Source organism: Desulfatibacillum aliphaticivorans DSM 15576 (genome assembly GCF_000429905.1).
Classification (GTDB): Bacteria; Desulfobacterota; Desulfobacteria; order Desulfobacterales; family Desulfatibacillaceae; genus Desulfatibacillum; species Desulfatibacillum aliphaticivorans.
In genome coordinates, this window is sequence record NZ_AUCT01000009.1 from 115,343 (window position 1) to 208,724 (window position 93,382).

84 protein-coding genes, 2 tRNA genes and 1 pseudogene (1 of these 87 only partly in view) are annotated in these 93,382 nt (G+C 54.7%); 64 read left to right on the top strand and 23 right to left on the bottom strand.

Annotation, left to right across the window (positions count from 1 at the left end; genetic code table 11):
• The 19 genes from hflC to G491_RS0110480 form a co-directional block, all read left to right on the top strand.
• Positions 1-546, top strand: the 3' portion of a protein-coding gene (gene hflC, locus G491_RS30270; protein WP_035218435.1) for a protease modulator HflC. The gene continues 432 nt to the left of window position 1, outside the view; 546 of the gene's 978 nt are visible here — the last part of the coding sequence; its start codon lies beyond the left edge, outside the window; its stop codon occupies positions 544-546.
• A 116-nt stretch (positions 547-662) separates the two neighbouring features.
• Complete coding sequence (locus G491_RS0110390; RefSeq protein WP_028314549.1) at positions 663-965, top strand: hypothetical protein; 303 nt, start codon at positions 663-665, stop codon at positions 963-965.
• Positions 966-1,064: 99 nt separating this feature from the next.
• Positions 1,065-2,948, top strand: coding sequence for an ATP-dependent zinc metalloprotease FtsH (gene ftsH / locus G491_RS0110395; protein ID WP_035218438.1), 1,884 nt, complete (start codon positions 1,065-1,067; stop codon positions 2,946-2,948).
• A 99-nt stretch (positions 2,949-3,047) separates the two neighbouring features.
• On the top strand, positions 3,048-4,427 hold the full coding sequence (locus G491_RS0110400; RefSeq protein WP_028314551.1) for a CHC2 zinc finger domain-containing protein: 1,380 nt from the start codon (positions 3,048-3,050) through the stop codon (positions 4,425-4,427).
• An 11-nt stretch (positions 4,428-4,438) separates the two neighbouring features.
• The gene (locus tag G491_RS0110405) at positions 4,439-4,666 is read left to right on the top strand and encodes a lipopolysaccharide assembly protein LapA domain-containing protein (protein ID WP_028314552.1); all 228 of its coding nucleotides are present in this window, start codon (positions 4,439-4,441) and stop codon (positions 4,664-4,666) included.
• A gap of 48 nt (positions 4,667-4,714) precedes the next feature.
• Complete coding sequence (locus G491_RS33710; RefSeq protein WP_051327168.1) at positions 4,715-5,182, top strand: response regulator; 468 nt, start codon at positions 4,715-4,717, stop codon at positions 5,180-5,182.
• A 151-nt stretch (positions 5,183-5,333) separates the two neighbouring features.
• Complete coding sequence (gene groL / locus G491_RS0110415; RefSeq protein WP_028314553.1) at positions 5,334-6,956, top strand: chaperonin GroEL; 1,623 nt, start codon at positions 5,334-5,336, stop codon at positions 6,954-6,956.
• 16 nt (positions 6,957-6,972) lie between these two features.
• Positions 6,973-9,231, top strand: coding sequence for a phosphoenolpyruvate--protein phosphotransferase (gene ptsP / locus G491_RS0110420; RefSeq protein ID WP_028314554.1), 2,259 nt, complete (start codon positions 6,973-6,975; stop codon positions 9,229-9,231).
• A 182-nt stretch (positions 9,232-9,413) separates the two neighbouring features.
• Entirely contained in the window at positions 9,414-10,832 is a 1,419-nt protein-coding gene (locus G491_RS0110425; protein ID WP_028314555.1) for a sigma-54 interaction domain-containing protein, read from the top strand.
• Positions 10,833-11,176: 344 nt separating this feature from the next.
• Complete coding sequence (locus tag G491_RS0110435) at positions 11,177-11,677, top strand: hypothetical protein (protein WP_028314556.1); 501 nt, start codon at positions 11,177-11,179, stop codon at positions 11,675-11,677.
• A gap of 69 nt (positions 11,678-11,746) precedes the next feature.
• A complete protein-coding gene (locus G491_RS36530; RefSeq protein WP_282705985.1) occupies positions 11,747-11,872 on the top strand; it encodes a hypothetical protein in 126 nt (41 codons plus the stop codon).
• Between the two features lie 140 nt (positions 11,873-12,012).
• Positions 12,013-12,162: a lmo0937 family membrane protein gene (locus tag G491_RS35415; RefSeq protein WP_157468175.1), complete on the top strand. Its 150-nt coding sequence runs from the start codon at positions 12,013-12,015 to the stop codon at positions 12,160-12,162.
• 63 nt (positions 12,163-12,225) lie between these two features.
• Positions 12,226-12,348: a hypothetical protein gene (locus G491_RS36535; protein WP_282705986.1), complete on the top strand. Its 123-nt coding sequence runs from the start codon at positions 12,226-12,228 to the stop codon at positions 12,346-12,348.
• 90 nt (positions 12,349-12,438) lie between these two features.
• Positions 12,439-13,461: an OmpA family protein gene (locus tag G491_RS30280; RefSeq protein WP_051327169.1), complete on the top strand. Its 1,023-nt coding sequence runs from the start codon at positions 12,439-12,441 to the stop codon at positions 13,459-13,461.
• Positions 13,458-13,685: a hypothetical protein gene (locus G491_RS0110460; protein ID WP_028314557.1), complete on the top strand. Its 228-nt coding sequence runs from the start codon at positions 13,458-13,460 to the stop codon at positions 13,683-13,685. Before G491_RS30280 ends, G491_RS0110460 begins: the two co-directional genes overlap by 4 nt.
• 35 nt (positions 13,686-13,720) lie before the next feature.
• Positions 13,721-14,293 (top strand): hypothetical protein, encoded by a 573-nt coding sequence (locus G491_RS33715; RefSeq protein ID WP_028314558.1) that lies wholly within the window; start codon positions 13,721-13,723, stop codon positions 14,291-14,293.
• 95 nt (positions 14,294-14,388) lie between these two features.
• Positions 14,389-14,538 (top strand): lmo0937 family membrane protein, encoded by a 150-nt coding sequence (locus G491_RS35420; protein ID WP_157468178.1) that lies wholly within the window; start codon positions 14,389-14,391, stop codon positions 14,536-14,538.
• 62 nt (positions 14,539-14,600) lie between these two features.
• Positions 14,601-15,044 carry a hypothetical protein gene (locus tag G491_RS33720; RefSeq protein ID WP_051327170.1) on the top strand — a complete coding sequence of 148 codons (444 nt, stop codon included), beginning with the start codon at positions 14,601-14,603 and terminating at the stop codon, positions 15,042-15,044.
• 38 nt (positions 15,045-15,082) lie between these two features.
• Positions 15,083-15,394, top strand: coding sequence for a BON domain-containing protein (locus tag G491_RS0110480; RefSeq protein ID WP_028314559.1), 312 nt, complete (start codon positions 15,083-15,085; stop codon positions 15,392-15,394).
• A 562-nt stretch (positions 15,395-15,956) separates the two neighbouring features.
• Here G491_RS0110480 and G491_RS33725 read toward each other — a convergent pair.
• From G491_RS33725 to G491_RS35425, 3 genes are all read right to left on the bottom strand, one after another.
• The gene (locus G491_RS33725; protein ID WP_028314560.1) at positions 15,957-17,012 is read right to left on the bottom strand and encodes a tyrosine-type recombinase/integrase; all 1,056 of its coding nucleotides are present in this window, start codon (positions 17,010-17,012) and stop codon (positions 15,957-15,959) included.
• Between the two features lie 437 nt (positions 17,013-17,449).
• Positions 17,450-18,946, bottom strand: a complete 1,497-nt coding sequence (locus G491_RS0110490) for a hypothetical protein (protein ID WP_028314561.1) — start codon at positions 18,944-18,946, stop codon at positions 17,450-17,452.
• Between the two features lie 11 nt (positions 18,947-18,957).
• The gene (locus G491_RS35425; protein ID WP_157468181.1) at positions 18,958-19,626 is read right to left on the bottom strand and encodes an HNH endonuclease family protein; all 669 of its coding nucleotides are present in this window, start codon (positions 19,624-19,626) and stop codon (positions 18,958-18,960) included.
• Between the two features lie 241 nt (positions 19,627-19,867).
• Here G491_RS35425 and G491_RS33730 point away from each other — a divergent pair, with 241 nt between their 5' ends.
• Together G491_RS33730 and G491_RS0110505 are read left to right on the top strand one after the other, a co-directional pair.
• Positions 19,868-20,524 carry a DUF6904 family protein gene (locus tag G491_RS33730; RefSeq protein WP_051327171.1) on the top strand — a complete coding sequence of 219 codons (657 nt, stop codon included), beginning with the start codon at positions 19,868-19,870 and terminating at the stop codon, positions 20,522-20,524.
• A gap of 99 nt (positions 20,525-20,623) precedes the next feature.
• On the top strand, positions 20,624-21,691 hold the full coding sequence (locus G491_RS0110505) for a PDDEXK family nuclease (RefSeq protein ID WP_028314563.1): 1,068 nt from the start codon (positions 20,624-20,626) through the stop codon (positions 21,689-21,691).
• 357 nt (positions 21,692-22,048) lie between these two features.
• On the opposite strand, the gene G491_RS0110515 is transcribed toward G491_RS0110505, so the two are convergent.
• A tRNA-Pro gene (locus G491_RS0110515) sits at positions 22,049-22,125 on the bottom strand.
• A gap of 83 nt (positions 22,126-22,208) precedes the next feature.
• Positions 22,209-23,294, bottom strand: a complete 1,086-nt coding sequence (serC, locus tag G491_RS0110520; RefSeq protein ID WP_028314564.1) for a 3-phosphoserine/phosphohydroxythreonine transaminase — start codon at positions 23,292-23,294, stop codon at positions 22,209-22,211.
• Positions 23,295-23,518: 224 nt separating this feature from the next.
• Between serC and serA the strand changes: the two genes are divergently transcribed.
• The 10 genes from serA (at position 23,519) to G491_RS0110570 (ending at position 33,091) form a co-directional block, all read left to right on the top strand.
• Positions 23,519-25,099: a phosphoglycerate dehydrogenase gene (serA, locus tag G491_RS0110525; RefSeq protein ID WP_028314565.1), complete on the top strand. Its 1,581-nt coding sequence runs from the start codon at positions 23,519-23,521 to the stop codon at positions 25,097-25,099.
• 27 nt (positions 25,100-25,126) lie between these two features.
• Positions 25,127-25,585: a DUF1844 domain-containing protein gene (locus tag G491_RS30305; protein ID WP_084511479.1), complete on the top strand. Its 459-nt coding sequence runs from the start codon at positions 25,127-25,129 to the stop codon at positions 25,583-25,585.
• 6 nt (positions 25,586-25,591) lie between these two features.
• Entirely contained in the window at positions 25,592-26,449 is an 858-nt protein-coding gene (ispE, locus tag G491_RS0110535) for a 4-(cytidine 5'-diphospho)-2-C-methyl-D-erythritol kinase (protein ID WP_028314566.1), read from the top strand.
• A 66-nt stretch (positions 26,450-26,515) separates the two neighbouring features.
• A tRNA-Gln gene (locus tag G491_RS0110540) sits at positions 26,516-26,590 on the top strand.
• Between the two features lie 210 nt (positions 26,591-26,800).
• The gene (locus tag G491_RS0110545; RefSeq protein WP_015948122.1) at positions 26,801-27,739 is read left to right on the top strand and encodes a ribose-phosphate pyrophosphokinase; all 939 of its coding nucleotides are present in this window, start codon (positions 26,801-26,803) and stop codon (positions 27,737-27,739) included.
• 23 nt (positions 27,740-27,762) lie between these two features.
• Complete coding sequence (locus G491_RS0110550; RefSeq protein ID WP_028314567.1) at positions 27,763-28,419, top strand: 50S ribosomal protein L25; 657 nt, start codon at positions 27,763-27,765, stop codon at positions 28,417-28,419.
• Positions 28,420-28,437: 18 nt separating this feature from the next.
• Positions 28,438-29,112 carry an aminoacyl-tRNA hydrolase gene (gene pth / locus G491_RS0110555; RefSeq protein ID WP_015948120.1) on the top strand — a complete coding sequence of 225 codons (675 nt, stop codon included), beginning with the start codon at positions 28,438-28,440 and terminating at the stop codon, positions 29,110-29,112.
• Positions 29,113-29,203: 91 nt separating this feature from the next.
• Complete coding sequence (locus G491_RS0110560) at positions 29,204-31,258, top strand: sodium-translocating pyrophosphatase (RefSeq protein WP_015948119.1); 2,055 nt, start codon at positions 29,204-29,206, stop codon at positions 31,256-31,258.
• Between the two features lie 273 nt (positions 31,259-31,531).
• A complete protein-coding gene (locus G491_RS0110565; protein WP_015948118.1) occupies positions 31,532-32,065 on the top strand; it encodes a CarD family transcriptional regulator in 534 nt (177 codons plus the stop codon).
• 60 nt (positions 32,066-32,125) lie between these two features.
• Positions 32,126-33,091 (top strand): RluA family pseudouridine synthase, encoded by a 966-nt coding sequence (locus G491_RS0110570; RefSeq protein WP_028314571.1) that lies wholly within the window; start codon positions 32,126-32,128, stop codon positions 33,089-33,091.
• A 187-nt stretch (positions 33,092-33,278) separates the two neighbouring features.
• On the opposite strand, the gene G491_RS0110575 is transcribed toward G491_RS0110570, so the two are convergent.
• From G491_RS0110575 to G491_RS33735, 4 genes are all read right to left on the bottom strand, one after another.
• Positions 33,279-34,550, bottom strand: coding sequence for a pyridoxal phosphate-dependent aminotransferase (locus G491_RS0110575; RefSeq protein ID WP_028314572.1), 1,272 nt, complete (start codon positions 34,548-34,550; stop codon positions 33,279-33,281).
• A gap of 339 nt (positions 34,551-34,889) precedes the next feature.
• The gene (locus G491_RS0110580) at positions 34,890-35,681 is read right to left on the bottom strand and encodes a formylglycine-generating enzyme family protein (protein ID WP_051327172.1); all 792 of its coding nucleotides are present in this window, start codon (positions 35,679-35,681) and stop codon (positions 34,890-34,892) included.
• A 239-nt stretch (positions 35,682-35,920) separates the two neighbouring features.
• Positions 35,921-38,830 carry a bifunctional [glutamate--ammonia ligase]-adenylyl-L-tyrosine phosphorylase/[glutamate--ammonia-ligase] adenylyltransferase gene (glnE, locus tag G491_RS30310; protein WP_051327173.1) on the bottom strand — a complete coding sequence of 970 codons (2,910 nt, stop codon included), beginning with the start codon at positions 38,828-38,830 and terminating at the stop codon, positions 35,921-35,923.
• Positions 38,831-38,988: 158 nt separating this feature from the next.
• The gene (locus G491_RS33735; RefSeq protein WP_028314574.1) at positions 38,989-39,642 is read right to left on the bottom strand and encodes a TetR/AcrR family transcriptional regulator; all 654 of its coding nucleotides are present in this window, start codon (positions 39,640-39,642) and stop codon (positions 38,989-38,991) included.
• Between the two features lie 149 nt (positions 39,643-39,791).
• On the opposite strand from G491_RS33735, the gene G491_RS30320 reads away from it, so the two are divergent.
• The 3 genes from G491_RS30320 to G491_RS0110615 all read left to right on the top strand — a co-directional run bounded on the left by G491_RS30320 (position 39,792) and on the right by G491_RS0110615 (position 43,382).
• Positions 39,792-41,018 carry a saccharopine dehydrogenase family protein gene (locus G491_RS30320; RefSeq protein WP_051327174.1) on the top strand — a complete coding sequence of 409 codons (1,227 nt, stop codon included), beginning with the start codon at positions 39,792-39,794 and terminating at the stop codon, positions 41,016-41,018.
• Between the two features lie 387 nt (positions 41,019-41,405).
• On the top strand, positions 41,406-42,206 hold the full coding sequence (locus tag G491_RS0110605) for a crotonase/enoyl-CoA hydratase family protein (protein WP_028314575.1): 801 nt from the start codon (positions 41,406-41,408) through the stop codon (positions 42,204-42,206).
• Between the two features lie 393 nt (positions 42,207-42,599).
• Positions 42,600-43,382, top strand: coding sequence for a glucose 1-dehydrogenase (locus tag G491_RS0110615; RefSeq protein ID WP_028314576.1), 783 nt, complete (start codon positions 42,600-42,602; stop codon positions 43,380-43,382).
• A gap of 181 nt (positions 43,383-43,563) precedes the next feature.
• Here the strand turns inward: G491_RS0110615 and G491_RS0110620 are convergent, their stop codons facing one another.
• Positions 43,564-44,919, bottom strand: a complete 1,356-nt coding sequence (locus tag G491_RS0110620) for an acetyl-CoA hydrolase/transferase family protein (RefSeq protein WP_028314577.1) — start codon at positions 44,917-44,919, stop codon at positions 43,564-43,566.
• 317 nt (positions 44,920-45,236) lie between these two features.
• Between G491_RS0110620 and G491_RS0110625 the strand changes: the two genes are divergently transcribed.
• The 4 genes from G491_RS0110625 to G491_RS0110640 are packed head-to-tail and all read left to right on the top strand — an operon-like array spanning position 45,237 to position 51,660.
• Entirely contained in the window at positions 45,237-45,872 is a 636-nt protein-coding gene (locus tag G491_RS0110625; protein WP_028314578.1) for a TetR/AcrR family transcriptional regulator, read from the top strand.
• Positions 45,873-45,907: 35 nt separating this feature from the next.
• Positions 45,908-48,307, top strand: coding sequence for a pyruvate formate lyase family protein (locus G491_RS30325; protein ID WP_035218445.1), 2,400 nt, complete (start codon positions 45,908-45,910; stop codon positions 48,305-48,307).
• Positions 48,304-49,209 (top strand): glycyl-radical enzyme activating protein, encoded by a 906-nt coding sequence (locus G491_RS0110635; RefSeq protein WP_028314579.1) that lies wholly within the window; start codon positions 48,304-48,306, stop codon positions 49,207-49,209. The genes G491_RS30325 and G491_RS0110635 overlap by 4 nt, the downstream gene beginning before the upstream one ends.
• Positions 49,210-49,248: 39 nt before the next feature.
• Entirely contained in the window at positions 49,249-51,660 is a 2,412-nt protein-coding gene (locus G491_RS0110640) for a pyruvate formate lyase family protein (protein WP_028314580.1), read from the top strand.
• A gap of 43 nt (positions 51,661-51,703) precedes the next feature.
• Here G491_RS0110640 and G491_RS35855 read toward each other — a convergent pair whose 3' ends face one another.
• Positions 51,704-52,003: a class I SAM-dependent methyltransferase gene (locus G491_RS35855; protein WP_345917596.1), complete on the bottom strand. Its 300-nt coding sequence runs from the start codon at positions 52,001-52,003 to the stop codon at positions 51,704-51,706.
• A 424-nt stretch (positions 52,004-52,427) separates the two neighbouring features.
• On the opposite strand from G491_RS35855, the gene G491_RS0110650 reads away from it, so the two are divergent.
• From G491_RS0110650 to G491_RS0110665, 4 genes are all read left to right on the top strand, one after another.
• Positions 52,428-53,018 (top strand): TetR/AcrR family transcriptional regulator, encoded by a 591-nt coding sequence (locus G491_RS0110650; protein ID WP_169829420.1) that lies wholly within the window; start codon positions 52,428-52,430, stop codon positions 53,016-53,018.
• Between the two features lie 122 nt (positions 53,019-53,140).
• On the top strand, positions 53,141-53,653 hold the full coding sequence (locus G491_RS30330) for a MaoC family dehydratase (RefSeq protein ID WP_051327175.1): 513 nt from the start codon (positions 53,141-53,143) through the stop codon (positions 53,651-53,653).
• A 77-nt stretch (positions 53,654-53,730) separates the two neighbouring features.
• Positions 53,731-54,171, top strand: coding sequence for a MaoC family dehydratase (locus G491_RS0110660; RefSeq protein ID WP_028314583.1), 441 nt, complete (start codon positions 53,731-53,733; stop codon positions 54,169-54,171).
• Positions 54,172-54,385: 214 nt separating this feature from the next.
• Complete coding sequence (locus G491_RS0110665) at positions 54,386-55,174, top strand: enoyl-CoA hydratase/isomerase family protein (protein ID WP_035218449.1); 789 nt, start codon at positions 54,386-54,388, stop codon at positions 55,172-55,174.
• Between the two features lie 396 nt (positions 55,175-55,570).
• Here the strand turns inward: G491_RS0110665 and G491_RS0110670 are convergent, their stop codons facing one another.
• The 3 genes from G491_RS0110670 to G491_RS0110680 are packed head-to-tail and all read right to left on the bottom strand — an operon-like array spanning position 55,571 to position 58,860.
• Positions 55,571-56,755, bottom strand: coding sequence for a TetR/AcrR family transcriptional regulator (locus tag G491_RS0110670; protein ID WP_028314585.1), 1,185 nt, complete (start codon positions 56,753-56,755; stop codon positions 55,571-55,573).
• Between the two features lie 31 nt (positions 56,756-56,786).
• Positions 56,787-57,959: a 4Fe-4S binding protein gene (locus G491_RS0110675; RefSeq protein WP_028314586.1), complete on the bottom strand. Its 1,173-nt coding sequence runs from the start codon at positions 57,957-57,959 to the stop codon at positions 56,787-56,789.
• A gap of 37 nt (positions 57,960-57,996) precedes the next feature.
• The gene (locus G491_RS0110680) at positions 57,997-58,860 is read right to left on the bottom strand and encodes a beta-keto acid cleavage family enzyme (RefSeq protein ID WP_028314587.1); all 864 of its coding nucleotides are present in this window, start codon (positions 58,858-58,860) and stop codon (positions 57,997-57,999) included.
• 586 nt (positions 58,861-59,446) lie between these two features.
• Between G491_RS0110680 and G491_RS0110690 the strand changes: the two genes are divergently transcribed.
• From G491_RS0110690 to pyrF, 20 genes are all read left to right on the top strand, one after another.
• Positions 59,447-60,589 (top strand): acyl-CoA dehydrogenase family protein, encoded by a 1,143-nt coding sequence (locus tag G491_RS0110690; RefSeq protein WP_028314589.1) that lies wholly within the window; start codon positions 59,447-59,449, stop codon positions 60,587-60,589.
• Between the two features lie 48 nt (positions 60,590-60,637).
• Entirely contained in the window at positions 60,638-61,747 is a 1,110-nt protein-coding gene (locus G491_RS0110695) for an acyl-CoA dehydrogenase family protein (RefSeq protein ID WP_028314590.1), read from the top strand.
• A 135-nt stretch (positions 61,748-61,882) separates the two neighbouring features.
• A complete protein-coding gene (locus tag G491_RS0110700; protein ID WP_028314591.1) occupies positions 61,883-62,776 on the top strand; it encodes a 3-hydroxyacyl-CoA dehydrogenase family protein in 894 nt (297 codons plus the stop codon).
• Positions 62,777-62,794: 18 nt separating this feature from the next.
• Positions 62,795-63,580 (top strand): enoyl-CoA hydratase/isomerase family protein, encoded by a 786-nt coding sequence (locus G491_RS0110705; protein ID WP_015948094.1) that lies wholly within the window; start codon positions 62,795-62,797, stop codon positions 63,578-63,580.
• Positions 63,581-63,675: 95 nt separating this feature from the next.
• Positions 63,676-64,860: a thiolase family protein gene (locus G491_RS0110710; protein ID WP_028314592.1), complete on the top strand. Its 1,185-nt coding sequence runs from the start codon at positions 63,676-63,678 to the stop codon at positions 64,858-64,860.
• Positions 64,861-64,868: 8 nt separating this feature from the next.
• A complete protein-coding gene (locus tag G491_RS0110715) occupies positions 64,869-66,017 on the top strand; it encodes a thiolase C-terminal domain-containing protein (protein WP_035218453.1) in 1,149 nt (382 codons plus the stop codon).
• Positions 66,018-66,029: 12 nt separating this feature from the next.
• Entirely contained in the window at positions 66,030-67,199 is a 1,170-nt protein-coding gene (locus G491_RS30335; protein ID WP_035218455.1) for a thiolase C-terminal domain-containing protein, read from the top strand.
• 31 nt (positions 67,200-67,230) lie between these two features.
• Positions 67,231-67,731 carry a Zn-ribbon domain-containing OB-fold protein gene (locus tag G491_RS0110725; RefSeq protein WP_015948090.1) on the top strand — a complete coding sequence of 167 codons (501 nt, stop codon included), beginning with the start codon at positions 67,231-67,233 and terminating at the stop codon, positions 67,729-67,731.
• Positions 67,732-67,754: 23 nt separating this feature from the next.
• The gene (locus G491_RS30340) at positions 67,755-68,219 is read left to right on the top strand and encodes a Zn-ribbon domain-containing OB-fold protein (protein ID WP_051327176.1); all 465 of its coding nucleotides are present in this window, start codon (positions 67,755-67,757) and stop codon (positions 68,217-68,219) included.
• A 27-nt stretch (positions 68,220-68,246) separates the two neighbouring features.
• Positions 68,247-69,278 (top strand): hypothetical protein, encoded by a 1,032-nt coding sequence (locus tag G491_RS0110735; protein WP_028314595.1) that lies wholly within the window; start codon positions 68,247-68,249, stop codon positions 69,276-69,278.
• A 268-nt stretch (positions 69,279-69,546) separates the two neighbouring features.
• Positions 69,547-69,999 carry a MaoC/PaaZ C-terminal domain-containing protein gene (locus G491_RS0110740; protein WP_015948087.1) on the top strand — a complete coding sequence of 151 codons (453 nt, stop codon included), beginning with the start codon at positions 69,547-69,549 and terminating at the stop codon, positions 69,997-69,999.
• An 18-nt stretch (positions 70,000-70,017) separates the two neighbouring features.
• On the top strand, positions 70,018-70,671 hold the full coding sequence (locus G491_RS0110745) for a PHP-associated domain-containing protein (protein ID WP_028314596.1): 654 nt from the start codon (positions 70,018-70,020) through the stop codon (positions 70,669-70,671).
• A complete protein-coding gene (locus tag G491_RS0110750; RefSeq protein ID WP_028314597.1) occupies positions 70,655-71,251 on the top strand; it encodes a metallophosphoesterase family protein in 597 nt (198 codons plus the stop codon). Before G491_RS0110745 ends, G491_RS0110750 begins: the two co-directional genes overlap by 17 nt.
• Before the next feature lie 133 nt (positions 71,252-71,384).
• Positions 71,385-73,190, top strand: a complete 1,806-nt coding sequence (locus G491_RS0110755; protein WP_028314598.1) for an acyl-CoA dehydrogenase — start codon at positions 71,385-71,387, stop codon at positions 73,188-73,190.
• A gap of 14 nt (positions 73,191-73,204) precedes the next feature.
• Positions 73,205-74,737: a phytoene desaturase family protein gene (locus tag G491_RS0110760; protein WP_028314599.1), complete on the top strand. Its 1,533-nt coding sequence runs from the start codon at positions 73,205-73,207 to the stop codon at positions 74,735-74,737.
• Positions 74,738-74,758: 21 nt separating this feature from the next.
• Positions 74,759-75,061 (top strand): FAD-dependent oxidoreductase, encoded by a 303-nt coding sequence (locus G491_RS0110765; protein WP_028314600.1) that lies wholly within the window; start codon positions 74,759-74,761, stop codon positions 75,059-75,061.
• Positions 75,062-75,419: 358 nt separating this feature from the next.
• A complete protein-coding gene (locus G491_RS33740) occupies positions 75,420-76,445 on the top strand; it encodes a TRAP transporter substrate-binding protein (RefSeq protein ID WP_028314601.1) in 1,026 nt (341 codons plus the stop codon).
• Between the two features lie 49 nt (positions 76,446-76,494).
• The gene (locus tag G491_RS33745; RefSeq protein ID WP_051327177.1) at positions 76,495-78,285 is read left to right on the top strand and encodes an AMP-binding protein; all 1,791 of its coding nucleotides are present in this window, start codon (positions 76,495-76,497) and stop codon (positions 78,283-78,285) included.
• A gap of 432 nt (positions 78,286-78,717) precedes the next feature.
• Positions 78,718-79,287 (top strand): plasmid pRiA4b ORF-3 family protein, encoded by a 570-nt coding sequence (locus G491_RS0110780; protein WP_028314602.1) that lies wholly within the window; start codon positions 78,718-78,720, stop codon positions 79,285-79,287.
• 61 nt (positions 79,288-79,348) lie between these two features.
• Positions 79,349-80,029, top strand: coding sequence for an orotidine-5'-phosphate decarboxylase (gene pyrF, locus G491_RS0110785; protein WP_028314603.1), 681 nt, complete (start codon positions 79,349-79,351; stop codon positions 80,027-80,029).
• 523 nt (positions 80,030-80,552) lie between these two features.
• Here the strand turns inward: pyrF and G491_RS0110795 are convergent.
• The 9 genes from G491_RS0110795 to G491_RS0110835 form a co-directional block, all read right to left on the bottom strand.
• Complete coding sequence (locus tag G491_RS0110795; protein WP_028314604.1) at positions 80,553-81,770, bottom strand: aspartate kinase; 1,218 nt, start codon at positions 81,768-81,770, stop codon at positions 80,553-80,555.
• 19 nt (positions 81,771-81,789) lie between these two features.
• Entirely contained in the window at positions 81,790-82,269 is a 480-nt protein-coding gene (tsaE, locus tag G491_RS0110800) for a tRNA (adenosine(37)-N6)-threonylcarbamoyltransferase complex ATPase subunit type 1 TsaE (protein WP_028314605.1), read from the bottom strand.
• Entirely contained in the window at positions 82,262-83,812 is a 1,551-nt protein-coding gene (locus tag G491_RS0110805) for a bifunctional ADP-dependent NAD(P)H-hydrate dehydratase/NAD(P)H-hydrate epimerase (RefSeq protein ID WP_028314606.1), read from the bottom strand. Before G491_RS0110805 ends, tsaE begins: the two co-directional genes overlap by 8 nt.
• 75 nt (positions 83,813-83,887) lie before the next feature.
• On the bottom strand, positions 83,888-84,595 hold the full coding sequence (locus G491_RS0110810) for a pyridoxine 5'-phosphate synthase (protein ID WP_015948074.1): 708 nt from the start codon (positions 84,593-84,595) through the stop codon (positions 83,888-83,890).
• A 13-nt stretch (positions 84,596-84,608) separates the two neighbouring features.
• Positions 84,609-84,992 (bottom strand): rRNA maturation RNase YbeY, encoded by a 384-nt coding sequence (gene ybeY / locus G491_RS0110815; RefSeq protein ID WP_169829421.1) that lies wholly within the window; start codon positions 84,990-84,992, stop codon positions 84,609-84,611.
• Complete coding sequence (locus tag G491_RS30355; RefSeq protein WP_035218458.1) at positions 84,946-87,375, bottom strand: HD family phosphohydrolase; 2,430 nt, start codon at positions 87,373-87,375, stop codon at positions 84,946-84,948. Before G491_RS30355 ends, ybeY begins: the two co-directional genes overlap by 47 nt.
• 57 nt (positions 87,376-87,432) lie before the next feature.
• The gene (locus tag G491_RS0110825; protein ID WP_028314608.1) at positions 87,433-88,440 is read right to left on the bottom strand and encodes a PhoH family protein; all 1,008 of its coding nucleotides are present in this window, start codon (positions 88,438-88,440) and stop codon (positions 87,433-87,435) included.
• A gap of 200 nt (positions 88,441-88,640) precedes the next feature.
• Positions 88,641-89,351, bottom strand: a complete 711-nt coding sequence (locus tag G491_RS0110830) for a class I SAM-dependent methyltransferase (protein WP_028314609.1) — start codon at positions 89,349-89,351, stop codon at positions 88,641-88,643.
• A complete protein-coding gene (locus tag G491_RS0110835; RefSeq protein WP_015948069.1) occupies positions 89,338-90,615 on the bottom strand; it encodes a glycosyltransferase family 4 protein in 1,278 nt (425 codons plus the stop codon). The genes G491_RS0110830 and G491_RS0110835 overlap by 14 nt, the downstream gene beginning before the upstream one ends.
• Positions 90,616-90,964: 349 nt before the next feature.
• Here G491_RS0110835 and G491_RS0110840 point away from each other — a divergent pair, with 349 nt between their 5' ends.
• Both G491_RS0110840 and G491_RS0110845 read left to right on the top strand, forming a co-directional pair.
• A complete protein-coding gene (locus G491_RS0110840; protein WP_028314611.1) occupies positions 90,965-92,773 on the top strand; it encodes an acyl-CoA dehydrogenase in 1,809 nt (602 codons plus the stop codon).
• A 76-nt stretch (positions 92,774-92,849) separates the two neighbouring features.
• Positions 92,850-93,382, top strand: a pseudogene (locus G491_RS0110845) ((Fe-S)-binding protein); the annotation flags it as partial.

Consider the following 93,382-nt stretch of genomic DNA (forward strand, 5'->3'; position numbering starts at 1 on the left):
CCCGAGGACGAAGCCCTGAAAGAGGTCCCCAAAGAGCGCGAAGAAGAGCTTAAAAGGGAGATTGCCCGTGGAAGAGAGGAGATCACCCGCACCATACTGACGGAAGCGCAAAAGATCATTCCGCAATATGGAATCGAGCTGGTGGATGTCCGCATCAAGCGCCTTGATTATGTGGAAAGCGTTCGCGAAAAGGTCTACGAGCGCATGATTTCCGAGCGCAAACGCATTGCCGCGCAGTTCCGCTCCGAAGGCGAGGGACGCAGCGCCGAGATTTTAGGGACAATGGAAAAAGAGTTGCGCCGGATACGCTCCACCGCTTACCGCCGGGTGCAAGAGGTCCAAGGCAAAGCCGACGCCGAGGCTACGCAGATTTACGGGCGAGCCTACAATAAAAATCCGGAATTCTATGCTTTTTTGAGCACCCTTGAAAGCTACAAGGAGAGGACCAATCCGAACTCCGTGTTGATTCTCACCACGGACAGCGACTTTTATCACTACATTAAAACCGCCGATTCGGGGCCGACGCAGGCTCCGCCGGCGCCGTAATCGCGAGTGTTGGGAGAAGAAGCACTTCGCGGCATAACCGTTTGGACAGGATGCGGGGAATTGCACGCCGGCATTCACAGGCGATGGCGAGAAAGCATCCTCCGGGGAGGACGTTCATGCAGACGAATCTGGAATTCGAAAATATCGAACACGTTTTGGCGCAGGCTGACGAACTGATCCAACAGATCAGTTCCGAAATCCGTAGCGACACGGAAGATGCGCATCTAATGAAGCTCGAATTGCGCGCTCGGAATTTGAAAAAGATACAATCTGAAGTGCAAAGTGAAAAGGCGAAGAGCGAGGCTTATCAGTTGAGCCACAGCACCGAGGGAATCCACGAGGCGATCCAGGAGATTGCCAAGGCCATGGAGCAGTATAAACGATATCTCGCCGGTGATCGTCCGAATAAGGTCGAATGAAGGACGGGGTCTCTGTTCATTCAGTATGTGGAGATCACGGTTCAAGGCGAAGACAATCGTCAGGAGTGTACACTAAATTTGACGCACAGGAATATCAACATGGCATCCAATGACAAAAAAGACCCATTCATCAGTCTTGTGGACAAGCTGCGCTCATTTTTCGGCTTCGGCAATCATCCGAAAAAACAGACCGGGTTGCCAGGCAAGAAGCATTTCAGCATCTGGTATTTCATTTTCGCCATGATTGCATTTTCCTATCTGCAACCGTTGCTGTTCTCCCCCAAAACAGAAGCAATTTTATATAGTCAATTTAAACAATATGTTAGTCAGGGCCTCGTAAGCGACTTGATCATCCGGCCTGAAAGCATCAAAGGCACGCTTGCAGGGCCGCCCAAAAGAGCGTTTACGACCGTTCGGGTGAATGATCCGGACCTGGTGAAGGAACTGGATGAGAGCAAAATCAGCTATTCCGGACGATATGAAAATAGATTTCTGAGCAGCCTCCTGTCCTGGGTTCTACCCCTTGGCATTTTTTTCCTGATTTGGCGGTTTGCCATGAAAAAGATGGGAACGGGGATGGGGGTCATGTCTTTTTCCAAGAGCAAAGCAAAAATTTTTGCGGAAACTGATACCAAGGTTTCTTTTGCCGATGTGGCCGGAATCGATGAGGCCAGGGAAGAGCTTGAGGAGGTGGTGGAGTTTCTTCAAACCCCTGAAAAATTTCAGAAACTGGGTGGGAGAATACCCAAAGGGGTGCTCCTGGTCGGCCCTCCTGGAACCGGCAAAACCCTTCTGGCCCGGGCCGTGGCCGGGGAGGCTAAGGCGCCATTCTTTTCCATCAGCGGGTCCGAATTCGTGGAGATGTTCGTCGGCGTGGGGGCGGCCCGCGTTCGCGATCTGTTCTCGCAGGCTGCGGCGCAAGCGCCTTGTATCATTTTCATAGACGAACTGGACGCCCTGGGCAAAGCCCGGGGGATGAATGTGATGGGCGGACATGACGAACGGGAACAAACCCTGAACCAGCTCCTGGTGGAGATGGATGGCTTTGACGCCAATAAAGGCGTCATCATCATGGCCGCCACCAACCGGCCGGAAATTCTGGATCCTGCCTTGCTGCGCCCGGGACGCCTGGACCGGCAGGTTTTGGTGGATCGCCCGGATATCAACGGACGGGAGGCCATTTTAAAAATACATTCCATAAACGTAACATTGGGACCCGATGTGGATCTGCGCAGGATCGCCGGCCGAACCCCAGGCTTTGTGGGCGCCGACTTGGCCAACATCATTAATGAAGCCGCCCTGCTGGCGGCCCGCAACGATAAAGAAACCGTGGATTCGGCCGATTTCGACGAGGCCATTGACCGGGTGGTCGCGGGTTTGCAGAAAAAAAACCGGGTGATGACTGCGCAGGAGAAGGAAATCGTCGCCTTTCATGAATCCGGACACGCCATTGTGGCCGAATCTGTCGAGCATGCCGACCCTGTTCATAAAATTTCCATCATTCCCCGCGGAATAGCGGCCCTCGGCTATACCCAGCAGCAGCCCACGGAAGACCGTTATTTATTGACGCGCTCGGAGTTGATCGATCGTTTGGCCGTTCTTTTGGGCGGACGGGTGGCGGAGGAGGTGGTGTTTAATGAAATATCCACCGGGGCGCAAAATGACCTTCAACGGGCCTCCGACATCGCCCGGGCCATGGTCACGGAGTACGGCATGAGCGATCTGCTGGGCCTTGTAAGCTATGGGAGTCCGCGCAAGGCGCTGTTTATGCCGGAAGGCTTTTCCACTGGCAAAAATTACAGCGAAACCAAAGCCGCGCAAATTGATGACGAGATCACACGGATCGTCGATGAAGCCCATCAGCGCGTACGCAAAATCCTTTCCGAGCGGCGAACAGTCCTCGATGATTTGGCCCGTCTTCTTTCGCAGAAGGAAAGCGTTCAGGGCGAGGAGCTAAGACAGATGCTGGCGGCTGCGCCTTGAAGGGCCTCCTTATCACCTGTTTAGCCATCAGGAAGGGCGGCTGGAAACGAGCAAAGGGGAAATGGCGTTGATTGGAATTCTTTTTAATCTGGAGAAACTATGAAAACTTGCCAGGACATAAAACCGGCGGCGAGCATTGACGCCATCATCCATTATGCGGAAGCGATGCTTGGCGTTCGTTTCACGAAAGTCAGAAAGAATCGGTACAACGCACAGTGCCCTTTCCACGCCGACACCGAAAACAGCTTCAGGGTTTATGTCAACAAGGATGATGAGGTCCGGTTCCATTGCTTCGGCGCCTGCAAAGGCGATTGGGATATTTATGACCTGATCATGCTGCGCAGGAAATGTCGTTCCGGAAAGGCGCAGCAGGTTTGGGCTGAGCATCTGGGGATGGCTGACTTCAAGTTTGACGCCGGCAGGGTCTCCTCCATTCCTGAACCTGACGAGACGCCGGAGCCCGATGTTCCGGTTGTATTCATCGAACCATTGAAACTTGATCAAAAGAATGCCGCCTCTTTGGATGAGGCCGCCAGCTTTTACAATGGCCTTCTGGTTTCGCATAAAAACCGGTTCAAACACATTTGGGAATATCTTGCCAGCCGGGGTGTTGGACAAGACGCCATAAGCAAGTTCAACATCGGCTACGCCCCTCCTTATAGCGATGAACAGCACCGAGGCAGGGCGCTGGTAGACAGCTTCCTGCCACGCTTTGAAAAAAAGAACGAAACATTCAGCGCCGTCACGGATGCCGGCCTGGCCAGATTATTAAACGACAACAGCGTAAAAGGATATGGATATTATTGCCGGCAGATCGACTTCAGTCGTAAATATCCGTTTTCTAGAAATTACTGTGATGCTTTAGCTGGACGGATAGTGTTTCCTATTTGTGATTCAACATCTCTCACGACTGGATTGGCCGGCAGAAACCCGGGCGATAGGGGCGTACGTTGGCTTAAACAACAGAGCAGAGAAGTCCCCCTTTCCGATAGAGCGCGTCTTTTCGGCCTTGAAAAGGCTGCCCAATATATCCGGCAATACCGGACAATCATTCTGGTGGAGGGCGTCTTTGACTATTTTGCATTCTACAATCTTCTCCAGGACATGGGTAAACCGGCGTTGGTTTCGACATTGGGCTCCTATGTCACCCCCGAAGCGGCTGCAATTATAACAAGCCTTGATATTGAGCACTTCATTGTCGCTTACAATTGGGACGAACTCGGCAGAAACGGCATTGAACGGATGGCGGCCAAATCAAACGGGTGGGTCTATTACCTTGGCGGTCCATCTAAGGATCAGTCTCCCTACGATCTATTAAAGCCAGTGCTCGACGCCATCAACGGGTTTTCCCGAGGAGCATCTCATGATCTATGCGCGATGCTTCCGAAAACAAAAATTAAAACAGGTACAGGCGGGCATAATAAGGTGCAGCCGCCCTCTGTTGCAGTCGCCTGCAGTGGAAAAACTGCTTCAGACTAAGGAGGATAGACATGAACGTTAAACTAACCGTCGGCATGATCATGGCCGGACTGGTATTTGTATTCATCATTCAAAATTTTGCGGTGATGGAGCTTGGATTTTTATTCTGGACGCTATCCATGCCCTTGGCATTGCTGCTGTTCCTGATCCTGTCTGCAGGCATTTTCATGGGCTGGCTGCTGCGCGGCAGCTTCATTAGAAGGAAAGGCATTGCCCAAGATGGTCAAAATGCTGCGTAACATACGAAAGTCATAAGAATACTCAAAATCGAGAAGATGGAGAGAAAAATGAAATGCGAAACAATTAAGCCAGTCGACATGGATTCGCTTTCAGCGGTGAGTTGTCGGCAGGGGGCTGGTTGTAAGCAACAAAAATCGGGCTTTCAGCCAACCCGATGCTTAGTGGTTGATGATGACTTCACGATCATTGAATACGTGGTCCAGCTGCTTGAACTGCTTGGATTTTTAAGGGTGGAAACCGCCCAAGGGCAACCTGACGTGATGAACAAACTCACTGCCGGCTCATACGAACTATTGATCACGGATTTGGAGATGCCGGACATGAATGGCTACCATCTGACCCAAACAGTCAAACAGGATGCGCCTGACACCAAAACAATCATCATGACGGGCCGTCATAAAGCCTATTGCCGCGCAATGATGGCTTCATGGTGGGTGGACGGGTGGCTTTTCAAGCCTTTTAAACTAAAGGAACTGCGCTCCATGTTGTCGTTGCTTGGATTGCTTAAGACCTGAAAGCCCGGACACGCAGAGAAATCACTGCGACTATGCACTCAAAAACGAATGGTTCAATTTCCGGCATTAGGCTGCCAGCCGTTTAGCAAGAAACGCTGAGGAGGCCAAACCGCCTGTGCTATTTCCCAAGTGAACTGAAGGAGACCCTAAAATGACAGTTAAAGCAATGAAATATGGCGCAAAAGCACGAAGTAAAATGATGCAGGGGATTAACAACCTGGCTGACGCGGTACAAGTTACCCTCGGGCCCAAAGGGCGTCATGTGCTCATAAATAAAACCTGGGGCTCTCCCAAAATAACCAAGGACGGGGTGACTGTCGCCAAGGAAATAGTATTGGAGGACCGGTTTGAAAACATAGGTGCGCAAATGGTTATGGAGGTGGCTTTCAAGACCTCGGATGAAGCCGGAGACGGCACGACCACGGCGACCATCCTGGCCCGGGCCATCTATCGGGAGGGCTCAAAGCTCGTGGCTGCCGGCGGGAGCCCCATGGCCATAAAGCGGGGGATCGACAAATCCGTCGCCCTGGTGGTGGAGCAGCTAAAAAAAATGTCCAAACCAATAAGGGATACAAAAGATATTGCCCAGGTCGGGGCTATTTCCGCCAACAACGATTCCGCAATCGGCGACCTCATCGCCGAGGCCATGGAAAAAGTCGGCCGACACGGAGTGATTACGGTAGAGGAAGGCAAGGTCATGGAGACAACGCTCAACATTGTCGAGGGGATGCAATTCGACAGCGGCTATCTGAGCCCCTATTTTGTCACAGACACGGTCAAAATGGAGGCCGACATGGAAGATCCCTATGTCCTTTTGCACGAAAAAAAAATCAGCAGCATGCGCGATCTATTGCCCATTCTGGAGCAGGTCATCCAAACCGGTAAGCCCATACTGATTATGGCCGAGGATGTGGATGGAGATGCATTGACTGCTCTGGTGGTCAATAAAATGGGCGGCGCCTTGCGTTGCGCGGCCGTGAAGCCTCCTGGTTTCGGTGACCTCCGCAAGGCCATGTTGGAAGACATCGCCATCCTGACCGGCGGCCGGGCTATCACCGAGGAGCTGGGTCTCGATTTGCAAACGGTGCTCCTGGAGGACCTGGGCTCGGCCAATCGCATTACTGTAAGTAGTGACAGCACGACGATTATCGGAGGCGGTTGCGACCGCAAGGCCCTGGACGGGCGTATCAGTCAGATCAAGGCCCAGATAAAAATGACAACCGATAATTACGACAAGGAAAAACTGCAACAGCGTTTGGCGAAACTGGCAGGAGGCGTTGCCGTTATCCATGTGGGGGCGGCAACTGAATTCGAGATGCAGGAGAAGAAGGATCGGATTGATGATGCGCTCAGCGCCACCCGTGCGGCCGTGGAGGAAGGCATTGTCCCGGGGGGAGGTGTTGCCTACCTGCGCGCCATGACGGTCCTTGCAACGATTAAACTCCCAGGAGAAGAGCAACTTGGCGTCGAACTCATGAAACGCGCCCTTGAAGCCCCGGCCAAGCAAATCGCGGCTAACGCCGGTTTTGAGGGGCCGGTAGTGCTTGCGCGCATTATGGAGGGCGGAGGCAGTTTTGGATTCAACGCTGAAACAGGGACTTATGAAGATCTAATTGAGGCCGGAATCATAGACCCGACCAAGGTGTCACGGTTTGCACTTCAAAACGCTGCTTCCGTGGCCGGCCTCCTCATGACCACGGAAGCCATGATCGCTGACAAACCCCAAAGGGGATCGTCTTTGGCGGCCGCCGCGCCATTGGAAGACTCATATTAGATTGGGAGCCGTTCCTATGGTCACAAGCTCAAGACAAATCGTGAACGAGGTCAACAACACGACGCATTTGGATGAGGCGCTGTCGCTGGTCGTGAAGCATTCCAGATCGTTCATGGGGGCGGATGCATGCTCCGTCTATATTTGTGACAAACAAAACGGCCGGTTTAACCTCATGGCGTTTGACGGCGCGATGTCCGACGCAATCGGCAATACTCAGGTCGGGAGCAACGAAGGACTGGTGGGATGGGTGGCGGCGCATGAAGAAGTCATCAACTTGTCAAATGCCGCCGATCATCCCGGCTTCCAGGGTATATCTAATATAAATGACGGGCCTTTTTACGGATTCATGGGCGTGCCCATCATACAGCATGGAAGGGCCGTAGGCGTCCTGGCGGCGCAAAGGTTTGAACGGCGCAGCTTCAGCGATGACGATGTAGCTTTTTTTTCGACCCTGGCTTTTCAGCTTGGCGAGGCCATACATCACCTTCTGGCCAAATGGGAATTAAGCCGGCGGCTGAGTGAACCTTCTCGCGGAAGAATGCGTATTCTTGGAATCCCTTGCGCGCCGGGCCTGTCGACGGGTAATATTGTGCTCTCCCAACCTGCGGATTTACAATCGACGCCAGACCGCATCGCACAGGATATCCAATCGGAACTTAATGCCTTTCAAGCTGCATTGATCGCCGCCAAAAACGAATTACATGCAGGCAAGGAACGCATGCGCATCCATTTGGCAGACGAGGCGCTGTCCCTGTTCGATGCCTACATGATGATGCTTGAATCAGATAAGCTGACCAGCGGTGCGACGGCGCGTATCCGAAACGGCCAATGGGCGCGAGGGGCGCTGCGAGACACCATTTCCGAAATGGCGCAAGTTTTTGAGAAAATGGAGAATCCCTATCTTGCTGCACGCGCCGAAGATATCCGAACCATCGGCCAGCAGGTTCTTGTCCATTTACAGCAGGCCGCACCTGGGTCCAGGACATACCCAAAGCAATGCATCCTGGCGGGATGGGAAGTCAGTCTGGCCGAAATTTCAAACGTTCCCCGCGACCAGCTGGCCGGCATTGTCAGCGTTAAAGGATCGCCATTATCCCATACGGCGATTATTTGCCGCGCAATAGGCATTCCCGCCGTAATGTGCCTGACAGACTTGGTCATCGCCAATTTCGAAGGTTGCGAAATCACGCTGGATGGTTTCCAGGGCGCCGTCTGCATCAATCCTTCGCCTGAGGATATCGAGGCGTTTCGGCAACTCATTCAGGAAGAACAGGCCATCGCCGCCCAACTTGAAACACTGCGTCAGCTGCCAGCACAAACCTTGGATGGGGCGCCGATTCCAATGCATGTCAATTTGGGGGTGGACGCCGATGATCTGTCAATGAACGCCAAAGAATATGAAGGTGTGGGCCTGTACCGCACGGAGTTTTTCTTTATTGCCCGCGACACGCTTCCCACAGAGGAGGAACAGTACCGGCTCTACCGGGATTTGCTGCAATTTTTCGCGCCAAAACCAGTGACGATCCGGACCCTGGACGCTGGGGGCGATAAGAAACTGCCATTTTTCACCATCGCTGAAACCAATCCTTTTCTGGGGCGGCGCGGGATACGCTTCACCCTTGATCACACCGAGATTTTCTTGACCCAATTGCGGGCGTTGCTGCGCGCCAATGCCGGAATCGGGAATCTGCAGATCCTTTTCCCCATGATCAGCAGGATTTATGAGATTGACGCGGCCCTTGGCCTGCTGGACCGCGCCTATTCAGACCTCACGGAGGAAGGCCGTGCCGCTGCAAAACCTCAGATCGGCGCCATGATCGAAGTGCCTTCAGCCGTTTATGTCATCGCCGAACTGGCCAGGCGGGTTGATTTTTTCTCCATTGGAACCAATGACCTCACCCAGTTTCTTCTCGCCATGGACAGAAGCAACCCTTGGGGGCAGGGCTTCAACGACAACCTTCACCCCTCCGTCGTCCATGTCGTTGACGATATCGTCCAAAGAGCCCATCGTAAAAACAAACCGGTCGGTGTATGCGGTGAAATGGCGGGGGATCCGGCATCCGCCCTTCTGCTCATCGGCCTTGGGGTTGATTCCCTGAGCATGACCCCCTCCAGCCTGCCGCGCATCAAATGGACCATCCGAAACTTTACCATGCAGCAGGCGCGCGGGCTGGCCGACAGTGCGCTAAAGATTGACAATGAAGCCGATACTCAACGGCTGTTGAATCATGCCCTGAATACCGCTGGCCTTAGTGTGCTCGTGCGTGAAACTTGACCTCATAAAACACAAAAAGAGTAATGCCCATGAACAGATGCGAAAAGCCAAGGTTTTCAAAGCAACAGATTGGTCCGAGGTATACTCCCATCGGCCCTTGGGAAAATAATTGATGCCATCTAAATTTTCCGCTACAATCATTTTACTCTTAAGCCTAACTGCGACAAAGATGGAATCATCCAATGATAAAAATCTTTCTGGAAATTCATAAGAGCATCCTGGGCTCAATTCGCGAACCCTTGATCCTTCTGGATTCCAGGTTAAAAGTCGTAACGGCCAATTCCGCTTTTTACCGGATATTCAGAGTCGAACCCTCCGAAACCGAGGGCGTGCTGATATACGATCTGGGCAACCGGCAATGGGACATCCCCGACTTAAGAGAATTGCTGGAAGATATCCTTCCTCAAAATGCCGGCTTTCACGATTTTGAAGTGGAACATGATTTTGAAACCATCGGGCGCAAGATCATGCATCTGAACGCCAGGCGAATCTACGATCAAGGAGATCAAACCCAATTGATTCTACTAGCCATCGAGGATGTGACCGAACGCGAATACTATAAAAAACACCTTGAGGATCTGGTTGAAGAGCGAACGGCCGAAATACGAAAACTCAAGGAGCAGCTCGAAGCCGAGAGGGCCTATCTTCAGGATGAAATCAAACTGGTCTACAACCACGAAGACATTATCGGTAAGAGCGATGCCATTAATTATGTGTTTTATAAAGTGGAACAAATCGCCGGCACCGATACAAACGTGTTGATTCTCGGAGAAACCGGAACCGGCAAGGAATTGGCGGCCCGCGCTATTCATGGAACAAGCCTGCGCAACAAACGCACCCTGGTCAAAATGAATTGCGCCGCCCTGCCTTCGAATCTGATTGAAAGCGAACTCTTTGGCCATGAAAAAGGCGCCTTCACCGGCGCGCAATCCAGGCGGTTGGGGCGTTTCGAAGTCGCCGACCGCGCGACCCTGTTTTTGGATGAGATCGGTGAATTGCCGCTGGAACTGCAACCCAAACTGCTCCGAGTGATTGAAGACGGGGAGTTCGAACGCCTGGGCAGTTCCGAAACCAAAAAGGTGGATGTGCGCATCATTGCCGCCACCAACCGCGATCTCCAGGCCGAGGTCCAAAAAGGTTCTTTCCGGGAGGATCTTTGGTACCGGCTGAATGTTTTCCCGATCACCATGCCGCCATTGCGTGAACGCCTGGACGACATCCCACTGTTGGTAAATTTTTATATTGATAGGATTTCAAGAAGACTGGGTAAAGACATCAAGATGATCCCGGCAGGCGTGATGGATATACTGTGTCAATACCACTGGCCCGGCAATGTTCGCGAGTTGGAAAATGTCCTCGAAAGGGCCGTAATCAACTCCTCCGGCCCCAAGCTGAGATTGGTGGATGCTCTTAAAAACCCGCGCAAGGATGCGCCCAGGCCAGATCAAACCCTGGAACAGGTTGAACGCGACTATATTAAGCGAGTACTGGATCAGACCGGGTGGAAAGTGAGCGGCAAAGACAGCGCGGCTGAAATCCTTGGTCTGGAACGCAGCACCTTGCGCGCCCGCATGCGCAAACTCAATATTCGCAAGCCGTAAACCCTCCATTACAATTTCAAACCGCATTTACTTTCAACACCCCTGCAAGAAATAAATTAAAAAAAGGGTCGTATATGACCATTGGTTGCATATGACCTTCTCAAGAAGGTGCCAATAGGTTCCCCGTACATTTTGTTCTGCTGATTAATCCTGTCAATTCAGATGGATAAACCCATAATAGCGCGCCTTAAAATACTGGCATGAAGATTGAAGTATAAGGATGCATTTGCATGATGATTTTCCTTGGCGCATCGTGCCGGATGACGCGGGCCTGCCGAATAAATGGCCCCTGAATCAGGCTTTGAGCGCGATCAATATCTGATATCGGATCAGGAGATAGGGCTATGTGCAATAAGAGAATCTGCAACTTGGCGGTAGTCCCAGCAATGGTATTGCTTTTTTTATTGGCTTCGAATGCCTTGGGTCAGGACGTGACGAGTTCCGGAGGTCACAGAGAGGGATACGGCGCTTACGGGATGATGGGTCAGAATCCGGATGAAATCCTGGAATACGGCCATTCCATGATGCGATATGGTTTTCGGGAAAGCGGGATGCCGAGCGGATCCAGCAAATATCCAGGATATGATGGGCATTTAAGCGATGCAACTATTAAAATGCTCAACGTCGAGCAAGAGGCCTTTATCAAAGCCACTGAAACGCTTAGGCAAACGATCTATGAAAAGGAGTTGTACCTGAAAGCGGAGCTTGTCAAGAAGCAGCCGGATGTCGTCACGGCGCTGGGTTTTCAGAAAGAAATTTCCGAGGCGCGCGGCCAGTTCGAACAAAGGATGATTGAACACTTGATACAGATGAAAATGATAAACCTGGAAGCTGAAAAAAAATAGAGCATCTGAACGATTACCAGGTAACCGATGATTACCTTTCGAGGAAACCAGTAACGAGAAGAGGTCACAATGGGCGACAAAGGGAAAAAAGATAAAGGCAAGCGCGAAGAGCAGAAGAAAGGCAAACACTCCTTGAAGGAGAAACGCAAACAAAAAAAAGATAAAACGGCTCCATTTCAAATAAATGCTAAATGACCACATCCATTGTGGGGACGGTCAATGGCAGGGTCGGCAAGACTCACATGAAATTATTCAGGACGAACGGTAAGTTCGGGAGCGATGCACGGCCCACCCATTCGCATGCACCGTCTCGATAGACCGGAAAGGATAATCCTATGCTGTGGACAATCGCCGTATTTCTCATCGTTATGTGGACGCTCGGATTGATCACCTCGTACACGATGGGCGGGTTCATTCATGTCCTTTTTGTAATCGCAGTGGTCGTGGTTCTCACACGGGTCATCCAGGGCCGTCGGCTGCTTTGAAGTTGAAGGCGATTGGGTTCCGCAGCGACGATTGAAGATTGGACGGCCTTCGAGGGAAGCATCATGGCCAATGGCGACATCTCGGTCAATACCGGCGCCCAGATCACTGACCGTTTATTGGCCGGGGCTCAACCATCAGGAGCTGGCGGAATTACCCTGATCTCCGCCACCATCATTATGCCCTAAGGCACGAGGTGTCGGTCGATCGACAAGACACATGGGGTCTTCCCGCATCACGACAATACGGGAAGGCCCACTTGGAAAGGAGAATTCTCCATGCGAAAAAAAATGATGCTCTTAGCGCTCGCTATATTTGTGTTTGCTCTCGCCACCCCTTCCTTGGCTGAGAACCGAGCTGGCGCTGTAACCCTGTCGCCGTTTATTGGCGGTTACGTGTTTGATTGTCCTGAGTGCCTGGACAACGACTGGTACTTTGGACTGCGCGGCGGTTACAATTTTACCGAGCACTGGGGAATAGAGGGCCTTTTAGGCTACGTCCCCACTGAAAGCAACGCACACAGTTACAACGGCCAGGACGTTGACGTGTATCGCTACGGGGTGGAGGGCCTGTATCATTTCATGCCGAAAAGCAATTTTGTGCCGTTTGTCGCTATTGGTTTTGGAGGCAAGCGCGTGGACGGACCGTCGGGCTACGATGACGACAAACGAGGAATGTTCGATTATGGAGTTGGGCTCAAGTACTTTGTCTCAAAAAATGTGGCCTTGCGGGCCGATGTCCGGCACGACTTGTATTACGAGTCCGACGACCTCGACAATAATCTGGAATATACCGCCGGCCTGACCATTCTGTTCGGGGGGAGCAAAAAAATAATGGAGGCCGCTGCCCCGCCCCCTCGCATAGAGGAGACTGAACCTGTGCATGTAGCGGCGCCTTTACCTACAACGGTTTCCGAACCAACGCCGAAAGCGATTCTGGTCGAGTTCACGGACACGCATTTTGAATTCAACAAATCGGCCCTCACTCCGCAAGGAAAAGAGGTTCTGGCCGCAAACATCCGAACCCTGAAAGCCAACCCGGACATGAATATCCTGGTTGCGGGCTATACCTCCGCCAGCGGTTCCGAGGAATACAATCAGAAGCTGAGCGAAAGAAGGGCGACCACTGTCAGGGATGCTCTTATCCAAGGAGGCATTGCTCCGGAAAGACTCACTAAAATCGGATATGGCGAGAAACGGCCAGCCACGTTTGAACCATATCCTTGGGACCTTGAGTCGAAGGCAGCCAAGTCCAACATGAGAGTTCTGTTCACAATCATCGTGAAAGAGGGAAAGAAATGAACACAATCAAAATAGCGGCAGTCGTTCTGATCGCGGCAGGCATTCTGGGCTTGGCGTATGGCGGTTTTGTGTACACCAAGGAAACTCATACAGCCAAACTGGGGGGGATTGAACTGTCGGTCAAGGACCGGGAGACGGTCAACATCCCGGTCTGGGCCGGCGTAGGAGCGATCGTTGCCGGTGCGTTGCTCCTTGTGGTTCCGCTCGGTGGGAAAAACAGATGACCATGAGCGCGTGAACAAGAAAAGGATAACACTCCATGAAATCGAAACAATTGATGGGATTGACGCTATTCGGGATCACTGCTTTATGGTTGAGCATTCTGATCCTTCCGGCAGGTGCGGAGATGAATGTCCAGGTGGGGATTAACCTGCCTCCCTTTATCCAATTTTCCGCTCCTCCCGAGATGATCGTGCTGCCTGAGACCGATGTTTATGTTGTGCCGGACGTACAAGATGACATTTTCTTCTATGACGGCTGGTGGTGGCGTCCATGGAAAGGTAATTGGTATCGTTCACAGAGCCACGACAGGGATTGGGCTCATTTTTCCGGAGTCCCGGTATTTTATAACGAGGTGCCAAAGGAGTGGAGGCAACACTACAAGAACCATGATTGGAAAGGCCGCCGCTGGCAATACGAACGCATTCCCCACCAACAGGTGCAACAAAACTGGCAAGGTTGGAAAAAGGACAAGCATTGGAAAAACAATAAGAACTGGGGAGTTGAAGAGTCGAATTTCCAGCAGCAAGAGCATGGGCAACAACCCCAGGTCCAGGAGCAAGGAAACCAAGGGAAAGGTCATGGCGGTAAAGGGAAGGGACACGGGAAATAAGGACTCAAAGCCCCATGACCTTCGAGTAAACCAAAATTCCGGAGCATATGTCCCCAACCGACAATAGACCGACTCGATTAGGGAGGAAAAACAAAATGTTATGGACCGTTGTCGCAGCATTGCTAATCCTGTGGCTTTTGGGGATTACAACCCACGTCACGGCTGGAGGACTTATTCATGTGTTAGTGGTAGTCGCCATTATCGTGGTGCTGCTTAGGGTTATTCAAGGGCGGAAGCCGTTCTAAAAAGCAACTCAGCCCAATTCACGTCATGCAACATTGCGTGAGACGAGAAAGGAGCCATTTCAATGCAAAAAAAGAGAAGTTGGAAAAAAACCATAGGTCTTCTAGTCCTGGTGCTCTTCCTGGTACAGACGGTCTCATGCGGCTATTTCATGTACCCGGGGCGCAGGGGACAAACAGGCGGACGGGTGGATGCCGGCGTGGCGGTCATGGATGGCCTCTGCTTGCTGCTTTTCATAATTCCCGGGGTTGTCGCCTTTGCCGTGGACTTCAGCTCCGGCGCCATCTACATCCCCGGGAGCCGTGCAGAGCAAAAGAATGGAGAAACAACCGTTGTATTGGCCGATCCAAAGGACCTGAACGAGGCGGCCCTGGAGCAGATCATCCATGAGCAAACGGGTCTGACCATTGAACTCAAAAACGCCATCATGAAACCTCTGGACGCTGAAACTCCCGACCGTATTGGTCAGGTGTTGGATGACCTGGAGCAACACGGCAACATCGGATAGGAAATAATTCCCAAAACTTGAAGAAGGAGAAAATTCTTATGAACCACGTAAAAGGTGTTTCTGCGGTTCTTATCGCTATGTTCCTGATTCTTTCCATAGGATGCGCATCCACTTCAAGCAGAGAGGGAACCGGAGAATACGTAGATGACAGTGTCATCACCGCAAAGGTCAAGGCCGCAATTTTCAATGAGCCTTCCTTGAAGTTATTCGAGATCAATGTCGAAACTTTCAAGGGCGTCGTTCAATTGAGCGGTTTCGTAAGTTCCCGGGCCGATATTTATAAGGCGGTCGAGGTCGCCCAAGGTGTCGGAGGGGTGAAGTCGGTTAAAAATGGCATGGCGGTTAAGTAACAGTCGAAGAGTTTTTCATACATAAAAGGGGCCTCACGTGAGTATTGCCGGAAGGCAGGCCATGATGATTTCATGGATAGTTCGGCAAAATGCACCAGCGCCTCCTTGAACCTGTGACAAGTGGTTTTTAGGACAGTCGGGTTTCGGATATATTACATATGTTATATCTATTTGAAGCTATGGGAAATATTGGATTATATAGGGAATGAGCTCTTGGTTGCATTGAAACTATCCTTAGATATTGCCAATGGGCATATTTTATAGATTTGTTAAGTATATTAACCATTTACTCTGGAAACAGGAAGAGTCCCAAATGGATGGATGATATTGCTGATGGCAGCCCATTGGTAGCCGGGCAAGAAAAAGGGCGATGCGGTGATTTTCACCGATCGCCCAAGATCTTCATTTTGCTTTGTTTTTTTGGTCGGGGCGAGAGGATTTGAACCTCCGACCCCTTGAACCCCATCAAGCGAGGGGGATTAGGCAACTTGCTGCCCTTGTTCTAAATCCTTACGCCTAAAAATTTTTCGTCAAGTTTTTGCCGGGATAAAGGGCTCTATCATCATGATTCCGGTTTGTCCGCATCATTTTCAAGAATCTTGCTTATGAAACTGGATACTGCGTTAGAAGCGTCTCTCTTTCCGGCTGTCATAATATGCGCGTACTTTTCCGTGGTCCTTATTGAGCTATGCCCCAGAAGCTCTTGAAGAATCCTAATGTCCTTGGACACAAGGAGCGAATAGGTCGCATAGGTGTGACGCAGATCGTGGAATCGGAAGTCTTTGATTTCAGCATCCTTCAACGCGGCTTTCCATGCCTTTTTGATATCCACAAGCGGTTTTCCCGTATGCTTGTTTTCAAAGACAAACCCGGACTCGTGCTGCTGCAAGTTTTGTTTGAAGATCATTTCCAGTTCGCCGGGCAGAGGGATTGTCAATGGCCTCTTTCCTTTCGTTTCACTGCCGGGCACGGTGATAAGCTGATTTCCAAAATCCAAATGCCGTTTATGAAGGTTTAAAATCTCCCCTTTCCGCATTCCAGTCAGAATAGCCGTTAAAACTATTTCACGAAGCACTCCCGTGGCTTTTGACATGAGCGCGGATAACTCCTCTTTGCTCAAGTATCGGGTGCGGGGGAACTCATCGAATTTGTCGAAGCCGTCAAATGGGTTTGGTTTGACGCCTGCTTTGTTGTAAGCGGCACGGGCATAGAACATGTGTCGGTTTATGGTGGGGCCGGACAACCCTTCATCCCATTTCTGCTTCTGATAACGCTTAACGTCCGAAGGGGAAATGGTGAGCTTCCCTCTAAAGAATGATTCAAAGTGGTGTTTGAGATACCTGAATGACTCCCATGTTTTGGGGCGGTGCATTTCCAGATAGTCCGCATACTCCTTAAATACCTGGCCGGGAGACTTGCTGGTTTGCCTTCTCCTGGGACTTTCTGCGCTGGTGAGAATACGCGCCCATATCTCATCCAACCGCTGTTGTGCTTCGCGCTTATTCATTTCTGATTTAGCGCCTATGTATCCTCGGTATCGCTTACCTTTGACGGTAAAGTCATAGTACCACCATGGAATGCTCTTACGCTCTACAATGAAAGGTGTTTTTCTAATCATGTGAGATAGTTATGTCATATATATCCACAAAGCACAACAACTATTTTTATTGATATAGAAAAAACTGATAGTATAGAATACATATTGAATATTTGAAGTCAAATAATGGAATCAATTTTCCAAAAATTATAAACAAAAAACCATATTTTGAGTTAGATTTGAATACTGTGAATAATTTTTTATATATTTATTAAATATTGATGAATGACTTTTCAAACTTTTGAAACTATAGATTAGAAATATTTTTAGATATGAATCTCTTAATGAATGGCTATTCAGGATAAGTTACGTTGGGGCAACTGAGAAATTCGATCCATAGGTGGTTTTACCGAAAGCCCTGGCGAGATTAAAGGCTCTCTCAGTGGAGACGCCCCGGCAGAAGGAAGGAAGCCTGACATCTATTTTCGCCGGGAATCGCTCCAAACAATAATCTTACTTTAAGAACCTAAGTCATCCAGCATCGCCTTTGTAATGCCCATCTTCGTTGACAAGTCCAGTGGAGGATGACCAATATCCATAAGGCTCCCGAACATGGTAAACCGCCCAATCTCACATGTAATGCCCATTCCGTTTCTCGCTAAGCGCTCATTGACCAACGTGGTTATTCTTATAGCCAAATCCCTATCATCGATAGGAATGCCGGTATAAGAACCTCTGGCAAGGCTTGCAGAGACCATCAGAAGACCTCGGTTTTTACGTGAGCCGTCCTCTGATCTTATAACTGACTGCGCTGGACTGAACGGTGTTCGTGCACTAAAAGAGATAGACGAAAAAGGTTTAAGTGTCATATAAAGTTCTGTGCTTTGGGGAACGGCCGCCTCTAAAACCGGAAACACCGCTATCCTCCCATCACAATAGTCTTCTATAACCCTCTCAACAAGGTGGTGTGCGGGAATACCCCTCAAGGATTGTCCATTGTTCTCCTTGTATAGTACGCGCACCGGCGCCCCTAAAATCTGAATATCGTAGAGGCTTGTTACAACGATTTGTTTGAGAGATTCCTTCACCCCCAACCATACGGTAAATTTAAGACTATCATCTCGGAGAATTTCAGTGAGAAAAGAAAGACCATATCTGTCACCTTTAATATCTCTATCAATTTGATAGGCAATTGCATAGTTCCCAAGAGTTTGAATCAGAGGCCGTTTTTTGTTCGGCTGCGAGTCTCTAATTAATGCCAGTATGTTGATTATGTTATATAATTCTGGTTGATATTGAATATAGGGAACATTGCCATTAACAAGATGCGAGAGCATATCTTTGGGCGGAGGGACTGTTTTTCTCCTGTTTAGTGTGGCGTGGATAGGTTCACTGGCTTTTATTTGTTTTCCAACAGAGGGATTCCTCCCTCGGAGAAAGGCGATTTTTTCTGCCATATCGCTTGCAACATCATATAAACTCATAGTGCTGCTGTCTTTAAACCATAAGCCGCCCGTAATTACTCCGTATGAGTTTCCCGAAACGGAAGCGATCTCTTCACAAGAGGCTGGGCATTCCCTTATATGCCTCAGGCTCCCTATTAAATCCGATAAAAAACAATCTACCTTTCTTGGGACTCGTGCCCCCGAAGCAAACCCATGCAATGGAAGATATACATCCCTACCAATTTCCATAATTGATTGTTGTATCCCAGGACACAGTTTTTCAACGGTTTTAGGTACTACGATTCTTGTGTCCTGCGGACATTGAGAGGATAAAATCCACAAAATGGTTTTTTCAATAACGTTTGATGAAGGCTGCTCTGAATAAAGACGAAAATGGACACAGTTCCTTTCTTCGTTAAAAAGCACTATTCGCCATATCGGTTGACGCGGTTTGCTTTTTTGATATTTTAGTTCTCCTGACTTTAGCTGATAGTAGTGGGGAGATGATCCGACAAGCAACTTAAGAAATCCGTTTGAATGTCTATCGCCAGCGTTTGCTTCCAACTCCATGTTTAATCTCCTCAACACCGCCCAAAATGTTTCATGAAAAGAGCATCAATTTTTTTTTCATCCATAATTTGAAAAATCCTTGATTTTGCATGGTTAGAAGTGGGGTAGGTGTCTTTGCCAGAAATCCTATCTTCGCACTTAAGGGAAATAACCGAAATTTCATATTTATCACCAACAGAAATTATTTCGATTTTGTACTTTCCCTTGCGGATATATTCAATGTTGCCATCGCTTTTCCATCGCGGCGATTTACAAAAATTTTTCCTTCTTCTCGTAAAAGAAGACCCCTTCTTATTTCCTGTGAGTCTGTCGCAGCAATCCGTTCCAACTCCAATTGGAGCCCATTTTTGGTGGTGCAAATAATATACATGGCGAATTTGTGTCTCGCAGAACTCACAATATCCAGACAAGTCACCTAAGTCCTCATATCCCATGAAACCCCAACCATGTACTGGAAGGGTTATATCATGTTCAGCAGCGTGACATCGCTTACAAAGCGTCTCACACGCCTCATGGGGATATTCCCACGGGAGACGATGACTTTCATAATATGTATGATGAACTTGGAGTATAACCCCATCACTTTGTTGCTTTCCACAGCGTACACATTGCCCATCATCCAGATCAATAATATGGTCTCTAAACTTTATCCATTCAGGATGCTTATAAAGATTCCCCATTTTTGAACTCCCAGTTCACTTTTTGATGTAAATAAAGTGGTATTATTTTTTTAAAATGAAGTCAATATCAAATCCATTATTCCGGAAAGTTTACTTAAAACAATTAGCATAAAATTCAGTGATTTATATTTAATAGAACATATTCATCTGGCTCCTTTGCTTGATTCCTGCTCACAATTTTGATATTTTTTTGCCTGTTTTCATATCTTTAGATATTGTAATTTATATGGAGGAGGCATTCTTGATAATCTCTGAACCCACTCGATATGGTGCCGGGATGTATCTCTATGGAGACTATTGGGATCTTCACAGTCTTCATAAATTGATCCATCGTTTGGCAGACGGATATCCTATCGAAGGAGAACTGGTGGATTTCTTGCTAAGTCTGGCCTATGAAATACGGCATGCATACCAAGGAGATCGCTTAGAGGAGAGCTTCGGATTCGACGAGTTAGATCAAGTCAATTACAGGGGGGTGCCTTTACTATGGCCCGTACTTATACCGCAAATAGGTTTGTTACGATGGGCGGCCGCGTATCATCCAACCTCGAAAAAAGATCAAGCGACCCTGCTGATTCTTGAACATTGTGTCGAGGACTCCTTAATAGAATATGACAAGTCAATAGGTGACTGTGTTTATGATCTACGAACCATGTTTGATTGGCTCAATAAAGACTATTACGTGCAGTTCGTATACAAATGTGCTTATAGCTATCTATTTGACAGCAAAGGCGGCAAAGCTCGTTTTAAAAGGTTGCCTCTCGTTTTGCGAATGATGCATCCTTCGTCGAACGAGTACAGAATTTTTGCTGAGCACCTTGAAAGCCGGGCAACAGAACTTGGGACAAGTCCGCATAATCTTCAAGATTGGTCTACTTGGCCAGATTTTAGATGGTAAAATAGGAGGCCTGATAAGTGAGACGCAACTTTCTAAAGTTGCCGCCTTGGCTGTCCTGTTCATGGCATGTTAAGGGAAATAGTTCGGATAGGAGGAGAGATGTCTTTTAATATGCAGTTATGGGAAGTTCGCAATGGCAAGTTGGTTGACCTACGGAGTTCCGCACTTGACAAAGAGGAGCGGCTGGAAAACTGGATTGCTCAAGACGCCTCAGTTCTGGGCCTTGAATTGCTGATCATTGGCCGGCAAGTGACAACCGCTTATCGAGGCATTATTGATCTCCTGGCCATTAATCGGCAGGGGGACATGGTTGTCATTGAGCTTAAAAAGCACAAGACCCCAAGGGACATTGTTTCTCAGATCTTGGATTATGCCACCTGGGTAAAGGACTTGGGCTACAAAGAAATCAACGCCATCGCATTCAAACATCTGAAGAAAAGTCTGCCCTCCGCTTTTACTGATCATTTCAACGAAAGCCTGCCTGAAACCCTTAACAACAATCACAGCATGATCATTGCAGCCGCTGAACTGGATGACGCATCTGAACGCATTGTCCAGTATTTAGCCGATGATCACGGATTGAACATCAATGTCATCTTTTTCAATTACTTCCAAAACAACGAGCAGGAAATCGTCGGCCGGGCATGGTTGATGGACCCGGAAGAGGTCAACGAGCGTTCCGAGTCTCGCAAAAAGGCTCCTTGGTCGGGTTATTGGTTTGTCAATGTTGGAGAATGCGAAAGGCGCACCTGGAAAGATAACATTCGATACAACTTCTTGGGAGCGGGTGGCGGCAAGTGGTTTTCCAACGGTCTGAAAAGGCTGCAACCCGGCGATAAGATTTTCGCCTACCTTAAGGGGGTGGGCTACGTCGGCTTTGGTGAAGTCACCCATAAAGCAGTCATGATTGACCAGTTTATGGTCAATGAAGATGGAGCCGAAAAGCCTTTGTCAGAAGCTCAGCTAACGGCTCCACAGGCCACTGATGGCCTGGCTGATCCTGATCTATCTGAATGGGCTGTCCGCGTGGTTTGGCGCAAGACGTTTTCCAAAGAAGAGGCCAAGACATTTAAAGGAGTATTCGCCAATCAGAACATTGCATGCAAACTGAGGCACCCGGAAACTGTGGAATTTTTGGTCAAGGAGTTTGATGTTTTAGAGCAGTGAAAAATTGCAGAGGGCGGCTGTCATGTTTCACCCCCTTGAATTAGTCTCATTGCGCAAAATACCATCCGCCAATTAATGTCGGCTCTGATCCTTCATCAAGTATGGCATGCTCGTTCGACGCCGGGCGCTCCTGTCATACAACAAGATGGGATAGCTTTTATACAGTATAGGTCGCCGAAAATTTGACCGTATAGTCAATGGGCAATAGCGGCCTTGTGTTTTTGGAGGGTTTTGGGAAAAAACGTGTCGAGTTTTGCGTCGACCTATGGGGGGGATGGGGGCCTATCTCAAATGGTTCTGCCCCAAAAAGAAAAAAGGAGCTTCCTTCGGAAGCCCCTTTGTTTCTTTTTGTTTTTTTGGTCGGGGCGAGAGGATTTGAACCTCCGACCCCTTGAACCCCATTCAAGTGCGCTACCAGGCTGCGCTACGCCCCGACGAAAAACGCTTTATACTCCTGCGACCGCTCTGTGTCAAGCGATCTTATCGCCTTTTTTCGGCGATTATCAAAAAAAAGAACTTAGCCGTTCTTTTTCTCGAATTCCTTCATGAAATCCACCAGGGCTTCGATGCCTTCCTGGCTCGTGGGATTGTAGATGGATGCGCGGCATCCGCCCACGGAGCGGTGGCCTTTGAGTCCGCCCAGGCCGTTTTCCAGGGCTTGGGCCACAAAGGCTTTTTCCAGGTCTTCGCTGGGGAGGCGGAAGGTCACGTTCATCAAAGAACGGGAGTCCTTGTCCGCGGTTCCGGAGTAGAAGTCGCTGGAATCGAAAATCGAGTACAGGGTGTCCGCTTTTTTGCGGTTCCTGGCTTCCATTTTCTCCAGGCCGCCGATGGTTTCCTCGATCCACTTGACCACCAGGCCCACCGTGTAAATGGCGAAGCAGGGGGGCGTGTTGTACATGGAGTTCTTGTCGGCGAACGTGGTGTACTTGAACATGGAGGGCAGGCTTGCGGGAACCCTTTCCAGCATGTCCTTGCGGATGATGGCCACGCATACGCCTGCGGGGCCCATGTTCTTTTGGGCGCCGGCGTAGATAAGGCCGAACTTGGAGACGTCTATGGGCCTGCTCAGGATGTCGGAGGACATGTCCGCGATCAGGGGGACGTTTCCTGCTTCCGGAAAATCGTTGTAGGCCGTTCCCTTAATAGTATTGTTGGAGGTAATGTGCACGTAGGCGGCATTGGGATCCAACGGAATATTTTTGGGAATGTAGCAGAAATTCCTGTCTTCGGAGGAAGCGGCCACGTTGACGGTCTTGCCCATGGCCTGGGCTTCCTTGATGGCCTTGGAGGACCATGTGCCGGTGTTCACGTAGTCGGCGGATTGGCCTTCGGGCAGCAGGTTCATGGGAACCAGCGCAAACTGGGTGCTGGCGCCGCCCTGCATGAACAGGACCTGAAAATCGTCGCCCAGGCCCATGAGGCGGTTTATTCTTTCCACGGTTTCGTTGATCACGTCGTCGAACCATTTGGAGCGATGGCTGACTTCCATGATGGACATGCCCGAGCCTTTGAAGTCCAAGAGCTCGGCCTGGATTTCTTCAAGCACCGGCAGCGGGAGGGCGGCCGGTCCTGCATTGAAATTGTGAATTCTGTTTTTCATGGTAATTGTTTTCCTTGTGGTTATGCGCCGCTTTTTTTCCCCGGCTTTAAGTAGTCCGTTTGGATACATGTTCCGATTGTGGGTGTCAAGTGTAAAATTGGCGTGAGGACCATCGCTTTGGTCTTGACATTGCCGAATATCCTATTAGTATAACAAACTTTTCCCGATAGGGCTTAAAAGGCCCCCTGGGCGGAAACTCACGCTATTAAATAATGGAGACAAAAATGAAAGTACTTGTAAGCGACAAACTCGGAGAAGCTGGAATCCAGCTCTTTGAGGAAGCCCAAGGGATCGAGGTGGACGTAAACACCGGCCTCGAACCCGCTGAGCTCAAAAAAATCATCGGCGATTACGACGCGATAGTCATCCGCAGCGCCACCAAAGTGACCGAAGAGCTTTTGGACGCCGCCCCCAACCTGAAGGTGGTGGGCCGCGCCGGCATCGGTCTGGACAATGTGGACATTCCCGCAGCCACCAAAAGGGGCGTGGTCGTTATGAACACCCCGGGGGGCAACGTCGTCACCACCGCCGAGCACGCCATATCCATGATGTTGTCCCTCACCCGCAACATCCCCCGCGGGACCGCATCCCTCAAAGCCGGCAAGTGGGACAAAAAACTGCTCCAGGGCAAGGAAATCTTCAACAAGACCCTGGGCGTCATCGGCTTCGGCAACATCGGCTCCATCGCGGCCGACAGAGCCAGAGGGCTTCGCATGAACGTGATCGTGGCCGACCCCCACGTCACGCCCGAGCGCATTGAAAAGGCCGGCTTCGAGGCCGTCAGCCTGGACGAACTGTACGAGCGCTCCGACTACATCACGGTTCACGTGCCCAAGATGAAGGAAACCATCGGCCTTCTGAACAAGGACGCCTTCGCCAAGATGAAAAAAGGCGTGATGGTCATCAACTGCGCCCGCGGCGGCATCGTGGACGAAGCGGACCTGTACGACGCCATCCAGGAAGGCAAAGTCGCCGGCGCCGCTCTGGACGTTTTCGCAACCGAGCCTCCCGGAGTCATCCCCCTGTTTGAACTGGACAACGTGATCTGCACCCCCCATCTGGGCGCCTCCACCGCGGAAGCCCAGACCAACGTTGCCGTTGCCGTGGCCGAACAAATCATCGCCTATCTCCAGACCGGCACGGTCATCAACGCAGTGAACGCTCCGTCCGTCACCGGCGACCTTCTTGAGAAGCTCAAGCCCCTCCTGACCCTGGGCGACCGCATGGGATGCCTCCAGGCTCAGTTGGCTCAAGGCCCGGTCAAGTCCATCAGCATCGAATATTATGGGGATTTCCGCGGCCTGGACCTGTCTCCGGTCACCACGGCCATCTTGAAGGGTTTCCTCACCCCAGCGCTGAAAGACGACGTCAACTTTGTCAACGCAGGCATGCTGGCCCAGGAAAGAGGCGTGAGCGTCACCGAAACCACGCAGGCCGACTCCAAGGACTTCAACAACCTGATCAAGGTTATCGCCAAGTCCGACGCCGCCACCCACACCGTGTCCGGCACCATCTACGGCAAGGCCGAGCCCAAGATCGTCCGCATCGACAGCTTTAGGGTGGAAATGGTGCCCGAGGGCCACGTGCTTCTGATCCACAACATCGACAAGCCCGGCGCCATCGGCAGCGTGGGCAGCATGTTGGGCGAAGCCTCCGTGAACATCGCCCGGATGCAGGTTGGTCAGGAAGAGGACGGCAACAGAAACTTCATCGTCATGGAAACCGACACGGAAACTCCTGACGATGTGGTGGCCAAATTGCGGGAGCTGCCGCTGGTCAAATCCGTAATTACGGTGGAACTCTAAAACTTATAAACCAAAGGAGTGTGCTTCATGACGGAAGACAAGGGGTTTGAGGTTCATGACAGACGCGCTTTTGCGTCCCAGGAGCCCGAAAAGGAAGAGGCCGTCCAAAAGGATGCTGACGCCGCTCCTGGCCAGGCCGAAGGGGAGCAGGCTGCTTCGGAAGAATGCCAAGCCAAGCCGGAAGAATGCCAGGCCAAGAAGGAATACAACACTGCAGGGACCGGCGCAAGCCAGGCTCTGCCGCAGGTGAACTTCCCCACCTTCATCATCTCCCTCAGCTCTTCGGTGCTGGTTTATTTGGGAGAAATGGAGGACCCGGCGACCGGGGAGACCGTGGTCAACTTGCCCGTGGCGAAACAGACCATAGACATCCTGGGAATGCTGGAAGAAAAGACCAAGGGAAACCTGTCTGATGACGAAAGCCGGCTCTTGCAGAATATTCTGTACGACCTGCGCATGCGCTACGTGGCTTTAGCCAAGAAGTAGGCGGCCATGGCGCCTGACAGGCTTGAAATATCATCCCCGGCAAAGGTCAACCTGACCTTGCGGATATGTGGCAGGCGGGACGACGGATTCCATGAGATCGAGTCTCTCATGGCGCCCATCAGCCTGAGCGACCGCGTGACCCTGGAAACCGGGGGGAGCGGAATCCGCATCCGGTGCGATGCGCCGGGGATCCCGGAGGACGAAACCAACCTGGCCTGGAGGGCCGCGGACCTTTTTTTCAAGGAACGCGGCTCCGGGCCGGGTCTTTCGATCACCCTGGAGAAAAACATCCCGGCGGGCGCCGGCCTGGGGGGCGGCAGCGGAAACGCAGCCGGCGTCCTGAACGGCCTGAATACGCTTTTGGGGAGACCGTTCTCTCTGGAAAAGCTGGCGGATATGGGCGCCCGGATAGGGTCCGACGTCCCGTTTTTTGTGTACGGCAAGCCCGCTTGGATAACCGGCGTGGGCGAAGCTATTGATTTGGTGAGAGGTCTTTATCCACACCATCTTGTGGTTGTGTTTCCCGGGATCGAGGCATCCACGGCCAAGGTATACAAAAAGTGCAATTTGGCGTTGACAAGGTGCAAAAAAATTCATAGTGTGCCTGACTTGACGGGGGACCCGGCTTATGTGGAAGGTCTGCTTTGCAATGACCTGGAGAGGCCGGCCCTGGAAGAGTATCCGGGAATAGGAAAAGCCGTGGACGCGCTTTCGCAAACCCAGGCGTTGGGAGTGCTCATGTCCGGGAGCGGAAGTTCGGTGTTCGGGCTGTTCCGGCAAGAAGCCGAAGCCGTGGAAACGCGGCGGACCCTGGAGTCCAAACATCCCGGATGGCGGGTTTTTTCCTGCCGGTTGCTCGTCTGATTCTTGTTGTCCGAACGGAGAGACGCCCTGTTCGGGCGGCGGTTAAAAAATTTGGTTATAGCTTGCAGGGGCGTCGTCAAGCGGTAAGACACATGGTTTTGGTCCATGCATTCGGGGGTTCGAATCCTCCCGCCCCTGCCATTTCATTGAATTGCACGTTGCAGTATTGAGCGTGTTACGCGGGGAGCCTGCACCAAGCCGAAACTTTGACGGCGCTAAGGCCGATCTTTGGGACGCACGGCATGCTTAGAATCCTCTGCGCGCCACAGGCCTTGTTATCGGGAAGATGACAGGGCCGTGTTTGTGGTCAAGGGGCGTAATCGGCCAAGAGAGGCCGGAAAAAAGGACGACATGAACGATCTCCAGATCTTTACCGGTAATGCTAATCCCGGGGTAGCCCGGAAAATTTGCGGATATCTTGAAAAGCCTCTCGGCGACGCCGTGGTGAAGACCTTTTCAGACGGCGAAATTCAGATAGAAATCCGGGAGAATGTGCGGAGTAAGGACGTTTTCGTCGTGCAGTCAACCTGTTGCCCGGTCAACGACTCCCTCATGGAACTGCTGCTCATGATCGACGCCTTTAAAAGGGCCTCGGCCAAGCGCATTACGGCGGTCATGCCCTACTACGGGTACGCCAGGCAGGACAAAAAAGTAGCGCCGCGCGCGCCCATCAGCGCCAAGCTGGTCGCCGACTGCCTCACCGCCGCCGGCGCCAACCGGATTATCACCATGGATCTCCACGCCGGTCAGATCCAGGGATTTTTCGGCATTCCCGTGGACAACCTCTTCGCCGCGCCCGTGCTTCTCAAAGACATGAAAAAATCCTATAACCATGAAATCGTGATAGTAAGCCCCGACGCCGGCGGCGTGGAAAGAGCCCGCGCTTTTGCAAAGCGCATGGGCGCCGACCTTGCCATTGTGGACAAAAGAAGGCCCGCACCGAATCAGGTGGAGGCCATGAACGTCATCGGCAACGTTGAGGGTAAAATAGCAATATTGTTGGACGATATGGTGGATACTGCCGGCACCCTGACGCAGGCGGCCTTGGCCCTGGCTGAAAAAGGCGCCAAGGAGGTGCACGCTTACGCCTCCCACGCCGTACTTTCGGGTCCCGCTGTGGAACGGGTCAAAGGTTCTGCGTTAAAGAGCCTGGTCGTCACCGACACGGTTCCCCTGAGCGAAGAAGCCAGCAAAGTGGACAAGATTCGGGTTCTCTCCATCGCAGACGTGGTGGGCGAGGCCATTATCAGAAGCCACACGGGCGACTCGGTCAGCCACCTTTTCGTATAATACTTTAATCGGAGGTAGTATCCTTGAAAACTCATGAACTAAAAGCCAGCCCCAGAACCACCCGGGGCAACGGTCCCGCCAGGGCTCTCAGAAGGGAAGGCTTCATTCCCGCTGTTCTTTACGGACCTGATTCCGAACCCATCACCCTCAGCGTGTCCCACAAAGATCTGTCGGACATCCTGCAAGGCGTGGGTTCCAGTCAGGTCATGTTCAATCTTAATATAGAAGGCGCGGACGCCCCTCGCAAGGCCATGATTAAGGAATTGCAGACCAACGTGGTGAGCCAGCGGTATCTTCATGCCGACTTCTACGAAATCAGCATGGACCGCAAGCTCCACGTCATGGTTCCCGTGGTGGTGGAAGGCAAGAGCAAAGGCATGGAAGAAGGCGGCCTTTTGCAGGTTATTCGCCGCGAACTGGAAGTCATCTGCCTGCCCGGCGACATTCCGGAAGAGTTCGTCATCGACGTGACCGAACTGGGAATCGGCGAAGCCGTCCACTTGTCGGATGTGCCCAAGGGCGACGCCGTGGAATTTCCGGAAAGCGCGGACTTCACCGTAGTGACGGTGGTTGCGCCCACCGCCTCGGCCCTGCCTGAAGAAGGCGAGGAAGGCGAGGAAGGCGAAGAAGGCGTAGAAGGCGGAGAGGCCGAAGGCGCCGAGGCTGCTTCCGAGGAATAGAAGCAGGGCTGAACGTGCATGCCTTTTTTTTCGATTTTTAAACGTGAAATTTTTCGCAAACTTACCGGAAAGGCGAAAGATCGCGAAAACGCCGCGTTTCAGGCCCTGCACCAACCCCAATCATGGCTGGTGGCGGGACTGGGAAATCCGGGAGAAAAATATTCGCAAACCCGTCACAACATCGGGTTCATGGCAGCGGACCTTCTGGGGGAAAAGTGGCGGTTAGGGTTTGAGACTCACGGCGCCAGCCTTTTTGGCGCCGGCCTCATCGGCGAAACGCCGGCGGGCGTGATCAAACCGCAGTCTTACATGAATTTGAGCGGCCCTCCGATTTGGGAGATCGCTGGTAAGTTCGGAATAGACAGGGAACGGGTTCTGGTTATACACGATGATTTGGACCTTCCCTTTGGAAAGATTAAAATCAAAAAGAAAGGAGGACACGGCGGACACAAAGGGATTCAATCGCTGATCCAATCTTTTGGGGACGGGGACTTTCCCCGGCTCCGCGTAGGAATTGGGCGCCCTCCTGCCGGACAGTCCGTTGTGGATCATGTTCTGGGCAGGTTCGACGCCGAAGAAAATTTGGTCCTCGGTAAAGTGCTTGCGCTTTCCGGAGACGCAGTGGAAACGGTTCTTCGAGAGGGAATCTCGAAGGGAATGAATTCATTCAATAACCAACAGATTACAGCCTGAGCAACACCAAAGTCCGCAGCGCCTCGTCGTGTCCGGGCATATGCTGTTTGACGCCGGTGGTTCTCATGGCAGGAAAACGAGGGAGGAAGTAATGGCATTATTGGACGTTTTTATGGCAAACATACCCCTGTATTGCGCCATCGTAGGCCTTCTTGGGGTGGCATTTGCGGCTTTGCTCGCAATTACGGTAAAGAACGCTCCGGCCGGCGATAAGAAAATGACTGACATCGCCGACGCTATCAAGGAAGGCGCTATCGCTTACTTGAACCGTCAGCTCAAAAGCATGGGCGCGGTGGGCATTGTTATTTTTATTGTTATCTTTATTACTCTGGGCTCCAAGGCTGCGTTTGGCTTCCTGGTTGGCGCCGTGGCTTCTTTCATCGCCGGTTATGTCGGCATGAGAGTTTCCGTTATCGCTAACGTGCGTGTGGCCGAATCCGCCAAAAAGGGTTTGTCCGCTGCTCTGAGCCTGGCTTTCCGCGGTGGCGCCGTCACCGGTATGATGGTCGCCTCTCTGGCGCTGACCGCTGTTGCCGGTTACTACACCATCCTGATGCAGGCCGGCGGCGAACATGCCGCTCGCGAAGCTGTGACCGCTCTGGTTGCCCTGGGTTTTGGTGGATCTCTGATCTCCATTTTTGCTCGTCTTGGCGGCGGTATCTTCACCAAGGGCGCTGACGTGGGCGCTGACTTGGTTGGTAAAGTGGAAGCCGGCATCCCCGAAGACGATCCGCGCAACCCCGCCGTTATCGCTGACAACGTCGGCGACAACGTCGGCGACTGCGCCGGTATGGCTGCTGACCTGTTCGAGACCTACGGCGTGACCGCTGTGGCAGCTATGCTGCTGGGCCACCTGCTGTACCCCAACTTTGAACTGGCCACCACCTTCCCGCTGGTTCTTGGCGCCATCTCCATTTTCGCTTCCGCCATCGCCATTTTCTTTGTGCGTCTTGGCTCCAACAGCGAATACATCATGGGCGCTCTGTACAAAGGCATGTTCGGCGCTGCCATTCTGGCCGGCATCGCCTTCTACTTTGTCATCCAGAAAATCTGGGTGGGCAACGAAATCCCGGCCATGAACATTTTCTACGCTACCCTGGTCGGTCTGGTGCTGACGGTTCTCATCGTTATCATCACCGAATTCTACACAGGCATCTACACTCCTGTTAAGACCGTTGCCCAGGCTTCCGTAACGGGTCATGGCACCAACATCATTGCTGGTCTCGGCGTTTCCATGCAGGCTACTGCTGCTCCTGTTATCGCCATCTGCGCCGCCATCTGGTTGGCATATAATTTTGCCGGCCTGTACGGCATTGCTATGGCCGCCATGTCCATGCTGTCCATGACCGGTATGGTCATCGCAGTTGACGCTTACGGCCCCATTACCGACAACGCCGGCGGCATCGCTGAAATGGCTGAAATGGACGAATCCGTCCGCGCCGTCACCGATCCCCTGGATGCTGTTGGTAACACCACCAAGGCTGTCACCAAGGGTTACGCCATCGGCTCCGCCGGTCTGGCTGCTCTGGTTCTGTTTGCTTCTTACGTGTTTGAATTCCAGATTCAGGGCGGCAAAGGCGCTAGCGCCATCGCCTTCGATCTGTCCGATGTTGACGTCATCATCGGTCTGTTTATCGGCGGCCTGCTGCCTTACCTGTTCGCTTCCATGGCCATGATGGCTGTTGGCCGCGCAGGCGGCGCTGTTGTTGAAGAAGTTCGTCGTCAGTTCCGCGAAATTCCTGGAATCATGGAAGGCACCGGCAAACCTGACTACGCTGCTTGCGTTGACATCGTCACCACTTTCGCTCTGAAAGAGATGATGGTCCCCGCCATCCTGCCCGTGCTGGCTCCTGTTGTTGTGGGCCTGCTGCTTGGCAAGGTTGCTCTGGGCGGCCTGCTTATCGGCTCCATCATCACCGGTGTGTTCGTGGCTATCTCCATGACCACGGGCGGCGCTGCATGGGACAATGCCAAGAAATACATCGAAGACGGCCACCTGGGCGGCAAGGGCTCCGACGCCCATAAAGCCGCCGTTACCGGCGACACCGTAGGCGACCCCTACAAAGACACCGCCGGCCCGGCTGTCAACCCCATGATCAAGATCCTGAACGTTGTTGCTCTGCTCATGGTGCCTTTCCTGATCTAATCGCACCCGCGGATCACACGTGATCTAAGCAGTACCCCGGGGCTGGCGCCTTGCGCGCCGGCCCCGATTTTTTTTAGCCCCGCCTAATTGTTTATTTCTGATATTTTCCGGCTGTTGCATCAATCCATTTTTTGTGATATATATATTATGTTAGGCCGGTGTGACAACTGGCGCCCGCGTTTTTGGGCGGGGTGAGCGGGCTTCGGTTTCCGTGGTATGGGAATTGGAAGCCTCTTGTATTTTAATGCGAACAGTAAAATTTAGGTGAATATAATGAGCGAAAATCTGCAGGTAAATTCAAACCAGGACGCCTCGGAGGAATATACCTTTTCCGTCAATGACCTGGCCGTTTACCCTGCGCACGGGGTGGGTCGCATTGAGGCTGTCGAGACCCGCACCATTGGCGGAGAAAAACAAAGTTTTTATATAATGCGGATCCTGGAAAATGACATGGTCATCATGATTCCCACCCAAAACGTGGAATCGGTGGGCCTGCGTGAAGTCATTCGCAAAGGCGATGTGTCCCAAGTTTACGCCATTTTAGGCGAAAAGGAAATCCCCCCCGACAATCAAACATGGAATCGCCGTTACAGGGATTATATGGAAAAAATCAAGACCGGCAGCCTTTTTGAGGTGGCCGGCGTGTTTAGGGACCTTTACCTGCTCAAGGTCACCAAAGACCTTTCCTTTGGAGAACGCAAACTTTTGGATACGGCGCAAACGCTTTTGCTCAAAGAACTTTCCATTGCCAAAAGCTGCACCGAAGAAGTGATTATGTCGGAAATTGAATCCCTGCTCGAGTCCTAACTCCTGGCAGGCAAGGCCGCTCCCCGGGCTCAGCGCATCCAAAGGGGAAGAATCAAGCCCATGACGGGTGATCAAACTTACCAATTCAAAGTTCAAAATAAAGAACAGGGACAAAGGCTGGACGCTTTTGTCCCTGTTCATTGTAAGGACCTCTCCAGAAACGCCTGCGCCCGGCTCATACGCCAGGGCCTCGTTACAGTGGACAAGTCCGTCAAGAAGCCTTCCTATGTTTTAAAGCCAGGAGAAATGGTCTCCGTAACCGTGCCTGAGCCTGAGACGGCGGATATTGTCGCTCAGGACATGGACCTGGCCATCCTTTATGAGGATAGGGATATTGTGGCGGTGAACAAGCCGCCGGGCATGGTGGTGCATCCGGCCCCGGGTCATAGCAGCAATACCCTTGTGAACGCTCTCCTGGCTCACTGCAAGGACCTTTCCGGTATAGGAGGGGTGCAGAGGCCGGGCATCGTCCACAGGCTGGATAAGGACACCTCAGGGGTGATTCTGGCGGCCAAGAACGACGCCGCCCACGCCGGGCTGTCCGAACAGTTGGCCCAAAGGCGTGTGGAAAAATTCTATCTGGCCCTTGCCCATGGAGTCATCAAGGAGGACACGGGCGTTATAGACCTCCCCCTGGCCCGCCATCCTTCGGACAGAAAGCGCATGCACGTTTCCACTCCGGCCAAAGGCAGGGAGGCCTTAAGTCTGTGGACGGTAAAGGAGCGTTTTTTAGACGCGACCTTTGTAAAGGTGCAGATTAAAACCGGCCGGACCCATCAGATCCGGGTGCATTTGGCGGCGCTCCATCATCCGGTGATTGGCGATACGGTGTATGGGGGCAGGAAAAAGCGCGGCCGTTTGCCCGCCTCCGTCCTGGGCAAGGCGCCGCCGCCGGAGCGTCAAATGCTTCACGCCCACATCGTGTCGTTCACCCATCCCGTGACAGGGGAAAAACTGACCCTGACCGCTCCCTTGCCTCAAGACATGGCCCAACTATTGGAGGCGCTCCGGGAGAGCCCAAAATAGCAGATTGGCCGACTGATACCCAGTTGTGATCATTCGAGTAATTTGCGCTTTCATTCAGGTAGTTCTGAAGGACGATTTCATGGGCACGATACTTATCTCCACGGTCTTGCTCAGCAAGTTGCATGACTGTCGGGGGGATAAGTTCATTTCCCCAGAAATTTCAAGCGCCCTTTGAATCCGCCTTTTCTTAAAACTGGTTCAAAAACGTGGATATGCGTTCGCATCCATGAACCAGGTTGGGGAAGACTTCTTCCATATACTCTTCCGTGACGTGGTGTCTGCCAGGCCAGGTGTCCAGGGCTTGCTGCCCGTCGAAATCCACTCCCGCCACCCGGACGCCCAGGTTGGTGGCCGGCAGGTAGAAGTCCGATCCCGGCAGCACGGCCACCCCCACCTCCTCCAACAAGGCATGGGACAAGGAAGCCGCGGTGATGACGTTTTTTTTGGCCAGTTGGCTTCTGAACTTGTCAAAATCCGGAAAGGCGTAAAAGGCGCCGGCGGGCCTGGGACAGTTCAGGCCCATGTCCGTGAACTCATCATGCAGATAATGCATGACGTGGCGGTAGATGTCCCGGGTTTTTTGCACAAAGGGCCGGACGTTTTCAAAATCGCCGTAAGCGGCCAGGGCCGCGTGCTGGATGGGCGCGCTCACTGCGCTGAAGGTTTCGCTGATTACGGCTTTCAACGAATTCATGACCAGTTCCAGGGAGTCCGGTATCAAAGCCACGCCCAAGCGATAGCCGCCGGCTGCAAAGGATTTGGACAGGCCGCCGGATACGATGGTTCCCTCGGGATAATGGAGAGCCAGGCTGCTCATGGCCCATTTATCGTATTCAAGCATGGCGTAGATTTCGTCGGATATGACGATCACCTGATAGGCCTTGCAGATTTCGGCAAGCTCCTTGATTTCCTTTTCGTGGTACAAGGCGCCGGTGGGGTTGTTGGGATTGTTGAAAATAAGCAGCTTTTGCTTTTGCCCCGCTTCGTAGCACGCCTTATCCAGGGCTTCCGGGGTGAGGCGGTAGTTGTACTCCCGATTGGTGGGAATGGTGATGATTTCCTTGCCCCTGAGGGCGGCCTGTGGGCCGTAGCTGACCCAACTGGGCACAGGAACCAGCAGGGGCCCCTCCACCAGGTAGATGATCTCAAAAATCAACTCCTTGCTTCCCGGCCCCACGCACACATTGGAAGACAGAAAGTCGTATCCGAATTCCTTGTTATAGAACCCTGCGACAGCCTCGCACAATTCCGGCAATCCCTGGGTGGGCAGGTAATCTTTTTTGTCCGTGTTTTCGGCCAGGGCCTTTTGTATGACTTCCGGCACCGGAAACGGGGATTGGCCAAACCCGAAATGAACAATGTCCTTTCCCTGCTTACGCAGTTCTTTGGCCCTTAAATTAATGGCCAGGGTTGCGGATTCCTTAAGGCTTAACACCAGCGGGTTCAATACTGGTCTCATGGTTTACTCCTGATTACGCTTCGTTTTGATGCTTTGATATTTTTTCACCTTCTCCGCCTGGGCGGAGCCTCATTGTCCACGCCGTTCGCCGTTCGGCCTGAACCGGCAGTTGCTACCATCGTCGGCGCCGGAATTCAACTCCTAATCCGGCTTAGGGGCCATCATCCTTATCCCATTGGCTCAGGTCAACTTATTCGTTGACTTTATTTAGTTTTCCCACGAGGTGTTGTGGAGGGATAAATCAGGTCATGAAGGATTAGTGGAAACGCAAAAAAAAACCGGAGAAAAAGCTGTGCGCCTTCCCTCCGGCTTTAGGATTCAATCGTCGTTTAAAGGGACTTACTCAATGTCCTTGACCAGGCGAAGGCCGATGAATTTTTGTGGGCTCAGGCTGTTGCTCCGGTAGGCCGAAGAACAGAACTTGGCCTTGGAATACCATCCGCCGCCGCGAATGACTCTCGCCGTTTTCTTCACTTTAGCGTCAGGCTGGAATCCTTTCGGGTCCACGGAAGGGGCATCCTTGTAGTAGTCCTGTCCATAATAGTCCTGGCACCATTCAAACACATTGCCGTAAATGTCGTACAAACCCCAGGGATTGGGCTTCAACTGCCCCACCGGGTTGGTGAATTTTGAATTGCCGTAATACCATGCATACTCGCCTAAGCGGGAGGCGTCGTCCCCAAAAAAATAAGCGGCGGCCGTGCCGGCCCGGGCGGCGTATTCCCATTCCGCCTCCGTGGGAAGCCGGTATGTCTTGGTTCCTTCTTTTTCATTGAGCTTGAGCAAAAAGAGCTCCACATCAGCGTACGAAACCTGCTCTACAGGATTGTTGGGGTTGCTCAGCTTTGACGCATCCTGCCCCATGATTTCCGCCCATTGCTTCCGGGTCACCTCATACTTGCCCATGAAAAAAGGTTTTGTAATCGTGATCTTATGTTCCGGCTGGGCGTCTTCAAACTCTTCTCCTTCAGGCGCTCCCATTGTAAACGCGCCTGCCTCGATTTTTATAAACTCCATCCCGGATGAGTCGGTGAACTCATTTTGCCCCGCAAAAAGATTGGCGGGAGATAACAGCAAGCCCACCACCGCCAAAACGCAACCCACGGTAAAAATACTGATGCTTTTTTTCACATTTTCCTCCCAAGACCATTTTAAAAATCCGGCGCGCACAGGTTGCAATTTTTTATACAATCAGGCTTACAATAATTTTTACCTTAATAACCTGTGAGCGCCGTACAGAATAAAAGTTATGAACACCGTTTCGGCCTGCCAAGGCGCACTGGATGGACACCCCGTTCAGCCGATGAAGCTACGATAATCAATCCTCCTTTGGAATGCAAGCGGCAAAGCGCGAAAACGCACGCCCCGCGCTATTTGCCAAAGAAATGCCTCCAGGCGGCCATGACTTTTTGCCGGACCTCCTCCACCTCTTCCAGCGGGACCATGGCGGGCTTGTCCTCCCGGGCCAGGGCGTGAACGTGCCCGCGCAACGCCAGATAGGCCTCCTTGAGGGAGGTCGCCATGGTTTCAGGCATCAATTGAGCGGCGGTGACGGCTTCCAAAAGACGCATGTTGTCGGTCCAGTCGGTCAGACTGGGCGTGTCGTGCGCCCGGGAGAGGACCAGGTATTGGACCAGGAATTCTATGTCTACAATCCCTCCGGGGCCCTGTTTGATGTCAAAAAGCCCTTTTTCCTTTTTTTCCAGTTCTTTTTTCATGAGGTTGCGCATTTTGACAACCTCCGCCTTGAGGGTTGTATCGTTGCGGAAGGTGCACAGCACTTCGCGCCGGATTTTAAAAAACCGGCTGGCCATGGCCACGTCTCCGGCTACCGGCCTGGCTCTGACAAGGGCCTGGTGCTCCCAGGTCCGAGCCTGATTGCGCTGATAATCCTGAAAAGCGTCCACATGGCTGACCAGCAATCCGCCGCCGCCGCTGGGGCGCAGGCGCATGTCGGTTTCGTAGCAGACCCCGGAGGGCGTGTGGGCGCCCAGGATGTGAATCACCCTTTGCCCCAGACGGGCGAAAAAGGCGCCGTTATACAAAGGATTGGAGCTTTTGGTCATTTCCCCGGTAATGCCTGCATGAAGAAATACCATGTCCAGATCGGAGCCGTAGCTTAATTCAATGCCGCCCAGCTTGCCGTAAGCCACCACGGAAAATCCGCGCTGGCACTGGCCGGAGTTCAGTTGGCAGGTGGGCTCGCCGTGTTTTTTCACCACGTGATTCCAGGCCATGTCCAGGGACTTGGTCAGAATACACTCGGCGATTTCCGTCAGATGGTCGCTCACCCGCATGAGAGGCAGGGCGCCGGTGACGTCGGCGGCGATCACCCGCAACACGTTCACCTGCTTGAACATGCGGAGCTGCTCCAGGAATTCCTCTTCGTCCTCGGGGTCGAGCCCTCGCAGACGGAGATGAAGTTCCCTGTCCAGCTCCCATCTTCTGAGAGGCGTGTACAAAATCCCCGGATCCATCAACTCGTCCAGGAGGGCGGGATACCGGGTTACCAGGGATGCGATCAAGGGGCTGGAGTCGCATAGCTTGACCAGGCGCTCCAAAACCTCCGGGTTTTCCACCAGCAGGGAAAGGTAAGCCGTCCTGCGGATGACCGCTTCCACCAGGGTCAGGACCCGTTTCAGGGCGACTTCCGGCTGGTCGGCCTTGCCGGCCTCGGCCAGGACCGAAGGGATCAGGCGGTCAAGCTGCAATCGGGCGTGTTCGGACAGGCTGCGGCCCTGGGGGGATTTTTTCAGGTCCGAAACCATTTTTTCCGCCTGCTCCGGGTCGTCAAAGCCGGCCAGAGCCAGCATTTCCACGGCCTGCTCCACGGGAACGGTCTGGTGCCAGACCCACAACAAAGCCTGGTCCTCCCCCACACTGGGCCGCTTTTCCTCCGGGTCGGCCAGCAACTCCTCAAAATGGAATTGCACCTTGTCGCGATGCCTGGCCAGGACGTGTTCGAAATCCTCCCAGGCGAAATAGCCCATGGACAGGGACAAACACATTTGCTCGGTCTGGGTTCGGGGGATTTTATGCTCCTGCCGGTCGGCGAATTCCTGGATGCGGTTTTCCGTCTTGCGAAGAAGGATGTAACCTTCTTTCAAATCCTCGCAAACGTCCAAGGGCAGCAATTTATTCTCGCTGAGCAGATCCAGGATTTTCATGATGCCCGGCTCCTGCAAGACGGGCAAAACCCCGCCCCGGAGCAATTGCATGACCTGCCCCACAAACTCAATCTCCCGGATGCCGCCGGGGCCGATTTTTATGTCATGCTCCAGGCCTTTGCGCTTTACTTCCAGGGAAATCATGCGTTTCATTTCCCGAAGCGCCTCAAAAACCGTGTAATCCAGATATTTCCGGTATAGGAAGGGCTTGAGAATCCGCAACAGATCCATGCCTGCTTTAATGTCCCCGGCCACGGGGCGGGCCTTGATCCAGGCGTACCGCTCCCACTCGCGCCCCTGAAACTCGTAATACTGCTCCATGGCGCTGAACGGCATGACCATGGGGCCGTTGGCTCCGTCGGGACGCAGGCGCATGTCCACGCGAAACACCTGGCCCAGGTCCGTCTTGGCGCCGATGACCTTGATAAGGTCTTTGCAGAGTTTGGTGAAATACTCCAGGTTGGTGACGCTTTTCTCGCCGCCCTGGGTGGTTCCGGTATGCTTGTAGGAGAAAATCAGGTCGATGTCCGACGAAAAATTCAGCTCCTGGGCGCCCAGCTTGCCCATGCCCATGACCACCAGGCCGACTTTTTGCCCTTCGGGCCCCGTGGGAACGCCCCATTTGGGAGTCATCCAGTCCGAAAGCACGGCCTGGGCTTTGTCAATGCACGCCCTGGCCAAGGCGCTCAAGCTGTGCAGGGTCCGGAAAAGATCGTCCCAGCCAGCCAGGTCCCGCCAGGCGATGCGCACCATCTCCCGGTTGCGGAAACGCCGGAGCGCGGCCATGAGCCCGTCCTTGTCCTCCACGCCCCGGCAAAACTGATCCAGGGCGCTGCGCATTTGGGCCTCGGCGCTTACGGACCGCAGGTCCGCTTTTGCCAGATCGCAAAACTCCCCGGTGAACCTTTGCGCGTATTGGTAAACAAAATCGCTGCACGTAAAAACAAGAGGCAGCGAAGATAGCACCTGTTCGTTGAAAGGGGGCTCCAGCCCCTTGGCTTCCAACTCCTCTGCAAACGCGTCCACGCGTTCTTCCATCCTGCCCATTAACGCGGCCGGCAGTTCCACGGCCTTCACCTGCTCCGCCCAGTCTGAATAACTTTGGTTCTTCAAGATTCCTCGGTGTTGGAGACATCAAAAGGTTTATTTGCTGCACATGTCGTTATTTTTTAAGCCCTTTCACCCTACTTAATCAAGGAAAAGATAGGCAAGAAAAAACAGTTTACCACGCAAAAGGCGCTTATAGAAAGGAAGGGAGGGAAATTCGCCCCTCAGGAGGGAAGGTATACGGCCAGATACGCAGAGGCCATGGTTTTTAGCTCTTCCAGCAATAGGGCGGCGTTTTCGGCGCCCTCCGGCCTCTGGCTTTCAAACCAGGCAAGATCCAGCATGCAGGTGGAGGTCTCGACGACCGTCCTGGCGGCCGCCATCGCCTTTTGGGAAGAAATATTCGCCCTTCGCTTCAGCAGGGCCTGACATAAGGCCTGGGCATGGCGTTCGTTCATGGCCGCGTCCACGGCCCGCAACTCCGGGCTGGCCTGCATGGCCGCCCGTATGGCCTTCAATCCGGGGATTTCGGCGCCTATCATATATACGGCGTCTATCAGCTCGCGTAGGGCGGGCTTCCAGTCTATGTTCGGATTTTCCAGGTCCCTGTACACGTCAAACAAGGCCTCCTCAGGCAGGGTCGCCTGCTGAGCCAGGGCGTGCACGATGGCCAGCTTGTTGGGAAAGTAGCGGTACACGCTCCGGATGCGGACTCCGGCAAGCTCCGCCGCCTTTTTGGTGGTCAGTCCGTCCACGCCCGAGTCCTCCAGCAATTGGGCCGCCGCCGCCAGAATTTTTTCCCGGGTTTCCACAGCCCGAGCCTGGGTGGGCTTGACCCGCTCGGTAAGTGCAAGCTGGTTGTTTTTATTGGATTTCATGATTTTTCCCAAAAGGGGAGTAATGCTACTTTTTTTCTTGACAGCTCAAATTCAAGGGGTTAGCCTGGGTTCTTAAAGGGAGTATTGCTCCCTTTTTAACAGCATAAGCTAAACCTTCTATCAGGTCAACAAAAACAAGGGGGCCAAACATGAAAATTCTGGCTCTGGGGGGATGCGGGGAAATGGGCGCCTACGCAGTTCGCGCCTTGCTGGATATGGATAAAACGGTGGAAATCGTCGTGGCGGACCGGAACGGGGATGCGGCCAAATCTTTTGTGGAAACGCTGCCGGACAGGGCGTCCTGGATACAGTTGGACATCTCGAATCCGTCCGCCCTGGAAGCGGCGGTCGCAGAGGCGGACGTGGTCATGAACACGGTGGGACCGTATTTCCGGTTCGGCGTTTTGGTGTTGAAGGCCTGCATCCGTTGCGGCAGGGATTACGTGGACATCTGCGACGACTGGGAGCCCACCCTGGACATGCTGGACCTTGACAAGGAGGCGGCCAAGGCGGGAATTACGGCCATCGTCGGCATGGGGGCCAGCCCGGGGATATCCAACATGCTGGCTGTAAAGGCGGTCAAGGAGTTGGATAGGGCGGCCAAGGCTTATACGGGGTGGGACCTGGACAGCGCCAAGCCGGAGAATGTGGGGAAAAATCCCTCCGCCGCCACAATCCACGGCATCCATCAGTTGACGGGCAAGATTCGCGCTTTTGAAAAGGGCCGGTATCTGGACAAAAGGCCCATCGAGCGGCTGTCCCTCAATTATCCGGGGGTGGGAGTCCGCAACGCCTGGACCATGGGGCATCCCGAAGCCGTCACCCTGCCCAGGTACTTTTCCGCTTTGGAGCTAAGCCGGAACGTGATGGTTTCCGACAGGCTGAGCATTTTTCTTATCAAAGCCATAACGACCCTGGTGGACGTGGGCGTGATCTCCCCGGAGCGGGCGGCCTGGCTGGCGGAGCGCGCGGAGCTTGCCAAGGGCGAGAGCAAATCCCCCGAAGCCCGGCTTTCCGCCATGGCCGGCAAGAAAAGCCTGGCCCTGCCTCCGCTGTTCGCCCTGGCTCAGGGGGAGAAAAACGGCGGGCCCGCCTCGGCCGCCTGCATGATCACCAGCGCGCCCAGCGGGGGAATGGCCGGCGCCACGGGAGCGCCCCTGGCCGTGGGCGCCTGGCTGCTGGCGCAAGGCAAGGTGGAGGCCAAAGGCGTATTCGCCCCGGAGGGCTGCCTAAACCCGGAAGCCTTTTTCGACTCTCTGGGGCCTTTGTGCACGCCTCCTCGAAAAAGCGCGGAAGAGCTGACTCTCACCACCCGATCCTGGGAAAAGGTTGGCCTGGGGGAATTGCTGCAGCTTAAGTTTACGGCTGCGGCTTGACGGTGAGGATGTCCTGGAGTTATGTCATGACTTAATCACGGAATACACGGAACGCACGGAATAATATATTTCCGTGACATCCGTGTTTTAAGAACTTTCCCTTAAAAATCCAGCGATTCTCCCTTCGTCATTTCAAAGCGTCCTGGTTTACGCAGGGGCGCCGCTTGCCGCACCCTTGCGCCGCCTCTTCTTGCCGCATTCTCACAAGTGTGATAGACCCCTAAAAAGCATCACTCAGGCCTGAACGGTCAATTATCATCTTTTTGACGAACATCCTAAAAAACACGGGACGCGGAGAAATAGGGCTTGCAACGACAAGCCCGGGCAGGCGGGTACGCGGCTGGAAAATCATGGTTCGGACAAAATACTATCAGGGAAGGAGAAGCTATGGCGGATATCGTTACTCTGGAAGTCAAAGACCACATCGGTTTTGTCACGTTTAACCGGCCGGAAAAATACAACGCCCTCAGCCACGAGATGATCCGGAAGATTATCGAAACCGGCGAGAAAGTGATGGAGGACAAGTCCATTCGGGTGGTGGTTTTGTCGGGCAATGGAAAAGGCTTTTGCGCCGGGCTTGATATGGAGAACTTTCAAAAAATGGCCGACGGCGACGACAAGCTGGAGTTGTTCGCCCGAGCCTACAACACCCCGGCCAATAAGGCCCAGCAGGTGGGGTGGGTCTGGAAACAGGTTCCGGTCCCGGTCATAGCCGCGCTGCACGGCGTGGCCTTTGGCGGCGGCCTGCAAATAGCCCTGGGGGCTGACATCCGGCTGGCCGCTCCGGGCACGCGTTTTTCGGTCATGGAAATCAAGTGGGGCCTGATTCCGGATATGTCCATCACCCAGACCCTATGCGATCTGGTTCGTCTGGATGTGGCCAAGGAACTGACCTTCACCGGCCGCATCGTCGAGGCCAAGGAAGCGGCGGAATTGGGCCTGATAACCCGGGTGGTGGAAGACCCCCTGGCCGAGGCGACCGAGATGGCCAAGCTCATAGCCTCCAAAAACCCGGACGCCATTTCCCGGGACAAACAATTGCTGGAATCCGCATGGCGGGCCGGCGCCGCCAAGGGCATGCTGATTGAGGAAAGCCTGCAGCGGGAGATCATCGCCACGCCCAACCAGATCGAAGCGGTCATGGCTGAGTTCGAAAAACGGGACCCCAAATTTTCGGACAGGTTCTAAAAAGCATAACTGCGCCTCCGGCGACAAACTTTTGAAAAAGTCTGATCAAAACTTTAAAAATGGCGCTTCGCGAAAAAAAGGTGTGATGGCAAAACCGCCGCGAAGCGCCTCATCTTAAATCTCTCCCCCCCGGCGAAGGAAAGTCAGGTTGGGAGGATGTTTTTCCCGAGCATTCTTTTAGAGATTCAGGAGGCCTTCCGCCGCTTCCCATTGACTCTGTGTAAAATCCGGATTTTTGAGTTTTGTATGATCCTCCCCGTGTATTTGCGAACCGACAGGATGGCGCTTGCCGCTCCTTTACAGGTGTGATAAGATTCCGAACGATCGCTCGCTAATATGATGGGGCGTAAAGTTTTCAGGACGCCTCCCAAAAACAAAGCAAAGGGGAAAGTTATGCAAGATTTATTCAAGTTGGAAGGAAAGACGGCGGTGGTTACCGGCGGGTCCCGCGGCATTGGCTATATGATCGCCACCGGGTTTGTGGAAGCCGGGGTCAAGGTGTACATTTCGGCGCGAAAAGCGGACGCGTGCAACGCCGCCGCTGAAGAATTATCCAAAAAGGGCGAGTGCATTTCCATTCCCGCGGATCTGTCTTCCGAAGAGGGCGTGAAAAATCTTTGCGACGCCATTAAAGAGCGCGAAGACAAATTGGATATTCTGGTGAACAACGCCGGCGCCACCTGGGGAGCGCCCTTCGAGGAATTCCCCAACGCCGGCTGGGACAAGATATTGGGCATCAATGTCAAGGGGCCGTTTTTCATGACCCGGGAATTGATGCCGCTTTTGAAAAAGGCTGCCGATCCCGAGGATCCGTCCCGGATCATCAATATCGGCTCCGTGGCCGGATTCGACACCGGCGGCGTGGCTTTTTCCTACGGACCCAGCAAGGCCGCCGTCCACCAGATGACCAAAAACTGGGCCTTTCAGTTCGCCAAGGATCACATAACGGTAAACGCCATTGCTCCCGGACCCTTCCCGAGCAAGATGATGGCCTTTTTGACCGATAATGAAGAAACCCGCAAAATGGTGGAAGCGGGAATTCCGCTGGGCCGGATCGGCACGCCGGAAGACGCGGCCGGCCTGTCGATTTTTCTGTCCTCCAGGGCCGGCGCCTATGTTACAGGCGTGATAATTCCCTTGGACGGCGGCATGCTGGTCCAGGGTAAGTCAGCATAGATTTTCGCCGGAACGGTAACCATGAAATATAGAGGGGGCGTCTGCGCGGAATATCCCGCAGACGTCCTCTTTGTTTATGGCGGCTGGTCAATTCAAAGGCGGCATTATTTCTTCCGCCGTCCCATCATCACTTCAAAAGGCGCCCGCCGGAGGCAGCCGTTCGGCAATTCGCACTTCTGTTTTAAAGCTCCTCATAGGCGGTGAAGCCTTTGGGGCTTGTCTCTTTCAGGGCCTGGCGGGGTTTGTGAAAGCCTTCGTGGTCGTAAATATGCTGCAGCAATCGCTCCCTTTCGGCAGGCTCGGCGAGATAGGCTATTCCAACGGCGTGCTCTCCAATGCTCAACCCGCGCGGGTCGAAAGCCCCGTATTCGGAAACAATGACCACGGGATCGGCGGCAATGGCCGTGGAGGAAACGCCTTCCGGGCATTTTTCAAGCACTTTGGACGCCCCCTTGCCGGTGGTGGACTTGATGGCGATGATGGGCGTTCCCCCATGGGACAGATAGGCGCCCCTGAGAAAATCGGCCTGCCCGCCTATGCCGCTGTATATCTTGTTTGCGCTTAGGGAGTCGGCCCAGATATTTCCATGCAGGTCCACGCCGATGGCGCTGTTGACGGCGACCATATTAGGCTCGGCCGCTATATTTAACACGCTGTTGGTGACGTCGCAGGGGCGGCTTTGGACGGAGCTGTTGTAATGGAGCCACTGGTATCCGTCATGGTCGTCCGCCAGGAAAAGGGTGGAGATGCAAAAATCCCGCTGGGTGTATTTGTTGGTGGCGATGCCTGTATCCACCAGCTTCCTCATGGCCGTAGCAAACAACTCCGTATGAATGCCCAGATCCTTAACCCCTTTTTCTATCACGGCGTCGGTGACGGCTTCGGGAACCTCGCCGATTCCGTACTGAAGCGTGCATCCGTCATGGATGTATAGCTGGGCTATCAACCGGGCGATTTTTTTCGCGCGGTCGTCCGGCTGATGGGAGGGGTTGACGGGCAGTTCATAGTCCGTGTCCAGGAGATAGTCGATGCTCTCCTCCCTGACGGTGGTTCCCAGGATAAAGGGCATGCGGGCGTTTCGTTCCGCAATGACAAGCCCGCCCCGGGCCTTGACCGTTTCGATGGCCGCGGGCACGGCTTCCACGCCGCTTCCCAGGCTGTAGTTGCCTCCGTTGTCCGGGCCGCTTACGGATATGAGGGCGACGTCGGGTTGAAGGTGCGACCTGATCTGGCGGGGAATGTCCGAAAGATGCATGAGCTGGTACATGGCCGTGTCGTTGTTTACGGCCGGCCTGGAATAGGCGCTGTTAAAGATGACCCGGTGGGTTATCCGGGCGCATGTTTCCAGGGAAAACAAGGCTTCGATATCCCCCAAAAGAAGCACGCCAAGCAGCTCGACGTCCTGAATGGAATCATCGGAGGCCAGGCGCTTCAACAAAACCTGGGGCGTGGATGCGTTTCCCGCGCAATAGATTCTGCTCCCCTTTGGGATGGTTGCGCTGTTGACAGCCTCTTCAACCTTGGCGACATGTTTCATAGTGTATTTCCCCATTGAGTTATTGATGTGTGATTGGATGCGTCATGCATTATAGCCTTAAGAAGGCATCCTATCAAGATTTTAGGTCCCTGGGGGGCGTGGGCGTTTGCGGGGAGGCGGCGTCGATTTTTTTGGCGCTCTTTTCCTGTTAACAGAGCATTTGATTTGTATACAGCTAAGGCAGCTTTTTGTCTTTATTTAATTATAACCAATAATTTCGATTTTCTATTAGAATTTATACAGACGATTAAATATACTTCTTGACATGAAGGGGTCTGGCGCCTTATGAATTAGAGCAAATGCTCTAGGAGGTTGCTTTGCTCGCACGCGCTCAAAAAAATCAGGCAAGGGGAAATTCCACACGGACCGCCATCATGCGGGCCGCCACCGAATTGTTCGCCCAGTCCGGCTACAAAGGCACCCCGATCAGGGCTATCCTGAAAAAGGCCGGGGTTTCCATGGGGTCGTTTTACCATCACTTCAAAGACAAGGCCGATCTCTACATCTCCATAGCTGATGAGGGCAGCCTGGCTGTCCGGCGCTTCATGCGGAGCGTGGGAGACTTTGAAACCGGAGACTCCCTGAATGACCGGGCCTGGAGTTTTTTCCGGGCTTACATCCAGGCGGCGGCCAAAAACGACTCCATGGTGCTTTTGTTGATTTCGGAAAAGGAAACCCTGCCTGAAAACATCAAGACAATGATGGAAGACGAAATCGCCCGGCACCGCAGGGATCTGGAGCAGGGCCTTATGGCCGGCGTGGAAGCCGGACTGTTGAAGCCCATGGACGCGCGCATGGCCTCGGAGGCCATTGTGGGCATGGTGCTCCATATGGTCAGGGTTTATTTTACGGACCCCTCCGTGGAAATGGAGGACGTCATCAGCGCCCTGGCCCGCTCCACCGTGGGGATTATTCGCTCCATGCCGGGCCTGAACGGGGATGACGGCGTGTAACGGGGACGGGATGCGCTTCCGCCCAAGGAGGGATCATGCAGACGGACGCCAGACAGCTAAAGGAAAAACTCACGGTAAAGGCCGTGCGCAATGTGCGCCGGGGTTATGAAAAGGACGAGGCTTCCCGGGGCATGTACCGGCCCGAAGTCAAGCTGGACCTTGCCAGGAGCCGCCTTTTGACCAAATCGTATAAGCAGACCGAAGGCGAACCCATGGTGCTCCGGCGCGCCAAGGCCATCCGGAGCATCCTCTCCCGCATGCCCATTTACATCCAGGACTGGGAGCGGATTGTGGGCAACAACGTGTCCACGCCCAACGGCATCTATTTCGGCATCGACATGAACTGGCGCAGCGTAAAAAGGGTGGTCTCCGGCGAGGAGGGCAAAACCCTTTTGGACGACGCGGGCCGGGCCGAACTCGCCCAATTGGTCGCCTACTGGGAGGGGAAATCCCTTTCCGACATTCAAAAGAACGTCTTTTCCGGGGACATTTTGAAATACTGGAAATACGAGGGGACCTTTATCTGGACCCATTGGTCCGAGTTAGGCATCCCGGATCATGAAAAGGTCCTGGCCGTGGGATTTAATGGCATCATCCAGGAGGCCAAAGCCCGGCTGGAGGAGATCGACCGGACCGTGCCCCCGGACTATGTGGACCAGAAGGAATTTCTGGAAGCCGTGATCATCGCCCTGGAGGCGGGCATTACCTTCGCCGGCCGCTATGCGGCTTTGGCCCGGGAGCAGGCAAAAGAGGCCCAGGCCCCGGAAGACGGAAAACGATTGCTGAAAATTGCGGAAATCTGCGACAGGGTTCCGGCGCAACCGGCCAGGACTCTGGAGGAGGCCCTCCAGTCCTTTTTCTTCGCCCACATCATCCGTTATATCGAATACTCCAGCGTGGGCATCGGCGTGCGTTTCGACAAGGTGTTCGGCCCCTTTCTGGAAAAGGACCTGGCCGGCGGAGCGATCGCCCGCCAGGAGGCCCTGGAATTGCTCAAGCTCCTGTGGGTCAAGTTCAATGAACTGGGGATGATATACTCGCCCCTTCTTTCCGCCGTGTACGGGGGCGCGGCCACGGTCCAGGCCATCACCCTGGGCGGCGTGGATGAATACGGCCTGGACGTGACCAACGAGATGACCCATCTGGTCCTTGAAACCGCGGAATTCATGCAATCGCTGGAGCCCAGCATCTGCCTGCGGTATCACGACCAAACGCCGGACGACCTGTTGTCCAGGGCGGTGGACGTGATCCGCACGGGTGTGGGCTATCCGTCGCTTTTTAACGACAAAGCCATCCTTCCCATGCTCAAAGGCTGGGATGTGCCGGAAAAAGACGCCCGGGACTACGGCGTTAGCGGCTGCGTGTATATGGAGCTTCCGGGAAAGAACATTGTCCGCCGGGCCTATGGAGGCATCCATCTGCCCAAGGTGCTTTGGTGGGGCCTGCACCAGGGGGTGAATCCATTAAACGGCGAGCAGTACGGCGCCAGGACCAGGGATCCCCTGGCCTTTACTTCCGCGGAAGACCTCATGGACGCCTACCTGGAGCAACTGGCCTTTTTCATGGAGCGGTTCGTCAAAATCGAAAACACCTGCCGGGCTTTGTACGAACGGTATCTTCCAAGGCCGTATTTATCGGCCATCACCCAGGGCTGCATCGAGCGGGGCCAGGACTGCCGCAAATGGCAGTATCCCTCCATTGTCCACGACATCTGCATTGTGGCGGGCGCCTCCAACGTGGCGGACGCCTTAACCGCTGTGGACCAGGTCGTCTTTAAGGACGGGAAAATCTCCATGCAGGAGCTTCTGGACGCCCTGGCCGCCGACTGGGAAGGGCATGAACACGTGCGGCGCCTCATGCTTAACGCTCCCAAGTACGGCAACGACCATCCCGAAGCCGACGCCTGGGCCCAGCGGGTCCATCACGGGACGGCGGAGGTCATGGCCCGGTTTAAAAACCGCTTCGGCTACGCCTGCCGGGGGGATGGAAGCGCGGTCTCCGGCACGTACGGGGCGGCCTTGATGTGCCCGGCCACGCCTGAGGGCAGGAGAAACGGGGAGGCCTTTGCCGACGCCACCCTGAGCCCGGTGTTCGGAGCGGATCAAAAAGGCCCCACGGCGGTTTTGAAATCCGCGTCCAAAATCGATACGCTAAAGACATACAACCACCTGTTGAACCAGAAGTTCTCCCCGGACATGCTTTCCGGAGACATGAAAGAGGTCTTCATGAATTATATCCGGGCCTGGGGGGACCTGGGAATCAGCCACATCCAGTTCAATATTGTGGATCGTGACACCTTAATAAAAGCCCAGGAAAACCCGGCCCAATACCCGGACCTCATCGTGCGGGTGGCCGGATACAGCGCCTATTTCGCCGACCTTTCCAAGGGGCTGCAGGACACCATCATCGCCCGCACCGAGCAGAGTTTCCAATGAGACGGACAGGGACGATTTTCAATGTACAGCGTTTCTGCACCCATGACGGCCCGGGCATCCGCACCACGGTCTTCTTCAAGGGCTGCCCCTTGCGGTGCAAATGGTGCTCCAACCCGGAATCCCAGAAAATGGCGCCCCAACTCATGGTGCGGCCCTCCAAGTGCACGGGGTGCGGGGCCTGTGCAGCCGCCTGTCCGGTAGGGGCTGTCGTATTGCTTCCGAACCGGCCCGCTCAAACCCGGTGGGAAGATTGCACCCACTGCTTTTCCTGCGTGGACGCCTGCCTCTACGGCGCCCGGGAGGCCGCCGGCCGCGAGGCGAGCGTGGACGAGTTGATGGAGGAAATCCTGGCGGACCGGGTTTTTTACAAAAATTCCGGCGGAGGGGTCACCCTATCGGGCGGAGAGCCTCTTCTTCAGCCCCAATTCGCCGCGGAGCTTCTGGCCCGGTGCAAGGAAGAGGGCCTGCACACGGCGCTGGAAACCTGCGGCCACGCGCCCAAGGATGCCGCCGCCCAACTGGCCCGGAGCCTGGACCTGGTCCTTTTTGACGTCAAGCAATTGAATCCGCTTAAACACCGGAAATACACGGGCATGGACAATAACCGGATATTAAGGAACCTGGAGTTTTTTTCCAAAAACACGGAAACCTGGCTCAGGGTCCCCTTGGTGGCGGAAGTCAATGATTCGGAAGACCACATGGAGGCCCTGGCCAATCTGGCGATTAGACTGGGCGTTCAAAAAATCTCCCTTTTGCCCTACCACGAGGGCGGGGCGTCCAAGGCGGATCAGATCGGCCTGGAATACCCCATCCCCGGCGCCAGCAAACCGCCGGACGATCACATAAAGCGCCTGGCGCGCATCGCTTCGGATTTGGGCATAGAGGTTTCCGTCGGGCATTAGGTTTTTTTTCGGAATATTCAAGACAAAAGGAGTCAATCCATGGCAACGCATCCTCATCAGGAAAAAAATGTCCGGGACCATTTGGTCGTCAAAACCGTGCGCAACATCCGCAAGCACGGGGGTAGGGAAGAGGACGCGGACAAGGGCATGTACCGCCCTGATATCCGCCTGGACCTGGAGCGCTCCATTCTCCTAACCGAATCCTACAAGGCCACGGAAGGGGAGCCCATGGTGCTGCGGCGGGCCAAAGCCCTGGACCACATCCTTTCCAATATGACCCTTTATATTCAGAACTGGGAAAAAATCGTGGGCAACAACGTGGCCACGCCTCAGGGCCTTTTTTTCGGCATCGACATGAACTGGCGGAGCGTGCGCAGGATCGTGGACCAGGATGAGGCCAAAACCCTGCTGGACGACGAAGGCCGCAAAACACTGGACGAGCTCATCGAATACTGGAAAGGAAAATCCATGAGCGACATCCAGCAGAAAATGTTCACAGGCCCGGTCCTGGAATGCTGGCAAATTCCCAAGGGCGGCGCCGGAACCTGGTCCCACTGGTCCGAGCTTGGCGTGCCGGATTACGAAAAAGCCTTTGAACTGGGGTTTTCCGGGCTCATCAAACAATGCCGGGCCCGGCTTGTCGAAATCGATCAAACCGTGCCCCTTGACTACGTGGATCAGAAGGAATTTCTCCAGGCCGTGATCATCTCCCTGGAAGCCGTGATAAAATTCGCCCGCCGTTTTGCGGCCCTGGCCTGGGAAAAAGCCGCCCAGACCGATGATCCGGCTGATCGGGCGCGTCTGGAGGCCGTCGCCAAGGTGTGCGACAGGGCGCCGGAGCGCCCGCCCGAAACCCTGCACGAGGCCTTGCAATCTTTTTTCTTCATCCATGTGGTGCGCTATATTGAGTTTTCCACCCTGGGCATCGGGGTGCGTTTTGACAAGGTGTTCGGCCCTTATTATAAAAAGGATCTGGAAGCCGGACGCATCGCCCGCGAGGAGGCCCTGGAGCTTTTGCAGCTGTTATGGCTCAAGTTTCACGAACTGGGCCTGATATACTCCCCCACCCTGTCCGCCATTTACGGGGGCGTGGCCGCACTCCAGGCCATTTGTATCGGAGGCGTGGACGAGACGGGAAAGGACGTCACCAATGAAATGACCTATCTGGTCCTGGATTGCGCCGAAAAAATGCGCTCGCCGGAGCCCACCATCGCCTTGCGGTATCATGACGGGACGCCCCGGGAACTGATATCGCGGGCCGTGGACGTGATTCGTACGGGAGTCGGCTACCCCGCCTTTTTCAACGACAAGGCCATCCTCCCCCTTCTGGAACGCTGGGAGGTTCCCCTGCATGACGCCCGGGATTACTCCATTTCCGGCTGCGTTTACCTGGAACTGCCGGGGAAGAATATTTCCCACCGGGCCTATGGCGGATTCATTTTGCCGGCGGCCCTTTTGTACGCATTGTCCCAGGGGAGGGACGCGGCCGGAAACCTGGTGGGCGCGCCCACTCCCGACCCCATGGGGTTCGCCGGCATCGAAGACCTCATGGACGCCTACGAGGAGCAGGTGCGGTATATGTTCCAGCGCTTATGCACCATCGAAAACACCTGCCAGACCCTGTACGAGCGGCATCTGCCCCGGCCATTCTACTCCGCCCTCCTGGAAGGGTGCATTGAAAAAGGCATGGAAACCAAAAAATGGGGCTATCCCTCGCCCGTGGCGAACATATGCATCGTCCTGGGGCCGGTGAACGTCTCCGACGCCATGGCCGCCATCCAAAAAAACGTCTTCGAGGAAAAGACCGTCGCCATGGAGGACCTTCTGGCCGCCCTGGCCTCCAATTGGGAGGGCTACGAACACGTGCGGCGGCTCATGATCAACGCTCCAAAATTCGGCAATGACGACGACTATGCCGACAGGCTGGCCGTGGAGGTTCAACACCGGAGCGCGGCGGCCATGGAAAAAGCCAAGAACCGGTTCGGCGTCTCCTGCCGGGGCGACGGAAGCGGGATTTCCGCCACCTACGCGGCGGGGGCCTTCCTGCCCGCTACGCCCGACGGCAGAATGGCCGGGGAGCCTTTGTCCGACGCCACCCTGTCTCCGGTCTTCGGCATGGATAAAAAAGGCCCCACCGCCGTTTTGAAGTCCGCCTCAAAAATCAGCACAAAAGAGACTTTCAACCACCTTCTCAACCAGAAATTCCTCCCCCAGGCCTTGTCCGGGGACATGAAGGAGGTTTTCATCGATTACATCCGCTCCTGGGGCGACCTGGGCGTCAGCCAGATCCAGTTCAACGTGGTGGACCCCCAAACCCTCCTGAACGCCCAGGAAAATCCGGAAGAGCATGCGGACCTCCTGGTGCGGGTGGCCGGATACAGCGCTTATTTCGTGGATTTGTCCAAAGGGCTCCAGGACTCCATCATCGCCCGCACGGAGCAAAATTTCTGAAAGGAGGCGGAAACGAGAACCCCGCACCAGAATCATTGGGTTTTCAAGCGCCCGCCTTATAAATGAAGTACCTCCCCGGCTTGACCGTGGAAGGGACGGGAACGGACTCCCAGCTTGCATGCTCCAGGGGAAGGCTGGAAAACATTATCCCTCCGGGGACCATCATGGCGTGGATATGGGGGACGGCCAGGGCGGCCAGCTCCAGGCTGGATTCCAAATCGGTGGTGGACATTTCGTAATGGGCGAAAACCGCAGACCGGTTTAGTTTTTTGGCGGCCTGGGGCGCGGTGGTCAGGAGGTCTCCCAGGAAAATCATGTCTTCGGGCGGCGTGCTCCAGGCAATCCCTTTGGGCGTACATCCTGCGCATAAAGCTGTCCAGCTTACTCATGAAGAGGGAATTCCTACGGTTGGATGGGTTCTGCGGCAATCGCCAATAGCCAATGTGAATACCCAACATCCGCGAGCCTGTCAATTATTGCAGAAGGATGGCTTTTGCGGAAGGTTGCGCTATTAGGGCATATTTTGTTTTTGCGCCGCATAAGCCCGTCATCCCTGCAAGGGCGATCCGCTTTTTCAGGATCGCACGCAAGCGGGGACCCAGCGTTTTTATAATGTCAAATGCGCCTATACCGGCTTACAAGTCTTTTTTCCTCATTTTGGCATTTCCTGTACGGTTGACAGCCCGGAACAAAACATGTTATCAACCGGCTGGGCGGTCGAAAAAAATCAAGGTTCTAAAAAGGCCCCATCGGAAGGAGCGGCGCCCTTGCCCAAGCAAAGCCAGGAAGACAAAAGAAACCACATCGCCGAAGTTGCGGCCAAGGTGTTCAGCAACATGGGCTACTTAAGCTCTTCGCTCCAAGACGTGGCCCTGGCGGCCGACATGAGCAAGGCCGGCCTGTATCACTATTTCAAATCCAAGGAAGAGCTTCTGGCCTTCATCCTTTTGAAAAACACGGATTCCTTTTTGCACGCATTGCGGGCTTGCATCGCGGAGAACGTCCAAAACGGCATGGCGCCCAAGGACTCCTTCAAAAGCCTCATGCAGACCTACGCCCGCCACCTCAATCAGGATCAGGACCTGCGCTTGATCGTCCTGCGGGAAAGGCATCAGCTTTCCGGCCAATATAAGGACGAGCTGTTCGCCAAGGAGCAGGAGCTTTTCCGGACCTTACGGGAAGAACTGAAAAAGGTTCCGGACGTGGAAGAGGACCTGGATTTGAACGCCATCATTTTTCTGTTTATCTCCATGAGCCACTGGCTGGGCTACTGGTTTAAGGAAGGCCTGCCCTTGGGCATGGACGAGATCATCGACCAGAACATCCGCATTATTTTAAAAGGCATTTTGAAAGAATAGCGCTATCCCGGCAAAGGCCGGAGATTTGGAAGGCTGCAGGCAAGCGCATTATTCGGCGATTTTTTCGACCGGCTGGCCGGTTGATAAATCCTAACCGCACAAAGCAAAAGGAGGCTTAAACCATGACAGCGGAAAAACTACCGGATCGCTTTGAAAAAGACTTCTTCAAGCACGAATCGCAGCAGCGCAGTTGGGACGACCTGGTGGTGGGCGAGACCTACGACGCCGAGCCCTTTGAGGTCACCCCGGAACGGATCCAGCTGTATGTGGAAGGCACCGAAGACTTCAACCCGTTTTTCACGGATGAGGAGGCCGCCAAGAATTCCCAGTTTGAAGGTTTGATTGCGCCTCCGACAATTCTTACGCCCATTGTTTTCGCCGCGGTTTCCCCGGACAGCTGGATTAAAATGCCGGGCGCCATCAATCCAGGGCAGCGGTGGGAGTTCGGCGTTCCCGTGCGCCCTGGCGACACTATCTATTGCCATATCAAGCTCAGGGACAAGTATATCAAGCGGGGCAAAAAATACGCCATGTCCGAAATGCACATCACCAATCAGAATGACGAGTTTGTGTGCAGGTGGACCGGGGGGCTGGTGCTGCAGTTCCAGGGCAACGAGGAAATGAAGAACCGCTAACTTAAGACAATTCCTGTCCTCAAATTGAGGGCCTGAAAAGGCCGTATCCATTACGGCCCGGATAAGGAGGCTTTAACATGTCGGAAATATTGGAATTTGGAAAAGTTGACCTGGGTTATGAAATTCCCGAGCAAATCAGGCATATCACCCAGGAGAAGATCAACAAGAACGCGGAGGGCTCTCTTGATTTCAACCCCATCCACATCGATCCGGCCTGGGCCAAAAAGGTGAATCTCATGGGCAAAGGGACGACAATCGCCCACGGCATCATGACCGGGGCCTTTATGGGAAAGATCGTCACGGACTGGGCGTATCCCGGCGGCGCATTTTTACAAATGCTGGACGTTAAATTCATCCATCCCGTGCGTCCGGGGGACGACATCACGGCCAGGGGCAAGGTGACGGAAAAGCATCCCCGCCCGGGAGATGAGTCCTTTGTGGTCCTGGAGCTTTGGTGCGAAAACCAGGAGGGCGTCAAGGTGGGGGTGGGGCAGGCTGCGGTTAGGATTCCGGTTTAGGCGTCTGTCCGCGCATTTGAAGACATCGCGCAAAAGCCCTTTCTCCATAAAATTTCAAGGCCGGTCAGCCGAACAAAAAGGCTGTCCGGCCTTTTTGCTTGCATCATCCCGGATGATATTTTAGCCTGTTTTACAAATGTGTAAGCCGGATGTGAACGGCGCTCCTTAAGGTAGCTAAAGAGCTTTCACGGGACGAATATTAGAGCAGGTGAAAATGGGCGACCAGAGTAATTCTCAGGAGCTGATTATTAGGAAAGAAGGTCCGGTTTGGCGGGTGATCTTAAATCGGCCGGAAAAGAAAAACGCCATCAATGATAACATGTTCGCGGGCCTTAAACGGCTTGCCGAAGAGATAACGGAGAATCCCGACCTGTGCCGGGTTGTGGTGTTCAGCGGGGCCGGAGACGTGTTCTGTTCGGGCGGGGATTTGAAAACCCTCATGGGCGGCGGCTACGGCGGCGACGTTTCCGCCATCAGAAACGAGTTCCGGGGCTTGCAGCACACCCTTGATCAGGTGGAAGCCATGCCGGTCCCCACGATCGCGGCCATCCACGGATACGCTCTGGGCGCCGGCCTGCAATTGGCCCTGGCCTGCGATTTCCGCATTGCCGCGGAGGACGCCAAGCTGGGATTGCCTGACGTGAAAAACGGCTTCATCCCCGGAATCGGCGCAACCACCCGGCTGCCCCGGCTCATCGGCTTGGCCCGGGCCAAGGAACTGCTGCTCATGGGATCCAATATTGACGCAAAAAAAGCCCTGGATTTCGGGCTGGTCAACGCAGCGGTTCCCTTGGAGGACTTGGAGTCGGCCGTGGAGGAATGGTGCAGTCGGTTGATCCGGCGGGCGCCCATGGCCGTGGCTGCGGGTAAATATTTATTGAACACCTGGGCCGACCTGGAGGAAACCGCGGACGTGCAGATGAAGCTCCTGGCCAGCGAGGACGCCAAGGAAGGCGTCACCGCTTTTTTTGAACGGCGCGCCCCGAATTTTAAGGGGAAGTAAATCTGGGAGTCGATTTCATAGGCTTTATTCGGCAACCTCGGCGAAATTTCGAAATGACACTGGGTCCCCGTTTCCGTCATTGCATCATGATGATTGTAAAACTACCGCAATCATCATGCCTCCATGGCTCCACGGGGATGACGGAGAGTGGAGGCTTTCATAGCAAAAAGGTCGTAGATATGCTGTTCTCGCTTTCATCAAAACCCAACAAACGCCCGATGAATTCCGGCTCACTGTTTTGAGCCGTCATCCCCGCAAGGGCGATCCGTCTTTTCGGGATCGTCCGCAAGCGGGGACCCAGCGTCATTTTTCATAAATCCAAGCGGCATACATCTCAAGGCAGGACTGAAGAAAAAAGGCTGCCGGAAGGGCGCCTGGCCGGGAAGTTTTGCACCACTAACCTTCCCGGGCCTCTTCCTTGGGCGTGGACACGGCGTCCAAGAGCAGGTCGATCAATTCGTCGATTTCCTTCATTTTGTCGTTGTTTTTTCCTTCCTCCACAATCATCCAGCGTAACGCCATGTGGCTGAAGGCGCCGATGAACACGTTGCGGAAAACCCGCAGGTTTACGTCCTGGCGGAAGTCGCCCCGGTTTTGGCCCTCCTCGACCACCTTGTCGAGGATCTTCAGATATTTCTGGTAGCTTTTGTAGGCTGGCGACGAGTAAAACTGGATGTTCAGTTGATTGTGGAGCAGAAACACCTTCAGGAAATCCCGGTTGATCATGTACAGGGCGAAGTGGTAGCGGATCAGGCGCCTTAGCTTGGCGAAGGGGCTCTTTACGTCAAAGGAGTCCATGATGGACTCCAAATGCTCCTTGAGCCGGGTTTCCGGGACGGCCAGGAGCAGGTCGTCCTTGTTTTTAAAATAATCGTAAATGGCGCTTTCCGACACGGCCGCTTCTTCGGCGATGTCGATCATTTTGGCCTTGTTATAGCCCTTGGCCGCAAAGATTTTTTCCGCGGCCAGCAGAATCCTGGTGCGCTTGTCCCTTTCCGGAGGATCGGGCCTGACCTTGATCATGGGAAGGATCAGGTTCATGAGGTGCTCCAGGTCGGTGCGGCTTTTTTCGATTTCCCCCGAGGCGATGCAGCTTATCGCCTCAAAGTCCATGGCGCCGTACACCGCGTCCCGGATAATCCCCATATTCACATCGTTGCGAAACTGGCCGTCTTTCACGCCCTGGGCCAGTATGTCGGTCATGATCCCGGCGTGCTTGCGGATTTTCCGGTAGGCCTCGGTCTTGTAGAAATCCGCGTTGGAGCGGCATTCAAAAAGGAGGATGCGGGCGTAGCCGGGGTTGAGATCGTTGTACTTGAGGCCGTACCAGATGAGCTTGCGGAGGCGCGACTCCGGGTCTTTGATCCCTTCCAGCTGCTCCGCCAAAAGGTCCAGGGCCTCCTCCAGCTTGATGGAGGCCACGGAAAATAACAAGTCCTGTTTGTTTTTGAAATACTGATAAACCAAAGAGTCGGCGACTTCGGCCTTTTGAGCGATTTTGGCGATGGTGGTTTCTGCGATGCCGCTGGCCGTGATAAGTTCCTCCGCGGCCAGTAATATTCTGTCTTTGGTTGTCGTCATATTGGATTGTTTTACTTTCCGTCGCCGTTTTTTAGCGTTTAATCCCGAGCGCACCCTTGATCGTGCTGGCCGCCTTGCCTACAAACCCTTTTTTGTTGGCCATGATGGCGTCCATGAGCGCGCTGTAATCCTCGGGCGGAGTCCGTTGCCTGGTCTTGGGCGCCATGGTCAAGGCTTGGGGCTTGCAGGCTGCGGCGCACAGGCCGCAGCCGATGCATTTGCCCAGGTCGATTTTGACGGCGTCTTTTTTCATTTTAATGGCCTGGGTGGGGCAGCGCTTTTCGCATTTGCCGCACAGGACGCATTTGTCCGAATCCAGGGCGGCCCTGAAATTGGACTGCACAAAGTCCGCGGGCCGGGGCGCGGCCGCCAGCATGTTGAAGACCCCGCAGCAGCAGGGACAGCACATGCAGGCGAAGGAGGGATTTTTTTCGTTGGAGACCTCGATCACCAGGCCGTCCCTTTCGGACAGGGCGATCACCTCCATGGCCTCCTCCACGCCGATCCTCCTGGCCCATCCGTTTTTGATGTACATTTCCCCGAAGTCATGAAAGGCCATGCAGGTCTCCCGCCGGTCCGTCCTTTCGCAGGGCGCGCCCAGCATGTCCCGTCCCTTGCGGCAGATGCAGGTGGTCAGGGCGATGCTGTCTCCGGCGTCTGCGATGATGCGGCGGATTTCGTCGTGGGTGGAGATCCTGTGCTGGGGCGTGATGCTTTTTTCCACCGGAACGATGCGCATCTGCTGGGGAACCGTGGACAAATATTCAAAGCCCATGGCCTCGGCCATGTACTGGGTGGCGTCCAAGTACAGGCCTGCGTTCATGGAGGCGATCTGGGTTTCGAAAAAACCGACCACAAAGGGAAGCAGGCAGATTTGGGGCTCTCCATCCGGATTCTTGATGAGAAGGGCGCCGTTCTTTTCCATACTGGCCAGGCGCCGCTCCATTTCCGCGGAAGGAATGCCCTTTTGGGAGGCACGGGCCAGGATGACGTCCTTGGGCTCCGGCTTGTAGCTCAGGTGCAGGGCGGCCTCCGCCTCCCCCGGAGTGAAGATGGACCGCAAAATCCTTTTTTCCACCCCGCTCACGGACCGGGGGAAGCCCACCGGCATGGTGTTCAAATGCTTGGCGAGCCTCCTGTAAGCCGTTCGCGCCTGCCAGTGCTTCTTACCCTGGTCCCCCAGGACTGCTGCAAGCCTTTTCATTACCCCTCCTTAGCGAGCCCTCCGCCTCCCTAAGCAATCAGGAAGCGCCCCTCAGGCCCATGATTTTTCTCGCCTCGTCCGGCGTTGCGGGCTCCTTGCCCAGAATGGACGCAGCCTTGACAGCCCATTCCACCAGCTCATAGCTGCCTTTGGCCAACTCCCCGTTGGGGACCCGCACATTGTCCTCCAGGCCCACGCGCATATGCCCGCCCATGATGCCGGATTGCAAGATAGCCGGAAACTCGTCCCAGGCCACGCCGCAGGACGTGAAATTGGCGTTGGGAGGCAGCGCGTGCACCATGGCTGCAAAGGCGTCGGCCCGGAAAGCCTGTCCGCCGGCCACGCCGAACACGAAATTGAAATTCATGGGATCCTTGAAAAATCCCTGCTTCATGATGAGCTTGACGTTATCCAACCCGCCCATGTCGTAGACTTCGATTTCGGGCCGCACCCCGTTTTCCTCCATGGCCCGGCCGAAATCCTGCAACATGGTGAAGGTGTTGTCAAAGATGTAATCCACTAACACTTCGCCGGTCTTGCGGTCAATAGTGGCGAAATTCATGGTGTTGGTGTTCAGGGAAGCCATTTCCGGCTTGATCTTCACGATCTGGTCGATGCGCTGCTCGGGGGTCTTGTTGGGGCCCACGGCGGAGCTCAGGTTGACGATCAACTCGGGCGTCTTGTCCTTGATGGCGTCGTAAGTCTCCCTGATGCGGTCCACCTCATGGGTGGCCATGCCGTCGTCCAGGCGGGAATGGACGTGGACCATGGCGGCGCCGGCCTTGTACGCCTTGGCGGCCTCCTCGGCGAATTCCCGGGGCGTGTAAGGCACCGCCGGGTTGTGCTCCTTGCGGGTGGTGGCGCCGGACAAGGCGGCCGTGATGATGATTTTTCTCTTCATGGTTCGATCCTTTTCCGCCCCGGAGTCATTGTCCGGCCGGGGCGCCGGGAGATTGGGAGGCGCCGTGCGCCCTTATTATGGATTTGCGGTCGGCCGGACCGGCCTGCCGCCCCATTTGAATACATATCGAAAACGAGACTTATCGAATCAAAATCAGTAATATCTGTCAATATAAATTTCTGAAAATTTGCCACAGTTTTAAAAATAAACACTTGTTTTTATGTAGAATTACTCCAAATTCCCGGACGGGATTTCAGAAAGATCTTGCTGCATTTACGGATATTTAGAGGGATATAATTGAGTACTATTCATGATGCCCTGCGTCAAGAAAATAATTTTGAGTCAAAATATTCAAGTTTTGTTATCTAAAATAAAATCAAATATATAAAATTGTAATATCTTCTTAACTCCTATTTTTTGCAAAAAAATGCTCTTGACAATCCGGGAAGGCGGGGGCTAAAGAGTGGGTAAGAATGCTGAATATAATTCATTTGGGGGGAGGTCTAAGGCAAAACTCAGTTGAGGCCCCCCTAATCCCCGAAAAACGGCCCCCAAAAAGGCCCTTCTCACCCATGTCAGAGGCGTTATGGAATTCGCGTTTTCCCGTGAACAACTCATGTTCAAAAAAGAAGTGCTTAATTTCGCCAAAAAGGAAATCGCCCCCAGGGCCCAGGAACACGACCTCAAAGGAGAATTCGACCTGGAATCCTTTAAGAAAATGGCGGACTTCGGAATCCTGGGACTGCATTTTCCCGAAGAATACGGCGGAAGCGGCGCCGACGTCATCACCACGGCCCTGGCCGGAGAGGCGCTGGCTGAAGGCGGGGCCGACTCGGGCTTTTTGCTGGCCTACGGCGCCCATACCTTTTTATGCGGCGACACCATTTTCAGGAACGCCGCGGAGGAGCAGCGGAAAAAATACATTCCCAAAATCTGCTCCGGCGAGATGATCGGATGCATGGGCGTGACCGAGCCCGACGCCGGCTCGGACATGGCTTCCATGAAGACCACCGCCGAAAAGGCCGGCGATAAATACATATTGAACGGCAGCAAGATGTTCATTACCAACGGCCCCATTGCCGACGTGGCCGTGGTCTACGCCAAGACCGACCCCACGGCCAAGCACGCCGGGGTTTCGGCTTTTATTGTGGAAAAGGGAACTCCGGGCTTCTCGGCCGGGCCTCCCTTGAAAAAAATGGGCGTGCGCACCTCGTTGACTTCGGAGCTGATTTTCGCTGATTGCGAAGTTCCCGCGGAAAACCTCCTGGGCAAGGAAGGGGACGGCTTTAAAATGGCCTCCCAGACCGTGGAGTGGGACAGAAGCGTGCTCCTGGCGCCCACCGTGGGATCGGTAGCCTACCTAATTAACAAGTGCTCCCGCTACGCCAAGGACCGCATCCAGTTCGACCACCCCATCGCCGAATACCAGGCTGTCAAGCGCAAGCTGGCCGAGTTGAAAATATTCGAAGAAGCCGCCCGCTCCCTGGTGTACCGCATCGCCTGGGCCAAGGACCAGGGCCAGCCCCTGAACCATCTTTACGCCTCCGTGGCCAAACTCTTCATCGGCGACTGGAGCATGGCCCCCATGAACGACGCGGTCACCCTTCACGGCGGATACGGCTACTGCCAGGAATACGACGTGGAACGGGTTTTCCGGGACGGCCGTTTGGCCGCCATCGGCGGGGGAACTTCGGATATTCAAAGGATGATTATCAGCCGCATGATCTGATCGCCCTTTGCGGTCTGCATGTAAAAGTCTTACCGGCGAGGAGCTGCAATGCAATACGAGTTTTCACAACAAAGCAACGAGCTGTTTGGAGCCCTGGAGTCCGTTATTTCCAATTTGGACATAAAGGATGGGCAAGCGGACGACTCCCTGTTGAGAAGCGCCGCCGCCTCCCTGGCGTCCACCGGCTACCTGAACCTGGGCCTGAGCGAGGCCGGAGAATCGCCCGCCATGTTCAAGGCCATGGAAGCCGCGGCCGCGGCATCGCCCTCCCTGTACCTGAAGCTGGAAGTCAGCGCGCGGGTTTTCGGTCGGGTCGTGGCCCGGTGGGGAAGCGACTGGCAAAAGGAAAAAATCCTTTCGCCGCTGCTTTTCGGCGAGCTTTTGGGAACCCTGGCCTTGTCCGAGGAATCCCTGAATGTGGACAACGACCCCTTGCAAACCATGGGCGAGAAAAACGGCGACATGGTTGTCGTAAACGGCCGCAAACAGTTTGTGGTGAACGGCGCGGACGCCGACTGCATAGCCGTCGCCGGAGTCCTGAACGGGCAGGGCGCCCTGTTCCTCATTCCCAAAGGCGCCAAGGGGCTGGAGGTCGGGCCTCCGTTCTCCGCCCTGGGTTATGAAAGCGCCGGCATTTGCAGCCTGGAGTTGAAAGACTGCACCGTCCCCGAAGCTCAGGTCATCTCCGGGCTGAAAATGGACGACATGCTGGACACGCTCCGGTTTTGGGAAAACCAGGTGCTCATCGGCGCCAGCCTGGGCCTGATGAAAGCCTCCTTTGAAGAGGCCCGCGTTTACGCAAAGTCCCACAAGACCGGCGGCCGCCCCATCATAGCCTATCAGGAAGTGGGATTCCGGCTGTCCGACATGCTCACCCTGCATCAGGCCGCCCAGTTGCTGGCATACCGGGCCGGGTGGATGGCCGACTCCAAGGACAAGGAAGCAACCGCCCTGATCCTGTGCGCCAAGGTTTTTGCCACCGAAGCTGCGGAAAAGGTTTCCAGCGACGCCCTGAAAATTCTGGGCGCCAAGGGTTTTGCAACGCCCAATCCCGCCGAATCCGGCTTTAGAAGCTCCAAGTTCGGCCAGATCGCCGGAACGTCCACGGAAATCAGCCGCATGAAAATCGGGGACGCGGTCCTGGGCAAGAGAAAGTAAAACCATGGGGTCAAATCTACGTTTGACGTTTGAGAAGTGAAAAAAACGGTCAAACGTCAAAAGTAGATTTGACCCCATCCTGGCGAGGTTTTTTTAAATAAATCAACCCAACCATCAAAGCGGAGGTTTTTGGGCATGGATATTTTAAGACTCACGGTATTAGGCGCAGGCGTCATGGGGCATGGCATCGCGCAAAAGGCGGCCATGTCGGGCATCAAGACCACCTTGTTCGACATTGATCAGACCATGCTGGACAAGGCCCAGGGCGTTATCTCGAAAAACATTGAAAAGCATTTTGTGGGCAAGGGGAAAATCACGGCGGAAGAGGGCGAGGAAATCCTAGGCCGTCTCACCACTTCCACGGACCTGGTCGCCGCCGCCAAAGAGGCGGACATGGTCATCGAGGCCGTGCCGGAAAACCTGGAGCTGAAAAAAAGCCTGTTTTCCAAGCTGGATGAAATCTGCCCGGAACATGCCATTCTGGCTACCAATACGTCGGTGCTGCCCGTAACCGCCATCGCCGGCGCCACCAAGCGCCCGGAAAAATGCATCGGGACGCATTTTTTCAATCCCGCCGCGGTCATGAAGCTGGTGGAAGTGGTCCTGCCCGTGGGCGTGGCTGAAGAAACCGTGGAAACGGTCATGAACTTCTGCAAGCAGTTGGGCAAGGTTCCGGTCCGGGTCAAGGACGTGCCAGGATTCATCGTCAACCGCCTCTTGTGCCCCTTATATATGGAAGCCGCCCAGATCGTCCTGGAAGGCACGGCCACGGCCGAGGAAGTGGACACGGCCATGAAGCTGGGCGCCGGACATCCCATGGGCCCCTGCGAACTGGCCGATTTCGGCGGCTTCGACGTCATCCAGATGGCTCAGGACAGCATCTACGAATACACCCATCGCGAAAGCGATCGCTTGAACATTCTGTACCGCAAAATGCTGGAAGCAGGCAGGCTGGGCCGGAAGAACGGCAAGGGCTTCTACGATTACGAAGCCGACGGAACCAAAAAGCTCTTCAAACTTTTCCAATAAACGACGTGAGGAATTCCCATGGAATTTGAAGATATCAGAGTGGAAAAGGCGGACGGAATCGCCGTCATCACCATTGACCGGCCCAAGGTTCTCAACGCCATTCGCTACGTGACCATGCTGGAGATCGACAAGGCTCTGGACGACATCGAGGAAGACGAAAGCATCCGGGTGCTGGTGATCACCGGCGCCGGGGACAAAGCCTTTATCTCCGGCGGCGACATTTCCATCATGGCAAGGGGTCGCGGATACGTGGAAACCCTGACCGAAACGCCCAAGGGCCAGGCGGTCTGCACTCGGATCGAGCATTTTCCCAAGCCGGTCATCGCCCGGATCAACGGCTTCGCCCTGGGCGGAGGCACGGAAGTGGCCCTTTCGTGCGACATCCGCATCGCTGTGGAGCACGCCATTATGGGCCTGCCTGAAATCAAGCTGGGCATCATCCCGGGCTACGGGGGAACCCAGCGTCTGCCCCGGCTGGTTGGCATGGGCAAAGCCAAGGAGCTTATCATGACCGGCGATCACATCTCCGCCATGGAAGCCCTGAACATCGGGCTGGTGAACCACGTGGTCCCCAAAGAAGAGCTGGACGTTCTGGTTTCCAAGATGGCCGGTAAAATCGCCAGCAAAAGCCCCATCGCTTTGCACATGGCCAAGGCCTCCATCAATAACGGCGTGCAGGCCGATCTCAGGACCGGTCTGGATTATGAAGCCCGCTGCTTTTCCCTGTGCTTCGGCTCCGAAGACAGGGTGGAGGGCACCAACGCATTCATGGAGAAGCGCAAGCCCAAGTTCACGGGCCGTTAGATATCCGTTTCCGCGGCAAGGTGTGGAGCCTTGCCCGGAAATTCTCATTTGCCGGGGGTATTTACCTAATTTCTTAGGATAAAAAGGTGGAAGCAATGAAAGAAGTTTACTTGGTGGACGGAGTCAGAACGGCCATCGGCAGGATGGGCGGCTCCTTGTCCATGTTCCGGCCGGAGGAACTGGCCGCATTCGCCCTGAAGGGGCTCATAGAAAAAACAGGCATTGACCCGTCCATTGTGGACGACGTGCTGGTCGGGCATGCCTGCACGAATAACGCGGCGGTGAACATCGCCAGATGGGCGGCGCTGAAGGCGGGCTTTCCGTACTCCGTGCCGGCCCAGACTGTGGAAAGGCAATGCGGCTCCGCGCTCCAGACCATCAATTCCGCGGCCGCCAACATCAAGGCCGGCTTCGGCGAGGTGTACATCGCCGGAGGGTGTGAATCCTGGAGCAATCAGCCTTATCTCATGGAGCGCCAAAAGCAGCCTTTCTCCCTGGTTCCGCCCAAGTATATCACCCGGCAGGTGGGACCCACCGAGGAAACCGATGCGCCCATGGGCATTGTGGCTGAGATCCTGGCCGACGAGTTCGGCGTTTCCCGCGAGGAGCAGGACGCCTTCGGGCTGCGCAGCCAGACCCGGGCCATCCAGGCCATCAAGGAGGGATATTTCAAGGAGGAAATCGTTCCCGTGAAAGTCCCGCAAAGAAAAGGCGATCCCATCATTTTCGACCAGGACGAGCATCCCCGGGAGACCAACCCCGAGAAGCTGGCCAAGCTGCGTCCAGCCTTTAAAAAAGACGGAACCGTCACCGCCGGAACTTCTTCGGGCCTGAACGACGGCGCCGTGGCCAACTTGGTCGCATCCCAGGAAAAATGCGAGGAATTGAGCTTAAAGCCCCTGGCCCGCTTTGTCTCCTGCGCCCTTGGCGCCCGGGAGCCCAAATACATGGGCGTGGCGCCGGTCATTGCCATGGAAAAAGCCTTGGTTAACGCAGGACTCACCATGGCCGACATGGACGTGGTGGAGTGCAACGAGGCTTTCGCCTCCCAGACCCTGGCCGTCATGAAAAGCCTCAAGAAAAACGGCCACGAGTTTGACGAGGAAAAATGGAATCCCAACGGCGGCGCCATTGCTTTCGGCCATCCCAACGGCATGTCCGGCGGCAGGCTGGCCCTGGCCGTTGTGCATCAGTTGAAGCGCATCCAGGGCCGTTACGGCATGGCCACGCTGTGCATCGGCGGAGGCCAGGGAATCGCCGCCATCTTCGAAAGAATATAGGGGGAGTCATGTCTGACAGAGTTGCAATAGTCGGAGTCGCCCAAACGCGGTTCAGCCCCAAAAGGGCCGACGCCAACGTGGCTGAACTGGCCTACGAAGTCATTGAGAAGGTCCTGAACGACACGGGCCTTTCCATTGAAAAGGACATCGACAACACCATCAGCTGCTCCCACGACATCTGGGACGGCCAGACAATTTCCAATATCGGCATTACCGACGTGGCCGGCGGCCATCTTCGCACGGAAGAAAAAATGGCCATGGACGGCAGCACGGCGGCCTATTACGGCACCGTGGGAATCCTGTCCGGCGAATACGAATGCACCTTGCTGCTCGCCCACACCAAAATGTCCCAGACCAACCGGCACATCGTCAATAACGACGCCTTTGAGCCCATATACTCCCGTCAGTTGGGCCTGGACTTCACCTCCGCAGGCGCCTTGCAGGCCAGAAGGTACATGCACGCCCACAACCTTTCCAGGGAGGACACGGCCCGGGTGGTCATGAAAAATCTGGGCGCCGCCATGGCCAATCCGCTCTCCTGCCGGTTCGGTTATTACGGGATGGACGACGTGCTTTCCTCTGAAATGGAAGCCGATCCCCTGACCACCATGGACATCGCGCCGGACGTGGACGGCGCTGTGGCCATGATTGTCGCGTCCGAAAGCAAGGCGAAAAAGATTACGGATACGCCGGTCTGGATTCAAGGCCTGGGCTCCTGCTACGACGACTATTTTTTGGGAGACCGGGATCTTGCGGAATGCATGGCTTTGGAAAAAGCCGCAGCCCAGGCTTATAAAATGGCCGGGATAAGCAACCCCGTCAAAGACCTGGACTTGATCGAGCTGTCCGACGAATTTTCCTATCAGGAGCTTTTATGGCTGGAAGGCCTGGGCGTGTGCAAGCCCGGGGAAGCCGCCAAGCTGACCGAGTCCGGCTTTACCTCCAGGGAGGGAGAGCTCCCCGTAAATCCGTCCGGCGGCGTGCTTTCCGGAGTTCCCGCCAACGTCATGGGCCTCAACCGGGTGGCCGAGGCGGCGCTTCAGTTGATGGGCAAAGCGGGCGAGCGCCAGGTGCAAAACGCCAAACGCGCCGTCGCTCAGGGGCATACGGGATTTTGCGGACAACATCAATGCGTCATCGTGCTGGGAAACCAATAAGGGAGGGATGATATGAAACGCAATGTGGCCATAATCGGCGGCGGCCAAACTTATCATGCCGCCCGCAGGCACGACGTGGACCAGGGCGAGATGGTCAACGAAGCCGTACGGGCCGCCCTTAAAGACGCCCAGATGACCATGGACGACATCGACGCGGTGTTTTTGGGCAACATGGAATTTTTCGAGGGCACCCACCTGACCGACTGCTGGCTGGCCGGCTCTGCAGGAGCTTACGGCAAGCCCGGCATGAAGATCACCACGGGCGGCACCGTGGGCGCCACCATCATCGGCGCGGGCATGCATCATATAGCTGCGGGTCTTTTTGACAGGGTTTTGTGCATAGGCTTTGAAAAGCAGGAGGAAGGGGACACAGGCGCCATCCTGAGCGGCGTGGCCCATCCTTTGTACGGACGCTCCATGGCCGGCGCGGCCGTGGGATACTTCGCCATGATGGGAACTTCCTACATGGCCGCCTGGGGCGCCAAGGAAGAGCACGCGGCCATGGTCGCAGTCAAAGCCCGGCAGAACGCCCGCAAGAACCAATACGCTCATCTGAAGCTGGATATCACCATAGAAGACGCTTTGAACTCCCGCATGCTGGCTTATCCGGTCCGGATGCTGGATATGTGCCCGGCCTCCAACGGCGCCTGCGCTGTTATTCTGGGGGACGAAAAAACTGCCAAGGATCGCTGCAAAAAGCCTGTCTGGATTCGGGCCATGGACACCGCCCATAACGAACAGTTTGAAATCGACTGGCGGAATGTCACCCTGACCAAGCCCATCTTTTCCACGGCTTGCGCGGCCAGGATGTACAAAAGGCTGGGCGTGGACGATCCCAAAAAATATTTCGACGTGTTCGAAATTTACGAGCCGGCGACCTGGGCGGAAATGGTCTGGTACGAAGACCTGGGCCTGTGCGGCCGAGGCGAGGGCTTCAAGCTCATGGAGGAAGGCGCCACGGCCATTGACGGCCCCATCCCTGTGAATCCTTCGGGCGGAGTCTTGTCCACAAACTGCATCGGCGCTTCCGCCATGCTGCGCGTTTGGGAGGCGGCCCTGCAAATTCGGGGCGACGCCGGAGGCCATCAGGTTCCCAATGAGGTCAATCGGGCTTTGGCCACGGCATACGGCGGGACCAACTGGACCGTCATGACCGCTTTGTCGAGTTCCACCGAGGATTAAACCTAATGCGCCCTTGGGAAAGGATGTTGGCATGAATCAGAAAAATACGGATACCGAACAAATATGCGTCCCCATGACCGTGGACGTCCCGTACCGGTTTGCGGCGGGCAAGTACATGGCCAGGTTTTTGACGGAGCTTAGGGATAACGGCCGCTTTGTGGGCATCAAGTGCCCTTCCTGCAACCGGGTTCAGATGCCTCCCCGGGTGGTGTGCGCGGCATGCCACGTGAAAAATGACGAGTGGGTGGAGCTGTCCTCCGAAGGTACGATGGTCGGATTTACCATCATGTACCTTCCTTTGACGGATCCCACCACGGGAAAGCCCCACGAACCGCCCTTTGTGTACGGGTCGGTCAGGCTGGACGGTTCGGACTCCACCGTGGAGCACATGGTCAACGTAGAGCCGGACCTGGACAAAGTCTGGGTGGGCATGCGGATGAAAGTGGTCTTGCGGGACAGGGAAGAGCGCATTGGGGATTTGAGCGACATCATACATTTTGAACCTCTTCCGGGCCAGAAAAGGCCGCAGTAATATATTTCGGGGGGAAAGAGATAATGGAAAGTAAATCCGTCCAAGCTCCATTTGAGGTGGATCAGCATATTACAGCCCACAGCAATTACTTCGTCGGAAAAATGGGCAGCAAGTTCTATATCGCCCTTAGGGACTCCAAGGAAATCCTGGGCGTCCGGTGCAAGACCTGCTCCAAAGTGCTTTGGCCGCCCCGGGAAACCTGCGGCCGCTGCTTTTCTCTGCTTACGGAAGACGATTTGGTGAAAATCGGCCCGGGCGGGAGCGTGGTTTCGTTCACCCGCGTGCATTACAATGAGCCCATCCATCCCGACGTGGACGCCCCCCTGGTTTACGCCGTGATTCAACTGGACGGGGCCGACTCCGGCATGACCCATCTGATCGGCCGGGTGGATCCCGACCAGATTGAGATCGGCATGCGCGTGACCCCGGTCTTCATAGAAAACAGAAAGGGCAACATTCTGGACATTGTGTATTTCAAGCCGGAATAAACAGGATTAGGCGGCAAAGGGGGACTCATGGATACCCAAGAGCAAAAAAACTATCTGGCCATGTGGGACGGCGAGTTATCCGCCGAAAGAAATCCGGCCAACTACCAGCGTCAGGACGATGGGTCGCATATTTTTCATAATGAAAAAGATTATTATGAATGGTGGTACTTTGACGCGGCCTTTGACAACGGCTATCACGTGGTCATCACCTTTCACTACCACAACGTCTTTCTTAAGCCCATGGCGCCGTCCATCCAGATTTTCATCTACAAGCCCGACGGCCAAAAAATCGAAAAATACGACCTCAGCCCCATGGATAGCATCAGCGCCCACCCAGACTATTGCAACGTCAGAATGGGGGATAGCTGGGTCCGGGACATGGGAGACCATTACGAGCTTTCCATCATGGTGCGCGGCGTCGGCGCCAAACTGCGCTTCACCAATACGGTTCCCTCGTGGAAGCCGGGCCGGGGCTTTAACTACAAAAACGAAGATACGGGCAAGATTTCAGGCTGGGTGGTTCCCCAGCCCTGCGCCAGGGTGGAAGGCGATCTCATCATCAAGGACGAAGTCATCCCGGTTCAGGGAAGCGGCTATCATGACCACAATTGGGGCAACTGCCGGTTTCATGAAATTTTCTGGGGCTGGTATTGGGGCCGCATCCAAAATCCCCAATACACCATTGTCTACGGCTGGGTGATTCCCAAGGATAAAACCGGCCCTATCGTAACGCCTTTGCTCATCGCCCGGGAAAACGAAGTGCTTCTCTCCACCAATTCCATGGAAGGCAAATGCCTGGAAATGGGCAGGGACGAGAAATTTCAGCGGGAGTATCCGACCCATCTGACCCTGGCGACGGACGCCCAGGGCGTAAAGATGAACCTGGATATTACCGCGCACAGGCTTATCGAAGCCATGCAGCTTCCCCCCAGCACGGACTGGCCCCAGTATTACAACCGGTGCCTTGCCCATTATAAACTGGATCTGGAAGTGGACGGCAAAAAGGACCTGCTGGAAGGCGAGTTCCTGCACGAAACCATGCTGCTGCAAGAGGAATAAAGCATGGGGTCAAATCTACGTTTGACGTTTGAGACTTTGGAACTCGTTCCCATGCTTTTCGTGGGAATGTATACGGAGGCTGCTTAAGAGGGATTGCTTCCCTTTAGGCGAATTTATGTTGGGTTCAAAGTCCAAGGGTGTTTTTGATGCTTGATGGACCAGCGCAGGACTTCTTAACCCAACCTTGTACGAAACCTGTTGACGCGGCTTAGGTTGGGTAGAGCTTGCGAAACCCAACAAATGCCTTGTGTACGGACTGGAGAGGGACATGGAAAAAACCTATTTGGAAGATTACGAAGTCGGGGAAGAATTCACCTCTCCGGCCAGGACCATGACCGAAGCCGACATCGTTAATTTCGCAGGAATGACGGGCGACTGGCATCCTATCCACACCAACGTGGAATTCGCTTCCCAAACGCCGTTTAAAGAGCGAATCGCCCACGGCATGCTGACTTTGTGCCTGGGCAGCGCGCTCATATTCCGGTTGGGGCAGTACGTGGCCCTGCCGAAATCCTTTATCGCTTTTTACGGCATGGACAAGGTGCGGTTTGTGGGGCCGGTGAAGATTCACGACACCATTAAAACGACCATGAAAATCCTGGCCCTGGAGAACAAGGACGAAAAACGCGGGATCATGGTCTGCGAAAACACCATATCCAACCAGCGGGACGAAGCTGTGGTGATTTACACCACCCGGGCCTTGGTGGGGCGCAGGCCTTAGCCGGACGTAGGCGCGAGCATGGAATTCGATCTTCACATACACACCAACCGGTTTTCCGGGTGCAGCAACATTGACCCCGGAGAAGTGATCGCAAGGGCGCTGGCCGCAGGCCTTGACGGCATCGCCCTGACTGAGCACGGAATCCGTTGGCCGGACGGAGAGATCGAAAAATTGCTGGATCAATGCGGAGAGAAAAAGCTCATTGTCCTGCCAGGAGAAGAAGCCGCCTGCTACTCCTCCCGGGGGGAATTCCAGGGCGAGTTCCTGGTGTTCGGGCATCCAAAAAGCCTTGGCTCCGCATTGAGCGTGGAAGCCCTGGTGGAGCGCGTTCATGAGTCCGGCGGCGTGGTAGTCGCCGCCCATCCGTTCAAACGGGCGCGTCGTGGAAACGCCTATTACGGGTGCGGCGACAACGCGGGAAAATACGACCTGGACGGCATGGAAACCCTGCATCCTTCCTATGATGAAGAAGGCCTGGAAAAAGCCTGGGCTCTTTGCCAATCCGCCGGATTGGCGTCCATAGGGGGCAGCGACGCCCATGCACCCGAGCAGATCGGGAAGGTGCGCACCGTGTTTGAGCGGCCTATACAAAGCCTGGAAGATCTCTGCAGGGAGATCCGGGAGGGGAGGTCCAGGGCGGCGATTGCAAAAGACAATGGCGAAATCAAATAGTCCGGCCGTGCGCCTTGGCGTGTTTTCGGACACCCACGGCAATGCGCGGTACATGCAGGAGGCGCTGCAGAATCTCGGGCCGTTTAACATGATCATCCATCTTGGGGATGGGGTCCGGGAAGGCCGGGAATTGGCCAAACAATGGGGACTGCCTTTCATGGGGGTGCGCGGCAATGAGGATTACGGCGCTCTGGCCCCCATGGACGACGACATATCCTTTCACGGATTCAAGGTCTTCATGATGCACGGGCATCAGATGGAAATCAATCCGTACCAGGACGCCGAGACCTGGGATCGGCATTATAAGGAAATGGCCCAAAGGGCCGCACGAAACAGCGCCGATATTTTTCTTTTCGGTCACACGCACAAACCGGTTTTGAAGAATCAGGAGGGGGTTCTTATCTGCAATCCGGGAGACCATTATCTGGGATCTTCCTTTCCTCCCGGATTTATCGAACTGGTAATCGAACCCCGCAAAGCGGCGGCGGTTTTGTTTTTACGTAAATCCGCCGGGCGATGGATTGAAAGCGCCCGGGAGGAGTTGCACAGCCAAACGGCGGACGAAGCGGTTGGCGAGTAATACAATAAGCGTTTTGAAGGTTGGATAGAGTTTGCGAAACCCAACACAAAGGGGTCGAACACAAGCGATTGGGATTTTTCATATTCCGGAGAGAACGACTATCTCCCGGAAATAATAATCAAGGAGGAATAAGGTGGCGGATAAATTTTACAGCGAGCGGAATCTTAAATTCCTGCTTTACGAGGTTTTTGATGCAGCGTCTCTGACCAAATACGATTACTACAGCGAACACAATAAAAAGATGTTCGACATGGTCCTGGCGGAGGCGGACAAGCTGGCTAAAAAAATGATGCGCCCCATCCTTGAGGAAATGGACCGCAACCCGCCCGAGTTGGAAGACGGGTCCATCAGGGTGCATGACGACGTCAGGAAGATCCTGGACGAATGCGGCAAGGGCGGCTGGATCACCGCTTCCAAGCCGGTTGATCACGGCGGCGATCAACTTCCCTTGATGATTACGGACAGTTGCCAGTATATATTCTGCGCGGCCAACTATTCGGCGGCCGTGTATCCCGGATTGAACGCCGGAGCGTCCCATCTCATAGAAGAATTCGGTTCCGAGGATTTAAAGGAAACCTATCTTCCCAATCTGCACAACGGTACATGGCAGGGCACCATGGCCTTGACCGAGCCCGGGGCGGGAAGCTCTCTTTCCGACCTGGAAACTTCGGCGGAACCCACGGAAGAGGGGTATTACCTGATCCGCGGCCAAAAGATATTCATTTCAGCAGGGGACCACAACTGCGTGGACAACGTAGTCCACCTTATGCTCGCGAAAATCAAGGGAGGCCCTCCTGGGGTCAAAGGCATATCCTTGTTTGTGGTTCCCAAGTTTAGGCCCGCTCTGGGGGGCGGGCTTGAGCCCAATGATGTGGTTGCTTCGGGGGTGTACCACAAAATGGGCTACCGTGGGGCTCCTATCGCTCAGCTAAGTATGGGGGACGGCGACAATTGCCGCGGATGGCTGGTCGGGGAGCCCCACAAAGGTCTTTTCTACATGTTTCAGATGATGAATGAAGCACGTCTTGGGGTTGGGTTGGGGGCTACAGCCATAGCGTCGGCTGCATATTATGCAGCTTTGGAATATTGCAGGGAAAGGCGGCAAGGTCGGAAAATCGGCCAAAAAGACCCCACCCAACCCCAGGTTCCCATCATCGAACATGCGGACATCCGCCGGGCCCTGCTTTTTCAAAAGGCCATTATCGAGGGCTCGCATTCCCTGCTGCTGCAAGGCTGCAAATACGCGGACATGATGCGCGTGACCACCGGAGAGGAGCAGGAGCGTTACTCCCTGCTTCTGGACCTCTTGACTCCCGTGGCCAAGACCTATCCCTCGGAGATGGGCATCCAGGCTGTCAGCCAGGGGCTGCAATGCTTCGGCGGGTCCGGCTACTGCGACGACTATCCCCTGGAGCAGTACTACCGCGACATGCGCATTCATCCCATTCACGAGGGAACCACAGCCATCCACGGCCTGGACATCCTGGGCCGCAAGGTGGTCATGAAAGAAGGCAAGGCCTTCGCCATATTCAAGCAAGAGGTTTTGCAGACGGCGCAAAGCGCGGAGGCCGACAACGAACTGAAGGGATTCGGCGGAAAGCTGAAAGCCGCCCTGGAAGTCTTGGACGACGCCACCAAGCACCTGCTCAACCTGGCCGCCAAAAAGGGGCCGGAATACTTCCTGGCGGACGCCACTCTTTATCTGGAATTGTTCGGCATCGTCACCATCGCCTGGCAATGGCTGGTCCAGGGGCTTGCAGCAAGCAAGGCTTTGAGCGAAGGCGCCAAGAAAAAGGACGTGAACTTCTACAACGGCAAGATTGTTACCCTGAATTATTTTTACGCGTACGAACTTCCTAAAATTACCGGCCTGAGCATTCGGCTGCTTAACACGGACGGCCTCACCGTGGACTTGGATACGGCGATATTTAACGACTAACGGAGGGAATAGCCATGACGGATCAAAATAAATACGACGCCATAATCATAGGGGCCGGAGTGGGCGGCCTCACCGTGGGATCGCTTCTGGCAAAGCACGGCAAAAAGGTGCTGATTCTTGAACAGAACGACCGTGTCGGGGGCAGGGCCTTGTCCGTAGCAGGCGAGGAAATCACCAAACGCGGCGCCCAGTGGTACAAGGATATCCTGGAAACCCAATACACCTATGTGGCCAGCTCCGAACCTGAGTTGGAAGAGTTGGTGAAAAGCGGCATGCTGAACGGATACGTCCTGGACGTGGGGTATCACGCCCTGAGCATGAACGGCAACGCCTACCTGTACGATTTTGTGCAGCAGATCGACGGCATTGACGGCGTGAAAATGAACGGCAGCCACTACGGCACTTATTACAAGGGCGAGTTTTACATGGACCTGATCGGGTCCCAGCCCGTGGATCCCAGGTATGTGGAAATTGCTGAAAGGGAGAAAATCCCCTTTTATAAATATTACACCACGCCGTACAAACTTAATGATGAACAGATCGACGAATTGGAAAAGGTCTCCCTCCAGCAATGGGGAGAGGAAATGGGCCTGACCAAAAACGACATCCTTTGGAACAATCTCTGCTCGGTCAGCACCTTGTTCTCCACCATCAACAATCCTGAGGATATTTCCATTGGCGACATCTTCCGCTTCTTCAAGCACGCTGTCAGCCCCAAGCTGGAAAAAGGGCTGTGCGAATACGTAGGGGGATTCGTGTCCGGCGGCGTCATGGAATGGAGCAAGGCCGTGGCCCGCAAGTATCAGGAACTGGGCGGCGAGCTGTCTCTGGAAACCAGGGTTCGGGAAGTGGTCATAGAAAACGGCAGGGCCACCGGCGTGATTGCGGAAAACGGGAGCGGAGAAATGAAGGTTTATCAGGCGGAAGCCGTGGTGAGCAACGTTCCGGCCCAGGATTCCTTCAAGTTCATGGATAAATCCCACTTTCCCGGAGACTGGGCTCAAAAGACCGAAACCATGTACGGCTACGGAAGCTACGTTCCGTACTGGGGCCTCAACTCCCTGGCCATGCCCGAAGAGCACGCCACGCGCAATTATAAAAATAGTTGCGTGCTGCCCAAGGAAGAAGGCTTTGATTATGACGTGTACATTTGCTGGAGCATCCAGTCGGCCCTGGATCCCTCCGTGGCGCCGGACGGCAAATACCTGTACACGGCCTATCTGCCCCTGACCGAATCCGAGGCCAAGAATAAGGTTTTGGTGGATAAAATCGTCAAACGCCTGCCGGATTTTATGGAAGAAATTTATCCCGGCTTCAAAAAGACCATCGATTGGAAACTGGACCTCATGTGCTGGAAGTTGGAAGGCGTGGCCAAAAGCGTGTCCCAGGCAGGCACCCAAAAAGTTCCGGTTAAGTCTCCTCACGTGGAAGGCCTGTACTTTGCCGGAGACACGGCCAAGGGCTACGGCGTGGCCATGGACTGCGCCTGCACCTCGGGCATGATCTGCGCGTCCGAAATGCTGGGCGTGGATTTTGGAGTCCGCTAACCTCGTTAAAAGGAGAACGCCATGAAGGATGTTTCCATTTACGGGGCCGGGCTGGCCGGTTTGGTTGCGGCCATTAACTTAGCGCGGGAAGGTCTGAACGTAACGGTCTACGAACGAGAGGACGAGATCGGGGGATCCAAGGATCTGCACCCTTCCGTTCATTCCACGCCCATGCAGCCAAAAGAAACCTGGGACTACATAGGCGTCGATCTTTCCAGCCATTTTGTGAAAACCGACGCCTATTTTCAAATTGCCGCCGCTCTTCGTAATCCCCGTGGAGGGGGCGGCGGCGGGATGATTGCGGTAGTCTTGCAATCATCATGACGCATTCCCGGAAACGGGGACCCAGTGTCTTTCGGGGGTCAATGCGGGCTGAACGCCCCTTGGAAAATCAACGCTAAAAACCGTGAAAGCCAACTATTGAACTAGTTGGCAGAGCGGTCTTTCCTTTTACCGTGGTCCTGGAGCTTCCCAACGGGGAGCCTGCGTGTGAAGTCACGTTCGATTTTTATATGTATCGCAACAGGGAATAGTTTTCAGCAAGGATACGGCTCATTTTTATCATCCCCGTTTATTTCATGTGATTCCGGGGAGCGCGGCGGCGTTTTCGCCTTGGGCCGCCGCCGTTGATGGAATGCAAAAATATACCAGACTAATATTCCACAAGAAGTGAGGGGGAAAAATGAAAACAAAAGCGTGTTTCATCCTGGTTAGTTTGCTCATCGCCTTATCCTTTGGGGGCAGCGGCCCTTGCTTCGGCGCCGAAGGATGGAGCGAAACCTATAAAGTCGGCACCATCGCTCCAAAGGGCATTGCCTGGGCCTTGCAAATGGATAGGATCGTGTTTCCCGAGGTGGCCAAAGCGACGGACGGGAACCTGGTCATCAAAGTGTATTGGGGCGGCGTCATGGGGGACGACGAAGCCATCATCAAAAAAATGCGGATCGGCCAGCTCCACGGGGCGGGAATGTCCGGCTACGGCTGCACCCTGGCCATTCCTGAAATGGCGGTCATGCAATTGCCCTTTCTTTTTAACAACTGGCAGGAAGTGGACTACGTCAAAGAAAAAATGGCGCCCATCTTTGACGAAATCGCCAGGGATCACGACTACATGGTCATTGCGTACATTGACCAGGACTTTGACGTCTTTTTTTCGTCCAAATACGACATGACCAAGGTCGAGGATTTCGCCCAGGCCAAGATCATCTCCTGGAGCGGCGCCTTGGAGGGGGAAGTGCTGCAAGCCATCGGCGCCCATCCCATTCCGGTTTCCATGACCGAAGCGCCCACCTCCATCAGGCAGGGGATAGGGGACACCATCATCGCCCCCAAGGCCTGGGCCGTGGGAACTCAGCTATACAGCATCCTTAAATACGTCAGCCCGCTGAACATCCGGTATTCTCCCGCCGTCATGCTGCTGACCTGGGAGGCATATGAACAAATGCCCCAGGATTACCGCGACCGGTTTATGGCGGTCCGGCCCAAGATTATGCGGGATTTCTGCCTGGCCGCGCGCGAGGACAATGAGAAGTGCCTCAATGCATTGCTTGAATACGGGATTAAACAACGCGAAATGTCCCCGGAGGAAAAAGCCAAGCTCGAATCCATGGCGCACACGGTTTGGGAAGACCAAGCCGGCCAGCAATACCCCGCCGAACTCCTTGAGCAGATCCAGGACCATCTGGAAGAGTTTCGCAGCAACAAATAATTTTGTTGTAAAACCGATATAACCATCTTTTTTTGCAGGAGATTGCACGATGAAAAGGTTAGGACTGCTGGAGACGTCTCAGCTTGCCATTAAAGCTCCTTTCATACAACCGGCAAGATACCACGTAAGGCATGCGCTTCCCGCCATAGGCTACGGAACCGCGCTTAAGCTGCTTATGCCGGACAAACTTTGGAAACTGGCCGCTGCAGGGAAAGCCAATGCGGCGCCCATGCTTATACTCAATATGATGGACGTCAGGGGCGAACAGGAAGCCGTCGTCTCGGACGAAAAACGCCTGAAAACCAGGGATTTCAAAGACCGTTTTCTCAGAATCGCCAACTGGCTCATCCATTCCGGGATGCAGCCCAAAGACAAGGCCGCCGTGCTCATGCACAATTCCGCCGAAGTGCTGGAAACCCTGGTGGGCGCCTCCTTTGCAGGCTGCACCAGCCCCGGGCTGAACTGGCACCTGGCAGGTGAGGAACTGGCCAAAACCATCAACGTTTCCAAGCCTAAAACCGTTTTTGTAGGCGAGGATTTTGTGGATCGGGTGTTGGGGATAGCCGACCAAATCCCCTCGGTGAAGAATTTTGTGGCCGTGGGCGCCAAGGTTCCCAAAGGCTGGATTCCTTACGAAGAGGCGGCGACATTCTCCCGGAACGCCATGCCTTCCGGCCGATTCATATTCGGCGCAGCGCCTTATACTTCCGGAACCACCGGCGTGCCGAAAAACGTTAACCTGAACGACGGCCTCAGCTACCTGTTCGACGACACGGCCCCCGCTCCCAACGCGGAACTCATGGAGTATTTCGAGCTTTTGTTCTGCATGTTGAACGCCGGATTTCACCTGAACATGCACAAGATTAAAGATTTGCGCTCCCTGGTCATCACGCCCATGTACCACGCCGGAACCATTGCAGCCCTGTTTCCCGTCTTGTACGGCGGAACCCTGGTGCTGGAGTCCAAATTCGACCCGGAGCAGGTTTTGGCGACCATGCAAAAGGAGCGCATTTCGTGGACTTTTATGGTCCCCACCATGTTGAGCAGAATTCTGAATCTTCCTGACGAGGTGAAGCGTAAATACGATCTCTCGTCCATGCGCTCCCTGATTTCCGGCGCCGCGCCGTGCTCCCCGGAAATCAAGACCGGAATCAACGAACTCTTCATGCAGCAGGGCGCTCCCGGACCCGTGTTTCACGAGTACTACGGCTCCACCGAAACCATGATGGTTTCCGTGCTCAGGCCCGGCGATTACAACAATCGCCCCGAGCGCCTGAAAAGCGTGGGCAAACCCCGGTGCGGGGAAGTCTGCCTGGTGGACCCGCTAACCGAGCAGGCCGTGAGCAACGGCGAACAGGGCTCCATCTGCGCCCGCACCGTCAGCACCCTGGGGCTTTCATACGGAACCGACAGCAGCCTGCTGGACGACGCCTACGTTACCATCAACGGCAAGCTCTACTACAAGGACGGCCTCATGGGATACCAGGATAAGGACGGCTTCCTGTATCTTACGGACCGGATCAAGGACATGGTGATTTCCGGCGGCGTGAACGTCTTTCCCGGAGAGGTGGAAAAAGCCCTGGCCGCCCATCCGGCCGTGGACGACGTGGCCGTTTTCGGCGTGCCGGATCAGGATCTTGGGGAGGTCATGCGGGCTGAAATCCAATTAATGCCGGGCGCGGAAATGACCGAGGAGGAAGCCTTCGCCCATTGCAAGGCCCAGGGCCTGTTCGGCTATAAAATGCCGCGATACGTGGGCTTTATGGAAAAACTGCCCCGCCGCATCGACGGCAAGATGATCAAGAGGGCGTTGAAGGAAAAATACTGGCCTGCTTCTTAAATATTAATTTTTGTTACAATAGCTTGTCTGCGCGGGATGGAATTTTTGGGTTTCATCCCGCATTTATTTCTGCTTCATATCCGAGAAATTTTTCAAAGGGCTTTTTACAAGAACCCCAAAAAGGAAGGGGGGGGCTGTCTGAGGGGTAGACAGCCCCGCTGTTTGGTGAGTGTGGAGTGGTTAGAGGTGAATCCTATTCCGTCAAACGAGGTCGGTGTTCATGAGGCGGAACGCCGGCAGTAGGCGCCGGTTGCAAAAGGTATGTGATTCTATGCTTTCACACTCTGAAATTATGGTCGCCCCTGACATTTTTTCGGTTACAAAAAATATTTAAAAAAGTTTTTTCAACGAGGCTTGCAACCAAGGGCGGTTCTGTGTATTACAGAATTCGACGCATATGTGCATCACTATTAGCATTGGGAAAGAAGGGATATGCCTCAGCGAAAGAAAATCCTGCCTCTTAAACAGGTCTACCAAATCAAGGTCTCATTGAAAAACATCCGTCCCCCCATATGGAGGCGGCTGTTGGTCACCAGCGATACTACCCTGCCGCGATTTCACATGATCATCCAAAATGCCATGGGATGGCAAAACGGACACGACCATGTTTTTGAAATTGAAAAAATGGAGTTTGGCGTCAACGACCCTTACGACCCCACGTCGCCCAAGGACGAGACCAAAATACGCCTCTCCAAGATCGTGAACCGGGAAGGCCAGCGCTTTAAGTACATCTACGATTACGGCGATTACTGGGAGCACGAAGTGCTTGTGGAAAAGATTCTGCCCCTGGAAAAAGGCGAGTCCTATCCCCAGTGCATCAAGGGCAAACGCGCTTGCCCGCCGGAAGACGTGGGCGGCCCTCCCGGGTATCAGGACTTGCTGGAAGCTCTGGAAAGCCCGGAGGAGACGGATAACGTGGAACTCCTGGACATCGTGGAAGATGACTGGGACCCGGACCACTTTGACCTTTCGGAAGCCAATGAAATGCTGACGGCCGTGTAATTCGCACGGCGCCGCGTTAGAAATTTTTTGCATCCAACCATGGACCAATCAGGGAGAAGCCATGATTGAACCCAAGGACCGCATTATTTTCGCCCTGGACGTGCCTTCTTTGGACCAGGCGTCCCATTACGCCAAGCTATTGGCTCCCCATATAGGCATGTTCAAGGTGGGCCTGGAGCTTTTCGCGGCCGAGGGGCCGTCCGTGGTCAAGGAAGTCCTCAACGCCGGAAACCGCGTATTTCTGGATTTGAAGCTCCACGACATCCCCAAGACCGTGGAACGCGCCATGTCCGTTCTGGCGGGCCTTGGCGTCAGCCTGGCCACCGTGCATACCACCGGCGGCCCGGATATGCTTAAAGCGGCCGTGGAGGGCGCTCAGGGCAAGCTGGGGGTGCTGGGCGTGACCGTGCTCACCAGCGAAGGCGGAAATCCCCAAACCATTTCGGACAGGGTTCTTAGGCGGGCCGAGACGGCCAAGGAAGCCGGATGCGCCGGCGTGGTGTGCTCGGGCCTGGAAGCCGCCAAGGTGCGCCAGGCCGTGGGCGAGGATTTTTTCATCGTCACCCCGGGAATCCGCATGGCCGACGACAATTCCAAGGACGACCAGAAGCGCGTGGTCACCCCGGGCCTGGCCGTCCGGTCCGGCGCCAGCCATATTGTGGTGGGCCGGCCCATCCGGGACGCCGCCGATCCGGTCCAGGCCGCAAAGGCCATGGCGCTTGATATTGAGAAAGCGGGTTAGTTCGTTTCGAACCCGATTTCCATCCAACCGAAGCGCTTTCTTAACCTTGATGCTTTTCAGGCCTTATCATCAAAGACACTGGGTCCCCGTTTCCGGGAGTGCTTCTGATGATTGCAAAAAAGCCGCAATCATCCCGCCGCCTCCCTGCACGGGGATGACGGAGAGCGGAGGCTATTGCAGGCAGCAGGTCTTGGATGCATTGCCTTTTTTCAGATGGAAGGCAGCAGCCTCCTTTTTTAAGCATTCCAGAGCCCCAACCATCCGTCATTCCTGCGAACGCAGGAATCCAGCGTCATTATGCTTTTACGCCCGAAAGACGCATACGGCCTTCGAACTTCCTCAGCCTTATCAGCCCGTCATCCCCGCAAGGGCGATCCGCTTTTCAGGATCGGCCGCAAGCGGGGACCCAGCGTCTTCTCTTCACAATTCCATAGGGGTGTGTATGCAACCGAGAAACAAAAAAGGGGAAGACGCCCCATGAAAGCGCGTCTTCCCCTTTGTCTTTTTTTATGCCCTGGCGGATTTAATCCGCGTCCAGGCCGAATTCCGTGTGCAGGATCTGGCAGGCCAGCTCTGCGTATTTTTCCTCCACCACGCAGGAAATGCGGATTTCGGAGGTGGAAATCATCATGATGTTGATGCTTTTGGCAGCCAGGGTGGAGAACATCTTGGCGGCCACGCCGTGGTGGGACTTCATGCCCACGCCGGTCACAGAGACCTTGGCGATGTTGGCGTCTCCGGCCACGGATTCCGCGCCGATTTCCTTGGCGATTTTTTCCACGATGACCAGGGCGTCCTTGTAATCGGTCTTGGGCACCGTAAAGGTGATGTCCGTCATGTTGCTGGCCCGGGTGTTCTGGATAATCATATCCACGGAAATGCCGGCGTCCGCCACGGCGGAAAAGACTTTGGCGGCCACGCCGGGTTCGTCCGGGACCTTGGTTACGGTGATCCTGGCATCCGTCTTTACAAAGGTGACGCCGGCCACCAGCATGCGTTCCATATCTCTATCTTCACAGACTATCATGGTCCCTTCCTCCTCATTAAATGACGAACGCACATGCACAGGCACATTGTGCTTGGCCGCAAATTCCACGGAGCGGATTTGCAGCACCTTGGCCCCCAGGCTGGACATTTCCAGCATGACGTCATGGGTCACGCACTTGAGCTTGCGCGCCTTGGAGACCACGCGGGGATCGGCGGTGTATACCCCGTCCACGTCCGTATAAATTTCGCACGAATCCGCTCCCAGGGCGGCGGCTACGGCCACTGCCGAGGTGTCGGAGCCTCCCCGGCCCAGGGTGGTTATGTTGCCGCAGCCGTCCACTCCCTGGAATCCGGCCACGACCACGATGGCGTTGTCCGCCAGGGCGTCCTTGATGGGGTCCGCCTGGACGTCCAGGATTCTGGCGCTTTGAGCCGCGTTATTGGTCAGGATGCGAACCTGATGGCCCAAAAAGGATTGGGCTTTGTATCCCATTTTTTCCAGGGCTATGGCGAGCAGCGCCACCGTGGTTTGCTCTCCGGTGGCCAGCAAAACGTCCATTTCCCGTTTATTGGGCTTGTCGGAAAGAACCTCGGCCATTTGAATCAGATGGTCCGTCACGCCGCTCATGGCGGACAAAACCACCACCACCTGATTGCCCGCATCATAGGTTTTGGCTACGCGTTTCGCCACCTCCTGAATGCGGACCAGGTCTCCCACTGACGTTCCGCCGTATTTTTGTACTATTAAACCCATGCTTTACCTCGCATTGAAGTCAAAATTTAAAGATTAAGCCCTTTATCAGATTAACCATTGGTTGTCCAGTGGGGTGGAGGAAGATTTTCCTTTTCATCTCCTCAATGGCCGAAATATGGATGAACAGGTCCGGTTTCAGGTCCTCAAAGTCGGACCGGTCCGCCCATTCCACCACAACCACGCTCTGATCGTCCGCCAGGTCAAACAGGCCGATGTCCTCCAGGTCCGCGTCGCCGGTCAGCCGGTACAGGTCGGCGTGCTGAAGCGTCAGACGGGCCGGGTATTCGTTCACAAGGGTGTAAGATGGGCTGGTAATGGGTACGTCTTCAGGAACGCCAAGGCCCCTTGCCAATCCCTGGACAAAGCAGGTCTTGCCTGCTCCCAGGTCTCCCACAAGGGCGATGACGCAGCCTTTCTCCAAGGCTTTTCCAAGCTGCCTCCCCAATGCCTGAGTCTGGGAGGCTGTGTTCGTCTCAAAAGTACGGGAATACTCAGGCATTCTTCCAAACTCCGGCCAGGGCCTTGGGAACCATGCTCATGACGTCCGTGGCAAGGTATCCGGCCGGGGCGATGTTCTCGGCAATCAGGTCGGCTGCAGCGCCGTGGACGAAAACGCCCAGCCTGGTGGAGCGCTCCGGCCCCAGGCCTTGCGCCAGAAATGCGCCGATCAGGCCCGTGAGCACGTCGCCCATGCCGCCGGAAGCCATGCCCGGATTGCCTGTGGGATTGATGCACACCAAGCCGTCCGGGTGCGCAACCACGGTGTTGGCGCCTTTCAAGACCACATGCACCTGGTTCTTTACCGCGAACTCCCGGGCGACCTCGGTCCGGTTCTCCTGGATTCCCTTTGTGCTCAGGCCGGTCAGCCGGGCCATTTCTCCAGGATGAGGCGTGAGGATAACAGGGGAGGGCGCCCTTTTAAGAAGCGTCGGATTTTGGGCTATCAGATTCAGGGCGTCGGCGTCCGCAACCATGGGAACGGGGCATTCCAGAAGCAGGGCTTGCATGAGCTTGCCGGTTTCCTCATGAGTTCCCAGGCCCGGCCCTATGGCCAGGGCGGATTTTCCCGCCAGCAGCTTTTTTATGGCTTCCCGGGCGCTGAGGGCTATCTCGCCGCTCTGGGTCTCCGCTAAGGGCGTGGTCATGGCTTCGATGACCAAACCCTCCAGAATCGGGCACAGGCTTTGAGGCGCGGCCAGGGTCACCAAACCCGCGCCCGCCCGCATGGCGCTCATGGAGGCCATGGCCGCCGCGCCCGTTTTGCCCGGAGATCCGGCAATCACCAGCAGGCGGCCCAGGTCTCCCTTATGGATGTGTTTGGGGCGATCCAGGGCCGGCCCCAGCAATTGGGGGGAAATCAGCCTATGCGCCGCGCCCACCGCCTTGGCAATGGATTTGGGAATGCCGATGTCCACCACGTGGAGCTTGCCGGTCAAGCCCGAACCGGGCATGACCATATGCCCTACCTTGGCGAATCCGAAGGTGGCCGTGGCGTCCGCCTGGATGCACAAGCCGCACCGGCCGCTGTCCGCAAACAGGCCCGAGGCGATGTCCACGGCGAAAACAAAGGCGTTGGAATCGTTAATTATCTGAATGACTTCGCCGTACAGGCCCCGGACCGGCGTGGAAAGCCCGGTGCCTAAAATCGCGTCCACCCACACCCCAAAGCCCTGCATGGCGTGTTGATGCTCGCGGAGAGACTCCTTGTCCGTGATTTCCACCAGGGGCAGGCCCATTTTTTGGACCAAATCCAGATTCGCCTTGGCGTCCCCGGTCAGGTCGCCGGTTTTGCAAAGCAGATAGGCCACTACGTGCACGCCGCGCTCGGCAAGGCAGCGGGCGATGACAAATCCGTCCCCGCCGTTATTGCCTTTACCGCAGGCGACACCCACCTTTTGGGTCCTGATGTCCTGCACGTGCGAGCAAAGAATATCCGTGGCGCCTCGCCCGGCGTTTTCCATTAAAACGCGTCCGGGAATGCCGAATTCCTCTATGGTGCGGCGGTCCATCTCCCGCATTTCTTCCGCTGTTACCAGATACACGATGTCGCCTCCGAGAGCATGTCGCAAAATTCAACGATTGAGATTGGCGAATAAAATCTGAAAACCAGCCTCGAATTAAACCTGACGGGCCAAAGCCATCATTTCCTTGACTGCGGCGTCCAGGCCGATGAACACGGCCCGGCTTACGATGGAATGGCCGATGGAAAACTCCTGGATTTCCTTGACGCCCACAAAATCCTGGATGGAGCGAAAGTCAATGCCGTGTCCGGCGTGGACTTCCATGCCCACTTTCCGGGCGAGGCGCGCCGCTTCCTGGATGGCCGCCATGGCCTTGGGAGAGCGGGATTCGCAAAAATCTCCGGTGTGCAGCTCCACCACGTCGGCGCCGGCTTTATGGGCGGCCTTGATTTGATTCAGATCCGGGTCCACAAACAGGCTGACTTTAATTCCGCCCGCCTGCAAGGTCTTTATGGCGTCTGCCACCGAATCCTTGTGCATAACCACGTCCAGGCCGCCTTCGGTAGTCACTTCCTCGCGTTTTTCAGGCACCAGGGTGGCCTGATGCGGCCGGACTTCCAGGGCGATGCCGATCATTTCAGGCGTGGCCGCCATTTCAAGAATCAACTTGCTTTGAACAATCTGGCGGATGATTCTGACGTCCCGATCCTGGATGTGACGCCGGTCTTCTCGTAAATGAACCACCACTCCGTCAGCCCCGGCCAATTCCACCAAAACGGCCGCAGCCACAGGGTCCGGATAATCCACGCCCCTGGCTTGCCTTAAAGTTGCAACATGGTCCACATTGACTGCCAAACCCGCCATTGCTTATCCCTTTCTATATATTTTTGAATTGTTCAAACAGTTCCGCTTCTTTGGCCTGCATCAAAGCTGTTTCCTCCGGCTCCGCATGGTCGTGGCCGACCAGATGCAAAATTCCGTGGATCAACAATTCCAGAGCCCGGGTGTACAAGTCCACGCCTGCGTCCTCAGCCTCTTTGGCTGCGACGTCCGTGCATATTACAACGTCCCCGATGATTTCCGGATTGATCTCATTGAACGGCCCTTCCGTCATGGGAAAGGCGAGCACGTTGGTGGGGCCTTGTTTGCCGACGTATTCCTCGTGGAGCTCCGCCATGCGGCCGCCGTCCACGATCAGGACCGAGAGTTCGGAGTCAGGACAGCCCAAGGCGTTTAAGACTGCCTGTGCCGCCGTTTCCATTCTGGGGAGGTTTATCTCCATTTTTTGCTGATTGTCCGTTAGCACCGGCATTGGCTTTTTTTCCTTCCCCCTTAGAGGCGGATTCTATGTACTCCACCCTATGGTGGTATATTCCGGATAAAATTTGATTGAAGCTCTTGGCTATCTGATGCAAATCCTTCAAGGTCAGTTCGCATTCGTCCAACTGTCCGTCGGAAAACACATTGTTGATCAACCTTTGCACCAGCCCCTGAATTCGGGCCGGCGTGGGGTTTTCCAAGGTTCTGGAGGCGGCTTCCACAATGTCGGCAAGCATGACCAGGCCCGCTTCCTTGGTCTGGGGCCTGGGGCCGGGATAGCGAAAATCCGCCTCGCTCACGTTTTCTTCGCCCCTAAGCTGCTTGGCTTTTTCGAAAAAATAGCTGATTTTGCTGGTTCCGTGATGCTGCTGAATCGTGTCTGAAATGGCTTTGCCCAGCTTGTACCGGGCTGCCATTTCCACGCCGTCCCTAACATGGGCGATGAGGATCAGGCTGGACATGGAAGGCGCCAGCTTGTCGTGACGGTTTTTGCCGCCCATCTGGTTTTCTATGAAATACAGCGGCTTGTTGATTTTTCCGATGTCGTGGTAATACCCGCAAACCCGGGCCAGAAGCGGATTGGCGCCAATGGCCGTGGCTGCGGCTTCCACCAGACTGCCCACCAGCATGCTATGGTGATAGGTGCCCGGCGCTTCCAGCATGAGCCTGCGCAGGACGGGTTTGTCCAGATTGGCCAGCTCCAGCAGTTTGATGTCCGTGGCGAAGCCGAAGGAAACCTCCACCAAAGGCACGATGCCCGCCGTCAGCACTCCCGCTCCCATGCCGCCGATAAAAGCCATGGACATGTCAATGACCAGAGGCTTTACCGCGGGAGCGCCCGTATAAAGATACAAAGCCGCCACCAGTCCGACGTTCAGCAGCCCGACCTTGGCGCCCGCCTTGATGAAGACGTTGCGCTCCCGGCATTCCTTGGTCCAATAGGCTCCCAGGGTGGAGTTTAAAAAGAAGTATATCCAGGATTCAAAGGGCTTGGCGAACAGGGCCGAGGCGAAAAAGCCCATGGCGATGGCGAAGGGAAGGGCCACGTCCAGGCCCAGGAACAGGCACAGGATCATGGACCCGGCCGCCAGCGGCGCTGCAAAAATGGCCGGAGAGGAAAACGGGGCCGTCCCGGACTCATGGGGAAAAACCGCGGACATGCTTAAGAACAAACGGGCGACCACAAAAAAGCTGAGCAGCACCAGGCATATAAACAGGAACTCCCGGCCTTTTTGCTCCTGCTCCCGGTTGGAAGGCCGCAAATAAACCAGATGAAAGGCGATGAGGAAGAAAAGCACGATAAATCCCATGCCAATGCCCCGGATTACGGTGCGTTGATCGCCTTCCTGCTTGTTCAGGGCGTTGAGCTTTTTAACGTGCTCCGCCGTGACCTTATCGCCGTCCCGCAAAAGCATTTCCCCGGCCTTGATGATGTAATGCGCCTCGGTGACGGCCTCTCTGGCCTCCTGCTTGCGCGCCAGGGTTTCCTGCATGTTCAGGGTGATGTTGGGCTTGATCAGCTTTTGGCAAAGCTCGACGACCAGGTTGATCAGATTCGGGTTGAAGTCCTTGAGAATGGGATCGCCCACAACGCGGACCATGGTGCGGGCTTGTGCGTAGCTGTAAAACTGCTTAAGGCTTTGGACGTAAGCTTCGTTTTTGGATTGCAGGCCCCGAAGCATAATGCCCCGGTTGGCTTCCTCCAGCAGAATTTCCTTGTTGGCCACCACGCCGTTCGCCAGAATCTGGCTGGCTATTTGCGAGATGTGGTTTTCAAGGTTGTGGGAGAAACCGTCCTTAACCAATAGTTGGTAGTTTTCGTCCGTAAGCTCTATGCCCAGCATTTGCTCGAAGGCGGCCTTGTTGTCCGCCAGGACGTCGGGAAGCGGGCGGATGGCCGGCCGGACGGCTTGGGATGCGTCCTGCCCTTCCGTCTCTTGGGACTGGCTGGCTTTCGCAGCCTCCTCCAAAGCCTTGGCGTGATCCGCAATGATTTTACGGGACCCTTCAAAAGCCGCATGCAATTTTTGGATGATTGCATCCCGCATGGCTTCGTCGCGGTCGTAGACCGTCAAAACCGCTTCTGCCGCCTTGCGCCTGTTTTCTTCCGTGGTTTCCGCATCTTCAACAAAAAGGTCCCTGGGCGCCTTGATGTTCTTGGCTGCAATATCCCCGACTTTGTAGGTTCGCGAATTCACCACCAGACTGGGGTAAATCAGCAGAGTGATCAGCACTGCAACCAAAGCCAGCACCCAAAAAACCAGGGAGTTGCTATACGGAGAAATACGGCCCTGAATTCGTTTTGTTAGCCTAGAGAAAAACATGACCTCCTCAACAAAACGCCGGCCTTAAAAAACTCTGGCAAGCCGGCTTTCCTGCTGTTAGCGGCGCACTGGTTTTTCAGCCGCCTTTGTGGCTTCGTGCTTTTCATAAGCCTGGATGATGTCGCACACCAAGCGGTGGCGAACCACATCCCGTTTTCCAAAATATACGAAATCGATCCCGTTTATCCCCTGGAGCAGTCCTTTGACCTCCACCAGGCCCGAACCCTTGGAGTTAGGCAGGTCGATCTGGGTGATGTCCCCGGTAATCACCGCTTTGGAGTGATATCCAATCCGGGTGAGGAACATCTTCATCTGCTCCGAGGTGGTGTTTTGAGCCTCGTCCAGCACAATAAACGAGTCGTTTAACGTGCGGCCCCTCATGAACGCAAGCGGCGCCACTTCAATGACCCCTTTTTCCATCCAGGCTCCGGCTTTTTCAAAGGGAATCATGTCATGAAGCGCATCATACAACGGACGCAGGTAAGGATTCACCTTTTGGGCCAGATCTCCGGGCAAAAAGCCGAGGGCCTCCCCGGCTTCCACCGCCGGACGGGTGAGGACGATCCGGTTCACCTGGCCTTTGGACAAAGCCGATACAGCCATGGCCATGGCCAAATAGGTCTTGCCCGTGCCCGCCGGTCCAACGCCGAAGACGATGTCCGAACGCCTGATGGCCTCTATGTAATCCTTTTGAGCCCGGCTTTTGGGGGTGATGGATCGCTTCTTGGACGTGATATAAACCGTGTCCAGAAAGATGTCCTTGAGCTTCTGGCGATGATCCGTGGATAAAATCCTGACTGCGTGATCCACGTCCGTGTCGTAAATGGGATAGCCTTTGCGAATAAGCCCGTAAAGCTGCCTGAGGACATTCTCCGCCAGTTCAACGGCGATGGGGTCGCCCTGTATGGTGGCCTGATTGCCCCTGGCGTTTATGCGAACCTCCAGGGCCTGGCCTATGCGGATAAGGTGGCTGTTGTGCTGGCCAAAAAGCTGCCTGGCGCAATCGTTTTCGTCGAATTCCAGGACGCTTTCCCGCCTATTTTGTTCTGTTTCCAATGTTTCCATAATTTTAAACTTCCGCTTGCTATTTGCAAGTATGGGGCCGGGCCGATCTTTATGAAGAAGTTAGAAAGCCGCCGGCCGCCAACCTCCTCTTTTCAGAAGTTGGACCCAATATCATACCACCCTGAAAAAGGGAATGCAAACATCTCTTTTGCTTTTGATAAACAGTAAATATTCAGTAGAGTTAAGGGGCAAGATTTTTGTCAAGGGCGGGTGAAATAATACACGCAGCTTTTTCCGATAAACGGGTTGAGCAGTTTGTCCAATGCACGGGTAAGCCACGGTTTTTTCATGATATCCCAGACGAGAAACCGATGGTATAGCCGGACCGCGCGGGCGTCCTCGTTGTCCAGACTCATGGCGCATTTAAGCCACCAATAGGGGGTGTGGAGCGAATGGGCGAAATGGCCGCCCCGGTATTTCATCCCCACGCCCTCGATGAGTTTAAGCAGGGACTTGCGGGTGTATATGCGAATGTGCCCGCCTGGAGTATTGTAATATTGCTCCGAAAGAGTCCAGCAGATCACTTCCGGCGTGTACCTGGGCACGCTCACCGCCAGCACTCCGGTGGGCTTTAGCACCCGCACCAGTTCGGCGGCGGCCTTTTTGTTATTGGGGATGTGCTCCAAAACCTCCGAGCAGATGACCGCGTCGAAAAAATCGTTTTCAAACGGAAGGCAAGTGCAGTCCCCGGAAAAAACCTGCCACGTTCCTCCGCCGCCCATGCCGGCGTCGTCCATGGCGCAAAGCATGCCGCGGGTTTGGGCCACGTCGCTGGGGTTGAGATCCAGGCCCACGGCCGTGATTCCGGGCTGGCAATAGGCCTCGCAGGTATGGCGGCCCTGGCCGCAGCCCACGTCCAGAATCCTGCTTCCCGGCTTCAACTTGAGGCGCTTGAAATCAACGGTAATCACTGATCGCCTCGCGGTACACGTCGGCAGTCTGTTCTGCGGCGTTTTTCCAGGTGAAAAGTTTGTGAACCCGGTCGTATCCGGCCTTGCCGTAAGCCTCGGCCTTTTGGGGATTGTCCAACAGATCTATGATGGCTTTTTCAAGCGCCAGGGGGTCGGCGGGCGGAACCAGAACCCCGGCGTCTCCCACCACCTCGGGCAGCGCGCCGCCGGTGGTGCTGATGACCGGCAGGCCGCAGGCCATGGCCTCTCCGGCGGGAAGCCCGAAGCCCTCGTAAACCGAGGGGACCACGGCAATGGCGGCCCGGGAGAACTGCCTCACAAAGGCGTCGTCGTCCAGGCGGCCGGTGAAGTTTACGATGTCCCCAATGCCCAGTTCGCGCACCAGCTTGACAATGCCGCCGTGCTTTTTGGGCGCTCCTATTACAGTAAGGGTTACATCCCTTTTCTTACGAACCTCATGCACCGCTTTAAGCAGGTGGTACAGCCCCTTGAGCGGCGTGTCCGCGCTGTTAGTCACCAACAGACGGTTTTTTTCCCGCTTTACTCCGTGCATGGGCCTGAAGTGATTGGTGTCAATCCCGTTGGGAACCACCTTGATCTTCTTGGGCCAGACCGGAAACTCCTGGGAGATGTCCTTTTTGCTGGCTTCAGAAACCGTAACCACCCGGGTCATGTGCCGGGATACCCGCTTTTGCATGTCAATGAACGAATACCAGCGATGGATTTTCAGCTTTTTGAAGGGAGAACGCACGGATTGGACGGCCACGTCCCGATCAACCGTAATGGGGTGATGAATAGTAGCCACCGCCGGTAAAAAACGGGTGGCGCCCCATATTCCGTAAGAAAGGCATTGGTTGTCATGTATTACATCGTAATCATTGTGGAATTTAGACAAAAACATATAAGCGCGCACGCCGAAAGTGAACGGCTCGGGATACCCCATGGTAGTCACGCCCATCCATTCGATGAAGTTGATGGGATCCATCAACTCGCCTACGCCGGGCATGCGAAAAGGATCTTCGGCGTTATACAGGTCCAGGTTCTGAAGCTTGTGCAATCCCACCCCATCCACCAATTCAGGGTAAGGAGGGCCCGAAACCACATCCACTTCATGGCCTATGGACTTTAACGCGGAGGAGAGATATTTGACATAAACCCCTTGTCCGCCGCAGTGTGGATTGCTTCGATAGCTAAGCAAGCAGACGCGCAAAGGGCGGTCTCCATGGATGGCTTCCAATTGGCTCTTAGTATGTTTTTTGCTCATTACGCCTTGGCTCTGGAAAATTAAACCGCGGGTCAATAGTGGAAAAACGGGCTACCATTTGCCTTGAACAAAAGCAACTTTTTTTTAACAAGTTTTGTTGGAATATACCATTTGTTCAAAAACACCCATTCCTGTAATTCACTTGTTTCATTGTCTATATTTTCGAAATAAAGCAAAATGAAATCCAGCGGTTGATGGAAAAAAGTCTTGCAAAATTCTAGTAATTGTGTAAACACACATCTGCTTAATACGCTAGGGTTATTAAGCAGAACTCTCGATCTATTTTGGTTGGGGGGCAGCTTGATTTTCATATATATTCAAATGGTTATACCATAAGGAGAGTGAAGGCATGGCACAGGTTTTATCTGACAGGCGGGATGTGCAGTTCGTACTCAACGAACAGCTGCAAATAGGGGATCTTTGCAAAAGCGAGCGCTACGGAGATCTCAACACCAAAACTTTTGACCTTTTCATGAACGAAGCCAGGGCTTTGGCCACCAAGGAACTGCTTCCCACCCGGGAAGAATCAGACCGCGTGGGCGCCACCTGGGACGACGGAAATGTGACCGTTCCTCCTTCCTTTCACAGGGCTTACAAACTGTTCCGCGAAGGGGAATGGCTGACCATCGCCGATGACATCGAGGTAGGCGGCCAGGGCATGCCCCAGGTGTTGGCTTTTGCCTCTCTGGAACTTTTCGCCGCAGCCAACATGGCTTTCTCCATTTACACCATGCTGGGCCACGGCGCCGGCAAGCTGATTGAAGTTTACGGCAGCGAACTGCAAAAGAAAATGTTCTTGGGCAAGGTCTACTCCGGCGAGTGGGGAGGCACCATGTGCCTGACCGAACCCGAAGCAGGCTCCGACGTGGGCGCCCTGACCACCACCGCCGTGAAGAACGAAGACGGCACCTACAACATCACGGGCAACAAGATTTTCATCAGCGCCGCTGACCACGACCTGGTGGATAATGTGGTCCATCCGGTTCTGGCCCGCATTGAAGGCGACCCAGCAGGGACCTCCGGCATCTCCATCTTCCTGGTCCCCAAATACTGGGTGAACGAAGACGGAACCACGGGCGATTACAACAACGTGTACGTGGATCGCATTGAAGAAAAAATGGGCATCCACGCTTCCGCCACCTGCTCCGTGCAGTTCGGCGCCAAGGGCCCCTGCCGCGGCCTGCTGCTGGGCGAAGAACGCAAGGGCATGCGCATCATGTTCCATATGATGAACGAAGAACGCCTGAACGTGGGCGTCCAGGGGTTGGGCAGCGCAAGCGCCGCTTTCCTGCTGGCTCTCAACTACGCTCGCGAGCGCGTACAGGGCAAGGAAATCCTCAAGTCCCGCGATCCCGAAGCCAAAGGCGCGACCATCATCAATCATCCCGACGTTCGCCGCATGCTCATCCAAATGAAGGCTTACGTGGAAGGCCTCAGGAGCCTCAACTACTACACCGGTTACTGCATGGACAAGGTTGTGACTTCCGAGAGCGACGAAGAAAAATCTTTGTATCAGGGCATTGTGGACCTGCTCACCCCCATCTGCAAGGGCTACACCACGGAAAAATCCGTGCTGGTATGCAACGACGCCATCCAGACCTACGGCGGCTACGGCTTCACCAAGGAATATCCCGTGGAGCAACTCGCCCGCGACACCAAGATTCTTACCATTTACGAAGGCACCACCGGCATTCAGGCCGCCGACCTTCTGGGCCGCAAACTCGGCATGCAGAAGGGCCAGGTTTTCATGAAGTTTCTTGAGCAGATCAACGCCACCATCGCCAAGGGCAAGGAACTGGAAGCCACCAAGGCGTTGGCCGAAAATCTGGAAAAAGCGGTCATCAAGTTTTCCGAGACCGCCATGTCCGTCGGCAAAGCCGCCGCTTCCGAAAAAGTGCTGGCCGCTTTCGGTCACGCCACGCCTTTCATGGAAGTCATGGGCGACATCGTCCTGGGTTGGATGCACCTGTGGAGAGCCACCGTGGCAGCCCCCATGGTGGAAAAAGGCAAAAAGGACCTTGCCTTCTACAAAGGGCAAATGGAAACCGCCCGCTACTTTATCAATGTCATGCTGCCCATCACCTTCGGCAAGATGGATTCCATTCTCGCCCTGGACGATGCAGCCGTAGCCATTGACGACGCTTCCTTCGGCGGATAACAGGCAACTTAGTCAGGCAACGCCGGGCCGTTCTGTTTTCAGGGCGGCCCGGTAACCATTTAATCGGAGATAACCAATGGAAACAACACACGAAGTCGTTGCCGCCGCGCCTGTGGAGCAGGTAGCGGGAGCAGCCCATGATCTGATCATCAACCTGCCTGCCCATTCCAGTTTTCTGGGCATTCCGGTATGGTTTTTCGCGCTGGTGATTCCGGCTGTGGCCATCGGCCTGTTCGCCTATATCATGGCCAATCGCATGAAGCCCCTGGTATTGGCCAACCCGGACTTCCGGTTCAACCAGATCCCCGAGCGGGTGTTCCGCCTTGTGAAGTTCGCCATCGGCCAGTGGCGCCAGCCCCGTTACATGACGGCGGGCCTGCTGCATATCTTCATCTTCGCCGGGTTCATGATTCTGTCCGTCAACTCCACCCGTCTGGTGATCTGGGGTCTGGCTCCCGACTTCCAGTTCCCCGGCCTGAACGGAATCGGCGGAACCATCTACCAGTTCATCAAGGAAATCGCAGCCACCCTGGTGCTTGTTTCCTGTATTATCGCAGCCATCCGCCGGGGCATCATCAAGCCCGCGCGCTACGCCGTGCCGCCCGCTCT

Coding starts and splice junctions, on each gene's coding strand:
- G491_RS33740 (WP_028314601.1), top strand. CDS start 75,420: ATGAAAACAAAAGCGTGTTTCATCCTGGTTAGTTTGCTCATCGCCTTA.
- pth (WP_015948120.1), top strand. CDS start 28,438: ATGCCTTTTTTTTCGATTTTTAAACGTGAAATTTTTCGCAAACTTACC.
- G491_RS0110810 (WP_015948074.1), bottom strand. CDS start 84,595: ATGGCGGGTTTGGCAGTCAATGTGGACCATGTTGCAACTTTAAGGCAA.
- G491_RS33715 (WP_028314558.1), top strand. CDS start 13,721: ATGAAATCGAAACAATTGATGGGATTGACGCTATTCGGGATCACTGCT.
- G491_RS0110725 (WP_015948090.1), top strand. CDS start 67,231: ATGAATCAGAAAAATACGGATACCGAACAAATATGCGTCCCCATGACC.
- G491_RS33720 (WP_051327170.1), top strand. CDS start 14,601: ATGCAAAAAAAGAGAAGTTGGAAAAAAACCATAGGTCTTCTAGTCCTG.
- G491_RS0110840 (WP_028314611.1), top strand. CDS start 90,965: ATGGCACAGGTTTTATCTGACAGGCGGGATGTGCAGTTCGTACTCAAC.
- G491_RS30320 (WP_051327174.1), top strand. CDS start 39,792: ATGAAAATTCTGGCTCTGGGGGGATGCGGGGAAATGGGCGCCTACGCA.
- G491_RS33710 (WP_051327168.1), top strand. CDS start 4,715: ATGAAATGCGAAACAATTAAGCCAGTCGACATGGATTCGCTTTCAGCG.
- G491_RS35425 (WP_157468181.1), bottom strand. CDS start 19,626: ATGGGGAATCTTTATAAGCATCCTGAATGGATAAAGTTTAGAGACCAT.
- G491_RS0110700 (WP_028314591.1), top strand. CDS start 61,883: ATGGATATTTTAAGACTCACGGTATTAGGCGCAGGCGTCATGGGGCAT.
- groL (WP_028314553.1), top strand. CDS start 5,334: ATGACAGTTAAAGCAATGAAATATGGCGCAAAAGCACGAAGTAAAATG.
- G491_RS33735 (WP_028314574.1), bottom strand. CDS start 39,642: ATGAAATCCAATAAAAACAACCAGCTTGCACTTACCGAGCGGGTCAAG.
- G491_RS0110750 (WP_028314597.1), top strand. CDS start 70,655: ATGGCGAAATCAAATAGTCCGGCCGTGCGCCTTGGCGTGTTTTCGGAC.
- G491_RS0110680 (WP_028314587.1), bottom strand. CDS start 58,860: ATGAAGAGAAAAATCATCATCACGGCCGCCTTGTCCGGCGCCACCACC.
- G491_RS0110835 (WP_015948069.1), bottom strand. CDS start 90,615: ATGAGCAAAAAACATACTAAGAGCCAATTGGAAGCCATCCATGGAGAC.
- G491_RS0110405 (WP_028314552.1), top strand. CDS start 4,439: ATGAACGTTAAACTAACCGTCGGCATGATCATGGCCGGACTGGTATTT.
- G491_RS0110480 (WP_028314559.1), top strand. CDS start 15,083: ATGAACCACGTAAAAGGTGTTTCTGCGGTTCTTATCGCTATGTTCCTG.
- G491_RS30325 (WP_035218445.1), top strand. CDS start 45,908: ATGCAGACGGACGCCAGACAGCTAAAGGAAAAACTCACGGTAAAGGCC.
- G491_RS0110745 (WP_028314596.1), top strand. CDS start 70,018: ATGGAATTCGATCTTCACATACACACCAACCGGTTTTCCGGGTGCAGC.
- ybeY (WP_169829421.1), bottom strand. CDS start 84,992: ATGGAAACGGCGGCACAGGCAGTCTTAAACGCCTTGGGCTGTCCTGAC.
- G491_RS0110695 (WP_028314590.1), top strand. CDS start 60,638: ATGCAATACGAGTTTTCACAACAAAGCAACGAGCTGTTTGGAGCCCTG.
- G491_RS0110570 (WP_028314571.1), top strand. CDS start 32,126: ATGACGGGTGATCAAACTTACCAATTCAAAGTTCAAAATAAAGAACAG.
- G491_RS30335 (WP_035218455.1), top strand. CDS start 66,030: ATGAAACGCAATGTGGCCATAATCGGCGGCGGCCAAACTTATCATGCC.
- G491_RS0110635 (WP_028314579.1), top strand. CDS start 48,304: ATGAGACGGACAGGGACGATTTTCAATGTACAGCGTTTCTGCACCCAT.
- G491_RS0110690 (WP_028314589.1), top strand. CDS start 59,447: ATGGAATTCGCGTTTTCCCGTGAACAACTCATGTTCAAAAAAGAAGTG.
- ptsP (WP_028314554.1), top strand. CDS start 6,973: ATGGTCACAAGCTCAAGACAAATCGTGAACGAGGTCAACAACACGACG.
- G491_RS0110780 (WP_028314602.1), top strand. CDS start 78,718: ATGCCTCAGCGAAAGAAAATCCTGCCTCTTAAACAGGTCTACCAAATC.
- G491_RS30355 (WP_035218458.1), bottom strand. CDS start 87,375: ATGTTTTTCTCTAGGCTAACAAAACGAATTCAGGGCCGTATTTCTCCG.
- G491_RS0110575 (WP_028314572.1), bottom strand. CDS start 34,550: ATGAGACCAGTATTGAACCCGCTGGTGTTAAGCCTTAAGGAATCCGCA.
- G491_RS30305 (WP_084511479.1), top strand. CDS start 25,127: ATGACGGAAGACAAGGGGTTTGAGGTTCATGACAGACGCGCTTTTGCG.
- G491_RS0110740 (WP_015948087.1), top strand. CDS start 69,547: ATGGAAAAAACCTATTTGGAAGATTACGAAGTCGGGGAAGAATTCACC.
- G491_RS0110390 (WP_028314549.1), top strand. CDS start 663: ATGCAGACGAATCTGGAATTCGAAAATATCGAACACGTTTTGGCGCAG.
- G491_RS0110660 (WP_028314583.1), top strand. CDS start 53,731: ATGTCGGAAATATTGGAATTTGGAAAAGTTGACCTGGGTTATGAAATT.
- G491_RS35415 (WP_157468175.1), top strand. CDS start 12,013: ATGCTGTGGACAATCGCCGTATTTCTCATCGTTATGTGGACGCTCGGA.
- G491_RS0110640 (WP_028314580.1), top strand. CDS start 49,249: ATGGCAACGCATCCTCATCAGGAAAAAAATGTCCGGGACCATTTGGTC.
- G491_RS0110825 (WP_028314608.1), bottom strand. CDS start 88,440: ATGGAAACATTGGAAACAGAACAAAATAGGCGGGAAAGCGTCCTGGAA.
- G491_RS0110545 (WP_015948122.1), top strand. CDS start 26,801: ATGAACGATCTCCAGATCTTTACCGGTAATGCTAATCCCGGGGTAGCC.
- G491_RS0110400 (WP_028314551.1), top strand. CDS start 3,048: ATGAAAACTTGCCAGGACATAAAACCGGCGGCGAGCATTGACGCCATC.
- G491_RS0110490 (WP_028314561.1), bottom strand. CDS start 18,946: ATGGAGTTGGAAGCAAACGCTGGCGATAGACATTCAAACGGATTTCTT.
- G491_RS0110505 (WP_028314563.1), top strand. CDS start 20,624: ATGTCTTTTAATATGCAGTTATGGGAAGTTCGCAATGGCAAGTTGGTT.
- G491_RS30330 (WP_051327175.1), top strand. CDS start 53,141: ATGACAGCGGAAAAACTACCGGATCGCTTTGAAAAAGACTTCTTCAAG.
- G491_RS33745 (WP_051327177.1), top strand. CDS start 76,495: ATGAAAAGGTTAGGACTGCTGGAGACGTCTCAGCTTGCCATTAAAGCT.
- G491_RS36535 (WP_282705986.1), top strand. CDS start 12,226: ATGGCCAATGGCGACATCTCGGTCAATACCGGCGCCCAGATCACTGAC.
- G491_RS0110605 (WP_028314575.1), top strand. CDS start 41,406: ATGGCGGATATCGTTACTCTGGAAGTCAAAGACCACATCGGTTTTGTC.
- ftsH (WP_035218438.1), top strand. CDS start 1,065: ATGGCATCCAATGACAAAAAAGACCCATTCATCAGTCTTGTGGACAAG.
- G491_RS0110715 (WP_035218453.1), top strand. CDS start 64,869: ATGTCTGACAGAGTTGCAATAGTCGGAGTCGCCCAAACGCGGTTCAGC.
- pyrF (WP_028314603.1), top strand. CDS start 79,349: ATGATTGAACCCAAGGACCGCATTATTTTCGCCCTGGACGTGCCTTCT.
- G491_RS0110670 (WP_028314585.1), bottom strand. CDS start 56,755: ATGACGACAACCAAAGACAGAATATTACTGGCCGCGGAGGAACTTATC.
- G491_RS0110760 (WP_028314599.1), top strand. CDS start 73,205: ATGACGGATCAAAATAAATACGACGCCATAATCATAGGGGCCGGAGTG.
- serA (WP_028314565.1), top strand. CDS start 23,519: ATGAAAGTACTTGTAAGCGACAAACTCGGAGAAGCTGGAATCCAGCTC.
- G491_RS0110710 (WP_028314592.1), top strand. CDS start 63,676: ATGAAAGAAGTTTACTTGGTGGACGGAGTCAGAACGGCCATCGGCAGG.
- G491_RS0110675 (WP_028314586.1), bottom strand. CDS start 57,959: ATGAAAAGGCTTGCAGCAGTCCTGGGGGACCAGGGTAAGAAGCACTGG.
- G491_RS0110795 (WP_028314604.1), bottom strand. CDS start 81,770: ATGGGTTTAATAGTACAAAAATACGGCGGAACGTCAGTGGGAGACCTG.
- serC (WP_028314564.1), bottom strand. CDS start 23,294: ATGAAAAACAGAATTCACAATTTCAATGCAGGACCGGCCGCCCTCCCG.
- G491_RS0110665 (WP_035218449.1), top strand. CDS start 54,386: ATGGGCGACCAGAGTAATTCTCAGGAGCTGATTATTAGGAAAGAAGGT.
- G491_RS35420 (WP_157468178.1), top strand. CDS start 14,389: ATGTTATGGACCGTTGTCGCAGCATTGCTAATCCTGTGGCTTTTGGGG.
- G491_RS0110620 (WP_028314577.1), bottom strand. CDS start 44,919: ATGAAACATGTCGCCAAGGTTGAAGAGGCTGTCAACAGCGCAACCATC.
- G491_RS0110735 (WP_028314595.1), top strand. CDS start 68,247: ATGGATACCCAAGAGCAAAAAAACTATCTGGCCATGTGGGACGGCGAG.
- G491_RS36530 (WP_282705985.1), top strand. CDS start 11,747: ATGGGCGACAAAGGGAAAAAAGATAAAGGCAAGCGCGAAGAGCAGAAG.
- G491_RS0110765 (WP_028314600.1), top strand. CDS start 74,759: ATGAAGGATGTTTCCATTTACGGGGCCGGGCTGGCCGGTTTGGTTGCG.
- G491_RS30280 (WP_051327169.1), top strand. CDS start 12,439: ATGCGAAAAAAAATGATGCTCTTAGCGCTCGCTATATTTGTGTTTGCT.
- G491_RS0110425 (WP_028314555.1), top strand. CDS start 9,414: ATGATAAAAATCTTTCTGGAAATTCATAAGAGCATCCTGGGCTCAATT.
- G491_RS0110565 (WP_015948118.1), top strand. CDS start 31,532: ATGAGCGAAAATCTGCAGGTAAATTCAAACCAGGACGCCTCGGAGGAA.
- G491_RS30340 (WP_051327176.1), top strand. CDS start 67,755: ATGGAAAGTAAATCCGTCCAAGCTCCATTTGAGGTGGATCAGCATATT.
- G491_RS0110615 (WP_028314576.1), top strand. CDS start 42,600: ATGCAAGATTTATTCAAGTTGGAAGGAAAGACGGCGGTGGTTACCGGC.
- G491_RS33725 (WP_028314560.1), bottom strand. CDS start 17,012: ATGATTAGAAAAACACCTTTCATTGTAGAGCGTAAGAGCATTCCATGG.
- G491_RS0110560 (WP_015948119.1), top strand. CDS start 29,204: ATGGCATTATTGGACGTTTTTATGGCAAACATACCCCTGTATTGCGCC.
- G491_RS0110460 (WP_028314557.1), top strand. CDS start 13,458: ATGAACACAATCAAAATAGCGGCAGTCGTTCTGATCGCGGCAGGCATT.
- G491_RS0110435 (WP_028314556.1), top strand. CDS start 11,177: ATGTGCAATAAGAGAATCTGCAACTTGGCGGTAGTCCCAGCAATGGTA.
- tsaE (WP_028314605.1), bottom strand. CDS start 82,269: ATGCCTGAGTATTCCCGTACTTTTGAGACGAACACAGCCTCCCAGACT.
- G491_RS0110705 (WP_015948094.1), top strand. CDS start 62,795: ATGGAATTTGAAGATATCAGAGTGGAAAAGGCGGACGGAATCGCCGTC.
- ispE (WP_028314566.1), top strand. CDS start 25,592: ATGGCGCCTGACAGGCTTGAAATATCATCCCCGGCAAAGGTCAACCTG.